We start from the raw sequence: 115,343 nt of genomic DNA, 5'->3' as shown, positions 1-115,343 counted from the left end.
GTCGTCATCGCTGACCTTTTGTTGCTGAAGATTGCCACGAGGCCGCGAAGGCGCATGGGCCTTCAATGCGTTGCACAAGAATTCGGCGCGATGTCCACCGTTATGGGCGGCCGCCTCATTTCGCGGGGCGGATTTTAATTGCTTGTCATATGCATCGATCAAAATCGGGGGCATTGGGACAGGAGTTTACCATGAGCGATATGGCGTTACCCGGCTCGATCGAGCCGCCTTGAAAAAGGGGCCGGACCTCGACAAGGGCTTCCACCCCATGACGGGGATTATTTATATGGGCGTGGTCGCGGCCGCGCTGCTGTTCGTTGCCTACAGCATCTATGCCGACGTCGACGCCACCGGCACGCGCGTCACGTCGTTCCTGCCCTACATCATGCTGTTCGTTGCGCTGCTGATCGCGCTCGGCTTCGAATTCGTCAACGGCTTCCACGACACCGCCAACGCGGTCGCCACCGTGATCTACACCCGCTCGCTGCCGGCGCATGTCGCCGTGGTGTGGTCGGGCATGTTCAACCTGTTCGGCGTGCTGCTCTCGAGCGGCGCCGTTGCGTTCGGCATCGTGTCGCTGCTTCCGGTCGAACTGATCCTGCAGGTAGGCTCCAGCGCCGGCTTCGCGATGGTGTTCGCGCTGCTGATTGCGGCCATCATCTGGAACCTCGGCACCTGGTGGCTCGGCCTACCGGCTTCGAGCTCGCACACCCTGATCGGTTCGATCATGGGCGTCGGTATCATGAACGCACTGCTGCGCGGCCGCGACGGCACCTCCGGCGTTGACTGGTCGCAGGCGGCCAACATCGCCAAGGCGCTGCTGCTGTCGCCGCTGTTCGGCTTCGTGCTCGCGGCCGGCCTGCTCTACATCCTCAAGACCGTGCTCGTGCGCGCCACGCCCGCTTTGTTCGGCGAGCCGGTCGGCGACCAGCCGCCGCCGTGGTGGATCCGCGGCATCCTGATCCTGACCTGCACGCTGGTCAGCTTCTTCCACGGCTCCAATGACGGCCAGAAGGGCATGGGCCTGATCATGCTGATCCTGATCGGCACCGTACCGACCGCCTATGCGCTGAACCGCGCGATGCCCGCAAGCCAGATCGAGCAGTTCGCAGCGCATTCGACCGCCGCCAGCAAGGTCATCGAAGGCAAGGCCGCCGGTTACAACGTGATCGGCAACCCGCGCCCGGCGGTGACCAACTACGTCTCGCAGCACCAGATCAATGAAGGCACCTTCCCGTCACTGGCAGTGCTGGTCCGCGATATCGGCCAACAGGTCGCCCAGTACGGCTCGCTGGCCAAGTTCCCGGCTGACGCGGTCGGCAACACCCGTAACGACATGTACCTCGCCTCGGAAGCGATCCGCCTCCTGATGAAGGACAAGGAAGCCGAACTGACCGCCGCCGACGTCGCCACGCTGAACCAGTACAAGGGCTCGCTCGATGCCGCGACGAAGTTCATCCCGAGCTGGGTGAAGTTCGCCGTCGCGATCGCGCTCGGCCTCGGCACCATGGTCGGCTGGAAGCGCATCGTCGTCACCGTCGGCGAGAAGATCGGCAAGACCCACCTGACCTACGCCCAGGGCGCCTGCGCCGAGATCACGGCGGCCGCGACGATTGCGGCGGCCGACGGCTACGGCCTGCCGGTCTCGACCACGCACGTGCTGTCGTCGGGCATCGCCGGCACCATGGCCGCCAACGGCTCCGGCCTGCAATGGGCGACGATCCGGAACATCGCGATGGCCTGGGTGCTGACCCTGCCGGCCGCGATGATCCTCTCGGGCGTGCTCTACTACGTGTTCTACCACCTGTTCTGATGCCCCCTGCTTTCGGTGCGGCAACGCGCCGGACGGAAAGGCCCGCACCTCAGGTGCGGGCCTTTTGCTTTTTTGACGATCGCGGCGCGAAGCTCGTGGTTCAGGCTGCGTAAGCCCTGGCGACCTCGGCCAGCAGGCCGCGCGCCCATTTGTGCAGGCCTGACTTGGCCGTCCTTGCGCTCCAGTACATGTCGATCGAGATCGGCACGCGGAACGGCAGCGCAGCGACATGCAGGCCGCCGCGCATCGCCCGCGCCAGATGATGCGGGATGGTCGCGACCAGCCTTGTGCCGGCGACGATGCGCTCCAGACTGTCGTGGTTCGGCAGGCTGACCGCCGGCTCGATCTCGATCTCCTTTGCCTTCAGCGCCTCCAGATAAAGCGGCTGCCACTCGCCGCTATGGGTGATGAAGACATGCTCGGCCTTGGCATAGGCCGACAGCGCGATCCGGCCGCGCGCCAGCGGATTGGCCGGGTCCATCACACAGACATAGTGATCGGTGAGGACGTGGCGCCTGACGACGCTTTCGCCGACGACGCCGACCGGACCCAATACGATGTCGCACTGGTTCTGCTTCAGATGGACGTCGCCATGGCCCGCCGCATCGAGCAGCACGAGACGGACCTGCGGCGCGCCGGCACGCAGCCGCGCGCTGAACTGCGGCATCAGGGTCTGGCGTTCGTGATAGTTGCAGGAGATCGTCACGCTGCCCTGCGCCGTCACCGGGTCGAATTCGACCGGCGAGGCGAGCCCGTCGATCTCGCCGATCATGTCCCGTGCCCAGCCGGCCAGCGCCGCGCAGCGCTCGGTGGCCGTCACGCCATTGCCGTTGCGGACGAACAGCGGATCACCGAGCGCGCCGCGCAGCCGCTCGATCGCATAGCTGATGGTGGACTGGTTGACGTCGAGGCGCTTGGCGGCCGCGGAGAACGACTGCAAATCGTAGACCAGCACCAGCGTCCGCAAGGTCCCGATGTCGATCGGATCGATGGTGGAATTGGCTGCCACGCAGCACCTCCCGCATTTGCCGGCGTCCAGCCTAGCAAAGGTCATCGAATATATCGATGGTCTATATCGATCCCATCGAATTGAGCGATCACGCCCATTGGCGCTAGCTTTCGCAAAAAAGCGCTCCGGGAGGACCAATGACCAGCGCCGTGCCTGTCGTCACCGACATCGCGTATCAGGATCTGCTCGACGACCCCTATCCGATCTTCCGCCGCCTGCGCGAGCTGGCCCCGGCGGTCTATGTCGAGCCCGCGAAGCTGACGCTGGTGACGCGCTTCGACGACATCGTGCGGATCGAGCGCGATCCGGCGACCTACTCGGCCGATAATCCGGCCTCGCTGGTCAACAAGGTGATGGGGCCGACCTTCATGCGCAAGGACGGCGCCGAGCATGCGATCGGCCGCAAGGCGATCGAGCCGTCGTTTCGCCCGGCCACGATCAAGGACCATTGGGCGCCGAAATTCACCGCCATCGCGGAAATGCTGATCAATGATTTGTCGGTGGCCGGTGAGGCCGACCTGTTCGGCGCGCTGGCCGCGCCGATGGCCTCGCTCAGCCTGACGGCGATGATCGGGTTTCGCGAGATGCCGTGGCAGACCCTGGCCGAGTGGTCGCAGGCGCTGATCGACGGTGCCGGCAACTATGCCGCCGATGCCGAGATCGAGCGCAAGGCAATGCAGGCGAGCGCCGACGTCGATGCCGCGATCGACGCGGTGCTCGACGACCACCGCAGCCGGCCGAACCCGTCGATCCTGTCCTCGATGATCAATGCCGATCCGCCGATGCCGATCGAGGGCATCCGCGCCAACATCAAGGTGATCATCGGCGGCGGATTGAACGAGCCGCGCGATGCGATCCTGACCCTGGTGCTCGGCCTGCTGCAAAACCCGGCTCAGAAGGACGCCGTGCTGGCGAAACCGGAGCTATGGCCGGCTGCGCTGGAGGAAGCGGTACGCTGGATCTCGCCGATCGGCATGTATCCGCGCCGCGTCACCCGCGATGTCGATCTTTCCGGCACCACGCTGCCCGAGGGCCTTCAGATCGGCCTTTGCGTCGGCGCGGCGAACCGCGACGGCCATCGCTTCGCCGAGCCTGACCGTTTTGACGTGACGCGGCCGAAGCAATCGCATCTGGCGTTCGGCGCCGGGCCGCATTTCTGCGCCGGCACCTGGGTGTCACGGCTCACTGTCGGCAAGATCGTGGTGCCGATGCTGTTCGATCGCCTGCGCAATCTGCACCTCCGCGAGGAGGCGCCGCCCATCGTCCGCGGCTGGGTGTTCCGCGGCCCGGTGACGCTGCCGGTGCAATGGGATGCTTAAGGAAGATCGCTTCCCACAATTCGTCATTGCGAGGAGCGAAGCGACGAAGCAATCCATTGCACCGCGCATGCGGATAGATGGATTGCTTCGCTTCGCTCGCAATGACGGCTGACAGCACGCCGCTGCGATCGCGCCTCACGCCGCCAGCGCGTCCTCCACAATCTTCACGAAATACGACGTGCCGAAAACGATCGCCTCGTCGTTGAAATTGTAGGCGGGGTGGTGCAGGCCGGCGCTGTCGCCGTTGCCGCAGAAGATGAAGGCGCCGGGCCGCGCTTCGAGCATGTACGAGAAATCCTCGCCGCCCATCAGCGGCGGCATCGTATGCACGTTGCCGTCGCCGGCCACTTCCTTGGCGATGCGAGTTGCGAATTCGGTCTGCGGGGCGTGGTTGACGGTGACCGGATAGCCGCGCTTGTAGTCGAGCTCGATCCGCGCGCCGGTCAGCTGGGCGACGCCCTTGACCACTTCGCCGATGCGCTTCTCGATCAACTGCCGAACCTCCGGGGTCAGCGTGCGCACGGTGCCGCGCAATACCGCGGTCTGCGGGATCACGTTGCGGGCATGGCCGGCGTGGAATTCGCAGATCGAGATCACGGCGGAATCCAGCGGATCGACGCTGCGCGACACGATCGACTGCAGCGCGGTGATCAGCTGCGCGCCGACCATCACGGAATCGATGCATTTGTGCGGCCGCGCGGCGTGGCCGCCGAGCCCCTCGATGTTGATGTTGACCTCGTCGGTGGACGCCATGATCGGACCGGAGCGGATCGCGAACGAGCCGATCGGAATCCCCGGACCGTTGTGCATGCCGTAGACCTGCTGGACGCCGAAGCGGTCCATCAAGCCATCCTTGATCATGGCGGCAGCGCCAGCTCCACCCTCCTCGGCCGGCTGGAAGATCACGACCGCATCGCCGGCGAAATTGCGCGTCTCGGCAAGATAGCGCGCCGCGCCGAGCAGCATCGCGGTGTGACCGTCATGGCCGCAGGCGTGCATCTTGCCCGGCGTCTTCGAGGCGTAAGGCAAGTTGGTTTCCTCGTGGATCGGCAGCGCATCCATGTCGGCGCGCAGGCCGATCACCTTGACGTCGCCCTTGGCCGCGCCCTTCTTGCCCTTGATGACCCCGACCACGCCGGTCTTGCCGAGCCCGGTCACGACCTCGTCGCAGCCGAATTCCCGCAGCCGGTCCGCCACGAATGATGCAGTGCGGTGCACATCATAGAGCAGCTCGGGGTTTTCATGGATGTTGCGGCGCAGGCCTGGATATCGGGTTGCAGATCGGCGACGCGGTTGACGATGGGCATGAGAATTCTGGCCTCGGAGGTTGAACGTAAGTCACCTCTAGCATGCAAGAGGCGGTCCACCCAAACAGATGTGGCATGCTCCAGATTGGGTCCCGCGGCGCGGCAAATGCAGAGCCAACCGACCGAAAAGCGCCGGCCGTGTGGCCGAACATCACCGCGTGATGACTTCCGGCTTGCCGCAGCGCGACCGGGCATTCATGCTCGCAGGATGGAACAGGACCGCTCAGACTTCCTTCCGGTTGAAATCACGCTCAGCGAACTCGCTGCCTGGTCGGACATCCTGCCTGCCGGGAGCCGCGTCTTGGGAGCCAGCCTGTTCGCAGACGTGTTCCTGGCGGACGCGACGGGAGCGGTTTACATGCTGGAGGTATCGGCGGGCTCGATCGAGAGAATTGCTGCATCCGAGGGAGCGTTCCGCGAACATTGCGTGGAAGATGCAGACGGTTGGCTGCTGCGCGCGTTGGTCGACCGGTGCCGCTCGGCAGGACTGATCCTTGGCCCGTCCCAGTGCTACGCCTTTACGACGCTGCCCCTATTCGGGGGCGAGTACACCGTCGACAATGTATGGATGTGCTCCTGTCGAGACTGGATCGCCTTTACGGCAATGATGTACTCAAAGACCAAGGATTTGCCGGACGGGTCCACCGTCAGGATCGTTGTCGCTGATTGACCCGACGGAACGATCGCATCCGACCAAAGCCCAATGGTGTGGCAAATATCCTGTGCGGATACTACCGCAGGTTATCCGCACCGAAATCCTCTCGCCTGCCAACAAGGGGGCGGCTACATGACGCCGGATCAGGCGTTCCTGTTTTCCACCATCATCCTGCTGGTGCCGATGGGTTACTTCCTGCTGGCGGCGCCGGCGTTCCTGCTTGTGAAGCTCGACATCCCGCCGGTCACGCGCCTGCTGCGCGGCATGTTCAACGCCTACTTCCTGGTGCTGGCGACAGCCGGCGTGACCGGAACGCTCGCCTTTGCCGCCGCTGGCCGGCCGGCTACAGCGCTCGGTATCGCCCTGATCGCGGCATTCGCGGTGCTGGCACGCCGCTGGTTTCTGCGCCGGCTCGATGCCGAGGCGGATGCGAGAGATCTGGGTGATCCCACCGCCGTGCGGCGGCTGCGCCGGCTGCATTGGGGCGGCATGCTGTGCAACGCGGTCCAGGCGTTCGCGCTGGTCGCCAGCATCCCCTATATGGCGCCGCTGCCCTGATCGTTAGACCTCGTGTTTCCGATGCGGATCGTATTTCGAAAGCACGTCCTTGAGGTAATCCCGGCTCTTCCATTCCGGCGCGGGCGGCTCGTATCCGGGCCGCGGAACGAACGGATTCGCCGGCACGTCAGCTGAAGCGCCCATCAGGTCCGGAATGTAGCGCGGGCAATTCGGAAAGATCTCGCATTTGACGCGCACGACAACCTTCGCGCCGTGATGCCCGGCAAGCGCGTCCGCCTCTTCGTGGATCGTCGCTTTGCCTCGGATCCGCGTGCGAAACGTCTTGCCGTCGAGACGGACGAACAGCAAGCCGACGTTCGGGTTGCGGTGAATATTGCCGAGCGTGCGGTACATGTTGTTGCCGTCATACTCGGGGTACTCGAGCGTATCGGGCCCGGTAATCTTCACGAAGCCGGGATCGCCGGATCGCATCGAACAATCGACGTTGTCCTGATAGCTCGTCGCAATGAAAAAGAATCGCGTCTCTTCGATGAGCCTGCGATCCTGCTCCCAGAATTCGAAGTGGAGGCGGTGCTTCTCGAGGCCGTCGGCGACGCGACGACCGTCGAAGCGGTCCTGCAACTCACGCATTCCGTCGTGGTAGAATGGGGCACGGATCGGGTCTTCCACGGGGCTCCTCCAGCGAGGTGAGTAATTGATCTGCGAGTTTTGGCGCGGTGTCTCGCGCGCCCGGCCGCCGCAGACGGCTATTTCTCGGGGACCTGCCGGTCGAACGCGCTCAGCACGGCAAGCGTCATGGCCTCGACACCGGTCTTGATCGTCGGCTCCGGCACCGGCGCGAACAAGGGCGAGTGGTTGGTCGGCAATGGTGGGCCGTTGCCTTCGCGAGCGGCGGCGACACGCTCCGGCTCATAGACGCCGATATTGAAGAACATCGAGGGCACCCCGGCGCTGACGAATTCCGAATAATCCTCGCTGGGCGTGCCCGGCGGTGACGGTGCGAACTTGTCGCCAAAGGCCGCCTTCAGCACCTTTTCCGCGGTGCCGACCACGTTGGGATCATTGATGACGGCCTTGGTCCCTTCGGCGAGGTTTATCTCGGGCTCCGGTGCATTTGACATCGCGGCGACCGCCTTTGCCGTCCGCTCGATACCCGCAAGCATCTTGGCTCGCACCTCAGGCTTGAAGGTGCGAATGGTGCCGAGCAGCACCACGTCGTCGGGAATAATGTTCGACGCGGTGCCACCGTGAATTGAGCCGATGCTGACGACGCCAAATTCGGTCGGGTCCTTTTCACGGCTGATCACGCTCTGGACATCGACGACAAAGCGCGCAGCCATCATCACAGGGTCAATCGTCGCCTGCGGCACCGCACCGTGTCCGCCGCGGCCACGGAATTTGATGGAGAGACCATCAGCGGCGGATGAGCCGATCCCGACGCGATAGCGCACCGTGCCATAGGCGAACGGGCCGTCGTGCAGGGCGAAACCGAAATTCGGTTTCGGAAATCGCGTGAACAGGCCATCCGCCAACATGGCCTTGCCGCCCGAGACGATTTCCTCGGCCGGCTGGGCGATGAACATCAGCGTGCCGTGCCACTGGTCTTTCAGGCCGACCAGCGTCTTGGCCGTCCCCACCCAGCTTGCCATGTGGACGTCGTGCCCGCAGCTGTGGGCCACGAAGGTTTCGCGTCCCTGCCAGGTCGTCTTGTCGTGGCTGGCATAGGGAAGTCCGGTCTTTTCCTCCATCGGCAGCGCATCGAGCTCGGTGCGCACCATGATGGTCGGGCCCTCGCCGTTCCTGTAGATCGCGACCAGCCCGGTCTTGCCGACATGCTCCGTCACCTCGAAGCCAAGCGCCCGCACTTCGCCAGCCAGTTTGGCCGCGGTCTTCTCCTCCTGGAAGGCGATTTCAGGATGGGCGTGAATATCCTTGTAGAGCGCGTCGAGTTTCGGATAGTCGGCCTCGACCGACTTCTCGATCGCACTCTTCAGCCTTGCCACATCAAGCTCGGCATTCGCCGGGTGCGGCAGTGACGCGCAGAGCGCGGCGGACGCAAGCAGCGTGAGAACCATTTTGGTCATGGCAATCGCTCCAGCTGAAATCCTGACACTGCGTTCCGAATGCCCCATTACATCACAGGCCGGGCTCGGCGGCCTGATCTAAGCAGGCAACGCGATCGGAAACAACGGCTTGGCGAGTCAGCCCGACGTCAGCATCTGGCTGCGGATCTCCTGCGCTGTGCGGCGCAGCGGCAGCAGGAATTTCTTGCGCGCGCCGGCCTCGCTGACCGTGCCCGAAATCGTGTTGACGCTGAGCGCCGCGACCACGGAGCCTGCGGGATCGCGCAGCGGCACCGCGATGCCGCAGATCGCGGGATCGAGCTCACCGTCGACCCAGGCATAGCCGTCGCTCTCGACCCGCAGCAGCAGTTCACCGAGCCGCTCCGGATCGGTCACGGTGCGCGGCGTGACCTGCTTGAAGCCGCCGGTCGCAAGATAGGCCTCGCGGGTGCCGGGCGGCAGCGCCGCGAGCATGACGCGGCCGAGCGACACCAGATGCGCGGGCAGCCGACTGCCGACGCCGAGATTGGCGGAAAGAATCCGCCGCGCCGGCAGGCGTAGCGCATAGACGATCTCGTCCTCGTCGAGCACCGCCATCGCGCAGGACTCGCCGATCTCGTTGCGCAGATTTTCCAGCGCGCGCTGCGCATGGCCCCAATATGGCAGTGCGTTGAGATAGGACAGGCCGAGCCCAAGCGCGCGCGGCCGCAGGCTGAAATAGCGTCCGTCGGAAGCGCAGTATTTCAGCGCCACCAGGGTCGCGAGAATGCGGCGCGCGGTGGCGCGGTTGAGGCCGGCGGTGTCGGCCGCCTCCGCCAGCGTGTGCCGGCCCGGCGGCTTGCCGAGCGCCTCGATGATCGAGAAGCCGCGCGCGATCGCGCGCACGAAGCCGTCACTCTCTTTGCTCATCGCGTTTTGCTCAAGGCTCTGCGGGAGATTCTGGTTCTGCTCGTGACATCGCAAGCCGCATGGCTGCCTGCGCATGACGCGGCCCTGCCCGCTTGTCAGGGGCACCCGACCGCGCTAGCGTCAATTCATACAGCGAATGAAATGTTCGCCTGGCGAACTGATTAGCAGGAGGATGCACGATGGCGCAAGCAGAAAGTTCTGCGGCCACCCCGTTCGAGACCGATTTCTGGAAGGACGCGAAGCTGCGCAAGATGTGGGACGACATCGTCCCCGGCGAGCCGCGCAAGACGCTGCCCTTCAAGCTGACGCAGGAGGCGATCGCGCTGTACTGCCGCGCAGTCGGTGAGACCAACCCGCTCTATCTCGACGAAGCGGCCGCGAAGGCCGGGCCCTATGGCGGGCTGGTCGCGCCACCCGCGATCCATATCCTTCTGATGTTCGCCTGCACGCCGGCCGACGACTGGATGCGCTCGCCGGGCACCGTCAATGCTGGGCAGTCCTGGAGCTACAACATCCCTGCCCGTCCCGGCGACACCATCACGTTGCAGGCCCGCGCGCTCGACAAGTTCATCAAGCGCGAGCGGCTGTTCGTGGTGCACGACAACGTCTTCTTCAACCAGCATGGCGACGTGATCTGTTCGGGTCGCGGCCAGACCATCCGTCCGATGTAAGGAAGATCACGATGACCTTAGCGAATTTCGATGCTCTCAAGGCCGGCGACACCATCGACGGTCCCGCCTTCGCGGTCTCGCGCGAATCGATCCGCCTGTTCTGCGATGCATCGCTCGACTACAACCCGCTGCATCTCGACGACGACTACATGAAGGGCGATTTCGGCAAGACCAATTTTGGCGGCATCATCATGCACGGCATGAACAATTTCGGCCTGATCTCGCGCATGCTGACCGACTGGGCTCTTCCTGCCGGCGCGATCCATCGCAGGCTCGAGACGCGCTGGCTGAAGCCGGTGAAGCCCGGCGACGTCATCCGTCCCGCCGGCACCATCAAGGCCAAGCAGACCACCGCGAAATCGCGCTGGGTGCTGGTCGACGTCGCCGTGCAGAACCAGCGCGGCGAGACAGTCGCCGCCGGTGAAGCGATGCTGGAGTTTCCGGCGAGCGCCAAGGCGAGCTAGCTGGACACAACTCGACCGCCGCAATGGATTTCCACTTCGCCTCTCCCCGCGTGCGGGGAGAGGCCGGAACGCATGCAGCGCAGCGGAATGCGATCCGGGTGAGGGGGAGCCTCCGCATGCTCAGCTCTCTCCGTCTATGCGGAAGCAGCCCCTCATCCCAACCCTCTCCCCGTAAGAACGGGGCGAGGGAGCCCAGTTCCCTCGCGGCGATGCCATTCGCCCAACAACAAAACAATCATTCGGAGGTTTCGATGCAGGATGCGGCCCAATCGCGGCTCTATGGACGGATCGCCTGGCGCCTGATCCCGTTCCTGCTGGCGTGCTACACGGTTGCGATCATCGATCGCTTCAATATCGGCTTTGCCAAGCTGCAATTCCTGCACGATCTGAACATCGACGACGCGGTGTTCGGACTTGCCGCCGGCATCTTCTCGGTCGGCTATGTCGCGCTCGAAGTGCCGAGCAATTTGCTGCTGGTCAAGATCGGCGTGCGCAAGACGCTGCTGCGGATCATGGTGTTGTGGGGCACCGTGACCGTGCTGCTGGCACTGGTGCAGAACCAGTATCATCTCTATCTGCTGCGCTTCCTGCTCGGCGCCGCCGAAGGCGGCTTCTTCCCCGGCATCCTGTATTACCTGACGCTGTGGTTTCCCGACCGCGTGCGCGGCCGCATGACGAGCCTGTTCGTGATGGCGGTGCCGCTTGGCGGTGTCATTGCTGGCCCATTGTCGGGCCTGATCATGGACCGCACGCAGGGCGTCCACGGCCTGCATGGCTGGCAGTGGCTGTTCGTCCTCGAAGGCGTTCCCGCGGTGCTGCTCGGCATCGCCGCGTATCTCTATCTCGCTGACGGACCGCATACTGCGCACTGGCTCAGCGCCGACGAGCGACGGCAGGTGGCAAGCGATCTCGCCCGCGACCGCGCCGCCAGCCCCGGCACGACCCGCAGCTTCGCGGCAGCGCTGCGCGAGCCGCGCGTCTATTTACTCTCCTTCATCTATTTCGCGTTCTTCTGCTCGCTCAACACCATCCTGCTGTGGACGCCGACACTGCTGAAGCGTGTTGGCGTCGCGACCACCACCGAGATCGGCTGGCTGAGCGGCGCGATCTCGGTCGCATCGGCGATCGGCATGGTCGCGATCGGCTACAGCTCCGATCGCACCCGCGAGCGGCGCTGGCACGTGGTCGCTTGCGGCCTCGTCGCAGCAGCTTGCTTCATCGCCCTGCGGGCCTCGCAGGGCAGCGTCCTCGTCACCGTGACGCTGCTCGCCATCGCCTCGGTCAGCATTTTCGCGATCCTGTCGCTGTTCTGGACCATTCCCAACGCGATGCTGGAGGGCAGCGCGGCGGCGGGCGGCATCGCGCTGATCAGCGCGATCGGCTCGTTCGGCGGCGCGGTGTGCCCTGCCCTGATCGGCTGGATGAATGTCGCGACCGGGAGCATCTACGCACCGCTCACCCTCGTCGGCGCGCTGCTCGCAATCGGCATGTTGACGCTGATCGTCTGCGTTCCCCGAGCGAGACATCAGGTCACACTGGCCGAACCGAGCCGTCCCTGATCATCCAGCGCACGCCCGGCATCCATGGGTCGGGCTTGTCTCGACCGGCTGCGTCTGACTAATAGGAAGTCAACAAAAGACGCTTGCCGGGAACGAGGACATGCCGCGAAGGCTCGAGGGTGATTTCGACTACATTGTCGTCGGCGCGGGCACGGCGGGCTGCATCATGGCCAACCGCCTGTCGGCCGATCCAAACAAGCGCGTGCTGCTGCTGGAAGCCGGCGGCAAGGACAACTGGATCTGGTTTCACATCCCGGTCGGCTATCTCTTCGCGATCGGCAATCCGCGCTCGGACTGGATGTTCAAGACCGAGGCCGAGCCCGGCCTCAACGGCCGCGCGCTCGCCTATCCGCGCGGCAAGGTGATCGGCGGCTCGTCGGCGATCAACGCCATGATCTCGATGCGCGGCCAGGCCGCGGATTACGATCACTGGCGCCAGCTCGGCCTCACCGGCTGGAGCTACGAGGATGTGCTGCCGGCGTTCAAGAAGCTGGAGGATCATTTCCTCGGCGCAAGCGAGCATCACGGCGTCGGCGGCGGCTGGCGCATCGAAGCGCCGCGGCTGTCATGGCAGATCCTCGATGCGGTCGGCGATGCCGCCGAGGAAATGGGCATCAAGCGCATCCCGGATTTCAATACCGGCGACAACGAAGGCACCAGCTACTTCCACGTCAACCAGAAGCGCGGCCGGCGCTGGTCGTCGGCGCGCGGCTTTCTGAAGCCGGTGCTGAACCGCAGCAATCTCAGGCTCGAGACCGAGGTGCTGGTCGACCGCCTGATCATCGAGAGCGGCCGCGCCGCCGGCGTGCTGTTCCGGCAAGGCAACGAGGTCGTCGAGGCGCGCGCCAAGGGCGAGGTAATCCTCTGCGCCGGCTCGATCGGCACCACGCAGGTGCTGCATCGTTCCGGCATCGGCCCGGCTGAATGGCTGTCGCCGCTCGGCGTCGACATCGTGGCCGACGTGCAGGGCATCGGCCACAATTTGCAGGACCATCTGCAGCAACGCGCGATCTACAAGGTGTCGGGCGTGCGCACGCTGAACGAGACCTATTACAACCTCGTGCGTCGCGGCCTGATGGGCCTCGATTATGCTTTCCGCCGCCGCGGACCGCTGACCATGGCGCCGTCGCAGCTCGGCATCTTCACGCGCTCGGATGCGACGCGCGCGCGCGCCAATATCCAGTTCCATGTGCAGCCGCTGTCGCTCGACAAGTTCGGCGATCCCCTGCATCGCTTCCCCGCGATCACGGTGAGCGCCTGCAATCTGCAACCGACCTCGCGCGGCACCGTGCGCATCCGCTCGACCGCGCCCGACGACAAGCCGTCGATCGCGCCGAATTACCTCTCGACCGACGACGACCGCCAGGTCGCGGCCGACGCGATCCGCACCACGCGCAGACTGATGAAGCAGAAGGCGCTGGAGAAATATCATCCCGAGGAATTCCTGCCCGGCCCCTCGGTCGGCGATGACGACGCCTCGCTCGCCAAGGCCGCGGGCGACATCGGCACCACGATCTTCCACCCCGTCGGCACCGCAAGATGGGAACGGCGAACGATCCGATGGCGGTGGTCGACGAGCGCCTGCGCTTCTACGGCCTGCACGGCCTGCGCATCGCGGATGCCTCCGTGATGCCGACGATCACCTCGGGCAACACCAACACGCCGACCGCAATGATCGCCGAGAAGGCTGCCGCGATGATCTTGCAGGATGCAAGATAGCAACCAATGACGCAGCCGCAGCGGATTCTGGTTGGCGATGCCGGATCGCAGATCGCGGTGGCGCGATGGGGCGATCCCGCTTCCGGCAAGCCTGTGGCGCTACTGCTGCACGGCACCGGCTTTGTCGCCGAGGTCTGGACCGAGGTCGCGGAGGCGTTAGCCGCTGATTACACCGTTTATGCGCACGACCGCCGCGGCCACGGCCTGAGCCACAAGCCGGCGGCCGAGCACTATCAGTTCCAGGATTTCGCCGATGATGTCTGCATGGTGGTCGAACGCCTCGGCCTCCATGACATCTACGGCATCGGCCACAGCGCCGGTGCGACCGACCTGCTGCTTGCGACGAAGCTGATGCCGGACCGCTTCGCGCGGCTGTTCGTGACGGAGCCGACCGCGATGGATCCGCGCACGCCGCGGACCGGTGGCCTGAGCGACATCGCACGCGGATCGGTGCAGGGCGTGCTGCGCCGCCGGGCCGAATTCGACAATGCCGACGATCTGTTCCAGCGATTGCGCGCCGCGCCGACCTTCGCGACGTGGACTGAGCCGTCGCTATGGGCCTACGTGCATCACGGCTTTGCGCGGCTCGATGACGGCCGCATGCAGCTGCGCTGCACGCCCGAAATCGAGCAGGCGATGCTGAAGCCGATCTACCAGGCCATGGAGCAGATCTACACCGGCGACGCCCGTGGCAATCCGTTCCCGTGGTTCTCCGAGATCGCCTGTCCGGTCCGCATCGCAACCGCCGAACAGTCATGGCCGATCTACAAGGAGATGGCCGACCGCGCCGCAGCCTTGATCCAGCATGCGAGCCGCTGGACGTTCGCAAACGTCGGCCATTGCGTCGCGCAGGAGGCGCCGGAGGCGATGGTTGCGGCGCTCCGGGCATTTGCTGCGCGCTGATCGCAACCGATCACCGGGTCATCGATGATCGTCGAACGGTTTGACCGAGTAGACCGGTGCGCGCACCGGCTGGATCGTCAGCCGATAGGCGATCAGGTTGGTGCCGTCGAATGCTTCGAGCAAGTAGTCGCAAACCGGACAGTGATACTCACCCTTGGCGCCAGGTTCGGACCATAGCTCCAACCGCCGAAAGCCCGCGCCACAGTACGCGCATGTGACATCCGCTTTCCGCACGTTCATCCTCTTGGCTGCGCTCTGCAGGAAGCAAAAGAATTGGTGAATCCCGGCAAGAAATGTGTCTTTCGCCAGATTGAGGCGAGACCAAATGTCATGGAACTCTTCAGATCATTCTAGCCAGTTTGATCCGGCAGCAAAGTGCAGATTGTGCCTGCAGGCTTGATGGAGCGAACCGACGCTTCGTTCGAACGCGCGCCCCGCAGAGCGGCAATTTTGAGCGCGATTGCGTTCCGTTGATCTACGTCAAGCTCGCGCGCCAAAATTGTCGCAGTTTTGTCGTTCGCAAAATCGTCCGTGAGGGAGGACATGCCATGCTCCGTTGTATCCTCGCCGCTCTGGCAGCTCTGGTTCTCGTTGCGGTCTGCCTGATTCCTGATGATGCCTATGCCCGTCGCGGAGGCGGCGGCTTCCGCGGTGGCGGAGGCGGCGGATTTCATGGCGGAGGCATGCATGCCGGCGCCGGAAGAATGCATGCCGGTGCCGGAAGGGTCCATGGCGGAGGATATCGCGCCGCCGGCCGCGCACGCCCCTCGCATCCGATCGCCGGCCGTCCGGGTTATCCAGGCCGACCGATTGCAGGTCGCCCTGGCCGACCGGTCGCAGGCTACCCCGGTTATGGCCGCGGCTACTATCGACCTGGCTGGGGTGTTGGTGCTGCGGCGGCCGGTGCTGCGGCCGCAACCGGCGCGTACTACGGCAGCTATGGCTACTACGGGAACCAGAACTGCTACTACAATGAATACAATCAGATGATCTGCCCGCAATATTGATAGCAGTTCGATTGAGCAGTGATGGCTGGCTCGTTCGTCGCACCGCAAGGTCGTCGCGTTGATGAGACGTGCGGTGCCCCCTCCGTTTGCGTATCCAGGGAGATGAACCGATGGAGTACAGCGCATTTAGCGATGCGAGCCTGAAGATGATGCACGAGGCCGTTCGCGGCGCGCTCGAGGCCGACGATGAGTTTGAGGTGCGTGGAGACACGCCAGTTTTTCGAGTCCGGACAACAGCCGAATGGAAGCGTCACGCCGGCAATCTCGAGGACGAGATGTTGAGGCGAGGACTCCAGGTCGACGTCATCGACTGGACGAGCAGGCAGGGAGAGTTTGCACTTTGAGGTCGTCGCGGGCGCAGGCGAGCACGCACATCCGGATGGCGCAAGCGTCTTCGCCCGCGCCTGCCTGACGCATCCGGAAAGGCTTGATCCAGATCAACGGCTCCCCGCGCTCATGGTCTTCAAACCAGACTGGGTAGGACCGCAGGATTGGAGGAGGAGCCATGAAGACAAATCCAGGGACGTTCGCGTTAGCGGCGACCGTTATCGCGTGTGCCACGCTGCTGTCCGTCGGCCGGTCGGAACAGGGCGGCGTCTCGATTTCCGTTGAGAGCGCGCAAGCGCGCGTCGGCCGTCCCCTGACTCCCGTGAGTGTGGCGGGTGTTGCCCGTCGCCAGACGCGCAGAGCCGTGTACGGCACCGCTGCCGTGGGAGCCGCGGCCGCAGCCGGTGCTTATGGCTATTATCACTATCCTTCCAACGGTCAGGGCTTCGTCTGTCAGCCGGGCACGTATTTCCGCGGCGAGGACGGCCGACAGCATCTCTGCCAGTAAGCGGCGCCAACGGAGCAAGACGAGAACGTCTTGCTCCCTATTGCCCGAGAGGCAGGCGCGACCAAGCAGGCGTTGCCGCTCAGACCGGGGCGTGCGAGCCCGGCGGCACCATATACAGCGTCATGGCAAAAATCGCATAGATGAACACCAGCAAGGCGCCGATGAACCATGCCGACCTTCCGCCGTTGGTGACGAAGCAGGACGTGACGGAGGCGATCATGACCATCGTCACGGCACCTGGCCAGAACTGCAGGTCCATTGGCTTCGGACCGATGACGTAGCTGAGAAGAACCAGCGCCGGCGCAACGAACAGAGCGATTTGAGACGCGCTTCCGAGCGCGATGCTGACGCTCATGTCCAGCCGGTTCTTACGCGCCGCAGAGAACGCGACCGCCATCTCCGCCGCAGCCCCGACCAGCGCGACGATGATGAAACCGACAAACGCCGCGCTCAATCCGAGCGCCTCACCCGCCTTCTGCACCGAGCTCACGAATATCTCGCTCACCACGGCAACCAGCACGGTAACCACGATGAGTGTGCCCGAAGCCAGACCGATCGGCCAACCAGCGCCATCCGTCTCGCCATGTTCTCCGCTCTCAAATAGCTCCTTGTGCGTCTTGAGCGAGAACAGCAAGCCAAGTCCGTAAGCACATATCAGAAGCACGGCGAGGCCGGTGCTGAGCGTCTGCGCCATGACTTCGCATCGTGCCTGATCAAGGTCGGCAACAGCCGCGGGGGCAAGCAGCGCAATCGTGGCCGTCAGCAGCAGCGCCGCGTACATCCTCCCGCCGGCCCGATTGTACTCCTGAACGTGATGACGGAGCCCGCCAAGCAGGAACGATGCGCCGAGCATGAAGAGCGAATTGGTGACAATGGCGCCAGCGATCGATGCCTTGACCAGCATGTATTCTCCGGCGTGGAGTGCGGCGATCGCGATGATCAGCTCCGTCAGGTTTCCCAGGGTTGCATTGAGCAAGCCTCCGATCGCATCGCCGGTCTTCTCGGCGACGCTCTCCGTTGCGTGGCTGAGAAGGGCGGCCGACGGCACGATACTCAGGACGGCGAGCACAAACAGCGCTGTGTGTGCGGTGGGAGCCACGTGTTCGACCACCAGCACGACCGGCACGAAGACCAGCATCCAAAGTAGCGGATTGTGGCGAATTTCCTTGAGCAAGAGGTGCATGGGACCGCCCAATTGAAGGGAGTTCGACAGCAATTTCTGAACACCACGGTCCGATCTGGCTCAACCCAGCGCCACCGAGGCCCGCGGTATTTTGCGAACGGTCAAAAGCGCGTTCCTATCTCCGGCTCCCTGCCCTTGACCTAGATCAACCGGCAACGGATGCAGCTGTGTCGTTCTTCTCGGGGACATCCACGACAAGCAGTTCAGGAGCTCACAATGACGAGGAACGCAGCCGCCGCAGCGATTGCACTCTTGGTGACAACCTCGTCTCTCGCCGTCGCAGCGGAGACATCGTCGACTGTCGGCGTGGCGCCACCCAGCGTCGCCGACCTGAAGAGCCTGACCGACATGCGCGTCGGCATCGTCAAGGCCGCCTTGCAGCTCACCCCCGATCAGGAGAAGTACTGGCCGGCCATCGAAGAGGCGATCCGCACCAGAGCGAAAAACCGGCAGACCCGGTTGGAGCGGATTGCGGAATTGCACGAGAACGGCCCGATGGACGGAATGAATGAAGGCGATCCCGTCGAATTGATGCAGCGCAGGGCGGACCGGCTCATTCAGCGTGGGACCGACCTCAAGAAGCTCGCCGATGCCTGGGATCCGCTCTACAAGACTTTGAGCGATGACCAGAAGCGAAGGATGGCTTTCGTGTCGTTTGCCGTCATGCGCGGCGTGCGAAATGCGATCGAGCAGCGCGGCGGCCCGGAAGACGAGGACGAATAGGGATAGACGGACGGCGCAAGCGAGATCGCCGGGCCGGATTGTCGGTGAACGATCCGACGCTGGACCGGCGCGAGCGTCAGCACGGGACGTCCGCCAAAAGAAATCGCCGCCCCTTGCGGGGACGGCGGAAGCCACTCACGCAGTACTGGAACGTTTTTAGTGTTTGCCGTGGTGCTCGGCGTGATGCCGGCTCGCTTCGGTATGGCGCATTAAGTCCACCATTCTTACGCAGCAGCGCTGACATTATGCTGACGGCTGCAAGACTGCTTTGTTGCGGCCGTTCATCTACGTTGCGCGGCATTGTCATGCTGCGGCGCGCACGCTCGCCGGCCGCCGGTTATTCCGTCGGCGGAAAGCGATCGAAGGCCGGCAGCTCGTGCGCCGTTTCCCTCCAGCGCAGCCGCTCCGCAACCTGGATGTGCATGGTGGCCGGCTCCGCGCCGGGATCGTCATAGGTGCCGCTCTGAATGTCGATGAACCCGGGCAACATGTTGCCGTTGGTGTAGAAAAGCCCGCTGCCGCAATTCGCGCAGAAGTACCGCCGGCCATGTTCCGAGGACCGGTAGATCCTCGGCTCACCCTTGGTCACCTTGAGGGCGTCCTCGGCGACCATCACCCAGCCGACCATCGGCGCGCCGGCATGCCGCCGGCAATCGGTGCAGTGGCACGGCGCGTGCGCGACCGGTTCCCCGGTCACCTCGTAACGAATCTCGCCGCAGTGACAGCCGCCGGTGACGGCGCCCATATTTTCCTCCGACCGATCAGTGGTTTGCCCGGTCGATAGCAATACAGGCCCGGCGCCTTCAATGGCGCATCTTGCCCTTGCGGCCACCTGTCGCGCGGCCCGGATGGGCGCTGATCGCGCGACCGGCCGCCCGGTTCTCACGAAATCGTCATCCCTGCCCTCAACCCCCTCCAAACCCGCGGGAATAAAGCCCCGGCCGCTCCGATCACCTCCCCGGAAACCCAATCCCTGGGCCCACGGGAGACTTGTCATGAGCGGACACGATCACAATCACCACGATGAGGAAAAAGGCGTCAGCCGACGCAAGGTGCTGGAATGCATGACCTGGGCCGGCACCGGCGTACTCTGGACCGTCACCGGCGGCGTGCCGCATTCGCTCGGCATCGTCGGCTCGGCGGCTGCTGCCGAAGCCACCACCGGCATGACCTTCATGCAGATCAGCGACAGCCATGTCGGCTTCGACAAGCCGGCCAATCCGAACGCCATCGGCACGCTGGAGGAGGCCATCAACAAGGTCAAGGCGATGCAGGCCAAGCCGTCCTTCATGATCCACACCGGCGACATCACCCATCTGTCGAAGGCGTCCGAATTCGATGACGCCGATCGCATCATCTCGCAGGCCAAGCTCGACGTGCATTACGTGCCGGGCGAGCACGACTTCATCGACGAGGAGGTCAAGCTCTACAAGGAGCGCTACGGCAAGGGCACCAAGGGCCCGGGCTACTATTCCTTCGACGCCGGCGGCGTGCATTTCGTCGGCCTCGTCAACGTCGTCGACCTCAAGGGCGGCGGCCTCGGTAATCTCGGCAACGAGCAGCTGGAATGGCTCGAGAACGACCTCAAGGGGCGTTCCAAGTCGACCCCGATCGTGCTGTTCGCCCACATCCCGCTGTGGACGGTCTATCCGCAATGGGGCTGGGGCACCGAGGACGGCGCCCGCGCGCTGGAATACGTCAAGGGCTTCGGCTCGGTCACCGTGCTCAACGGCCACATCCACCAGGTGATGCAGAAGGTCGAGGGCAACGTCACCTTCCACACCGCGCGTTCGACGGCCTTCCCGCAGCCGGCGCCGGGTGCTGCCCCCTCGCCCGGCCCGATGAAGGTCGAGGATGCCAAGCTGCGCAGCATGCTCGGCGTCGCCAGCATCAACTTCAAGCAGAACAGCCAGCCGCTGGCGATCATCGACACGCCGCTGCAGGGCTGACGGACAAGGCTGAGGAAAGAGACGATGAGTACGATCAATCGACGCGACTTCGGGATCGCCGTGGTCGCGGCCATGCTGCTTCCTGTCACGGCGGCCCGCGCCGAAGACGTCGCGGTCCACATCGACAACTTCTCGTTCGCGCCGAACCCGCTCGACGTGAAGGTCGGCACGACAGTGACCTGGACCAACCGCGACGACATCCCGCACACCGTGGTGTGCGCGGGAAAATTCCGCTCCAAGACCATGGATACCGACGGCACCTTCTCGTTCACCTTCACGGAGCCCGGCGAGTACAAGTATTTCTGCTCGCTGCATCCGCACATGACAGGCAGTATCAAGGTTGGGTAACGTGACCAGCCATACAATCACAGCCATGCCCGGCCGGTGGCCCTCAGCCCCCGGCCGGGCACAAGCCGTCTCTCGACAAGCCGGGCAGGACACGATGGTTGTCAACGCGTCGCAAGACGATCCCGAAAAGGCACGGCGCTTCCGCGAAGCCGCGCTGCCCTACCTTGACGACGCCTACACCCTGGCGCGCTATTTGCTGCGCGATGCCGCCGACGCCGAGGACGCGGTGCAGGAATGCTACCTGCGCGCCTACAAGCATTTCGACAGCTACCGGGGACCTGCGATGAAGCCGTGGCTGTTCGCGATCCTGCGCAATGTCTGCCGCGCCGAATATGCCCGCCGCAAGACCGCCCCGACCGCGGTCGAGGAGCTGCCCGAGGGCGGCGACCAGACCCCGATGTGGAACGAGGCCCCGGAGACCCCGGAAAAGCAGATGCTGCGCCGCTTCGACGGCGACACCGTGCGCAGGCTGGTCGCAGCACTCGCCGAGCCGTTCCGCGAGACCTTTGTGCTCAGGGAAATCCAGAATCTTTCATACCGCGAGATCGCCGATGTCGCCGCCGTGCCGGTCGGCACCGTGATGTCCCGTCTCGCGCGCGCCCGCGCCATGCTGCGATCAGCCTGGCTCGCGGAACAGGAGCAAGCGAAATGACCTGCGAGGAAGCCGAAGTGCTGATCCACGCGCTGATCGACGGCGAACTCGACGCCGGCCATGCACGCGAAGTGGAAGTCCATATCGAGGGGTGCGCGCATTGCGCCGTCCTGATGAAGGAATATCAGGAGATCCGCCAGGCGATCGCCGAGAGCGACCTGCGTTACAAGGCACCGCTCGAGCTGCGCCGCAAGATCGAGAAGGCCCTGCCGCAGCCGCAGCCGCAGGCGGCGCCGAGCCGGCGCTCGGTGCTGCGCGGCTTCGCGATGGGCTCGGCGGTATCGGCGATGGCGGCAACGGGCCTCGTCGCGATCGTGCTGCGCAACGACGACGAGCAGCGCATCGAGAACGAGGTGGTGTCGGCGCATCTGCGCTCGCTGCAGGCCGGTCATCTGATCGACGTGGTCTCGACCGATCAGCATACGGTCAAGCCCTGGTTCAACGGCAAGCTCGACGTCTCGCCGCCGGTGATCGACCTCACCGCGCAGGGCTTCACCCTGATCGGCGGCCGGCTCGACTATGTCAACGCCCGCGAGATCGGCGCCGTGGTCTACAAGCGGCGCCAGCACGTGATCAATCTGTTCGTGGCGCAAACCGCAAATACCGAACGCAAGACCGCGAAGGTCTCGACGTTGCAGGGCTTCAACATCCGGCGCTGGAGCGACCGCGGCCTGAACTATTGGGCGGTCAGCGATCTCGGCGCCGACGAGCTCAGCGAGTTCGGCGACAAGTTCGAAAGCGCGATGCGCGCGAACAAGGAAGGGTGAGTTTCGAACGCTCGCTCCACATCCGTCATTGCGAGGAGCTCGCGACAAAATTGCAAAGCAATTTTGCGCTGAAGCGACGAAGCAATCCATCTCTCCGCTCGCGGCGCGATGGATTGCTTCGCTTCGCTCGCAATGACGGATGAAACAATCTCGTAGCCCGGATGGAGCGAAGCGCAATCCGGGAACAGTCTTGCAAGTATCGAGAACCCCGGATTTCGCTTCGCTGCATCCGGGCTACGGGAGAATGAGCTTACGCCGACTTGCGCACCGCGTTGTCGACCAGCGTCTTGCCGAGCGACCAGATCGCGCCGGGCACCTTGTGGCTGCCGGCGATCACGTCGTCGAACGACTTCTCGATCCAGCTGCAGTCTTCCTCGGTGATCATCAGCGGCGGCAGCAGCTTGATGGTGTGGAGGCCGTGGCCGGCGACCTGCGTGAGGATCTTGTGATCCTTGAACAGCGGCACCGTGATGAGCTGGCAGAACAGGCCCTTGTTGGCGGTCTCCAGCAGGTTCCACGACGCCTTCAGCCGCAGCGATTTCGGCGGACCGAACTCCACGCCGATCATCAGGCCCTTGCCGCGGACTTCCTTCATCAGTTCATAGCCCGGCACCATGCGCGTCAGCGCAAGACGGAGCTCGGCGCCGCGCTTGGCAGCGTTCTCGACCAGCTTCTCGGCCTTGATGACATCGAGCGTCGCGATGCCGGCTGCCATCGCCAGATCGTTCTTGGCGAAGGTCGAACCGTGCACGACCGCGCGGTCCATCTGGTTGAAGATCTTGTCGAAGATGTGCTTGCGCGTCAGCAGCGCGCCGATCGGCACGTGACCGCCGGACAGCGCCTTCGCCAGCAGCACCATGTCGGGCTCGATGCCCCAATGCTCGATCGCGAGGAATTTTCCGGTGCGGCCGATGCCGGTCTGGATCTCGTCGGCGATGAACAGCGTGCCGTATTTGCGGCACAGCGCCAGCGCGCCGGGCAGGAACTCGTCGGTGGGCATATTGACGCCCTTGCCCTGGATCGGCTCGACGATGAACGCACCGACCTGGCGCGACGACAGCGCCTTCTCCAGCGCCTCGAGATCGTTGTAGGGGATCGGGGTGCAGCCCGGCAGCAGCGGCTCGAAGCCGCTGCGGAAATTCGTATCATCGGTCAGCGACAGCGCGCCGTAGGACAGGCCGTGGAACGAATGCCCGCAATAGACGATGCCCGGCCGGCCGGTCGCGCCACGCGCGAACTTGATCGCCGCTTCAACGGTTTCGGCGCCGGAATTGGCGAAAAACACCTTGTCCAGATATGGAACGTGTTCCAGAAGCCGTTCCGCGAGTACGCCGGCGAGGGTCGAGACGTCGAGCTGCACGAGATTGGGCAGATCGGCGTCGAGCACGCTCTTCAGCGCCTTGCGCAGGTCGGGATGATTACGGCCAATCGCAAAAACGCCAAATCCGCTCAATAGATCGAGGTAACGAGCCCCCTGACGATCGAAGAGGTATTGGCCCTGTCCCTTCTGGAAGCCGACGTCATAGCCGATGGTCTTGAGGACGCGAACGAGCTGCTCGTTGAGGTGACGCGTGTGCATGGCACCGCGCTGCCCCTCGCGCTCCACAAAAATCTCGGAAACGTCTAAATTGGAACTTACCATTCGTTACATACGTCGGTTGATGGCCATCTCGTCAACTTAAAACGCTCGCTAGCGGCGTTTTGACCCCCGCTCGGATCGTCTAGTTAAGCACAGGTTTGGACCATGTTGCACTGCCCAAGAACTTTCGCGCGTACAATAGCCTTTTCAGGTTTATTTTTGGCCACCGTATTATCACCGGCACTTGCAGCGGACCCGACCGGCGACTGGAAGGTCGCAGACGGTGTCGCCACCATCCGCGTCGCCCAGTGTAATGGCAACATGTGGGGTGCGGTGTCCTGGGAAAAAACCCCCGGCGGCAAGGATAAGAACAATCCTGATCCTGCGAAGCAGAGCAGGCCTACGCTCGGCATGCCGATCCTGATCGACATGAAGAAGAAGGCCGGCGCCGACGCGTGGGAAGGCCAAGTGTACAACGCGAAGGACGGCCAGCTCTACAGCTCGACCATCAAGCCGGTCGGCACCGATCAGCTCGAGATCCAGGGCTGCGTGCTCGGCTTCCTGTGCGGCGGCGAGACCTGGACCCGCGTCGGTCCGCCGATCCCGGTGAGCGCCGCCGGCAACCCGGCTGCTGCGGGCAGCCCGGCAGCGAAGGGCGCCGCCCCCAAATCGGCTGCGCCGCAGAAGACCACCGGTGCCGTGGCGCCTGCCGCCAAGCCCGGTCAGAAGCAGGCAGCCGGTGCTCAGGGCGCCGCCAATGCGTCGGCGGACACCGTGGGCGATATCTGCCTGCTCCCGGACATCGCGCGACCGACGCACTGATACCGACGCTCTAATCCGGCTCGGCGGCAAATCGCGGCTCGGCGGCGCCTGCCGCCGGGCCGGATCGCCAACGCGTCAGGTGACGTCGTTGGCGATATCCTCGTCCTTGAGGGTTTCGCGCGGTTTGCCCATCAGTGCCGGCTGGAACAGCAGCACCGCCGCGAGCGTCGTGACGAGCGAAAGCGCAAGCAGCTTGCCCATGCTTGCGGTGCCGGGATGACTGGATAGCCACAGGCTACCGAACGCCGTCGCCGTGGTCAGCGCGCTGAAAAAGATCGCACGCGTCAGGCTCGATTGCAGCAGATTCGTCCTGCCCTGCCGCCATGCCGTGACATAGTAGATCTTGAACGCCACGCCGACGCCGAGCAGCAGCGGCAACGCGACGATGTTGGCGAAGTTGAGCGGCAGCCCGATCAGGACGCAGATCTCCAGCGTGACGATGCCGGCGACCAGCAGCGGCACCAACGTCATCAGCACGTCGACGACCCGGCGCAGCGTCAGCCACAGCAGCAGGCTGATCGTGACCAGCGCCAGAATGCCGGCGTGGATGAACGCGTTCACGATCACATCGCCCGACTTCAGGATCGAGACCGGACCGCCGATCGCGGTCGGCTCGGCGGCGAGCACGGCGTCTGCAAAGCGGCGCAGATTGTCGTTGTCGTTCGGATCGCCCTTCGGCTCCGCCTCGACACGCATCAGGCCGTCCTTGGTCTTCCAGCTCGCGACCAGTTCCGGCGGCAGGTTCTGCAGCGTGACCGTCTGGGCCTGCAACGTGTTACGAAGCTGATCGAACACGATCTTCATCGGCGCGACGAAGACCTCCTGCGCTTTGTCGCGGGTCGCCTGGGTCGAATCGGCAAGCTTCTGCAAGGCATCGGCGAGCCGGCGCGCGGCAACCGCGCCCGGTCCCTTGCCGTCGCCCGCGGTCTTGCGCAGGCTGTCGACCGAGCTCTTCAGCGACTCGACATTCTCCTGATCCGACGGCGCCGGATCGACCGAGTCCGGGTTGAGCGCGGGGCCGAGCGTCTTGGCCGCCTGGGCGATCAGCTTCAGCTTGGCCGGCTGGTCGTCAGGCACGAAGCTGTCGAGCGACATCACGCGCGAGACTTCAGGCAACTTCTCGAGCTTGGCCTCGATCTTCTTGGCGTCGGCCTCCGAGCGCGTCATCACGTCGATGGCGTTGGCACCGGTGTTCGGATCCTTCCTCAGATCGAGGAAGGTCGCGATCGATTCCGCCTGCTTGTTGCGCAGGTTGATCGGGTTGAAGTCGAACTTCATGTAGTGCAGCAGCGGCAGGCCCGCGACCGTGACCAGCAGCGTGCCGACGATGATCGGAACGCGGTGCTTCTCCAGGAAGTGGTCGAGCGGCGCCAGGAAGGCGTAGCCGACCGGCTCCTTCTCGCCCGGCGGATTGAGCAGGTCGAGCAGCGCCGGCAGCACGTGATGCTGGTGATGAAGGCCACCAGCATGCCGGCGCCGGCGATCTTGCCGAGCTCGGAGATGCCCTTGTAGTCGGTCGGCAGGAAGCACAGGAAGCCGGCGGCGGTCGCCATCGCCGCGAGCGACAGCGGCACCGCCGAGCGGCGCGCTGCGTTCTCGAGCGCGAGCGTCAGATTGTCGTTCTTGAAGCGCTCGGAGCGGTAGCGCACGCTGAACTGGATGCCGAAGTCGACACCGAGGCCGACGAACAGCACCGCGAAGGCGATCGAAAGCAGGTTCAACGACCCGACCATCATGAGGCCGACCGCGTGGTGAGCGCAAGGCCGATGAACAGGTTGACGAACACGGCGAAGATGATCTTGCCGGAGTGCAGCGCCAGCCAGAGGATGATCAGCACGATCACCACGGTGCCGATGCCGTTGGTGATCGCGCCATCCTGCACCGTGGCGTATTCCTCGTTGGCGATCGGCACGGGGCCGGTCAGGCGCACGCGCGCGTGATATTCGGTCGGAAATTTCAGATCGGCGGCCGCCTGCCGGATCGCGTCGGTCGCGGCCTTGCCCGGCTCCAGCGCCGAATAGTCGATGATCGGCTTGACCTCGATGAAGGCGCGCTTGTCAGAATCGGTCAGCGGCTTGTCGCTGGTGAGCTCGCGCCAGGAGAAGGTCGCGCTGCCCTTGGCGAGGACGGTTTCGACGGTCTCGGAGATCAGGTTGAAGGGCGGAGCGGCATTGTCGAGCTTGACCTGTCCGCGCTTGACGCCGGCAAGGCCGGTCTCCAGCGCACCGGTCAGACCGCGAATCGACGGGTCGCCCGCCATGATCTCGATCAGGGGCGCGGCCGATTCGAGTTGGCCCGTGACCTTGCCGACCTCTTCGGTCGGCAGGAACAGCAGCCCGTTCTTCTCGAAGAATTCGCCGGAGCCGAGCGCGGTGATCGCCTCGAAGTTCTTCTTGTCGGCTTGCAGCTTCGCGGTGAGCGCCTTGGCGGCAGCGCTGGTCAGTTCGGGCGTCGCCGCCTCGACCACAGCCAGGATCAGCCGCTCGCGATCAAACGCTTCCTCGAACTGGTTGTCGCGCTTGCGCCAATCCAGATCCGGCGAGATCAGCTTGTTGATGTCGGTGTTGATCGAGAAGTTGCGGGCCGTATAGAAGCCGGCGCCGATCGACAGCAGCACAGAGATAATCACAACCGGAAGGGCAAAACGCGTACAGGTCCTAACAACGGAGACGACAATATTTGTCAGCACTTCGTTTCTTTCTAAGCTCGGGGAAGCATGGCCGAAAACGCCCGCTCTGTAGCGGAGTTCCCGGGACCGATCTAATGTTGTTTTGGTTATCTTCCTCGACGAGATGCTGAGGAGGTTCCAAACCACAGGAACGGCCACGAGTGGCCGGTATAAACCGCATCAGTGGGCGATAAAGTGACGAACAAGTGAGGGAGACGGACGGTCGCAGGACCCGAAATCCACACTATATTACCTCAAACCCCTCTCGTTGCCGGCCGCCCACCCGCTCGAAGCGCTACCTTTTTGCCACAAATCCCTGTATTTCCATGCCCTTGAGGGCGCGGATCCCGTGCAGGACCTGAAATGGTGTGGACATTGCAACCGACGTTGCGAGGTCCGACCTGGCGGAGTGCGTTGCCGAAAAGGCCGCAGTGCTTGCAAGTAAGGCTTGGAAGCAGGGCTTGGAATGAGGCTGGTGCAATTTGCGTAACGGACGACCGATGGAAGTGTTTCTTGCTCAGCCGCGTGGCTTCTGCGCGGGCGTCGTGCGCGCGATCGAAATCGTCGAACGCGCGCTCGCGAAGTATGGCCCGCCGGTCTATGTCCGCCACGAGATCGTTCACAACAAGCATGTGGTCGAAAGCCTGAAAAAGAAGGGCGCGATCTTCGTCGAGGACCTGTCGGAAGTGCCGGCCAAGGCGGTGACCGTCTTCAGTGCCCATGGCGTCGCCAGGAGCGTCGAGGAGGAGGCGGAAGCCCGCGACCTGCCTGTGCTCAATGCCACCTGCCCGCTCGTCACCAAGGTCCACAACCAGGGCAAACGCTATATCTCGAGGGGCCGCGCCCTGATCCTGATCGGGCATGCCGGCCACCCCGAGGTCGAGGGAACCATGGGCCAGGTTCCGGGGCCGGTCCTGCTGGTCCAGAGCGTCCAGGATGTGGCGGAATTGCGGCTGCCGACCGACACTCCGGTCGCCTATATCACCCAGACCACCCTGTCCGTGGACGACACCAGGGACATCATCGCGGCCCTTCAGGCAAAATTTACAGATATTCAAGGCCCGGACATCAGGGATATCTGCTATGCGACACAGAACCGCCAATCTGCGGTAAGGGACCTAAGTAAGCTGGTGGACGTCATTTTGGTGGTGGGGGCCGCCAATAGTTCCAACTCGAACAGGCTTCGCGAAATCGGCACCGAGGTCGGCGTCGCGAGTTATCTCATTGCCGATGGGAGCGAGCTCAACCCGGACTGGCTGAAGGATGCCAAGGCCGTCGGCATCACGGCGGGTGCGTCGGCACCCGAAGTTTTGGTCGACGATGTGATCGAGGCCCTGCGGCGCATCGGACCTGTTTCGGTCTCGGTCGTTCCGGGCCGTGAAGAGAATATCGAATTCCGGCTGCCGGCCGAACTGACTGCGGGCTGATCTGAACCCACTTCCCTTTGATAAGTGCAGAAAGAAAATCGTCTAATGGCTATACCGTTCTTCAAGGAAATGCGTATCGGCGGTTATCTGATCAAGCAGAAGCTGCTTGGCCGCAAACGCTATCCGCTCGTGCTGATGCTCGAACCCTTGTTCCGCTGCAACCTCGCCTGCGTCGGCTGCGGCAAGATCGACTATCCCGATGCGATCCTCAACCGCCGCATGACCGCGCAGGAATGCTGGGACGCGGCCGATGAATGCGGCGCGCCGATGGTGGCGATCCCCGGCGGCGAGCCGCTGATCCACAAGGAGATCGGCGAGATCGTGCGCGGCCTCGTGGCGCGCAAGAAGTTCGTCTCGCTGTGCACCAATGCGCTGCTGCTCGAGAAGAAGCTCGATCTGTTCGAGCCGTCGCCCTATCTGTTCTTCTCGGTGCATCTCGACGGCCTGAAGGACCACCACGACAAGGCGGTGTCGCAGAAGGGCGTGTTCGATCGCGCCGTCTCCGCGATCAAGGCGGCGAAGGCGCGCGGCTTCACGGTCAACGTCAATGCCACCATCTTCGACGGCCATCCGGCCGAGGAGATCGCCAAGTTCCTCGACTTCACCACCGAGCTCGGCGTCGGCGTCTCGATGTCGCCGGGTTACGCCTATGAGCGTGCGCCCGACCAGGAGCACTTCCTCAACCGCACCAAGACCAAGAAGCTGTTCCGCGACGTCTTTGCGCTCGGCAAGGGCAAGAAGTGGAATTTCATGCATTCCGGCCTGTTCCTCGACTTCCTCGCCGGCAACCAGGAATACGAGTGCACGCCCTGGGGCATGCCGGCGCGCAACATCTTCGGCTGGCAGAAGCCCTGCTATCTGCTCGGTGAAGGCTACGCCAAGACCTTCAAGGAGCTGATGGACACCACCGAGTGGGACACCTACGGCACCGGCAAGTACGAGAAGTGCGCCGACTGTATGGCCCATTGCGGCTACGAGCCGACCGCGGCCACCGCTGCGATCAACAACCCGCTGAAGGCGATGTGGGTCGCGCTGCGCGGCATCAAGACCTCGGGCCCGATGCGCCGGAGATCGACATGTCGAAGCAGCGCCCGGCGCAGTACATCTTCGCCGAGCAGGTCCAGAAGAAGCTCTCGGAGATCCGCCGCGACGAGGCAGCTGCCGCCGCTGCCAAGCAGCAGGCCAAGGCTTCCACGGCCGCGTAATCCGCGCCGCCAGGCAGAGCAAAGCAAAAGGCCCGATCGCGATGCGATCGGGCCTTTGTTTTTGAGCCAAGTGCTGTTTTTGAGCCAAGTGCTCTGAGCTTGATGTTTTGAGCCCGGTGCGGCGAGCCCCGTCCCGGCCCGCGACAGCGGATCAGGCCGCCTTCGCGGTGATCAGCACGTCTTCCGCCGGCATCAGCACGTCGTTGCCGAGCAGGAAGCCGCGGCAGCTGCGCAGCGAGCGCAGCGCGCGGTTGAAGTCGATACCGGTTGACACCAGCGCCCGCAGCGTCCGCGGATTGCGCACGATGCCGCGCAGCACCTTGCGCAGGTCGATGTCGCCATTCGGCTTCACCGCGGATTTCGCGAGTTCGGGAAGCGCCCGGTGTGCGGGATCGCTGATCACGCGCAGCGCGGCGAACGGAACGCCTGCCTTGGCAGCATAGGCTGCCGCGATATGGCTCTCCATATCGACCGCGGCTGCGCCCGTCATCGAGCGCAGCGCGGCCTTGCAGGCCTTCGCCGCGATCACCTCTTCCACGCCGGCAAGACCGCCGCGGACGATCCTGCGGCGCTTCAGTGCAGCGCTGGCGATCATCTCTTCGTTCAGGGCGGATGCGGCCAGAAAACGCGTATCGCCGGACATCACCTCGGTCGCGACCACGACGTCGCCGGACTTGAGCGACGGGTCGAGCCCACCGGCCACGCCGAACGAAATCACGCCACGGAAGGTCGTCGGATCCAGCGTCGCCAGCAGTTCACGCAGTTGCTGCGGATCGCTCGAGCTGCAAATCACGATCATGCCGGGGCCTGCCGCGATACGGGCCTCCTGCACCAATCCAGTCACGATCAATACCGGCCGAGGATCAATTCTACTGCCCACGGTCTCGGCGGCCCCCGCCTCAACAATCACATCCCGACCCCTACCACCCTGCTATTGGTGCTTCTCAAATTCCGATACCGCGCCAGCGCCCAGAGCGGAAAGAACTTCGAGTAGCCATGATATCGCAAGTAAAATACCCGCGGAAACCCCGTAGCTGTGTATCGCTGCTCGTCCCACAGCCCTTTTTCGGTCTGTGTTGCCTTTAGGTACTCCACCCCGCGCGCAACGGCGGGGTTTTCGACCTCTCCGGCCGCCATTAATCCAAGCAAGGCCCATGCCGTTTGCGAGGAGGTCGATGGCGCAACTTCGTAACCCTTGTAGTCCAGCCGATAGCTGACGGCATCCTCGCCCCAGCCGCCGTCCTGATTCTGGACGGAAGCCAGCCAGTCGACCGCTTTCCGGACCATCGGGTCGTTGCGATCGACCCCTGCGACATTTAGCGCCGAGAGCACCGACCAGGTGCCGTAGATGTAATTCAGGCCCCAGCGGCCGTACCAGGAGCCCTCGGCCAGCTGGGTGCGGCGCAGATAGGCAACGCCGTCGGCCATCGCCTTGCTGCTCTCGGCGGTCTCGCCGAGCTGGCCCAGCATCGAGATGCAGCGCGCGGTGACATCCTCGGTCGGCGGATCGAGCAATGCGCCGTGATCGGAGAACGGGATGTTGTTGAGGTAATATTCGAGGTTGTTGACGTCGAACGCGGCCCAGCCGCCGTCGCGGCTCTGCAGCCCCTCGATCCATTCGCGGCCGCGCGCGATCGCCTCGTCATATTCCCGGGTTCCGGTATGACGCCGCACGCGATCCATCGCCATCACGACCACGGCGGTGTCGTCGAGATCGGGATAGTGGTCGTTGTTGTACTGGAACGCCCAGCCGCCGGGACGGACGTCCGGCGCCTTGACCGCCCAGTCGCCCTTCAGCTCCAGCACCTGGCGCGGCTTCAGCCAGTCGAGACCCTGCTTGGCCTTGGCGAGTGTGTCGTCGCCGCCCGCTTCCTGCAGCGCGTGGCAGGTCAGCGCGGTGTCCCACACCGGCGAGACGCAGGGCTGGCAATAGGCCTCGTCGTCGCGGATCACGAGCAGCTTGTCGATGCCGCGGCGGGTGGTCGCGCGCGGCGGGAAATTCTCGTCCTTGCCGAGCGCCTCGTACATCATGACGATGTTGGCCATCGGCGGATAGATCGCGCCCATGCCGTCTTCGCCGTTGAGCCGCTCTTCGGTGAAGGCGAGCGCGGCATCGATCGCGCGCTGGCGCAGGCTCTTCGGAAACATCGGCTCGATCACGCGCAGCACGGCATCGAGCGAGCGGAACAGGTAGAACCAGCTCGCGCTCTGATGCGGTGCCTTCGGCGCCATGCGAACCGATTTTGGATCCTCCAGGAACAGCTCGTCGATGCCGACGCCCTTCGGATTCTTCGCGCGCGGCTTCAGTGCGGCGAGCACCATCAGCGGCACCATCGTGGTGCGCGCCCAGTAGGAGATCTTGTTGATGTGGAACGGCGACCACATCGGCAGCAGCATGATCTCGATCGGCAACACCGGCGTTGCACGCCAGGTCACGACGCCGTAGAGCGCGAGCAGGAAGCGCGTGAACACGTTGCTGCCCGAAGCGCCACCGCGCGAGAGGATCGCCTCGCGCGCCCGCACCATGTGCGGCGCGTCGACGGAATCGCCGATCATCTTCAGCGCGAAGTACGACTTCACGCTGGCGCTCATGTCGAACGGGCCATCATGGACCAGCGGCCAGCCGCCATGCGCACCCTGGACGCGGCGCAGATAGTTGCCGAGCTTGGCCTCGAGGGCGGCATCGATGGGCTCGGCTAGATAGTGACGCAGCAGGATGTACTCGGCCGGAATGGTGCTGTCGGCCTCGAGCTCGAACACCCAATGTCCGTCGGACTGGCGATAGCCGAGCAGCGCTTCGGTTGCCTTGGAGATGCTCTTCTCCAGCGCAACCGGATCGACTGCAACGCCGTGATCTCTCGAAAGCATTTCGCTCGATATCCTCTTCATCGCGGCCCGGCTGTTCGAAAGCCGCGGCCGCTTAACAGGTCGAATCTAGCGCGTGGCCAGAACCAGATCGGCGGCGCGATCACCCGACCGCACCGATCCCTCGATGGTTGCCGGCAACCCGGTAGCAGTCCAGTCGCCGGCAAGGAACAGGTTTTTTTGCGCCGTTGCGGCCCCCGGACGCAGGGCGTTCTGCTCCGGCGTCGCCTCAAATGTGGCACGGCGCTCGCGCACGATCTGCCAGGGCGGCAAGTCGCCGGAAACACCCGACGCCTTGCAGATGTCCCGCCAGATCGCCTGCGCGAGCTCCTCGCGCGGCATGTCGACCAGGCGGTCGCCGTTGCTGATCGTGATCGAAAGCCGCTGCGGGAACGCGAACAGCCACTCCACGAGGCCGCCGACCACACCGAGGATGGGCGCGGCGTCGCGCGGCGGATCGACGCGGAAATGCGCGTTGACGATGGCGCGGAATTTGGTTGGGGTTTTCAGGCCGGGCAGCAGGGCGGCCGCAGCGCGCGGCGGCACCGCGAGCACGACAGCATCGCCGGCCGCCAGCGCGATCTTGTCGCCGCCGCCAAAATCGAGCTCCGTGACGCGATCACCGGACATGCCAAGCGTACGCAATTCGTGACTGAACTGGACGCTGTGGCCCTTGTCCTGCAGCAGCTTCACGGCCGGCTCGATCAGGACCGAGCTCAGGCCGTCGCGCGCGATCAGCGGACGGCAGGCCTGCCCGCCGGCGAGCAGCGTCTCGCGCACGATGGCGCCGGCAAGCCCGGCCGAGCCCTCCGGCGGATCGACATTCAGCGCGGCGAGCAGCAGCGGCTGCACCAGGCGGTCGTACAGCGTGCCCTTGCAGGGAATGGTGTTGCCGACCAGCGCCTCGGTGCCGGCCCAGGCCAGCGGCGCCAATGCGAGATAGTCGCGCAAGGTCGTGTCCGGGACGCGGCGCGCCTCGTCGAACACCCATAGCGGCAGGCGGGAGTCGCCGAGGTCGAGCTGCCAGCGCTGGCCGGAGGCCAGATCGACAAACGGAAACTGCGCGCGTGCGGGCCCCACGAGACCGGCCTCAGTACCGATCGAACGCGCGTAGCTCAGCGCATGGCGATTGCCCGACAGCAGGAGATGGTTGCCATTGTCGATGGTGAGATTGGTGGCGGCGTCGAAATAGGAGCGGCAGCGGCCGCCGGCCTGCTGCGTCGCCTCGTGGACGGCGACCTTGTAGCCGCCATTGGCGAGCCGCACGGCGGCAGAGAGGCCGGAAATACCGGCACCGATGATATGAACGGTCTTTTGCATCAGATGATCGCGTAACGAAGAAGAATGCCGATCTTGGCCGCCTTGGACACACGCACCGGCGCACGCGGGGCGGTGAAGCCGCGCGCGATCAAGAGATCGAGGATCGCGCGGTAGTATTTCGACATGATCCGCGGCGCGCGCACGGCGCGGCGCGAATTGCGCTTCATGATCTCGTCGGATCTCTGGAAATGCATCTTGGCGCGCTCGGCGAGCGGCGCACACACCTTCGGCAGCGCGCGGTCGGCGGTGACGCGGGCCGGATCGTTGTTGGTGATGCCGGCATGCCAGAGCCATTCGCGCGGCAGATAGAGCCGGCCGAGACCGGCATCCTCGTCGATGTCGCGCAGGATGTTGGTGAGCTGCAGCGCACGGCCGAGGTGATGCGCGAGCTGGATGCCATCCTCCTCGGGCAGGCCGAACACGCGCACCGACAGCCGGCCGACCGCGCTCGCGACGCGATCGCAATAGAGGTCGAGCGTCGCAAGATCCGGCGCGCGGATGTCCTGCGGCACGTCCATCTCCATGCCGTCGACGATCGCGACGAAATCCTCGCGCTTCAGGCCGAAGGTCTTCACCGACGCGACATAGTCCTTCAGCCGCTCCGGCGGATGGCCGGCATAGAGCGCATCGATGTCGTCGCGCCACTGCTGCAGCGCGGCCAGGCGCTCCGGCCGCGGACCGTCGGAATCGGCGATGTCGTCGACCTGACGGCAGAAGCTGTAGATCTGGAACATCGCCTCGCGCTGCGCGTGCGGCAAGATGCGCATCGCGGCATAGAACGAGCTGCCCGACGCGGTGCTTCCGTAATTCGCGTTGGCCGCCGCCTCTGCACTCATGCGCCTGCCGCCGACTTGGAGACCGCACGCCGTCCGGTCGCGCGCTGCGCGGTCTCGCCGGCGACGCCGCCGAGGCTCTGCAGCAGCAGTTCAACCTTGCTCAAATGCACGCGCTCGCTGAGCGGATCCCGCACCTTCAGCATGTTGACGATCTTGTCGGCGAACGCCTGGATCACGGAGATCTCGAGCCCGAGCCGGAAGTCCTTCACCTCGGCGGCGAGCGACTTGCTCTGGTCGAGCAGCACGGCGGTGCGCACCGCGAGCGCCTGCAGGCATTTGAGCAGGGCCGGCTGTGACTTCGTCTCGCCGAGCATCTCGACGCTCGCCCCCGCGGCGGCGAGCGCATCGCGCGGCAGGTAGACGCGGTTCAGGTTCCGGTAGTCCTTGCCGCAGTCCTGCAGATGATTGTTGATCTGCAAGGCCGCGCAGAGCGCATCGGACGCCGCCCAGGTCGAGATATCCTCGCCATGGACGTCGAGCATGAACCGCCCGACCGGCATCGCCGAGTAGCGGCAATAGTCGATCACGTCGTCCCAGGTTTCGTAGCGCAGCTTGGTGACGTCGAGGCGGAACGCCACCAGCACGTCGAGCGCATGCCGCGGCGCCATACCGCGCTCGGCGAGGGCCCGGCGCAGATTGACCGCTTCCTTCTGGCTCTCGCCCTTGCCGAGCAGCTCAGCCTCCATGAGGTCGAGATAGCGCAGCTTCTCGTCGGCCGGCAGCGTGGCGTGATCGGCGATATCGTCGGCGGTGCGGACGAAATTATAGAAGGCCAGGATCAGGGCACGATGCCGCGGATGAATGATCCACGACGCGACCGGAAAATTCTCGTCGCGGTGGGTCTTTCCGGATCGCAGATCGCTCGCGGTGGTCATGGGAAATTTGGGCTACACTGGTCATGGCACGACGCAGGCGCGAACCGTCAGGCGCATGCGGGGGATTTGCGAGCCCCATATAGGGGAATACGCCACCAAAACCAATGCTATCTGTGACCGCCAGCATATGCGGCCGCGGCCGGCACGGAGCCAGCCGCGGTGTCGATAGCGGTCCCTTGAGACCTGAATTCGGTCTTATTGGCCGTGGGTCTTCAGCACCTGGTCGCAGGCGGCGCTGATCTTGCTGCGGTTCTGCTGCAGGCAGGCGAGAATGGTGAAGTCGCCCTGATCGATGACTGAGCGGCAGTGACGCTGCACGTCGCGCGTGCAGGCCTTCTGCTCATCGGGTGTACCGCGTCCCTGCTGCTGCTGGGCGACGGCGCTGGACGCGAGCGGGATCGACAACAGGGCAAGAGCCAAGAGAAATTTACGCATCGTATTCCTTCATTTCCGACAGCAGAAAATCTGTTCCCGAAAGCGTTTCGGCATGGCCGGGACGGATTTTGGGGATTGCAGACGCCACGTAACGCGGCAACGGATTGACGACAAGCACTGCTAAATGCGGCTAAATTTGCGGCGCTGTAAACCCCCACTTAAGCCATTGATTCACAACGCCGATTCGCACCATCACTTTGTCGCGCTTGGCTATTGCGGATGGTACTCGTGCAAAGCTAGATGCCATGATGCGGCCAACGGTTTCTGATTCTGTTCGATGACGAAAGGCGGCGCGCACGCCGCCGCTGTCGTTTGAACCTAACATTCTTGGGTGACACTAAACCTTCGATGCGGCGAGACGCTTTCTTGCGAAGGAGGCGTTGATTTTGATGGGAAATTCACAATGAAACTGTTTGGTTCCAGCCTTTATGGTCAGGCCCTCAGAGCTGTGGGCGTCGGCGCCGCAATGATGCTGTCTGCCTCCGCGGTCCATGCCCAGGCCAGCGGGCCGTTTGCCGGTTTTGCCGGTTCGTGGACCGGCACGGGCACGGTGGCGTTGTCCAACGGCACGACCGAACGCATTCGTTGCAAGGCGGATTACAAGGTCGCGCCATCGGGTCTGAGCCTGAAGCAGACCCTGCACTGCGCCAGCGACAGCTACAAGTTCGACCTCTCCAGCGACGTCACCAGCCAGGGCGACCGGATCTCCGGCAATTGGAGCGAGGCGAGCCGCAACATCTTCGGCAATTTGCAGGGCACCGCGGGCGGCGGCCGGATCGACGTGTTCGTCGAGGCGTCCGGCTTCGCCGCCAACCTGAACCTGCAGACCAACGGCTCCAAGCAGGTGGTGCAGATCGACTCCAAGGGCGAGATCCGCGGTGTCACGATCACGATGACGAAGACCTGACACCCCGATCGATTTTCGCTGACAAACAAAAGGCCCGGTTCCGAGCGCTTCGAACCGGGCCTTTTCATTGTCGGTCGATCAGGCCTTTTCGATCGGCGCGGGTTGCCCGCCCCTGCCGCGGAGCTTCTGCGACAGGTTGATCAGGAACATCGAGGTCGGCCGCAGGATGAAGAGGTCCGCGACGAGCGCTGCGACCATCGAGAACGCGCTGAGCCAGCCGAACAGGCGCAGTGACGGCAGGTCGGAGAACACGGTGACGACGAGGCCGCAGGCCAGCACCACCGTGGTCAGGATCAGTGCGGGACCGACCAGGACGGTGGCGCGCTCGACCGCAAGTTCCGGCGTGACACCAGGCTTGGTCTCGAGCCGCAGGCGGTTGAGGAAGTGGATGGTGGCGCTCAGCCCGAGGCCGAAGGATACGGTCAACGCCACGACGCTGGCGAATTGCAGCCCCTCCCCGAGCAGCCAGAGCACAGTGCCTGACAGCACCACGGGGAAGATGCCGGGCAGGATGCAGGAGAACATCACCACGACCGAGCGGAACGCCAGCCCGATGAAGATCGCAACCAGCAGGAACTCGATGGTCAGGCCGTGGTTGAGCTTCTCGATCATGTTGGCGCTGTTGCGCGCGGCAATCACCGACAGGCCGGTCACCGCGATCTCGTAGCCGGGATGCTCGGCCCGCACCTTGTCCAGCGCGTGATCAAGCTTGTTCACCACCGGAAGCAACTGGCTCGAGTCCAGATCCGGGACGCGGCCCGACACCACGACGGCGTCCTGATTTTTGTCGATGAAGCGACGCACTAGATGCTCGGGGATCAGGTCGACATATTCCTTCAGCGTCGCGACATCGTTGCTGCCGGCCTTTTCTGCGAGCCAGCGCCGCAAGGTCTCCAGCGACCAGACGTTGCCGACGCCGGCGGAGTCCTCGACCATCGCATGCACGTCGGCGATCGTCTTCAGCGTCTCCGGCGAGTAGAGCGATTGCCCCTTGGGGAATTCGATCAGCACATCGACCGGATTGGCGCCGGTCAGCTTGGCGTCGAGCCGGTTCGACGCCGCCACCGCCTGCCGCTTGTCCGGCACCTGGTCGGCGAGCCGGTAACGCGGCTCGAGATTGGCGTAGATGACGCCGAGGCCGCCGACCACGATCAGCGCAAGCAGGCTGAACAGCCCGGGACGGCCGACCATGCGCACCGCGATCCAGTAGCAGAAATTGCGCAGCGCCTGCACGCCGGCATCGGCGCTCTGGAACTTGACCGCGAAGACCTTCTCGTTGCGCACGAACAGGACGCCGAACACCGGCACCAGCGAGAGCACCGCGACCAGCGCGATGATGGTCGCCGCAAGCCCGGCCTCGCCGAACTTGCGGATCAGGTCGGAATCCGAGAATTGCAGCGCGATGAAGGAAATGCCGGCCGTGCCGTGGGTCAGCACGCAGGCCGGCCCGACCACCAGCACCGCGTTCTTGAACGCGGTGAACTTGTCCTGGCCCGCGATCAGCCGGTCGCGCGCCGCGAATGTCAGCTGCATCGAGTCTGAGAAGCTGATCACCATGATGAGCGGCGTCATCACGTTGAGGAACATGTTGAGATTGAAATTGGCCCAGCCGAGGCCGCCGAGCGCGAGCAGGATCGCGATCATCGGCGGGAACGCCGCCGCCACCATGAAGGAGATCTTGCGGAAGAAGATGATGGCGATGACACAGCCGGCCAGGATACCGAGGATGTTGTAGGTCAGGCCGTCACGCTCGACCGCATTGCGGATCTCGAGCTGCATGACCGGCACACCGGACAGCTGGGCATTGAGCCCGCTGCCGCCGAGATCGTCGGCCATGATCTTCCTGATGTCGCCGATCACCTTGCCGAGCTTGTTGCTGCCGACCACTTCCGGTTCGAGCGACAGCACGATCAGCGCCAGCGTACCGTCCTCCGACAACAGCTTGCCGCGGATGATCTCGTTGCTTTTGACGGTCTCGACGAATTTGTCATAGGCCGCGCCCTCGGGGAGCTCGTTCGGGAACAGCGCCGCCGGCAGCTTGCCGCGCTCCGGCGCCTGCCGTGCCGAGAACAGCGACACCAGGCCGCGCACGCCCTCGACGAGCTGCAGGTCAGTGACCATGTCGCGGAGCTTGCCGAGATTGTCGCGTTCAAGCAGCGTCTTGCCTTCGACCACGACGAGGACGTCGAACTCGGTCGCCGGGAAGCGCTTGGTCACCGCCTCATACTGCTTGTAGTCCTTGGAGTTGGAGCGGAATAGCTGCGACAGCGAATCGTCAATCTTGATCCGGTACACGCCGAATACGGCGCCGATCAGCAGCAGAACGAGGACGATGCAGGACAGGATCGGCGCCCGCATCGGGATCAGGCCGAGCCGCTCGATCCCGAACGCGATGCTGGGGCCCGATCGCGGTTCTTCGACCTTCTCGACGTGGACCTGACTTTCGGAGTTCTTTTCGAGCATGCCCTGTCCAGTTCTGAAAACGGCTCAATCTGTCTAGCTTGGGTCTAAAGCGGGATGAGATCAGCTTGGATCGTCACCGCTTTAGCTCCTTGTTTGCGCATGATCTTTTCGGAAAACTGCTTCGCACTTTTCCGGATCATGCTTTAGGGGCGCGAATGAGGCGGGTGAGCGCAACTGATCGGCGCTAGTCCTTGAAAACACGCGAATATTGACCGGCGCCGGTTTTACCTGTCCGCCCCTTTGCTCGCAAGCGCGAGGGCGAGGGTCTGACCAAATTGGCGGGGAACCGGCGATCCCCACCATTAAGTATCTGATTTGCCACACCCTGGGAGCGCATTCTGTGACGATCCACCGCCGCTTTCATCTTTCAACACGACCCCGGTGATCTGGCGTGCCAGGCCTTCGCGCACAAGCCAGGCGATTCTGAATGCGGCTTCCGGATAGCTCAGCCCGGCACGGTGGATGTTGGAGATGCAATTGCGGTCGGCATCGGTGAGGCCGATCCGCGGCGCAAAGGTGAGATAGGCGCCAAGGCTGTCGGGCGCGGAGAGGCCGGGCCGCTCGCCGATCAGCATCACCAGCATGCGCGCGCCGAGGATGGCGCCGATCTCGTCACCGAGCGCAACGCGCGCGCCGGACGCGACGACCACCGCACCAGTGTCGATCCCGTCGGCCGTGAGCCGCGGCAACAGGTGCCGGATCAATTCGACGGCGTGCACATTGACCGCCGTCGGCGACAGGCCGTCTCCGATCACGATGACGCACGAGCACGCGGCGATGCCGCTGCTTTCCAGCGACCGCTGCGATGCGGAATCCAGCATGCGACCGAGATCCGGCCGGCGCAGATAGTCACGCCGGTCGTGCGCCTGGCTCGACACCTCGCGCGGCGTGATGCCGAGGCCGGCAAGACCGGCCGCAATGCTGCTGATTTCGAACGCCGCGTGAACGGCGTCGCGCGCGCGGGCGTGGTCGAGCGTAAACGAGAGCAACGCATCGGTCGGCAGGCTGGCCCCGGACCGGCCGAGCCCGACGCGCGCCGGCGTAAGGTCACGCAAATCGGGTAGCGAAGGGGACGATGGCGCCGGCGGTGTCGTCATGCTGTCATTCGGCGGGAACGGAAGCCTCGCGCAGCCGGATCGAGTAGTTCGAGGCGTTCTGCCGGCCGCTGGAGGCTGCGCGCGCAAACGTGATCAGATGGTGCGCAACCAGCGTCGCCGAGATCAGCCCCTCGATATCGCCGCGCTTGAGCCGGCCGAGCGCAAACTTCCAGAACACGCGCCTGTAGTCGCCGAGCACGCCGACCTTCCAGAAGATGTTGCGCAGCATGATCAGGCCGCGCCGGATGTTGGCCCAGCTCTTCATCTCCGGGCTGACCGGCACCTTGATGCGGTTGGCATAGGTATAGTTGCATTGATGCAGATAGCGATCGAACAGCTTCTTCGGCTCGTAGGCGATTTCCATGCATTTGCGCCAGGAACTGACCACGTCCTCATAGGGCAGCAGGAACTCGACATTGGAGTCGCGGCCCTCATCATCGATCAGCCGCCCCGCCTTTTCGAGCCGGTCCCACAGCGGCGTCTTCGGCAACGCCTGCAGCAGATTGATGGTCAGAAGCGGAATCCGGGACTCCTCGACGAAGGAGATGAGCGCGTCACCGGTCTGGGGCTTGTCGGTATCGAGCCCCATGATGATGCCGGAGACGACCTCCATGCCGAAGGAGTTGATGGTGCGCACCCCCTCCAGGATCGGAACCATCATGTTCTGATCCTTGTGCATCGCCTTCAGCGCGTCGGGATCGGGCGTCTCGATGCCGACGAAGATCGTCACGAAGAAGGCCTCGCGCATCTTCTCCAGGATCTCGGGCCGCTTGGCGATGTTGAGCGTCGCCTCGCAGGCGAGACGCGTGACATAACCGGTCCGCTTCTGCCATTCGATCAGATGCGGCAGCAGCTCGCTCGCCGCCTTGCGGTTGCCGATGAAATTGTCGTCGACGAAATAGACCGTGTCAGTCGCGCCGCATGCGCGCAGCTTGTCGAGCTCCGCGATGATCTGCTGCGGCGACTTCAACCGCGGATTGCGGCCATAGAGCCCGGGGATGTCGCAGAACTCGCACTGATAGGGGCAGCCCGAGGAGAACTGAATGCTGCCGAGAAAGTACTTCTTGGTTTCGGCTAGCTCATAGGCCGGCAGCGGGAAATCCGTCATCGGCAGGCGGTCGATGGTCTTCAGCACCACCTGCTGGTCGGGACGACTGGTGTCATCGGCCAGGCGCCCGATCAGCTCATTGGTCGCATCACCGAGTTCACCGACATGAAGGTAGTCGAATGAGGGGTAATAGTCCGGACACGCACTGACCGACGGACCGCCGATCGCGACCACCAGGTCGTGCTCATGCGCGCGCCGGCAGATGTCATTCATCTGCTGGCGCTGGATGTGCATACCGCTGACGAACACCGCGTCCGCCCACTCGAAATCCTCCACCGTCGCCGGACGCAGGTTCTCGTCGACGAAACGGACCGGCCAGTTCTCGGGGAGGTATGCGGCAATCAGCAGCAGGCCCTGCGGCGGCATGAACGCCTTGACGCCGTCAGTCAGGGGGTAGGAGTGCTCGAAGGTCCCAAACGACGACGTATAGCGCGGAAAGACGCAGAGGATACGTCGTGTTGTCTTTATGCCCTCAGCTCTCATCAATCGACCCCGAAGCACCCGCAAATCTAACCATGGCGTGGAACGCTGGGCCAGAAATTCTTCAACATTGTGGCACTCACCAACGTCACAACGGCGAGATAGTTGCTCTGCAGAATATTGCTATCCCGTCAGGTCAGGAGCCGGGCAGCAAGGTCGGGCAGCCGCCCCGGATCGCTGGCGAGGCGGAAGTCCTGCCCGGCAAGGCCTGCGCGCACCAGCCAGTCGTCGAATTCCGGCGCCCGCTTCAGGCCCAACAGGTCGCGAATGTAGAGCGCATCGTGAAACGATGTCGACTGATAGTTCAGCATCACGTCATCGGCGCCCGGCACGCCCATGATGAAGTTCACGCCTGCGGCCGCAAGCAGCGTCAGGAGATTGTCCATGTCGTCCTGATCGGCCTCGGCGTGATTGGTGTAGCAGACGTCGATCCCGAGCGGCAGGCCGAGCAGCTTGCCGCAGAAATGATCCTCGAGCCCGGCGCGGATGATTTCCTTGCCGTCATAGAGGTATTCGGGACCGATGAAGCCGACCACGCTGTTGACGAGCAGCGGATCGAATGCGCGCGCCACCGCATAGGCCCGCGCCTCGCAGGTCTGCTGGTCGACCTGGTGATGGGCGTTGGCCGACAGTGCCGAGCCCTGCCCGGTCTCGAAATACATCACATTGTCACCGACCGTGCCGCGCCGGAGCGAAAGCCCGGCTTCCCGCGCCTCCCGCAACAGCGAGAGGTCGACGCCGAAACTGCGATTGGCCGCCTCGGTGCCTGCGATCGACTGGAACACGAGATCGACCGGCACCCCCTGCCCGATCACTCCAAGCGTGGTCGTGACGTGGGTGAGCACACAGCCCTGCGTCGGAATCCCGAGCCGCGTGATGACGTCGTCCAGCAGCCGCAGCAGGGTGCCGATGACTTTCGGATCGTCGCTCACCGGATTGATGCCGATGCAGGCATCGCCCGATCCCAGCAGCAGTCCGTCGAGGATCGAGGCGGTGATGCCCTTGGGGTCGTCGAAAGGATGGTTCGGCTGCAGCCGCGTGCCCATGCGCCCGCGCAGGCCGATGGTGTTGCGGAAGCGGGTGATCACCTCGCACTTCTTCGCGACCAGGATCAGATCCTGGTTGCGCATCAGCTTCGACACCGCGGCCACCATCTCCGGTGTGATGCCGCGCGAGATCTTTCTGATCGCATCCGTGGTGGCGGCATCCGACAGCAGCCAGTCGCGGAAGCCGCCGACGGTGAGCGAGGACACCGGCAGGAAGCCGGCGACGTCGTGGCTGTCGAGGATCAGGCGGGTGACTTCGTCCTCCTCGTAGGGGATGACAGGCTCATCGAGGAATTGCTTGAGCGGAACGCTGGCAAGCGCGAGCCGCGCGGCGATCATCTCCGCGGCACTGTCGGCCGCGATGCCAGCCAGCCGGTCGCCCGAGCGCGGCGGCGAGGCCTTGGCAAGCAGGATGCGCAGATCGTCGAATGCGTAATTGGTGGCGGCGATGGTGTGACGATAGAGCATGGGGAGTCGCGTGGGGCTGGGGCAGCGTAACCTAGCACCTCTTTGCGAAAGTCGTGCCATCGGCTTCGCGCTGCGCGCCCGCGGATGTTGATGAGTGATGATGATGGCGGCGCGTCATTCAACATAGCGGCCTGCCACTGGAACCCCGCGGGACGCGGAGGCCCTCATAAGACATTGGGATTATTTAGGGATTTTAGCGGTTGCAGCCGCGCCAGGGCTCGCCCGTTAAGAAATTATCCATGAAGATTTTGCATAAGCTTTAATCGGCCGAAGGTGCTCCCCGGCCTCTTGGAGTGCCCTCAATGCCCGCCCCCACCACATCCCCCACCTCCATGTCCCGGCCTCCAATGGCGTCCCGATTCTCGCTTGCTGCCAGGCTGTACTCGACGTTTGCGCTGATTGCGGCGCTGACCGCGGCCATCACCGTCCTGTCCGACTACAACGCGCGGCGCAACGCCGAGCTGACCGCGGCCGTCGACCTCGCCAGCCGTGCCGCCCTCAACGTCGAGCGGGTCAACTCGCTGGTCTATGCCGTGGTGATGGAATCCCGCGGCATCTACATGTCGACCGACCCGGCCGCGGTGAAGAAATACGGCGACGGGCTGCTGGCGTTCAACGAGCGCATCCGCGGCGTGGTCAAGAACTGGGAAACCCTGGTGCAGGCCGACGATGCCACCGAATTCGCAGTGTTCAAGAAGCGCATCGAGCAGTTCATCGAGTTCCGCAAAGAGCTGGTCCGGCGCGGCATCGAGATCGGCGCGGCAGCCGGACGTGAGTGGGGCGACAACGACGCCAACCGCGACGTGCGTACCGCGCTGAACAAGGACCTCGAGGCGCTTTCCAAGGTCTACGCCGAGCGCAGCAAGAAGCTGGCCCAACAGACCGACACCAACCGTGAGCTGGCGCTATTGCTGACCGGGCTCGGCGCCGCCGCCCTGATCGTGGTGGTGCTCGGCGTCCTGATCATCGCCCGCTCGGTGGCGCGGCCGCTGTCGCAGATCACCACGACCATCAAGCACGTCGCCGAGGGGGCCGACCATGTCGACGTGCCGCATGTCGATCGCGGCGACGAGATCGGCGCATTGGCGCGCGCCATCAAGGTGTTCCAGGAGGCGATGGATCGCAATCGGAGCCTGAACGCGCAAGTCGTGCGGGACTCCGAGGCCCGCGACGCCCGCGGCCGCCATATCGAGAGCTTCGTCGAGACGTTCCGCGGCACGATCGGCGAGGTGCTCCGCGCGGTGCACGACAACGCGGCGACGATGCGTCAAACCGCGCAGACCATCGCGACCGTCGCATCGGACGCCAACGGCCGGGCGGTTGCGGCGGCCGGCGCGACCGAACAGGCCTCGAGCAACGTCTCCGCGGTGGCGGGTGCAGCCGAAGAGCTCTCCGCCTCGGTCGAGGAGATCGGCCGCCAGGTCAAGCAGTCCTCCGGCGCGGTCGATCAGGCCGGTGCGCGCACCGACCGGTCGATCACCGAGATCGAGAGCCTTGCCGCCACCACGCAGCGCATCGACGGCGTGTTGAGCCTGATCCAGGCGATCGCCGAGCAGACCAATTTGCTCGCGCTCAACGCCACCATCGAAGCCGCCCGCGCCGGCGATGCCGGCCGCGGCTTCGCGGTCGTTGCGCACGAGGTCAAGGCGCTGGCCGCGCAGACCGCGAAAGCAACCGCCGAGATCAGCGAGAATGTCGGCCTGATCCAGGCCTCGACCCGCAACTCGGTGGCCGCCGTGCGCGAGATCGGCCAGGCGGTGCGCGAGATCAGCAACGTCACCGCCAACATTGCCAGCGCAATCGGCCAGCAGGACGCGGCCACGCGCGAAATCTCCGCGAACGCGCAGATGGCCGCCGAGGGCAACGAAACCCTGGTGACGAATGTCGGCTCGCTCCGCGACGACATGGACCAGACCAGCAAGGCGGCGGAATCGGTGCTCGCGGCATCGAACGATCTGACCGCAACTGCCGAGACGCTGTCGCGCGAAGTCGAGCAGTTCTTCCGCAATCTGCGCAGCAATGCCGCCGGCGGCCTGCGTCCGACCGGGACCTGAACGGATCGCACGCTGTGCCGGAGCCCACGACGCAATCCGGATGGTTAACAGTCCCCCAACGCACGCGTGCAAATTGCCTGCGCTTCAGGTCGCCTTTTTCAATTTGATACCCCCATAGAAAGCGTCAAAGCGCGGGGGCGCGGGGAAAGTGGAAGCGAGCAATGAACGGGCTGTTGCCAAGGCCGAAGGCGGTGCCGACCAAACGGCTCCTTGCGCTCGGGATCGGCCTCGTCTTGTGCTTTTCGGCGATCTGCGCATCCATTCTCTGGCAGATGGCCGGCAAGGACTATCAGCATGCAAAGGAAGGTGCGACCAACCTCGTCGCCTCCATCGCAAGCGAGATCGACCGCAACATCGAACTCTACGATCTCTCGCTGCAAGCCGTCGCTGACGGCGTCAAGCTGCCGGAGCTCGGCAAGGTCAGCCCGGAGCTTCGCCAAGTCGTGCTGTTCGACCGCGCCGCCACCGCCAAGGATCTCGGCTCGATCCTCGTGCTGAATACGGCGGGAGACGTCACGCTCGATTCCCGGACGTTGATGCCCCGCACCGCAAACTACGCCGACCGCGACTTCTTCCAGGTGCATCGGACGCGAGCGAACAGCGGATTGTTCATCAGCGCGCCCTGGGTTACGCCAGACGGTGAATATCTGGTCAGCCTGAGCCGTCGCATCAGCAATGACGACGGATCGTTTGCCGGTGTGGTCGCGGGCAGCATGCGGCTCAGCTATTTCCACAACCTGTTTCGCAAGCTGAACTTCGGCTTCGGCGACAGCATGGCGCTGTTCGACACCAACGGCGTCATGCTGATGCGCGCGCCGTTCGACATCGGCAAGATCGGGCAGAGCATCAGGGACTCGCAGGTCTTCAAGCAGTATCCGGCACGGCAATCCGGCTTCTACACGACGAAATCGATCGTCGATCATGTCGGCCGGCTCTATGTTTTCCAGGCGGTCGGACACCATCCCCTGATCATCGCCGAAGGTCTCGCGCTCGACGGCATCTATGCCGACTGGTGGCAGCAGGTCTGGCTGATCGGCAGCGTAGTGGCAGCGCTCTGCGGCTTCTCGATCGTCCTGATGTTCTATTTGCTCGCCGCCCTCAAACGGCGCGCCGCCGCCGAAGGCCGGCTCGCGCACCTCGCAAGCACGGATGCGCTGACCGGCCTCGCCAACCGCCGCCGTCTCGACGATACCCTTGAAGCGGAATGGCGTCGCGGCATGCGCGCCAAGGCGCCGGTGTCGCTGCTGATGATCGACGTCGATCATTTCAAGGCCTTCAACGATACCTACGGCCACCAGGCCGGCGACGCCGTGCTCGCCACCGTGGGACGGTGCATCGCAGCCAGCACCAAGCGCGTAACGGATCTCGGGGCGCGCTATGGCGGCGAGGAGTTTTCGGTGCTGCTGCCCGGCATCGGCAAGGCGGGCGCGTTGGAGGTTGCCGAACGTATTCGCGAGAAGCTGACCGTCGAGCGCGGCTCCCAAAACGAGTTGCCGACCGTCAGCATCGGATTGGCCTGCCTCGTCCCGGATCACGAGCGCACCTCGCGCGATCTGCTCAAGGCGGCGGACCTGGCGCTGTATCAAGCCAAGCATGAAGGCCGCGACCGCATCATCGTCAGCCCGATCGGGTGGGACAAATCGGGCAAGCGGCACGCGGCCTGACCCGAGGTCTTACGTCGCTGCACTCACTCCACCGGCAGCACGTCGACCGCGACGGCAAGCTTCTGCTTGCGCGCGCCGACGATGACGCCGTCGACCGGCGAGACGTCGGCGAAGTCGCGGCCGATGGCGAGAATGATGTGATCGTTGGCGACCATGAGATCGTTGGTCGGGTCGAACCCGACCCAGCCGAGCTCGCTGCCGCACCAGACCGAGACCCAGGCATGGGTTGCGTCGGCACCCTGCAACCGCGGCTGGCCCGGCGGTGGAATGGTGCGCAGATAGCCGCTGACATAGGCCGCGGGCAGGCCGAGGCCGCGAAGCCCGGCGATCATCACATGGGCAAAATCCTGGCACACGCCGTGGCGCTTCTCGAACACGTCGCGAAGCGGCGTCGAGATCACGGTCGCCTTGGGATCGTATTTGAAGTCGCTGCGGATGCGGCGCATCAGATCGGCCGCTCCAGTGAGGATACCGCCGCCAGGCGAGAAGCTCGCGGAAGCGTAGGCCGTCACCGGCCGCAGCACCGGCACCAGCGCACTGGCAAAGACGTAGCCGACCGGCGAGGCCGCATCGAGCTCAGCGCCTCGAACGCATTGTCACGCACGCTCTCCCAGGGCGGGCTGGCGGCGTCACGCGCCGGCGGCTGCCGCGCCACGGAGACCCGCGAGCGGGAATCGATGCGAAGGCTGCGATGCGCGCTCTCGATCAGGACGCTCTCGGTCAGCGTGCCGAAGAAATCGCGCCGCGCGGTGCGCTCCGCGGGCCTCGGGCGAATCTCGACCGAATGGGAGATCAGCTGCTGCCCGTCGCCGCTGATCGGCTCCAGCCGCAGCGAGCAGCGGGCGAAGCTGACCTGGGTCTCATAGCTGTAGGTCGTGACGTGGCGGATGTCGTAGATCACGCCAGCCCCGTGAGCTTCTCCGGCCGGCTGGCATTCGGTCCGTGCGGGAAGTAATGCAGCCCGACGCGTCGGCGAGGTTGAGCAGATCCTGCTCCAGCGCGAACAGCGTCTTGACGTCGAGGCTCGAAGCTTCGGCCGTCGTCAACATCGCCTCGACCGCGACTGCGAGCCGCTGCGGCCGCTCGATCAGGCCATGCTCCTTCAGGCTCGGCAGCGCGGCGATATGCTCGTTCAGCGCCGCGACCTGGAATGCGACCGAGCGCGGATTGTAGGGATCGAGCACCGCGAGATCGCGCACCGGGGTCAGCAGCGGCTGCACCAGGTAGCGCGAGCGATAGGTGATCTGGCAGTCGACCAGCGTGAGCAGGACGTCGAGGTCCTCGTCGCCGGCTTCGTCATAGGCGAACTGGCGGGCGAAGCGCGTGGTGTTGATGGCGCGTTCGGCGCGGCGGCCCATCTCGAGGAAGCGCCAGCCGGCGGCGCGGTTCATGTTCTCCTGCGCGAGGCCGGCGAAGCTTGCGAGCTCCTGCAAGGTCAGCTCGGCGGCGCTGACGACACCGTCATCGTCATGCACCTCGATCGCGAGGCGGTCGGCCATCTCGGTGATGACCTGCCAGGCATCCGGCGACAGCCGCTCGCGGAGCGACGTCGCAGTGCGCTGCGCCGACCGCACCAGCGAGAGCGCCGAGCCGAACTTCTCCTCGCTCTGCAGCGCTTCAAGCGCGACCTTGGCGGGATTGGCCCGCGCCGCCTGCGAGGCCGCGCCCCAGGTCACCAGCAAGCGCTGGATGCGCTCGGCCGAATGCATCGCCGGCGCGTTGCCGTTCGCATTCGCGCGCGCCGGATCGCGCAGCGGCGTGCACAGCGCGCGGATCAGGCGAATGGTGGCCTCGGCGCGCTCGAGATAGCGGCCGAGCCAAAACAGATTATCGGCCGCACGGCTCGGCAGCACGCCGGCAATGCGGCGGATGCGCACCGTGTCGACCGCCGGCAGCAAGGTCGAGGTTGCGACCGCCTTGTCGGACACCACCCAGACGTCGGCGGACACTGCGCCATCGCCCATCGACACCGCGCGCGCATCGGCCCGGTCGGCGATCCGGCAGAACCCGCCGGGCAGCACGGTCCAGCCGCTCGGCGTCGCCGCCGCGAACACCCGCAGCACGAACGGACGCGGCGCGATGCGGCCGTTCTCCCACACCGGCGTGGTGGAGAGCCGCACCAGCTCTTGTCCGACATAGTCGATGCCGCGATGGCTGATCGCGTCCTTCAGGCGGTCGCGGTCCGCCGCCGAGAGCTCACCCGGCAGCACCGGCCCGTTGCCGGGAAAATCCGCAACGCCGCGGCCATAGGCGCCTTCGATCGCGAATTCATCGAGCCGTGACAGCACCTGCTCGCGGGCCGACTTCTGACCGCACCACCAGGTCGCGATATGCGGCATCATCAGGTCTTCGGAGAGCAAGCGCCGGCACAGATTGGGCAGAAAGCCAAGCAGCGCCCTCGCCTCCATGCGCCCGAGCCCGGCATGTTGGCGACCACGACGCCGCCCTTGCGCAGCACTTCGACGAGACCGGGCACGCCCAGATAGGACGACGCATCGAGCTCGAGCGGATCGAGCATGTTGGAATCGACCCGGCGCAGCAGCACGTCGAGCCGCTTCAATCCGGCGACGGTGCGGATGTGGACGCGGTCGCCGGAGACCGCGAGATCATCGCCCTCGACCAGCAGGAAGCCGAGATAGCGCGCGAGCGTGGCATGCTCGAAATAGGTCTCGCTGAATGCGCCCGGCGTGAGCAGGCCGATCCGCGGCTCGTCGCGGTCGGCGCTGGCGCGCAGCGAATCGCGGAACGCTTCGAAGAACGGCGCGACGCGCTCGACATTCATCGACTTGTAGAGATTGGAAAAGGCGCGCGACAGCACCAGGCGATTTTCCAGCGCATAGCCCGCGCCGGACGGCGCCTGCGTGCGATCGCCGAGCACCCACCAGCGGCCGTCAGGCCCGCGGCCGATGTCGGCGGCATAGAGATGCAGATAGCGGCCGCCCGGCGGCTTGATGCCGCTGACCGCGCGCAGATATTCGCTGCTGCCGGCGATCGCAGCGGCCGGGATGGCACCGTCGGCGACGAGACGGCCCTCGCCGTAGAGATCGGCCAGCACCATTTCGAGAAGCTGCGCCCGCTGCGCGACGCCAGCGGCGAGCTGCCGCCAGTCGGCCGCGTCAATGATCAGCGGCAGATGGCTGAGCGGCCAGATCCTGTCAGAGGTATCGCCGGGCGTGCGATAGGTGACGCCGGCCTCGCGCAGATGGCGATCAGCTGAGGCGAAGCGGCGCTCGATGTCGGCCGGCGACAGCCCGGCAAAGGCATCGAAGAAACGGGCCCAGGCCGGCCGCGGCGCGCCGTTCTCGGCGATATATTCGTCGGGAATGCCCGGAAGCCGAACATAGTCGCGGGTCCATTGCGCCATCCGGCGCTGACCGGGACGGGCCCGGCTCTCCTGACTGCTGCCTTGACTGCTGCCCCGGCCACCCGACACGGTCATTGCATTTCCCCTGCACCCCAGTTCGCTGGAGAACGCTCCAATTAGTGCAGGAGCGGCGTCCGCAAGTCGAGGGTCAAGGGAAACTCAATTGTGCGTTCCTCCGGCGGTGTTTCGATCTTGCCGGGGGTGTGGCCGTGTTCCTGGAAGCGCGCTAGCCGCCGCGCCTCGGCCTCGTAGGAATTGACCGGCTTGGTCTCGTAGTTGCGGCCGCCGGGATGGGCGACATGATAGACGCAGCCGCCGAGCGAGCGGCCGTTCCAGGTGTCGATCAGGTCAAATGTCAGCGGCGCGTGCACGGGAATGGTCGGATGCAGGCCGGAGGCGGGCTGCCAGGCCTTGAAGCGGACGCCTGCGACCGCCTCACCGGCGCGGCCGGTTTCGCTCATCGGCATCCGCCTGCCATTGCAGGTGACGACATGGCGGCCCTCGACGAAACCGGTTGCCTTCACCTGCAGCCGCTCGACCGACGAATCGACGTAACGCACGGTGCCGCCCGATGTGCCCTCCTCGCCCAGCACATGCCATGGCTCGAGCGCCTGTCGCAATTCGAGGCCGACGCCGCCATGGTGGACCCGGCCGAAGGCGGGGAAGCGGAATTCAAGCTGCGCCTGATACCATTCCGGCTCGACGTCGTAGCCGGACTGCTTGAGCTCGGCGAGCACGCCCAGAAAATCCTCCCAGAGGAAATGCGGCAGCATGAAGCGGTCATGCAGCGCCGTGCCCCAGCGCACGAACTTTCCCTGCTGCTGCTCGCGCCACAGCTTTGCGATCAGCGCCCGGATCAAGAGCTGCTGCGCCAGCGACATCCTGGGATCAGGCGGCATTTCGAGCGCGCGGAATTCGACCAGGCCGAGCCGGCCGGTCGGGCCATCGGGCGAATAGAGCTTGTCGATGCAGATCTCGGCGCGATGGGTATTGCCGGTGATGTCAACCAGGATGTGCCGGAACAGCCGGTCGACCAGCCACAGCGGCGCGTCCATGCCCGGCGGCGGCACGTGCGCCAGTGCGATCTCCAATTCATAGAGCCCGTCATGCCGCGCCTCGTCGATGCGCGGTGCCTGGCTGGTCGGGCCGATGAACATGCCGGAGAACAGATAGGACAGCGACGGATGCCGCTGCCAATACAGCACGAGGCTCTTCAGAAGGTCCGGCCGGCGCAGGAACGGCGAATCCTCCGGCTTGCTGCCGCCGACAACGATATGGTTGCCGCCGCCGGTTCCGGTATGGCGGCCGTCGATCAGGAAGCGGTTGGCCCCGAGCCGCGTCTTCGCGGAGTCCTCGTAGAGGCCGAGGGTGATGTCTACGGCCTCCCGCCAGCTCTGCGCCGGCTGCACATTGATCTCGATCACGCCGGGGTCCGGCGTCACCTTGATCACCTCGACGCGCGGGTCGAAGGGCGGCGAATAGCCTTCGACATGCACCGCGAGCTGCGTTTCCTCGGCGGTCGCCTCGATTGCCGTGATCAGTTCGAGATAGTCATCGACCTGTTCGACCGGCGGCATGAAGACGCAGAGCACGCCGTCGCGCACCTCAATCGCCATTGCGGTGCGCACCGGCAGCGGCTCGGGGATGTCCTTCAGCGCCTGCTTCAGCTCCGCGTCGGCAAGCGCCTCGCGCGGCGCCATCGGATCCTGCTCGACGATGTAAGGATAGTCCTCCGGCGGGACATGTTCGAGCGAGCCGATCGGCAGCCGCAGGCCGAGCGGCGAATCGCCGGGTGATGCGAACAGATGGCTGCGCCGGATCTTCCAGCGCTCGCTGCGCCAGCGCCCAGGGATTTTATCGGCAAGCGGTGTCCAACGCTGGATCGGCAGCACAAAGCCTTTCGGTGTCGTCAATCCCTCGTCGAACACCCGCGCCAGGCGCGCGCGCTCTTCGGCATCCGTCAGCTTGGAGTTATCGGGCGTGACGTTGGCCGGCAGCCCGGCTTCACGCTGCAGCCAGAACGCCGGGTCTTCATAAGCCGGCATGACATAGTCGGCGCCGAGTCCGAGCTTCTTCGCAGTGCCGACAGCAAAGCGCTCGGCATCGGCAACCCTGGCCTTGAGCGGATTCTCGATCGACGCGATCAGATCGGCATTCTTCCAGATCGGCTTGCCGTCCTTGCGCCAGTAGAGGCCGAACGCCCAGCGCGGCAGGCTCTCGCCGGGATACCATTTGCCCTGGCCGTAATGCAGCAGGCCACCGGGCGCAAACCGCGTGCGCAGCTTGCGGATCAATTCGTCGGCGAGCGCGCGCTTGGTCGGGCCGACCGCGGCGACATTCCACTCCGGCGATTCCAGATCGTCGACCGAAACGAACGTCGGCTCGCCGCCCATGGTGAGCCGCACATCGTCCTTCTTGAGGTCGGCATCGACCTGCTCGCCGAGCCGGTCGAGCCGCGCCCAGGATGCATCCGAAAACGGTCTCGTGATCCGCGGCGCCTCGCGGATGCGCTTGACGCTCATCTCGAAGCCGAACTCGACATTGGCGGCGCCTGCGGTCCCGGTCACCGGCGCGGCCGAGCGGTAGTGCGGCGTCGCGCAGACCGGAATGTGTCCCTCGCCGGTCAGCATGCCGGAGGTGACGTCGAAACCGATCCAGCCCGCGCCCGGCAGATAGACCTCGGCCCAGGCGTGCAAATCGGTGAAGTCGCTCTCGACCTCGCGCGGTCCCTCGAGCGGATCGATATCCGGCCGCAGCTGAATGAGATATCCGGAGACGAAACGCGCAGCGAGCCCGAGATGCCGCAGCGTCTGGATCAAGAGCCACGCCGAGTCGCGGCACGAGCCGGAGCAAGCGGCCAGCGTCTCCTCCGGCGTCTGGATGCCGGCCTCCATGCGGATCACGTAGCTGATCTTCTTTTGCAGCTGCGCGTTCAGTTCGACCAGGAAATTGACGGTGCTGTCGGCCCGGCGCGGAATGTCCTTCAGATAGGCCGCGAGCAACGGCCCGGGCTCCTCGGTCTCGAGATAGGGCGCGAGCTCGGTCTTGAGATCGCCGGGATATGCGAATGGAAAGCTGTTGGCATAGGGCTCGACGAAGAAGTCGAACGGATTGACCACCGTCATCTCAGCGGTGAAGTCGACCTCGACCTTGAGCTCGGTCGCCTTCTCCGGAAACACGTAGCGCGCCAGCCAGTTGCCCTGCGGGTCCTGCTGCCAGTTCACGAAATGATTTGATGGCGTGACCTTCAGCGAATAGCTGAGGATCGGCGTGCGGGTATGCGGCGCGGGCCGGAGCCGAATGGTCTGGGGCCCGAGATCGATCGGCCGATCGTATTTGTAGTGCGTGACGTGATGCAGTGCGACGAAGATCGACACGGACCAAGGACTCCAGCAGCTTTTTTGAGCAGAACACTGGTTCCGGTATGGATCAAGCACTAACAACGGGCAGCGATTGCCCAAGCAGCGAGCGAAGCTCGTAGCCCGGATGGAGCGAAGCGCAATCCGGGGATCTTCTCCGCGGCAAGAGTCCCGGATTTCGCTGCGCTCCATCCGGGCTACGGGACTAACGTCCGATCGCGCCGGATACCTGCGAGGCAAGCTGCTCCGCAAGCATATGATAGCCCTCGGGGGTCAGATGCACACCATCGGGCTGATGGGGAAGTCCGTGCAGCATCCCGTTGGCAAGCATGATCACCGTGATGCCACGGGCGCTGAGGCGGCTCTGAATATCCGCAGTCCGGTCAGGGCTGCCCTTGCGCCGATCGTTGCCACCCGGCTGCAAGATGACCGCGCGGGTCCCGTTCGGGACCGCCCGGTCCAGCCGTTGCAGCATCCCTTCCGTGGTGTCGCCATTGATGCCGGCGTTGACGATACGGACGTTCAATCCCTTGGCCCGCAAGATCGCCTCGAGCTGCGCGGGATAGGCCTGGTTGCGCGCCACGCCCTTGCCGTAGGTGTTGCTCGCGCCAAGCGCAACAATGGTTGCGGCGTCGGCTGAGGCGATGCCGAGGTTCAAGGCCGCCCAAAATGCGAGGCATCCAAGTGTTGCGAACCGAAGCGCGCGCATGTTTCCCTCCGCCCAATCCGTAGCCCGGATGAAGCGGAGCGTAATCCGGGGTCATTGTCCGCGGAGAGAGTCCCGGATTTCGCTCCGCTCCATCCGGGCTACGCATTCTTCCTTACATCGTAGCTCCCAGCACCCACGGCGCGAACTCGGCGCCGCCGAAATCAAAGCTCTCGCTCTTGGTCGGCTGACCCGAGGCGGTTTTGAGGATCAGGTCGAAGATGCGCTGGCCGCATTCCTGCACGCTCTCCTCGCCGTCGAGGATGGTGCCGCAATTGACGTCCATGTCGTCTTCCATCCGCTTGTACATCGGCGTGTTGGTGGCGAGCTTGATCGATGGCGCCGGCTTGCAGCCGAACACGCTGCCGCGGCCGGTGGTGAAGCAGACGAGATTGGCGCCGCCGGCGACCTGCCCGGTCGCCGCGACCGGGTCGTAGCCGGGCGTATCCATGAACACGAAGCCCTTCTTGGTGACGGGCTCGGCGTAGCGCAGCACGTCGACGAGATTGGTGCTGCCCGCCTTGGCCATCGCGCCGAGCGACTTCTCCAGGATGGTGGTGAGACCGCCGGCCTTGTTGCCGGGGCTCGGATTGGCATTCATCTCGGCGCCTTCGCGCTGGGTGTATTCCTCCCACCAGCGCATCAGGCCGACCAGCTTCTCGCCGACCTCGCGGCTGACGGCGCGGCGGGTCAACAGATGCTCGGCGCCGTAGGTCTCCGGCGTCTCGGAGAGGATCACCGTGCCGCCGTGACGAACCAAGAGATCGCTCGCCGCGCCGAGCGCCGGGTTGGCTGACACGCCGGAGTAACCGTCCGAGCCGCCGCATTGCAGCGCCACGGTGAGCTCGCTTGCCGGCACCGCCTCGCGCTTGACCTTGTTGGCGTCAGCGAGTGCTTCCTTGACGAAGGCAACGCCGGCTTCCACGGTCTTGCGCGTGCCGCCGACCTCCTGGATGTCCATCGCGCGCAAACGGCCGGCGAGCTTCTGCTCCTGCATCAGACCGCCGATCTGGTTCACCTCGCAACCAAGGCCGAGCACGATCACGTTGGAGAAATTAACGTGCCGCGCATAGCCACCGAGCGTGCGGCGAAGCAGCGCCAGCGGCTCGTCCTGGGTCATGCCGCAGCCGGTCTTGTGAGTCAGCGCGACGACGCCGTCGACATTCGGGAAGTCGGCCAGCGGATTGTCGCCGGTGAACGGGTTCTTCTTGAACATGTCGGCGACGATCCCGGCGACATGCGCGCTGCAATTCACCGAGGTGAGGATGCCGATATAGTTGCGCGTGGCGACGCGGCCGTCGGCGCGGCGGATGCCCTCGAACGTCGCCGGCAGATCGAAGTTCGGCACCGGCTTGACGTCGACGCCATAGGCATAGTCCTTGGCGAAATCGCCCATGCCGCAATTCTGGGTGTGCACATGCTGGCCCGGCGCGATCGGCTGCGTCGCAAAGCCGATGATCTGGCCGTAGCGCCTGATCGGCTCGCCCTGCGCAATCGGCCTGATCGCGACCTTGTGGCCGGCCGGAATGCGATCGACCGTGGTGACGCCCTCAGTCACCTCAAGCCCCGGCGGCAGGCTCGCGCGCGCGATCAAGACGCTGTCGTCGGCGTGCAGGCGGATCACTTGTGCCGAGGCCATGGGAGTTCTCCTTGGTGTTTTCTTGACCTCTCCCCAACCTTCACGGGGAGAGGTCGAATTCTCGCACAGCGAGAATTCGGGTGAGAGGCGAGGCACAGTGCCAACTTCGACAAAAGTGCTCGCCGGATGGAGGCCCCTCACCCCAACCCTCTCCCCGTAAAGAACGGGGAGAGGGAGAGGATCCAGTTACGCCTTGCCGCCGGACTTCTCGCGGGTCGCATTGACCTGCATCTTGGCGTAGGTCTGCATCAGGCCGACCTCGTTCGACAGCGTCACGAGCTTGAAGCCCATGTTGATCGCGCGCACCGCGCCCTCGGCGCCGGAGCAGTGGATGCCGGGGTTGAGACCGCGCTTGCCGCACTCCTTGATGATCTTCTCGTAGATCTTGAGGATCTCCGGTTCGTCGCGATCGAGTTTCGGCACCAGGCCATAGGAGAAGCCGAGATCGGACGGACCGATATAGACGCCGTCGATGCCTTCGACATTGAGGATCGCTTCCATGTTCTCGACCGCGGTCTTGGTCTCCATCATCGGCAGCAGCACGATCTCGTCGTTGGCGGTCTGCTGATAGGTGCCGGCCGAGCCGTACATGCCGGCGCGGATCGGACCGTTGGAGCGCACGCCCTTCGGCGGATACTTCGCATAGGAGACGAGGTTCTTGGCTTCCTGCGGCGTGTTGACCATCGGGCAGATCACGCCATAGGCGCCGCCGTCGAGCACCTTGCCGATGATGCCGGGCTCATTCCAGGGCACGCGAACCATCGGCGTGACCGGATGGGCATGCATCGACTGGAAGCATTGCACCATCGAGAGATAATCCTGGACGCCATGCTGCATGTCGACGGTGACGCTGTCGAAGCCGCATTGCGCGATCACTTCGGCCGAAAACCCGGAGGGGATCGCGAGCCACGCGTTCACCACCGCCTTGCCCGATGCCCAGACTTGCTTGACCTTGTTTGCCATTGATCGCGTTTCCTTTTGTGTTTTTGGGGAGCTGACCTCAGCTGGTCGCCCGCTGGATCGAGACTTCGCTGACGCCGACTTCGCGCGCGGTATTCACTATCGCCGCCCAGGTGTCGTCAGGCAAGGGGATGCCGTTCCTGGTGCGATCGGCGCGGGTCTTCCGCTCCGGATCGCCCGGAACCAGCACGGAATCCGTGCCTGCGATCGGCTTGGTGGCGCGGATGAAATCGGTGTAGCGGGTGATCTCGCCGTCGAAGAAATTGCTGGTGTCGATCACCTTGGGATCGATGTAGAACGCCATCATGCCGTTGGCGAAGCGACGGTCCGACGACGTTGCACCGGTGCCGGTCAGCGCGCCGCCGAGCAGTTCGCAGATGAAGGCAAGGCCGGAGCCCTTGTGATCGCCGAAGGCGCGGATCGCGCCGGTTCCCTTGGTGTGGTCGCGCGGCCCGTCCGGCGTATACGGACCATACAGCACGTGCGGATCCTCGCTCAGCGTGCCGTCGGCATCGACGAGCGCGCCGATCGGCAGCTTCTTGCCGCCGCGGCTCGCGACCAGGCACTTGCCCTCGGCGACAACCGAGGTCGCGAAATCGAGCACGATCGGATCCAGGCCCTGGCGCGGAATGCCGACGCAATAGGGCGCGGTCGACAGCCGCTTCTCGACGCCGCCGTAAGGCGCGACCAAGAGCGAGCCTGCCGCGGTCACGAAATGAATTGAAACAAGGCCTTCGGCGGCGGCCATTTCGGCCCAGTCGCCGACGCGGCCGAGATGGCCGGAGTTGCGCAGCGCGACCGCGGCAAGCCCCGCCTTCTTGCACTTCTCGATGCCGAGCTTGACCGCGACCGGCGTGACGGTCTGGCCGTAACCGAACTTGCCGTCGACCACCGCGAGCGACGGCGTGTCGACCACGACCTCGGGGGTCTGGTTCGGCACGATCGAGCCCATCTTCTTCCACCTGACATAGACCGGAACGCGGATCACGCCATGGCTGTCATGCCCGGTGAGGTTCGCCGTCGTCAGGTAGGTCGCGATGCGCTTCGCCTCTTCCGGAGAGGACTCCGAATGCGAAAACACCTCGGAGACGAAGTTGATGAGGTTATCGACCTTGATGGTGACCATGAAAGACTAGCTCGCTTGGTAAAGCACGGGACGTTGTCAGGCGTGGGTCTTGGCGTGGCCGCCGAGATAGGCCGCGGCGATGGCTTCATTGCCCCACAATTCGTCGGGCTTGCCTCCGAGCACAATCCGCCCGGTTTCGAGAACAAAACCGTGATCGGCGACCGAGAGTCCCATGCGCGCATTTTGCTCGACGAGCAAGACCGTGGTGTCCTTCCTGATCTGCGAAATGATGCGGAACACCGCCTGCACGATCACAGGTGCGAGACCGAGCGACGGCTCGTCGAGCAGCAGCAGCCGCGGCTTGGCCATCAGGCCGCGCGCCACTGCGACCATCTGCAGCTGGCCGCCGGACAGCGTCCAGCCGAGCGCGTTGGAGAAGGCGCGAATATCCGGAAACAAATCGAACATCGCATCGGCTTCGCGCGAGATCTGCGACGCCGAGACCTTCCGGTTCGACGCGCCGAGCATGATGTTCTCTTTCACGGTGAGGCCCGGAAACACGCGGCGGCCTTCCGGCACATGCGAGATGCCGAGCCGCACGATCGCTTCCGGCCCGAGGCCCGCGATCGAGTGACCGTCGAACAGGATGTCGCCGGAGGCCGGCTTGGCGAGGCCGGAGATCGCCCGCAGCGTGGTCGACTTGCCGGCGCCATTGGCACCGAGCAGCGTGACCACCTGCCCTTGCTCCACGGCGATGGTAACGCCGCGCAGCGCTTCGATCTCGCCGTAGCGGACCACGAGATTGCGGATTTCGAGCAGCGGCATCATTCGCTCCCGAGATAGGCGGAAACGACGTCAGGATGGCGCAGCACCGCCATCGACTCGCCGTCCGCGATGCGGCGTCCGAAGTTCAGCACCGTGATGTGCTGGGCGGCTTCCGAGACAAGCGTCATGTCGTGATCGATGATGAGGATGGTGAGGCCCTGCGCTGCGATGCGCTTGAGCAGCTCATGCAGCTCGAGCTTCTCGGTCGAATTGAGGCCTGCGGCCGGCTCGTCGAGCAGCAGCAAGGTCGGGTTCGACGCCAGCGCCCGCGCGATCTCGATCAGGCGCTGATGGCCGTAGGAGAAGCTCGAGATCAATTCGTTGGCGCGGCTGCCGAGGCCGACGAAGGTCAGCGCCTCCATCGCCCGTTCGGTCAGCGCGTCGTCGCCCTTCCCGATCATGGTGTTGCCCGGTCGTTCGGCGCCGATCTCGACATTCTCCAGCGCCGTCATCGAGCGGAACAGGCGGATGTTCTGGAAGGTGCGTCCAAGACCCGCGGCAGTGCGCTGATGCGGTGCCATGTTGGTGATGTCGGTGCCGTCGAGCACGATCTTGCCTGATGTGGCCTTGTAAAGGCCGGACAGCACGTTCAGCGTCGTGGTCTTGCCGGAGCCGTTCGGTCCGATCAGCGCGTGCACGCTGCCGCGCTTCACCGCGATGTCGACGCCATCGACCGCCTTGAGGCCGCCGAAATGCTTCGAGAGCCCAGTGACCTCGAGCACGATGTCGCCGCCAGTCGTCGCGGGCTTGAGGTGAAGCGCTCCGGCAACAGGCGGCGCCTTGGTGTGCGCACGCCAGCGCGTGAAGGCGTCAGACACGAAGCCCCAGATGCCATCAGGCATGAAGCGGATGATCAGGATCACCGACAGGCCGTAGATCGCGAGGTAGAGGCCCGGCACGCTCTTCAGGAAGCGCAGCCATTCCGGGATCAGGATCAGGAGGCCGGTGCCGATCACGGAGCCGATCGGCGACGCCACGCCGCCGAGCAGCGACATGGTCAGGAACTGGATCGATTCCGCAAACGAGAACTGGTCCGGGCTGACATAGGCGAAGCCGCCAGCGAACAGGCCGCCCGCGAGGCCACCGAGCACCGCGCACACCGCAAAGGCGGAGACCTTGGTGCGGAACACGTCGATGCCGTTGACGCCGGCCGCGAGCTCGTTGTCGCGCACCGCACGCATGGCGCGGCCGAGCTTGGTGTCAGGCAGATGCCAGACCAGATAGCCGACGATCGCGAGCATCGCAACGCAGAAGGCGAGATAGCTCTGCGAGGACTGGAACAGCTCGGGCCGGCGAATGTTGGCGACGCCGTCCGGTCCGTGGGTGACGCCGACCGCGTTGATCATGACCAGCGTCACGATCTGCTGGAACGAGATCGTCACCATCGCAAGGTAATGCCCGCCCAACCGCAGCGTCGACATGCCGAGGAATGCACCGGCAACCAACGTGATCGCGCAGGCGCCAACCAGGCAGAGCCAGAAGTTCAGATGCAGGTCGGCGGTCCCGAGGCCGACGGCATAGGCGCCGAAGCCGAAGAACGCCGCCTGCGCCAGGTTGATCTGGCCGCACAGGCCGAGCACGACCGAAAGGCCGAACACCGCGATCGAGAAGGTCGTGGCCTGCAGCAGGATATTGAGGATGTAACCGTCGAACTGCATGCCCGCGGCGAGCGCCACCAGCACCGCAGCGCCGATGAAATACGGCAGATGCCGGATGATCAGCGGTTTCGAGCGCACGGCGGGTGCCGGAATCATATTGTCGCTGGCGCTCATGCTTTCTCCGCGACACGTTCGCCGAAGATGCCCTGCGGCCGGAACACCAGGAAGGCGATCAGCACCAGGAAGGCAAAGCCGTCCTTGTACGGCACCGAGATGTAGGCCGCACCGAAGGTTTCGATCACGCCGAGCGCGAGGCCGCCGACGATCGCGCCGGCGACATCGCCGAAGCCGCCGATGATGGTCGCGGCAAATGCCTTCAGCGCAATGGTCGAGCCCATCTGGATCGAGACAAACAGCACGGGCGCCACCAGGATGCCGGCGAGGCCGCCGAGCACGGCCGAATAGATGAAGGTGATCATGATCATGGTGGAGACGGAAATGCCGAGCAGCGAGGCCATCTCCTTGTCCTGCGAGGTCGCCTGCAGCTTCTTGCCGAGCAGCGTCTTCTCGAAGAACCAGAAATTGAACAGCACCAGGAGGATCGTGACGCCGATGATCAGCAGATACTGGCTGTCGAGGTAGACCGGGCCGAGCTGGATGCCGGGCGTGTCGAACCAGCCCTGCAGCACCTGCGGCTGCGGACCGTAGATCGCGAGCACCGAGTTCGACAGCAGGATCGAGGCGCCGATGGTGGCGATGATCACAGGCAGATAGGTGCGGTGGCGCAGCGGATAGTAGACGCCGAGATTGAAGATGACGCCGAGCAGCGCCATGCCGGCAAGCGCAATCACAAAGGACAGCCAGTAAGGCAGGCCGAGCTCGACGCAGACCACCATCAGATAGGCGGCCACCATCGAGAACTCGCCTTGCGCAAAGTTCACCACATTGGTGGCGCGGAAGATCAGCACGAAACCGAGCGCGACCAGCGCGTAGACCGCGCCGATGCCTATGCCGGTGAACAGCAGTTGGAGAATCAGATCCATGACAGCGCTCGATCAGAACAGTGTGCGCAGAAGACCGGCCTCGCCGCGTCGGGCGGCGAGGCCGAGCCGCGATCAATCGTTGAAGTCGATGTGCTTGTCGTAGACGATCTTGCCCTTGTCGTTCTTCACGACGTTGTAGCCGTGCAGACCGTCACCGTTCTTGTCGAAGTTATATTCGCCTTCGGCGCCGGCGAATTTCTGCGTTGCCAGGATGGCATCGCGGATCTTGTTCGGATCGGTCGAGCCGGCCTTGTTGATCGCCGCCGACAGGATGGTGATCGCGTCGTACGGCCAGGCGCTCTGATTGTCGGGCGCGGTCTTGTAGGCATCGCGATAGGCCTTGCCGAACGCCTTCGCGGTGTCGCTGGAGTCCTCGGCGAAGTCGGCGACCCCGTAGGTGCCGAACAGCGCAGGGCCTGCGAGCTTGGTCGAGGACACCGCCACCACCGAGGGCGAGCCGACCCAGGGGATGTTCACGCCGAGCTGGCGCAGCTGGCGGGCAAAGATGCCGAGGTCATTCTCGAAGGTGAAGTAGGTGCCGAGCACGTCGGCGCCGGACTGCTTCACGGCCAGCACGACCGGGGTGAAGTCCTGGCTCTGGTTGGCGTAACCCTGGTCGAGCACCGGCGGCGCGCCGAGCTTGGTCAGTGCCTCGGTGAGCGCCTTGCCGCCCGCGGTGCCGAACGCGTCGGTGGAATGGACGATCGCCCACTTCTTCTTGCCAAGGGTGGTGACGCCGAAGTCGGCGATCACGCGGCCGGAGTAATTATCGTTCGGGCGGAAGCGGAACAGCCAGGGATTGCCGGAATGGGTGAGATCGGGATTGGTGCCGCCGATCATCACAGGCTTGCCGACCTTGATGACGTCGGGCGCCATCGCCTGCACCTGGGTCGAGCGGATCGAGCCGAGGAAGGCAACGATATCGGATTGCGCGGCGAGCTTGGAGAACGCCAGCACGATGCCCGGGTTGGTGGTCTGGTCGTCCTCGATCACGAGCTCGACCTGCTTGCCGAGCACGCCGCCGGCCTTGTTGACCGCGGCCAGCGCCAGCTTGGCGCCGTTCTGGGCCCACAGCCCCTGCTCGGCTGCCGGTCCGGTCACCGGCACGCACATGCCGATCTTGATGGTCGCTCCCTGCGCCCAGGCGCTGCGCATCAGCGCAGGAGCAGCGAGACCTGCCGCCATGCCGGCGGAAAACTCACGCCTCGTCAGTTTCATTCAATCCTCCCTGTCATGCGCCGAACTTGATGTCGGCTGCGTTGCGACGAGCTGACGCGTCGATCTGTTGCCCAATCCGCAGCCATCGAGCGGCGCGACGAACCAACGTGAGCGCCGCTGCGGCACACAGACGCGCAACAGCGGCCATCAATCTGGCGTTTGCCGTAGCTAAACATGATTGCACATTGCACGCAATAGCCAAAAGTTCTGGTAACGGTGCGTAAATGCCTGCTACCAGCACCATGGCGCGATCACGTGATAATGTGACGGCGGGCAGCCATCGATGTCGATTCCAAGAGCGAAGTCGCAGACCAGACGAAAACAACCGGCCTACGAGCTGATCAAGAGCGCGTTGGCAAAGCACATCCGGGCCGGTGACGTGCCGCCCGGCACGGTGCTCTCCGAATCGGCGATCGCGACCTTGTTCGGCTCCAGCCGCTCGCCGGTGCGGCAGGCGTTCGAGCAGCTCGAGCATGTCGGGTTGGTGCGCCGGTTCGGCGGCCGCGGCGTCATCGCCGGCAAGCGCAAGGTCGAACCGCGGCGCGTCCCGATCACACCGGAGATGTTCGGACTGACCGACGGCCCGGTCGACGCGGTGCGCAGCGATGCCTGGGACGCGCTCTATTACAAGCTCGAACGCGAGATCATCTACCGGTCGCTGTTCGGACGCTTCCGCGTCAGCGAGCTCGCACTGGCGCGGCATTTCCGGGTCGGACGCACGGTGGCGCGCAACCTGCTGCTCCGCGCGCAGGCGATCGGAATCCTGGAGAAAGGCGCCAAGGCGCATTGGTACGTGGTGCCGCTGGACGAGGATCGCCTCCGCGACATCTTCGAGGTGCGCGCAACCCTCGAGCCACTGCTGCTCAAATCCGCGACGGCAAAGATTCCGACCGCGCTGCTTGACCGGATGGCGGAGCGGCTGCGCGAGGGGATTCAATTCCGCAGCCGCGTCGGCGTCGGCGAGCTCGACGAGATCGAGGGCGACCTGCACATCCGGTGCCTGGGCTACGGCGCCAATCGCGAGATGGTCGAAGCGCTCAAGCGTACCCATTGCGCCTTCGTGATCGGCAAGCACATTCAGGTGGCCCTGACCGCGCCGCAGATCGATTCCTTCATGGACGAGCATCTGGTGATCATCGAAGCCTTGCGTGCCCGCGACGGCGATGCGGCGGCCGAGATCTTGCGCCGCCATATCGAGTGGTCCCATTCGAAGGTCGCGGGCTGGATCGCCGAATTCCGCGCCATCAACGTGATCTCACGCGTGCCCTACATGGCCTGACGCTACTCGTCGGCCTCGACTTCAGCTTCCTCGGCCGAGCCCATTCCGGCGAGACTTGCTTCCAGCGCGCCCAGCATCTCCTGCAGCTCCGCAAGCTTGCGCGCGCCATAGCGCCTGGTGATCGCGGCGTAGATCACCTCCGACGTCGGCGCCACTGCCTCGATCAGCTTCAATCCCTTGGCGGAGATCGAGACCACCGCGCGCCGCGCATCGTTCTCCGCGGCCTTGCGCTCGATCAATGCACGGCCTTCGAGATCGCGCAGGATGCGCGACAGGCTCGGGCCGAGCAGGAACGCCACGCGGGCGAGCTCGGTGACCTCGATCTCGTCGACCGCGGTCAGCGCACGCAGGATCCGCCACTGCTGCTCAGTCAGCCCGTGATTGCGCAGCGACGGACGGAATTGCCGCATCACCGCTTCGCGGGCGCGGAGCAGCGACATCGGCAGCGAGCGCGAGAATTCGCGCATCGGGGCGCGCCGCGCCGCCGCGTCGTCGCCCTGCTCCGGTCGGATCTCGTCCAGTTTCTTGCGCGCCATCGCTCAATCCCGATCGTAATGACGGCTCTTCGAGCCGCCATCACGATCTATCTCTCTATTCGAGCATGATCCTGATCGGAAAACCGGTGCCCACTTTTCCGGATCATGCATCATGGCAGAAACTTTTGCATTGCAGCATGCCCTGATTCAGTTTGCGGGAAAGAACTTAACATGTTAATCATCTCCCGGCATCCATTTTTGTGTAGCACGCATGGCCCTCTCCAAGGACGATATCCGCGCTGCCGCCGAGCGGCTCGACAGTGCGGAAAAGACCCGCAAGCAAATCCGCCAGCTGTCGCTGGAATACCCCCGCATTACCCTCGAAGACGCCTACGCGATTCAGAAGGCCTGGGTCGAGATGAAGGTGGCGCAGGGCCGCCTCGTCAAGGGCCACAAGATCGGCCTGACCTCGAAGGCGATGCAGAGCGCGCTCAACATCGACGAGCCTGACTCCGGCGTCCTGCTCGACGACATGTTCTTTGCCGACGGCGGCCTGGTGCCGACCGACCGCTTTATCGCGACCCGCGTCGAGGCCGAGCTCGCCTTCGTGATGAAGCATCGCCTGGCGGGCCCGAACTGCACGCTGTTTGACGTGCTCAACGCCACCGACTTCGTGGTGCCGGCGCTCGAGATCCTGGATACCAGGGTCGAGCGCGTCGACCCCGAGACCAAGGCGACGCGCAAGATCTTCGACACCATCGCCGACAACGCCGCCAATGCCGGCATCGTGCTCGGCGGTCGGCCGATCCGCCCGCTGGAAGCCGACCTGCGCTGGATCGGCACGCTGTGTTTCCGCAACGGCCAGCTCGAGGAAACCGGTCTCGCCGCCGGCGTGTTGAATCATCCGGCGACCGCGGTGGCGTGGCTCGCCAACAAGATCGCGCCGAACGGGCTGGCGCTGGAGGCCGGCCAGGTCGTGCTGGCGGGCTCGTTCATCCGCCCGATCGAGACCCGCAAGGGCGACACCATCCAGGCCGATTACGGACCCTACGGTTCCGTGAGCTGCTACTTCGCCTGACGCCATCAGCAGGAGCGCTGCATGCCGCATTTCACAATTGAATACTCCGCCAATCTCGACGGCCTCGTCGACATGGGCGCGACCGTCGAACTGGTCCGCAAGGCCGCGGTCGAGACCGGCATCTTCCCGCTCGGCGGCATCCGTGTTCGCGCCGTCAGATGCGAGCATTACGCGATCGCCGACGGCCGCAAGACTTACGGCTTCCTCGACATGGTGCTGCGGCTCGGCGAAGGCCGCGACCTCGCCACCCGCAAGCAGGCCGGCGAGCACATCTTCAAGGCGCTATCGGCCCATCTCGATCCGGTATTCGCCAACAGCAAGTTCGCTCTGTCGTTCGACATGCAGATCAACGACAAGGAAACCAGCTGGAAACGCAACAACATCCACGACGCACTGAAGGTGGAGACGGTCAATGGATAAAGCGACAGCGAAATCGTCAGCCGACGTGTTCCAGGCCAACCGCGATCGCGCCGGCCCCCTGCTGGCGAAGCTGAAGGCCGAAGGCATTGGCAACGTGATCGACGGCAAGGTCGTGCCGGCGGCATCCGGCCAGACCTTCGAGACCAAATCGCCCGTTGACGGCACGGTGCTGGCGACGGTCGCACGCGGCAATGCCGAGGATATCGACCGTGCCGCAACCGCCGCGGCCAAGGCCTTCAAGGCCTGGCGCGACATGCCGGCGGCGCAGCGCCGCAAGCTGCTGCATCGCGTCGCCGACGCGATCGAGGAGCGCGCCGACGACATCGCCGTGCTCGAATGCATCGACACCGGCCAGGCGCACCGCTTCATGGCCAAGGCCGCGATCCGCGCCGCGGAGAATTTCCGCTTCTTCGCCGACAAATGCGGCGAGGCCCGCGACGGTCTCAACACGCCCTCGGACGAGCACTGGAACATCTCGACCCGGGTGCCGATCGGCCCGGTCGGCGTGATCACGCCGTGGAATACGCCGTTCATGCTCTCGACCTGGAAGATCGCGCCTGCGCTGGCCGCCGGCTGCACTGTGGTGCACAAGCCGGCGGAATGGTCGCCGGTGACGGCCGATATGCTGGTCAAGCTCGCCAAGCAGGCCGGGCTTCCCGACGGCGTGCTGAACACCGTGCACGGATTCGGCGAGGAAGCCGGCAAGGCGCTGACCGAGCACCCCGCCATCAAGGCGATCGGTTTCGTCGGCGAGAGCTCGACCGGCTCGGCGATCATGGCGCAGGGCGCGCCGACCTTGAAGCGGGTGCATTTCGAGCTCGGCGGCAAGAACCCGGTGATCGTATTCGACGATGCCGATCTCGACCGCGCGCTCGATGCCGTCGTGTTCATGATCTACTCGCTCAACGGCGAGCGCTGCACGTCGTCGAGCCGGCTGCTGGTTCAGGAGAGCGTTGCCGGCAAGTTCATCGAGAAGCTGACGGCGCGCGTCAAGGCGCTCAAGGTCGGCCATCCCCTCGATCCTGCGACCGAGATCGGGCCGCTGATCCATGAACGGCACCTCGCCAAGGTGTGCAGCTATTTCGATGTCGCCAAAAAAGACGGCGCGACGATCGCGGTCGGCGGCAAGCCGCATGACGGTCCCGGCGGCGGCCACTATGTGCAGCCGACGCTGGTGACCGGCGCCAGCGCGACCATGCGCGTCGCACAGGAAGAGGTGTTCGGCCCGTTCCTGACCGTGATCCCGTTCAGGGACGAGGCTGACGCCATCGAGATCGCCAACGGCGTGCAATACGGCCTGACCGGCTATGTCTGGACCGGCGAGATGGGCCGCGCGCTGCGCGTTGCCGATGCGCTGGAAGCCGGCATGATCTGGCTCAACTCGGAAAACGTCCGCCATCTGCCGACCCCGTTCGGCGGCATGAAGTCGTCAGGCATCGGCCGCGACGGCGGCGACTACTCGTTCGACTTCTACATGGAAACCAAGCACGTCTCGCTCGCGCGCGGGACGCACAAGATCCAGAAACTGGGAATTTGATTGCACGTCATTCCGGGGCGCGCAGCAACCCGGAACCTCGAGATTCCGGGTTCGATGCTGCGCATCGCCCCGGAATGACGGATAACAAATCTGAGGAAACACCGATGCCCGCTCCGACCCACGTCTTCGATCCGCCGTTCAACATCATCCGCTGCAGCCACGCCGTGCTCGACGTCACGGACCTGGACAAGAGCGCCGCCTTCTACGAGAAGACGGTCGGCCTCCACATCGAGGACCGCGACGACAAGTCGGTGTATCTGCGCGCCAGCGAGGAGCACCAGCATCATTCGGTGGTGCTGCGCAAGGCGGCGAAGGCCGCCTGCAACCGGCTCGGCTTCAAGGTCGGCAATGACGGCGACCTCGACAAGGCCGCCGCCTTCTGCTCCGAGAACGGCATCAGCTATGCTTTCGTCGTCCAGCCGTTCCAGGGCCGCACGTTGCAATTCACCGATCCGTTCGGCTTCCAGATCGAACTCTACGCCACGATGGAGAAGCGCCCGCATCTGCTGCGGCGCTACGATCTCTACAAGGGCTGCCATCCGCAGCGGCTCGACCATTTCAACGTGTTCGCCGCCGAGGTGCAGGACACCGTCGATTTCTATGCGCGGCTCGGCTTCCGCCTCACCGAATATGCCGAGGAGGACGGCGACAACGGCCGCATCGCCGCCGCCTGGATGCACCGCAAGGGCAACGTCCACGACTTCGCCATCACCAACGGCCGTGGTCCTCGCCTGCACCACATCGCCTATTGGGTGCCGACCGCGATGAACATCGTGCATCTCTGCGACGTGATGGCCTCGTCCGGCTTCCTCAAGAACATCGAGCGCGGCCCGGGCCGGCACGGCATCTCCAACGCCTTCTTCCTCTACATCCGCGATCCTGACGGACATCGCATCGAGCTCTACACCAGCGACTATTTCACCGGCGATCACGACCACGAGCCGCTGCGCTGGTCGCTGCGCGATCCGCGCCGTCAGACGCTGTGGGGCGCGCCGGCGCCGCGCTCATGGTTCGAGGAAGGCTCGACCTTCGCAGGCCAGACCGTCCGCGAGCCGCGCTTCGTCGCCGATGTTCTGGTTGCGGACTAGTCACGCCTCTCCCCACACGTCGTCCCGGCGAAAGCCGGGACCCATAACCACCGAATTGAGTTGCTGAACGAATGTCTGGCCGCGTGCCCCTTCCAATGGCCGCGGAGTATGGGTCCCGGCCCCCGTGCGCAATTGCGCACTAGGCCGGGACGACACCAACGAATGGATTGCTGATGCCCGCCCCTCGCCTCGCCACCTATTCCATCGACGGTGCCACCCGCTACGGTGTTGTGACTGACAATGGCATTGTCGATCTCTCCGCACGCAGCGCCAAGGATTATCCGACCTTGCGCGAGGCGATCGCCGCCGGCGCGCTGAGCAAGCTCGTGGAGGACGCCGCCAAGCGATCGCCCGACCACGCGCTCGACGCGGTCACCTGGCAGCCACCGATCCCAACGCCGGACAAGATCATCTGCATCGGCGTCAACTACCCGGATCGCAATGCCGAGTACAAGGACGGCTCGGACGCGCCGAAATACCCCAGCATGTTCCTGCGGGTGCCGCGCTCCTTCGTCGGCCACAACACACCGGTGGTGCGACCGCGAGTCTCGCCGCAGCTCGACTATGAGGGCGAACTGGTGCTGGTGATCGGCAAGGCCGGTCGGCACATTCCGGAAAGCGCCGCGCTCGATCACATCGCCGCGATCACGCTGTGCAACGAGGGCACCATCCGCGACTGGGTGCGCCACGCCAAGTTCAACGTCACCCAGGGCAAGAACTTCGATTCCACCGGCAGTCTCGGCCCGTGGATCGTGCCCTACACCAGCGAAGCGCAGATCGCCGATGTCAGGCTGACCACGCGAGTCAACGGTGAGGTCAGGCAGGACGACCGTACCTCGCGCTTGATCTTCGGCTTCCGCTACCTCATCAACTACATCTCGACCTTCACGACGCTGGTTCCCGGCGACATCATCGTCACGGGCACGCCGACCGGCGCAGGTGCGCGGTTCGATCCGCCGCGCTATCTGAAGCCCGGCGATGTCGTCGAGGTCGAGGCCGAAGGCGTCGGTATTCTGCGCAACGGCGTCGTCGACGAAGCCAACTAGACTCAACAAGCAACTGGACAGTGCCATGACCTCAACATCCGGCGGCGAAGCGATCGTCAACGGCCTCGTCGCGCACGGTGTCGACACCGTGTTCGGTTTGCCCGGCGCGCAGATCTATGGCCTGTTCGATGCCTTCCACCAGGCGCAGCTCAAGGTGATCGGCGCCCGGCATGAGCAAGCCTGCGGCTACATGGCGTTCGGCTATGCCCGCTCCAGCGGCAGACCCGGCGTGTTCAGCGTGGTGCCCGGCCCCGGCGTGCTCAACGCGTCGGCGGCGCTGCTCACCGCACTCGGCTGCAATGAGCCGGTGCTGTGCCTGACCGGACAGGTGCCGACGCAATTCCTGGGCAAAGGCCGCGGCCATCTGCACGAGATGCCGGACCAGCTCGCGACGCTGCGGACCTTCGTGAAATGGGCCGAGCGGATTGAATACCCCGACAACGCGCCCGCGATGGTGTCACGCGCATTCCAGGAGATGCTGTCGGGCCGGCGCGGCCCGGCGTCGCTGGAGATGCCGTGGGACGTATTCACCCAGCGCACCCAGGTCGCGGCCGTCAAGCCGTTCGATCCGTTGCCGGCGCCGCAGCCCGATCCGGACCGCATCAAGCAGGCTGCCGATCTGATCGCCGGCAGCAAGGCGCCGATGATCTTCGTCGGCAGCGGCGCGATCGAGGCAGGCGAGGAGATCCTCGAACTGGCCGAGATGATCGACGCGCCCGTGGTCGCATTCCGCAGCGGCCGCGGCATTGTCTCCAATGCGCACGAGCTCGGGCTCACCATGGCCTCCGCCTACAAGCTGTGGCCGAAGACGGATCTGATGATCGGCATCGGCACCCGCATGGAGCTGCCGACCATGTCGCGCTGGCCCTATCAGCCGGCCGGGCTGAAATGCGTGCGGATCGACATCGATCCGGTCGAGTTGCGCCGCTGGCCGGCCGACGCCGACGTGATCGCCGACGCCAAGGCCGGCACCGCCGACCTCGTCGCGGCGGTGCGCAAGGCGGGCTACAGCAAGACTTCAGGCCGCCGCGCCGCGATCCGCGAGGCGAGCGCAGCCACCGAGCAGGAGATCCAGCGCGTCCAGCCGCAGATGGCCTATCTGAAAATCCTGCGCGAGGTGCTGCCGGCGAACGCCATCGTCACCGACGAGCTGTCGCAGGTCGGCTTCGCCTCCTGGTACGGCTTCCCGATCTACGAGCCGCGCACCTTCGTCACCTCGGGCTATCAGGGCACGCTCGGCTCGGGCTTCCCGACCGCGCTCGGCGCCAAGGTCGCCAACCCGAACAAGCCGGTGGTCGCAATCACCGGCGATGGCGGCTTCATGTTCGGCGTGCAGGAGCTCGCCACCGCCGTGCAGTTCAAGATCGGCGTGGTGACGCTGGTGTTCAACAACAACGCCTATGGCAACGTGCGCCGCGACCAGCGCGAGCGCTTCGACGGCCGCGTCGTCGCCTCCGACCTGGTCAATCCCGACTTCGTCAAGCTCGCGGAGTCGTTCGGCGTCGGCGCCGCGCGCGTCACCTCGCCGGATCACTTCCGCCCCGTGCTTGAGAAGGCACTCGCCGATGGCGGGCCGTATGTGATCTCGGTGGAAGTGCCGACGGATTCGGAAGTCAGCCCGTGGGCGTTCATTCACCCGGCGAGAAACAACTAGGCTGCTTTCACGCCGCGTTGCAGCCGCGACGCGGCGATCACGAGCAGGCCGGCGCCGGCGACCGACCAGCAGGCGACCGGCGCCCAGTGCACCAGCGGCGCATAGTCCGGCAGCTTCTGCATTCCGCCAGCGACCGCCGCCATCCGCGCAAAGGTCGCAAGCGCGAGCGCTGAGAATACGAGGCCGGTGACCTTGCCCTCGGCGCCGGTCTCGCCGATCGCAAGCGCGGCCGACACCGCGCTCATCAGCATGCAGCCCCAGGCGGCGCCCGCCATGAACTGCGCTGCGATCAGGACATTGAGGCTGCCGGCGATCTCCGCGGCAATGATGGCGAAGGCGCCGAGCAGACCCGCTGCGCCCATCACGATCAGGCCGCCGCGATGCTTGACGACGATGCTCGCCGGAAACATCGCGATGTTGAAGCCGATCCAGAACACCGGCATCAGCCATTGCAGATCGCTCGACTTGGCGAAGCGCAGGTAGAACGGAGCGCTGTTGATGTTGAAGTGCAGTTGATAGCCGAGCGAGAGCAGCACCATCGACCCGATCAGGAACATCGGCACCGCACCTAGCCGCCTTGCCGGCGGCGCAAACCGTTCTGGCTGCACCTCCTCGGCGACGCGGCGCTCGATCCCCGAGAGGGCCAGGGCGGTCAGCAGCAGCACGGCGCCGGACAGCACGAACGGCAGCCGCGCATCATGGTCGCGCAGCACGACGGCGAGATAGGGCGAGACCGCACCCGCGATGCCATAGCCCAACATCGCCAGCGCGGCGAGGAACGGGACCGACGGTTGCGCGCGATACTTGCCGAGCAGCGTCAGCGGCGGCGCACGCAGGGCCGACGATGTGACAGCCCAGATCACGATCAACACGATCAGCCAGACCTTTGCGCCTGGCCCGGTGCCGGCGACGTAAGGCAGCGCGACGAAGGCGGCGCAGGAGATCGCGGCAAGAATGCCGACAAACACGCCGAGACGGCCGACCAGGCGCGAGATCCGATCGGCTGCCATGCCCATCGCCGTATCCGTGATGGTGAAGATCGCCTGGTCCATCATCAGGATCAGGATGACGGTCGAAGGCGCGATGCCGACATCGGCGCACAGCTTGGGCAGATAGATCAGGTAAGTGGTCCAGCCCAGCGTGAAGACAAGCTGCAGCACGGCGAGATAGACGCCGGTGCGATTGACCGCGCGGTCGGCCTTGGTGATCATACGCGAAGTCTAGACCAGCTCTCCCATTTGCGGGAGGCCTTTAGCTTGACTGAAGCGGCGGAGCAAAGCTACGAGCCGCCAAAAATATCGAAAACAACCCCATGCAAAGCAGCAGGCGTTCGGCCGGCACTCGGAAAAGCGCTTGACGCGTCGGGCAACTCAGTAGCATATTTTCATTATTCCGAAATAGTACAGCCACCCATCGCCGCGCAACAGCTAGCGCACCTTGCGGAAGGTCAGATTGATGCGCTGCCGGCCGAGCACGCCGTGCTCGCCATCGGCAAGCGGCGCCACGCCGTGATAAAATAACCGTGACGGCCCGCCCCACACCGCGACATCGCCATGTTCGAGCCGATAGCGGCGCGGCGTGTCGCTACGCTTCAAGCCGCCGAACAGGAAGATCGCCGGCAGCCCGAGCGAGATCGAGACGATCGGCGCACCGTAGTCGAGTTCGTCCTTGTCCTGATGCAGCGACAGTTTTGCGCCGGGGACATAGCGATTGATTAGGCAAGCCTCGGGCGCGAAGTTATTGAAGCCGGCCGCGGCCGCGGCATCGGCGGCGAGCCCGCGCAACACCTCGGGCATCGCTGGCCAGTTCTGTCCGGAGTCCGGATCGATCGGATCGTAACGATAGCCGCTGGGATCGGAGACCCAGCCGACGCTTCCGCAATTGGTCATCGCGGCCGACATGCGGTGGCCGCCCGGCGTGATCAGATGCCGGAACGGCGCCTGCTTGACGATCACGCGTAAAGCCGGGATCAGCTCGGCCTCGAACGGCCGCACAAAGCCGCGCAACAGCACCGCGCCATCCGCGATGGTCTCGCGCGGCGGCCGTGCATCGCCAACACTTTCGAACAGATCAGCGGCCACGCCTCTCTCGCACTCACTTCGCGTCGTGGAAGATCACACCAACGGTGTGGCGATGGCCGGACCTGATCCGGCTGACGCCGTGGCGCAGATTGACACGATACGGCCCGCGTGTCCCCTGCACCGGACGATGATGCACGGCGAAAGCCACGGCATCACCCTTCGTCAGCGGCACCACCTCGGGCCGCGACTGCATCCGCGGCCGCTGCTCGGTGAGCACGAACTCGCCGCCGGTGAAATCGCGCCCCGGCTGCGACAGCAGGATCGCAACCTGGATCGGAAACACGTGCTCGCCGTAGAGATCCTGGTGCAGGCAGTTGTAGTCGCCCTCGCCATATTGCAGCAGCAGCGGCGTCGGCCGCGTCTGCCCGGCATCATGGCAGCGCCTCAGGAACGCGGCGTGCGACGGGGGATAGCTGATCTCGATCCCCATCGTCTGATTCCAGCGATTGGCGGTCGCGGTCAGCCGCGCATACAGCGCCGGCCTCAGCTCCGCGATCAGGTCCGGCAGCGGATAGGAGAAGTATTTGTATTCGCCGCGGCCGAAGCCGTGGCGGCCCATCACGACCTTGCTGCGAAACCGGCTGTCATCGGGATAGAACGCGGCGATGGCATCGCACTCCTCGGGAGTCACCAGGCCGCCCAGGACGGCGCAGCCCTCCCCGTCGAGGTCGGTCGTGATTTGGTCCCAGTCGAGCGCGTCGACGCGGGCGGGGATGCCGGAGGCCGAGGTGCGGATAATGGTCTTGGCTGTTGCTGTCATGTGCGAGAATCTGGCCGATGATCGCAGGCCGCGCCACCCGATTTCCGAGCGAAATATGCGGAGAACGCCGCCACATTCAAGGTGTCGTCCCGGCGAAGGCCGGGACCCATAACCACCGCTTCGCGTTTGGCGAAGGCTGGGGCCACACCATGCTCCACAATCACCATTCGTGGTTATGGGTCCCGGCCTTCGCCGGGACGACGCGCGCGAGAGAGTATTGGTCCGCTCTATGAACGCACGCGCGGAAACTATCTAGCCCCTGACCGGCAACGTCACCACGTCGTAGCCGTGGCTGATCTTCCGCTTCAGCACCGGGTCTTCCAGATCGAACTCGAAGCGGCTGGCGGGACGGATGCCGCCCTTGGCCGCGAAGGTGCCGCCGAACATGGCGCAGCCGTCGGGCAGCTTGCCGCCATCGAAACCGCGCGCGATCAGGTCTTTCACCGGCAGCATTTGATCGAGCGTGCCCTCCTGGTAGAGCACGCGCTGGCCGCCGATTGTGGCCCAGGAGCGAAGGATGAGCTGGTCCCAGTGGCCGATGACGTCCTCGAGCTCCCAGAGCTCGGAGGCGACAGGCTTGTCGCACATCTGCTTCGACACGGTGACGCTGTAGCTCTCGACCTTGCGGTCGGTATGGTCGGAGCCGCAGCCGACGAAGATGCGGCCCTGCCAGCCGATCAGCACGAACTCGACCTCGCCGCTCGAATCCTCGCCGCAGACCTCGATCGTGTCGGCGAAGGTGATGCGGCGAGCCGAGCAGCGGTAATAGATCGGCGTCGTCGCCGGCCGCGCGATGCCGAGCGCTTCGAGCTCGGCGATGTGCTTGTCGCGCGCCACCGGATCGCGGCCGGTCCAACCGGCAATCACGGCCTGCCGGATTTCGAGCGTGAGCGGCGTCGCGACGCCCTTGTCGTCGACGTTGAAGGTGAGATCAAACACGGATGACGGTCTCCATTCCGGCCGCAAGCTCGAAGATACGGCGATCCGAGCCGCCCGCGGCGGCGAGCATCAGGCCGACCGGCGCCTCGCCCTCGCGATGCGCGGGCAGCGAGATGGCGCAGCCATCGAGCACGTTGATCAGCGAAGGATTACGCAGCGCGCGCAGGTTCTCCGTGGCGAACGCCTTGTCGTCGGCGAGGCTCGCAATGGTCGGCGGCAGGTTCGCGGTGGTCGGCAACACCAGTGCGTCATAGGGCGCGATCCGCGCCTCGGTACGGGCGATGAACGACCGCCGCGCATTGATGAGGTCGATATAGTCGGCCGCCAGGAAACCCTCGCCGCGCTGGATGCGCACCGCGACGCGCGGGTCGTAGATATCGCCCTTGCTGGCGAGCAGGAAGCGGTGCCAGGCATAGCTCTCGGCTGCGGAAAAACCGCCCTTGGTGTTCATCACGCCGACATCGAGCAATTCAGGCACCTCGATGTGCTCGACCAGGGCCCCGGCGCGCGACAACGACGCCAGTGCGCGCTCGAAGGTTTTTGCGACGGCATCGTCGAGATCGTCGAGCGCGACCGTGGTCGGCACCGCGAGCCGCATGCCCTTGACCGGGCGCGGAGCAATCGGCGTCACCGCCTCATCGGCCAGCACCGCATCGAGCGCGGCGCAGCAGGCCACCGAATTCGCGAGCGGACCGTAGCTATCGAGTGTGAACGACAGCGGCACGCCGCCGTCGAGCGAAATCCGGCGCTGCGTCGGCTTGTAGCCGACGATGCCGTTGAAGGCGGCCGGGATCCGGCAGGAGCCGCCGGTGTCGGTGCCGAGCGCGCCGAACGCCATGCCGTCGGCGATCGAGACCGCCGCGCCCGAGGACGAGCCGCCGGGCACATGGCCGACGCTCCGGTTCCAGGCGCTCTTCGGGGTGCCGTAATGCGGATTGATGCCGATGCCTGAATAGGCGAACTCGGTCATGTTGGTACGGCCGATCACGATGAAGCCGGCGCGCTTGAGCCGCGCCACGACGGGCGCATCGGCATCCGCCGGGGCGGAATCCTCCAGCGCCCGGGAGCCCGCGCGGGTCACCTGCCCCTTGATGTCGAACAGATCCTTGATCGAGACCGGAATGCCGGCAAACGGCGACGGCGCGGCGTTGGCCTTGCGCAGCCGATCCATGGCGTCAGCGGCTTCCAGCGCCGCCTCGCGGTCGACATGGATGAAGGTGCGCTGGCCCTCGCCTGCCGGATCGGCGATCCTGGCGATGCATTGCTCGACGAGCTTGCGGGCGGAGGTGGCGCCGCTGGCGAGATCGGCGGCAAGGGAGGCGAGTGTCGGATTTTTCGGCATGGTTTTCACTTCACGGCTTGCACTTGATGGCTTCAGCTGATTGTCGCGCGAACCGGGGCCGATTTCCAGTGCGCCGGCCCCAGCCTGCCATCACTATCACTTCAGCCCGAAATAGGCGCGGTGCAGCTCTTCATTGCCGCTCATCTCGGCAACCGTGCCGGAGAAGCGGATGCGCCCGCCTTCAAGCACGAACACGCGGGTGGCAATCTCAAGGAAGCCGATATTCTGCTCGGCGATCAAGAGCGCCAGTCCGCGGCCCTGCAGGCTGGACAGGGCGCGCAGCACCTCCTTGACAAACAGCGGCGACAGCCCGGCCGAGGGCTCGTCCATGACCAGCAGCTTCGGCTCGGCCGACAGCGCCTTGGCGATGCCGAGCATCTTGCGCTGGCCGCCGGACAGGCTGGAGGCCGGGTCGCGGCGCTTGTCGCGCAGCACCGGGAACAGCCCGTACAATTCGTCGACCCGCGCGCCCGGATTGGCATGGCCCAGCGCCTGCGCGCCGACGCGGATGTTCTCCTCTATCGACAGGTCGGGAAACACCGCAAGCTCCGACATGTAGGTCATGCCGCGCTTCATGCGGTCCGACGACCGCATCCTGGTGATGTCCTCGCCGCCGAGCTTGATGTGGCCGCTACGGGCCCCGATCAGGCCGACCAGCGACTTCAGGAAGGTGGTCTTGCCCGCGCCATTGGCGCCGAGCAGCAGCACGGTCTCGCCGGGGCGGACGTCGAGATCGACGCCCCACAGCACCTGCATGGTGCCGTAGCCGGCATCGACACCTCTGGCGTCCAGAAGCGGCACTGCATCAGTGGGCATGCTCGCCTCCCAAAAACACCTCGATCACCTGCGGCTCGCGCACCGCGGTGGCAAGCGTACCTTCGAAGATCTCCTTGCCCGCGTTGAGCACGATGACACGGTCGGTGATCTGCTCGATGAAGCCCATCAGATGCTCGACCACGATGATCGCCATGCCGGTTGCGGCCAGTGCCTTGATGCGGCCGGCGATCCAGTCGAGCTCCGCCGGGTTGAGGCCGGCCGCGAGCTCGTCGAGCAGCAACAGCCGCGGCCGCGTCGCGAGCGCGCGGGTGAGATCGAGCATCTTCTGCTGCGCGCTGTTGAGGTCGGCGGCGGGACGGTCTGCGACCTCCTTCAGCCGGTACTTCTCAAGCAGTTCAGCAATCGACGGCGCATCGGTGGCGCCGCCATAGGCCAATGCCACCTGGATGTTCTCGCGCACCGTGAGCGACAGGAACGGCTTCGGCACCTGGAAGGTGCGGTTGATGCCGCGGTGAACCAGCTTGTGCGAGGCGACGCCGCCTGAGGACGCGCCGTCAAACACCACCTCGCCGCCATCGGGGGCGTAGAGACCGGAGATGACGTTGATCGCCGTGGTCTTGCCGGAGCCGTTCGGACCGACCAGCCCGAGGATTTCGCCCGGCACGACGTGGAAGCTCAGGCCATCGAGCGCGTGGAAGCCGCCGAAGCGCTTGACCAGCTTCGAGACCTCGAGGATGGGGCTTTTCTCAGGGGACATGCCACCCCCTGCGGGTTGCCAGCGACACCAATCCTGCGGGCAGGAACAGCACGAGGCCCATGATCAGGAGACCATAGATCAGCTGGAAATATTGCGGCGTGGTGAAACCGATCAGGTTGTAGATGCCGTACAGGATCAGCACGCCGACGATCGGTCCGGTGATGGTAGCGACGCCGCCGAACAGCGCGAACACGATCGCGAAGATCGAGAACTCGCCGGAGAACACGTTGTCGGGATAGAACACCGAGACGTACCAGGCGTAGATGCCGCCGGCGAGGCCGGCGACCAGCGCGGAGGCGAGCCAGGCGATCACCCGCATCTTGATGATGTTGACGCCGGCCATCGAGGCCGACACCGCATCCTCGCGCACGGCCTGCAGCGCAAGGCCGAATGGCGAGTTCTTCAGATACACCACCGCGCCGACCGTCAGCGCCATCACCACGACCGCGGCGTAGTAGGCGTGGGTCGGGTTGAACGTGCCGGTGAGCGACACGCCATAGGGGCCCTTGGTGATGCCCTCCAGCGCCGGGTTGGCGACGAAGTGCAACACCGCGAGCGAGGCCGCGAGGTTGGCGATCGCAAAATACGCCCCGGACAGCCGCAGCAGCGGCGTCAGCAACAGGCCGAGCAGAACCGCGACACCGCCGCCGACCAGCACGGCGAGCGGCGCCGGCGTGTGCAGATGCATCACCATGATGGCAAAGCCATAGGCACCGGCGCCGAAGAAGCCGACATAGCCGAACGGCAGATAGCCGGTGAAACCATAGATGATGTTCACGCCCTGCGCGAGGATCAGGAAGATCACGAAGTTGAACAGCAGCAGATGGTTTTGATAGACGCCGGGCAGCAGCGCGAACACCACCACCAGCGGCGCCAGGATGAACACCAGGTGTTTCGGGGCGTTATGCAACGCGCACCCGCCTTCCGAGCAGACCGCTCGGGCGCAACAACAGGATCACGATCAACAACACATAGGGCAGCAAGTCAGCCCAGGAACTGAGATAGGTCTGCACCAGCATGTAGCAGAGACCGTAGACAACGCCGCCGAGCGCGGTACCCAGGGGATTGCCGAGCGAGCCGAGCACGACGATGGCGAACGAGGTCACCGTCGCATCGGCGCCGAAGGCAGGCGTCACCGAGCCGAACATGAACGGCGCGAACACGCCGGCGACGGCCGCGATGCCCAGACCGATACCGAACGCCGCCGCCGAGACGCGGTCGACATCGATGCCGGTCGCCAGCGCCTCGTCGCGACGTGACATCACCGCGCGGGTCAGGGTGCCGAGCCTTGTATGGTAGAGATAGAGGTACACCAGCCCGATCGCGACCAGGCTGGTGATGGCCGCGATCACCCAGGGCGCGGGAAAGCCCTGGCCGAAGATCTGGATCGGCCCTGCCCCGCCGGCCTTGCCGCCGAACAGCTTGACCTTGATGGTCGAGAACACGGTGCCGAGCAGCCGGCTCTGGATCGAGCGCTCGCTGGTGCCGGCGAAGATGGTGGTGACGGCCTCGATCACCTGCGACAGGCCGAAGAACAGGATGATCGACAGCATTTCCGGATTGGCCGAGCCCTGCAGCCGCGGCACCAGAACCCAGTACAGCAGCACGCCCGCCAGCACGAAGACCACGAAGGCCAGCGGCACCGCGAACAGCGGATCGATGCCGGCGATGCCGACCACGCCGAGCGCGATGAAGGCGCCCAGCATCAGGATATCGCCATGCGCAAGGTTGACGATGCGCATGACGCCGAACACGAGATTGAGACCGATGCCGACCAGGCTGAAATACAGCCCGAACAGCACGCCGGCAACGAGCGCATAGGTCATGCTACCGCTCGCCGCCGAAGGTTACGCCTGCCGCCCTCACCTGCATCACGGCGCCGGATAGATCGGCTTGCCGGTCGCGGTCTCGTGCGGATAGATCGAGACGAACTTGATGTGATCGTGCTCGTCGACCGCGAGCTGGCCGAGCGGCGTCAACTCGCCGATCTGGCCGCCGGTCTCGTCCAGCGCGAAGGTGCCGTCCAGCGTCTTGAGCTGGCCGCTCAGCGAGAACACCGCGCGGCGCAGCTCCATCTGGTCGAGGCTGGTCGCAACCGACAGCGTCTTCTCGATCACCAGCGCGGTGGTGTAGCCGGCGACCGCGTTGAAGCCGAACTCCATCTTGCCGTCGTTGTACTTCTTGGTCCAGGCGGCGCGGAAATCCTTCATGTTCATCCCGAAATTGACGGGATAATCCAATTCTGACGGCGGCACGTAGGTCCAGATGTGCTCCAGCCCCTTGGCGCCGACGTTCTTCTCGAGCAGCTCGGTCTCGAGGCCGGCATAGATCGCGAACAGCATCTTGAACTTGGTGCCGACGTCCTGGACGTTGCGCAGGAAGGCGATGTCGTTCGGCGCATAGCCGAAGTGGATCACCGCGTCGGGATTGGCGTTGCTGATGTTGTTGATGATGACGTTGTAATTGGTGGTCTCGGTCGGAACGCCCTGGTCGTAGACGATCTCGATCGGCGCCCCGGACTCCTTTACGAACTTGCGGAACGCATTGGCCTGGGTGCCGGTGAACTCGTTGGTCGCGTAGAGGATCGCGACCTTCTTGATGCCGAGGCCAGGTCCGTCATGGCTGATGAAGTCAGCGACCGGCTTCGGCCAGATCGTCGACACCGGATCGGCCATCAGCGCGATGTAGGGATTGTCCTTGGAGAAGAAGCTCGCGCCGGTGCCGGTCTGGTCGAACAGGAACATCTTGTGGTCGCGCGCGATCGCAACCGCGGGCGCCGTCAGCACCGATCCGGAATCGGCGACCAGCAGGTCGACCTTATCCTGGGTGATGAGCTGGTTATAAAGCGTCGAGGCGGTCGCGGTGTTGCTCTGGTCGTCATAGGAGACGAGCTTGATCGGGATCTTCTTGTCGAACGCCTTCACGAAGACGCCGCCCTCGGCGTTCTTCTGCTCGGCCCACAATTTCAATGAGCTGTAGACCGGCATCGAGATCGAGGCATAGCGCCCCGAGGAGGCATAGAGCGTGCCGATCTTGATCTCCGACGGTGCGTCGGCGGCCACAGCCATCGTAACGCTGGCCTGCGTGGCAAATGCGAGGCTGGCAGCGAGTGCCGCGCCGATGATCCTCAGCATGATATTATCCTCCCGGGTATTTCTGACGTGTCTGGCGTGTCTTGAGCCTGTCTTGGACGCGGCCCTTCTACGCGCCGGATCGAAGCGACACAAGCATCGCGGCCTTAGCAATTGTGCGAGGGGCGGAATATGCGGCATGCGCCGGACACAGGCCGCTGCGCGCGGCATGGATGGACCGTTGACGGGCCTTGGTCCGATGGCGCATCAAGTCTGTAACGATTTCGGGAGGAGACATCAGACATGGCCGAGCCCGCGCGCGCGAAACCAAAACCGACACCTGAGACCCAGCATTTCTGGGACGGCACCAAGGCCGGCGAGCTGCGCCTGCAGCGCTGCGACGCCTGCGCCAATGTCTACTTTCCGCCGCGGCCGTTCTGCCCCTCCTGCGCCTCGCGCAAGGTCTCGGTCTTCAAGGCCAGCGGCAAGGGCAAGCTGTACAGCTACGTCATCAACCATCGCCCCGCCGCGCCCGGCTTCACGCCGCCTTATGCGATCGCGGTGGTCGAGCTCGACGAAGGTCCGCGCATGATGAGCAACATCATCGATTGCCCGCAGACGCCGGAAGCGCTCGAGCTCGACATGCCGCTCGAGGTCGCCTTCGAGGCACTCGACGACAAGATCACCCTTCCTCTGTTCCGTCCGGCGAAGGGGTAACGCGATGCGCAGGAACCAGGTTGCCGTCGTCGGTGCGGCCGAAACCACCGAACTCGGGGTCATCCCGAACATGTCGCAGATCCAGCTGCACGCGGACGCGGCGCTGAACGCGATCGCGGACGCCGGCCTGAAGCTGTCGGACATCGACGGCTTCGCCACCGCGGTCGAGACCCCGCAGCAGATGGCGCATTATCTCGGCATCACGCCGACCTGGGTCGACGGCACCTCGGTCGGCGGCTGTTCGTTCATGCTGCATGTCCGGCACGCCGCCGCCGCGATCGAGGCCGGTCTCTGCAAGACCGTGCTGATCACCCATGCCGAGAGCGGCAAGTCGATGATCGGCAAGCAGCCGCGCTTCACCGCGCCCGACAGCCTCAACGGGCAATTTGAGTCACCGTTCGGCGTCTACGGGCCGCCGAGCATGTTCCCGATTCCCGTGCTGCGCTTCATGAAGACGCATGGCATCACGCACGAACAACTGGCAATGGTCGCGGTGGTGCAGCGCGAATGGGCGGCGAAGAACCCGCGCGCAACCATGAAGGACCCGATCACCGTCGCGGACGTCCTGAATTCGCGGATGATCGCCTATCCGTTCCGCCTGCTGCAATGCTGCCTCGTCACCGACGGCGGCGGCGCGCTGATTCTGACCTCGGCCGACCGCGCCAAGGATTTCCCGAGGAAGCCGGTGTACATCCTCGGCACCGGCGAGAGCGTGGAAACGCCGATGGTCAGCCAGATGAAGACTTTTGACAGTTCGCGCGCCTTCAAGGTGGCAGGCCCCCTCGCCTTCAAGGAAGCCGGCATCACCCACAAGGACGTCGATCATCTGATGATCTACGACGCCTTCGCGCATCTGCCGCTCTACGGCCTCGGCGACCTCGGCTTCATGCCATATGAGGAAACCGGCAAGTTCATCGCCGACGGCAACACCCGCCCCGGCGGCAAGCTGCCGCTCAACACCAATGGCGGCGGCCTCAGCTACATGCACTCAGGCATGTACGGCATGTACGCGCTGCAGGAGAGCGTGCGGCAGATGCGTGGCATCGCGCCGGCGCAGGTGCCGAACGCCAAGATCTCGGTCTGCCACGGCGTCGGCGGCATGTTCGCCGCGAGTGGCACGATCATCTTTACGAACGAGAAGTAACAACCTCCGTCATTCCGGGATGGTCCGAAGGACCAGACCCGGAATCTCGAGATTCTCAGGTGCGCAATTGCGCACCATAGTTCGCACTTCGTGCGCCCCGACGGACAGAAACAAGGAGAACCCACATGGCAAAATCACTGCAGGATAAAGTCATCATCGTCACCGGCGCGGGCCGCGGCATCGGCCGCGAGATCGCGCTGCTCTGCGCGGCGGAAGGCGCCAAGGTCGTGGTCAACGATCCCGGCGGCGCGGCCGACGGTGGCGGCTCGAGTGCGGCGCCCGCCGAGGAGGTGGTCGAGGAAATCAAGAAGCGCGGCGGCACGGCCGTTGCCAATTTCGAGTCGGTGGCGGAAGCCATTCCCGCCAGCAAGATCGTGAAGACCGCGACCGATCATTTCGGCCGGCTCGACGGTGTCGTCAACAATGCCGGCATCCTGCGCGACATGATCTTCCACAAGATGAGCGTGGAAGCCTTCGAGGCCGTCATCAAGGTGCATCTGATGGGCTCGTTCTATGTCAGCCACGCCGCGGCGCGCATCTATCGCGAGCAGGAGTCGGGCTCGTTCGTGCACTTCACCTCGACCTCCGGCCTGATCGGCAATTACGGCCAGGCCAACTACGCCGCCGCCAAGCTCGGCATCGTCGGCTTGTCGAAGTCGATCGCGCTCGACATGGGCCGCTTCAACGTGCGCTCGAACTGCGTGTCGCCGTTCGCCTGGACCCGCATGATCGGCACCATCCCGACCGAGACCGACGCCGAGAAGGCGCGCGTCGAAAAGATCAAGCAGATGGGCCCCGAGAAGATCGCGCCGGTCTGCGCCTATCTGCTCTCGGACGCCGCCAAGGACGTCACCGGCCAGATCTTCGGCGTGCGCATGAACGAGATCTTCCTGTTCGGCCAGCATCGCCCGGTACGCTCGGTGCATCGCGGCGAAGGCTGGACGCCCGAGACGATTGCGGAACACGGCATGCCGGCGCTGAAGGGATCGTTCGCCAAGCTCGACCGCTCGGCCGACGTCTTCACCTGGGATCCGATCTGAGCTTGGGATCCGATCTGAACTTCGATCTGACAGTTTTATGAATAGTCGCCTCCGCGAAACGGCGGAGGCGACACACTCTTTGGTTGTTTCTTCATAGCGTGCCCGCATTGTGCCAGAATTGCGGGCGCATGATCGTCCTCCCCGATAACAAGAAACCTGGGAGGACTTTCGTGACAAATCCAAGCAACACAGAGCAACACGAGAGCGACGGAACGAAGGCGTTCGACCGTCGAACCATTTTGCGCGGCGCAACCGCGCTTGCTGCAACCGCGATGGCGGCGTCGGATGCATCCGCTCGCGACTACGGCCGCAACGCGGAACCGCAGCGCTATCCCGATCCGGATATCGTCGTGATCGACGACAAGCGCTTCAAGGCCAAGGTCGGCAACACCGCAATCAAGCGGCTGTACACCGGCTGTCTTTGGGCGGAAGGCCCGGCCTGGAATGCGCAGGGCCAGTATCTGGTGTGGAGCGACATCCCGGCCAACCGGCAGTTGCGCTATCTCGACGATGACGGCCACATCTCCGAGCAGTTCCACAAGCCGTCGAACGAAGCCAACGGCTCGACCTTCGATTTCGAGGGACGGCAGATCACCGCCGAGCGCACGCGGCTGGTGCGCTACGAGCACGACGGAACCGTCACGTCCTTGGCGGAGCAGGCCAACGGCAAGCAGCTCAACGGGCCGAACGACATGGTCGTGCATCCGAACGACAAGTCGATCTGGTTCACCGATCCCGGCTACGGCGCGGTCTCGATCTATGAGGGCCAGCGCGCCAACACCGGCTCGAACCAGCCTTACCAGAAAGAAGCGGTCTATCGCATCGACGCCACGACCGGACAGATCACCAAGGTCTGCGACGAACCGTTCAAGCCGAACGGCATCGCCTTCAGCCACGACTACAAGAAGGTCTATGTCTGCGATACCGGCATCACGCATTATCCGAACGCCAAGAACATCGTCTGGCAGTACGACCTCAACGGCGACAAGCTCTCCAACCCACGCACGCTGATCGACATGACGCTGGACGGCAAGTCGGGCTTCCCGGACGGCATGCGTGTCGACATCGACGGCAACATCTGGGTCGGCGCCGGCTGGGTCGGACCGGGCTATGACGGCGTCCAGGTGTTCGCACCCGACGGCCAACGCATCGGCCAGATCCTGCTGCCGGAGACCTGCGCCAACCTCACCTTCGGCGGCAAGAAGCGCAACCGCCTGTTCATGACCGCAAGCCAGTCGCTCTACGCGGTGTATGTGGAGACGCGGGGCGCGCATAACTGCTGAAGGACTTGCCTTCCGTCGTCGTTGCGAGGAGCGAAGCGACGAAGCAATCCATCTCACCGCTTGCGGCCCAATGGATTGCTTCGCTGCGCTCGCAATGACGGCGTTAGCATCACCACCTTAGCCGCTGTTTCGCAGCCCCGCCGAAATCCCGTTGATCGTGATCTGAATTCCGCGCAGCACCTGCTCATCGGGGTTCTGCGCGCGATGTTCCTTCAACAGCTCGACCTGCACATGGTTGAGCGGATCCATGTAAGGGAAGCGGTTGCGGATGCCGCGCTCCAGCAGCGGGTTGCCCTGCAACAGCCGATCGTGCCCCATGATGTCGAGCAGCGTCTCGATCGACAGATGCCACTCGCGGCGGATCTCGCCGAAGATCTTTTCGCGCAGTGCGACGTCAGGCACCAACTCGGCATAACGCGAGGCGATCGCGATCGAGCTCTTCGCCAGCACCATGTCCATGTTGGACAGCAGCGTGCGGAAGAACGGCCATTCCCGGTAGAGCTCCTGCAGGAACGGCATGCCCTGCTCCGGATGCTCAGCGATCCAGCTCTCGACCGCAGCGCCGAAGCCATACCAGCCGGGCAACATCAACCGGCATTGCGCCCAGGAGAACACCCAGGGAATCGCGCGCAGGTCCTCGATCTCGCGGGTCTTCTTGCGCGAGGCCGGACGACTGCCGATGTTCAACGTCGCGATCTCGTTGATGACAGTCGAGCCCCAGAAGTAGTCGGCGAAACCCGGGGTCTCGTAGACGAGCCCGCGATAGGCCTTGAACGCGAGCGCGGAGATTTCTTCCATCGCCTTGAGATATTCGGGGCGCGGCGCGCTCTGCCGCGGCTGCAGCAGGCTGGTTTCCAGCGTTGCCGCGGCGAGGATCTCCAGATTGCTGCGGCCGACCTCGGCATTGGAATATTTCGACGAGATGATCTCGCCCTGTTCGGTGATGCGGATCTGGCCGTTCACCGCGCCGCCGGGCTGTGCGATGATCGCATCATAGCTCGGGCCGCCGCCGCGGCCGACCGAGCCGCCGCGGCCGTGGAACAGGCGCAGCCGCACGCCGTGGCGCTCGAACACCTCGACGAGGCCGATCTCGGCCTTGTAGAGCTCCCAGCCCGAGGTGACGAAGCCGCCATCCTTGTTGCTGTCGGAATAGCCGAGCATCACCTCCTGCACGCTGCCGAGGCTGTCGACCAGCTTGCGATAGTCGTGCAGCACCAGCATGCGGTCCATGATGCCGCTCGAAGCCTGCAGGTCCTCGATGGTCTCGAACAGCGGCACGATGTTGACGGCGCTGCGGCCGGACGGATTGACCAGCCCGACCTCCTTCAAGAGCACCGCGACCTCGAGCATGTCGGACATGCCCTGGCACATCGAGATGATGCATTGGGAGATCACCTCGGGGCCGAATTTGGCGTGCGCCTCGGCCGCGGCGCGGAACACCGCGAGCTCGCTTTGGGTCTCCTCGGAATATTTGACGAAGGGCGAGGCCAGCGGCCGCGCGCTGCGCAGCTCGCCGAGCAGCAGGCTGACGCGCGCATCCTCGCCGAGCGCCAGATAGGACATGCCGGGATTGGCGGTATCGAGCAGCTCGGCGACCGTGCGCTCATGCACCGCCGAGTTCTGGCGGATATCGAGCCGCGCCAGATGGAAGCCGAAGCAATCCACCGCGCGCCGCAACTGCCGCAGCCGGCCGCGCGCGATCACGCCGGAATTGTTCGCGATCAGCGAGCGGTCGAGCACGTCGAGGTCGGCCTGGAATTCCCTGACAGTCGCATAGGGCTCGGCCTTGCCGACCGGCGGCCGCGTGGTCTCGACCTCGAGCCGCGTCGCGGTGGCTGCGAGCCGCGCATAGATGCCGGAGACCGCCAGGCGATACGGCTCGCCGCTGCGATGCGGCGAGGTGTCGGGCGAACGCTCGGCAAGGATCCGCAGCTCCTCGGAGACGTCGGCGAGATGCGCTGCCAGCGACAGCTCGGCGCCGAGCGCGTGCAGTTCCTCGAGATAGAAGCTGAGCACCCGGCTCGACTGCAGCCGCAGCGTGCCGCGCATCACCTCTGCGGTGACGAACGGATTGCCGTCGCGATCGCCGCCGATCCAGCTTCCCATCCTGAGGAACGAGGCGAGATCGCCGGCCTCGCCGCCCTCCTTGTTCAGCCGGTCCTCCAGCGCGCAATGCAGCCGCGGCACCTCCTGCAGGAAGGTGTAGTCGTAGAACGACAGGCCGTTGGCGACCTCGTCGAGCACGGTCAGCTTGGTCCGGCGCAGCAGATTGGTCTGCCATAGCGTCACGACGGCGCGGCGGAGCTGCTCGTCACTGGCTTCGCTCTCCTCCGGCGTCATCTGCAATCGCTCGCGGCGGTCGAGCAGATCCGCGATCTCCATCTCGCGGTCCATCGTGCTCTTGCGGCGGACCTCGGTCGGATGCGCGGTCAAGACCGGGCTGACCAGCGCGCCCTTGAAGAAGCTGCGCAGGTCGGCCGGGCTGATGCCGGCCTGACGGGCGTGCACCAGCGTCTGCTCCAGCGTGCTCGGCCGCGGCGCTCCGCTCGGGCCGCGGCTGCGCATCTGGCGGATGTTGTTCTGGTCCTCGGCGATGTTGGCGAGGTGGGAGAAATAGCTGAAGGCGCGGACGATCCGCAGCGTCTCCGCGATCGACATGCCGTCGAGGATACCCTCGAGCTCCCGCCGCGCCAGCTTGTCCTCGTCGCGGTGGAACCGGACCGACGTCTGGCGGATGCGCTCGACCAGCTCGAACACGTCGGCCCCTTCCTGGTCCCGCACGGTGTCGCCCAGCACGCGCCCTAGCAGCCGGATGTCGTTCCGCAGCCGTGCATCCTCCTCCTGCGCCTGGACCTCCGCAGCGCGCTTGGCACGGATTTCGGTCTCGGAGGGCATGGTTTGGGGAGGCAAAGTCTGGGGAGACATGGCGTGGACTCCAGAGGCTGCCCGGCTCCTCCCGAGTGTGCGCTTTTTTTGCCGCAGCGCAAGATGAACTTGCGCGGTGCACACACACACCAGCGTCGTCCCGGCGAAAGCCGGGACTCATAACCACAGACGACTGCGGTTGAAGCGAGTTGGGGCCACAGCCGTGGGCAGCTCGGAGATTTGTGGTTAGGGGTCCCGGGTCGCGCTTCGCTTGCCCGGGACGACGGGTTTCTTTGCGGCCCTAGATCCTCCGCCCCGCCCGCTCCCAATAGGGGTCGCGCAGCCGGCGCTTGAAGATTTTTCCGGAATCCTCGCGCGGCAGGTTGGTCTGGATCTCGACGTGCTTGGGCACCTTGTAGTCGGCCAGCGCGACCTTCAGCTGCGCACGGACCGAGGCGATGTCGAGTGTGACGCCCGGCTGCGGCTCGACCACGGCCATCAGCGCCTCGCCGAACTCCGCATCGGGGATACCGAACACCGCGCAGTCGTGCACGCCGGGCACCGCATGCAGCACTGCCTCGATCTCGGCCGGGTAGATATTGACACCGCCCGAGATCACCATGTCGCGCTTGCGGTCGCAGATGAAGACGTAGCCGTCGGCGTCGATATAGCCGACGTCGCCCGAGGTGATGAATCCCTGCCGGTCGATCTCGGCGCGCTTCTCGGACTTGTTGTGATAGGTGAAATCGGGATTGCCCGCGATCCGCGAATAGATCTCGCCGATCTGGCCCTGCGCCACCTCGCGGCCGTCGTCGCCGATGAAGCGAAGCTCGGCGCCGGGCGAGATCTTGCCGACCGTTCCCGGCTTCTTCAGCGCATCTTCCGACGTCGCGAACGTCACTGCGCCCGACTCGGTCGAGCCGTAGAATTCGTAGATCACCGGCCCCCACCATTCGATCATGGCGCGCTTGACATCGGCCGGGCACGGCGCGGCGGCGTGGATGATGTGGCGCAGCGACGACATGTCGTACTTCCTGCGCACCTCCTCGGGCAGTTTCATCAGGCGGATGAACATCGTCGGCACCATGAAGATGGTGTCGATCCTGTCGCGCTCGATCAGCGCCAAGAACTCCTCCGCGTCGAATCGCGGCATCAGCACCAGCGCGCCGCCGAGCTTGCCCGAGCGCAGCCCGAAGGAGTTCGGCGCGGAATGGTAGAGCGGTCCGGGCAGGATCGCGCGCGCTCCCGGCTTCAGACCGTAGATCATCGCGCGCATGGCTTCCGCATTCGCGGTCTGCTCCGGCGTCGGCGCGAAGCGGCGCACGCCCTTCGGATGACCTGTGGTGCCCGAGGTGTAGATCATGTTCTGCGGCTGCGGCACGACAGGGCCGTCATAGCGCGGGAATTGCGCCAGCCAGGATTCGAAATCGATCGCGAAATCCGGCGTCGCGAGATGATCGGGATTGATCTTGTAGCTCGCGAGGATCTCCGGCGGCGTCGGCACGCTGAGCACGGTGACGTCGGCGGGGATCGCGCCGCGCAGCGGATGCAGCATGTCGGCATGGCCGATCAGGACGCGCGTGCCGGAATCCGTCAGCACGTAGTTGATCTCTTCCGGCTTGAAGTGCCAGTTGATCGGCACGCCATAGGCACCGAGCCGCATCGCGGCGTAGGCGGCCTCGATGAAGGCGATGTCGTTGCGCATCAGCATGCAGACACTGTCGCCCGGCTTGACGCCGAGTTTGTTCAGGCCGCTGGCGATGCGCTCAGTGCGCTCGGCCACCGCAGCGTGATCGCGCCGGCGCTCGCCACTGATGATGCCGAGGAATGGTTTGGACGTTTCCATTGTCGTTGTCCGATCTTGTGTCGGTTCGAAGTCAAGTTGTCGTTCCGGGATGGTCCGAAGGACCAGACCCGGAACCTCGAGATTCCGGGTTCGATGCTACGCATCGCCCCGGAATGACACTGCGGCCGTCATCACACATCCGCAAACTTCGGCGCACGCTTCTCCAGATTGGCGCGCACGGACTCCGTCTGGTTCGGGCTGCCGAGCAGCTTCTGCTGCTCGACGGATTCCGCAAGCAGTGCGGCCGCTGGATCGACCGACAGATTGTTCAGCATGCGCTTGGCGGCACGGATCGCATCCGGGCTCTTGCCGGCGATCTCGCGCGCGACCTCGAGCGCGGCGGCGCGCGGATCGTCGCAGACCCGGGTGGCGAGGCCGTAGCTCTGGGCTTCCTGCGCCGAGAAGATGCGGCCGGTATAGGTGAGTTCGCGCAGGACGTCGTCGCGCACGAGGCTCGCGAGGATCGGCGTGCCCGCCATGTCGGGGATGAGACCCCACTTGATCTCCATGATCGACATCCGTGCGTAGGTTGAGAGGAAGCGCATGTCGGCGCCGAGCGCGAGCTGGAAGCCGCCGCCGAAGGCGACGCCGTGGACCGCGGCGATGACAGGCACCGGGAGCTGGCGCCAGCCCCAGACTGCCTGCTGCGGAAAATTGGCCTTGCCGTGGGTGCGGATCGTCAGATCGCGCTTCTCGCCGCCCGGCACCCCGTTACCGCCATCCTTCATGGCGGCGAACCGGCCCATGTCGAGGCCGGCGCAAAACGCCCGGCCCTCGCCGGACAGCACCACCACCCGAACGGATTTTTCCTTGGAAAGTCGGTCGGTTGCGGCGACCAATGCCTCGAACATCGCGGCATCGAGCGCGTTCATCTTGTCGGCCCGTACCAGGCGGACATCGGCGATACCGTCTGAAATCGATATCGAAACGCGATCTTCCATCATTCCCTCCGCTGTGTTCCTTGAGTTGGCGCTTTACAGAAAGGCCGTTGTCCGCTTTTAGTCAATCGACCAATTAACTGACAACCCCCGTGGAGGAAACGATGTTCTCTGATCAGCTTCTTGCCGGGCGGCGCATCCTGGTAACCGGTGGTGGCACCGGCCTTGGCAAGGCCATGGCCTCGCGGTTCCTCCAGCTCGGCGCCGAGGTGCATATCTGCGGCCGCCGCAAGAGTGTCTGCGACGAGACCGCCACCGAGCTGATGGCCGAGCATGGCGGACGCGTGGTCAGCCACGGCGTCGACATCCGCAATGCCATGGCGGTCGACGAGATGATCGACGCGATCTGGACCACCAGCGGTCCCCTCACCGATCTCATCAACAACGCCGCCGGCAATTTCATCTCGCGCTCGGAAGAGCTGTCCGCGCGAGGCTTTGACGCGGTGGCCAACATCGTGATGCACGGCACCTTCTACGTGACGCACGCGGTCGGCCGACGCTGGATTGCCGGCGGGCATCGCGGCAACGTGGTGTCGATCACGGTGACCTGGGTGCGCAATGGCTCGCCCTACGTGGTGCCGTCGGCGATGAGCAAGTCGGCGATCCACGCCATGACCATGTCGCTTGCGATCGAATGGGGCCGCCACGGCATCCGCCTCAACACCATCGCGCCCGGCGAGATTCCGACCGAGGGCATGAGCAAGCGGATCAAGCCCGGCGACGAGGCTGGTGCGCGCACCAAGGCGATGAACCCGATGGGCCGTGTCGGCACCATGGAGGAGCTGCAGAACCTCGCGGTGTTCCTGATCTCCGGCGGCTGCGACTGGATCAACGGCGAGACCATCGCCATGGACGGCGCGCAGGCGCTCGCGATGGGCGGCAATTTCTACCAGCTCCGCGACTGGAGCGACAACGACTGGACCAAGGCGCGCGAGTCGATCAGGGCCCAGAACGAGAAGGATCGCGCGGCGCGGGGTTAAGGCCCGCGCTTGCGCCTCAACCACTGCCGTCGTCCTGGCGAAAGCCAGGACCCATAACCACCGCTGTGCGCGATCGCGCACGCCGTGGCCGCAACGTCGCGCCTCACTTGCATTCGTGGCAATGGGTCCTGGCTTTCGCCAGGACGACGTTGAGACATCATCGTCGCTCACCCCGTATTGTTTTTCCCGCGCGATGCGGCCACACTCCGCGCAAACAAAACAAGACGTCACGGGGGAAACATGTCCGACGCACCGAAATTGAGCAACCTTGCCGACATGGTGCGCGACCGCGCGAAGAGCCGCGGCGATGCGCTGGCCTATGAGTTCGAGGGCCGGCAAACCTCTTTCGCCGAGTTCGACATCAAGACCAACCGCGTCGCAAACGCACTGATCGCGATGGGCGTCAAGAAGGGCGAGCGCATCGCCTATCTCGGCAAGAACAGCGACTTCTATTTCGAGCTCCTGATGGGCGCGATGAAGGCCGGCGTGGTGATGGCGCCGGTGAACTGGCGCCTCGCCGGCCCCGAGGTCGCCTTCATCGTCGACGACTGCAGGGCGCCGGTGCTGTTCGTCGGTCCCGAATTCATCACCCAGGCGCGCAACATTGCCGACAAGCTGCCCAGCGTCCGCACCATCATCACCACCGAGGGCGGCGCGCCGGAATGGCCCGATTTTCTCGCCTGGCGCGATGCGCAGAGCGGCGACGACCCGCGCATTGCGATCGAGCCGAAGGATATCGCGATCCAGCTCTACACCTCGGGCACCACGGGCAAGCCGAAGGGCGCGATGCTGTCGCACGCCAACTTCCTCAATCTCGTGCAGAGCGGCAACGAGGCCGAGAAGCCGGAATGGAACCGGTGGACCACCGACGACGTCTCGCTGGTCGCGATGCCGATCTTCCACATCGGCGGCTCCGGCTGGGGCGTGATGGGGCTCTATCACGGCGCCCGCGGCGTGATCGCGCGCGAGTTCGATCCGACCAAGGTGCTCGATTTCTTCGAGCAGTCCGGCATCACCAAACTGTTCATGGTGCCGGCAGCGATGCAGTTCGTGGTGCGGCAGCCGCGCGCGCGGCAGGTCGACTTCTCCCGCCTGAAATACATGCTGTATGGCGCCTCCCCGATCCCGGCGGCGCTGCTGAAGGAGTGCATCGAGGTCTTCAAATGCGGCTTCGTGCAGATGTACGGCATGACCGAGACCACCGGCACCATCGTCGCGCTGCCGCCCGAGGATCATATCGAGGGGCTCGAGCGGATGCGCTCGGCCGGCAAGGCGCTGCCCGGCGTCGAACTCGCAATCCTCGACGAGAACGGCAAGCCGCTGCCGCCGGGCGAGGTCGGCGAGATCGCCACCCGCTCCGGCTCCAACATGGCGGGCTACTGGAATCTGCCCGAGGCCACCGCAAAGACGATCGACGGCAACGGCTGGCTGCGCACCGGCGATGCCGGCTACATGGACAAGGATGGCTATCTCTACATCCACGACCGCATCAAGGACATGATCATCTCCGGCGGCGAGAACATCTATCCGGCCGAAGTCGAAAGCGCGCTGTGCGACCATCCTGACGTGGCGGAGGCCGCTGTCATCGGCATCCCCGACGACAAATGGGGCGAGGCGGTGAAGGCGGTGGTGGTGATGAAGCCCGGCAAGACGGCTACCGCGACCGACATCATCAACTTCACCCGCGAGCGCATCGCGGGCTACAAGACGCCGAAATCGGTCGACTTCATCCCGGCGCTGCCGCGCAACCCGTCGGGCAAGATTTTGCGGCGGAGCCTGCGTGAACCGTACTGGGTCGGCAAGGACCGGCAGGTGAATTAGCCTCTGTCGTCCCGGCGCAGGCCGGGACCCATAGCCACCGTTGTTCGTTGTGGCACAATGCTGGGGCCACAGCCCGCTCAACTGACAACCGACTGTGGTCATGGGTCCCGGCCTTCGCCGGGACGACGGTGGAGAGAGTCATCAAGCCTTCTTCATCCTCTCCCGCAACACCCGCCAGCGCTCCTGCGCCTCCTGTGGCCAGACCTCTCTTCGATCGTAGTATTCGGCGAACACCTTGGCGCCCGGCGGGAACGTCACCCAGGGCTGCTTCGACGAGGTGAAGATGTGGACATCGGGCGGGCACTGGCTCGGATCATCCAGCGTGCCGACGCGGACGAAGCGCACCGCGGGGCCCGAGCCCGGATAGTTGCTCCACACCGCGACCTTGCAGCGCGGGCAGCGGGCGATCTTCTGCCCCTTGCCACTCGCCGACGGCGTGTCGACCATCTCGGGCTCGGCTGCGATGTGCGCGACCCGTTCGGCCTCGTACATCGCGTTGAGCGCGTGCACGGTGCCGGTCTCGCGCTGGCACCAGGTGCAGTGGCAGGCATGCACGATCATCGGCCTGCCGGTGAGGCGGTAGCGGACGTTTCTGCAGGTGCATCCACCTTCCATCTCGTACCGCCTCTAGGTCCTTGTTTGACGCGTTTTCTTCACGCGAACCGGCATCCACTTCGCTCGAAAACGCTCTGGTACCTCAATGCTTGCCGGCTCCCATGTAGCCGAACAGGAAGCCCGCCACCTTGCGCTTCTGGATCTCCTCGCTGCCCTCGGTGATGCGGTAGCGGCGGTGGTGGCGATAGATGTGCTCGAACGGCTTGTGACGCGAATAGCCCATGCCGCCATGCACCTGCATGGCGCGGTCGGCGGCTTCGCAGCACAAACGGTTTGCCCAGTAATTGCACATCGAGACCCGGTCCGACAGCGTGTGCTCGACCTGCGCCTGGGTCAGTTGGTCCATCTCCCATGCCGTCTTGCGGATCAACAGCCGCAGCATCTCGGCTTGCGTGGCAAGTTCGACCAGCGGCCACTGGATCGCCTGGTTCTCGGCCAGCGCCTTGCCGAACGGCTTGCGCTCGCGGGCATATTTCACGCTCTCATTAATGCAGTAGACCGCAGCACCAAGCGAGCTTGCCGCCTGGCGGATGCGGTTCTCGTGCACGAAGCATTGCGCCAGCGACAGGCCGCGGCCGACCTCGCCGAACTGCGCATCCTCAGGGACAAACACGTCAGTGAAGCTGACCCGCGGATGATCGGTCGGCATGTTGAAGGTCCACATATACTCTTCGACCTTCACGCCCGGCGACTTCGCCGGCACCAGGAAGCAGCTGATGCCGCGCGCATCGCCGTCATTGCCCGAGGTGCGGGCAAACAGCGCGCAGTGCGTCGCGACATGCATGCCTGTCGTCCACATCTTCTCGCCGTTGATGATCCAGCCCTTGACGTTGTCACGGGTGGCCTGCACCGCTTTGGTTTCCATATGCGTGGCGTCGGAGCCGTGCTCGGGCTCCGTGAGGCCGAACGTGATGCGGTACTTGCCGGTGATCGAGCCGTCGATCATCGCCTTCTGCTCGTCGGTTCCATAGCGGTCGAGCATGGTGACGATCGGCAGATTGCCGACGATCGAGTGCTCGTTCTGCAGATCGTTGTGCAGGCCGAGCCCCTTCGAGGCAAAATGCTCGCGGATCACGGCCATCCAGAGATTGGAGCCATCCTTGCCGCCGTAACGCTTCGGGATCGCGAAGCGCAGATGGCCGGCGGCGTCGGCGAGGTTCTTGGCCTTGCGCAGCAATAGCTCCCATTCATGGCGCGGCAGGCCGCCCTTGTCGAAATCGGTGCGCGCCCATTCGCGGCGATGATCGAAGAAGCGGATGTTGTCATCGGCCTCTTCCAGCGGCTTGATCTCGCGTTCGATGAAGCGATCGAGCTCGGCGAGATAGGCTGTCAGGTCAGCCGGCAGATTGAAATCCAAGGCGGTCTCTCCCGAAGATTTTGTTGATTCTGGATTTGCGTCTAGACGCTATCGCGCATCCGTGTTCGGATCGATTAAGGTGAGAAGCGCGCGGCCAAGTCAAGCAGGCCGGTGAGGCTTGCGCGCGCGGTCGCTTTGCGTAATTGGATGGCACGGAACGGCGCGCAGGCGCTAGGATATCGGCCATATTCTTCGCCGCAGAAAATCGACGGGAGCAAACATGGATCTGAAATTCTCCAAGGTGACGCGCAAGGGTCCCATCACCATCGTGACGCTGTCGCGGCCCGAGGTTTACAACGCGCTACACATCGACGCACATTTCGAGCTCAACAAGGTGTTCGACGACTTCTCCGCCGATCCCGAGCAGTGGGTGGCGATCGTCACCGGCGCCGGCGACAAGGCGTTCTGCGCCGGCAACGACCTGAAGTGGCAGGCCGCCGGCGGCAAGCGCGGCTGGGACAAGGGCGGCTTCGCCGGCCTGACCACCCGCTTCGATTGCGACAAGCCGATCATCGCCGCCGTCAACGGTGTTGCGATGGGCGGCGGGTTCGAGGTCGCGCTGGCCTGCGACCTGATCATCGCTGCTGAGAACGCGACCTTCGCCCTGCCCGAGCCGCGCGTCGGCCTCGCTGCGCTCGCCGGCGGCCTGCAGCGGCTGCCGCGCCAGATCGGGCTGAAGCGCGCCATGGGCATGATCCTGACCGCGCGCCATGTCAGCGCCAAGGAAGGCCTCGAGCTCGGCTTCGTCAACGAGGTGGTGCCGCAGGGCGAGGCCCTGGCCGCCGCCGAGCGCTGGGCCGAGACCATCACCAAGAACTCGCCGATGTCGATCCGCGCCTCCAAGCAGGCGATCCAGAAGGGCCTCGAAGTCTCGCTCGAACAGGCGATGACCGAGCAGCGCGAATATCCGGCGGTGAAGGCGATGGCCGCCTCGCAGGACTACATCGAGGGCCCGAAGGCGTTTTCGGAGAAGCGGCCGCCAAAGTGGCTGGGGCGGTAATCGCCCGCTCCCCGTCATTGCGAGGAGCGTAGCGACGAAGCAATCCATGCCTCCACAAGCGGCCAGATGGATTGCTTCGCTTCGCTCGCAATGACGGTGTGGGATGGGTGGAGCGCAGCGATACCCATCGGCGTTGTGCACGCGTCGTGATGGGTATCGCTTCGCTCCACCCATCCTACTTTTCGAGTTCCCTCTTGTAGGACGCGTAGTTCGGCTGATCGACGGCGAGCTTGTCCATCGTGGTCTGCCAGAGATGCTCCGGCAGGCCCGGCGTCGTCAGATCGACCTCGCCGCTTGCGATCTTCTCCGACAGCGCGCGGTTCAGCTCTATCAGCGTGCCGTCTGCGCCGAGCAGCGCCTTCAGCCGCGCAGCCTCGGTCGCATCGCCGGCCTCGGCGAGCGCAAGCTGCCGCGTCACCAGGTCGAGCGCGTTGATACCGACGCGCAGCTTGAAGCCGTTGTGCCCTTTGATGACAGGCGCGATCTCGTTGCGCAGGAAATCGGCGACGGCCTTGATCAGTTCGGTGGTGGTCGGTTCGTCCTGCATGTCATTTGCTTTCTTTTTTGCGCATGATCGATTCCGAAAACCGGACACCACTTTTCGGGATCATGCGCGCGGAGCCAGCAACCGCAGCAGATCGATCTCGGTCTCCGACGCGCGGCGCCCGATCATCGCACGCTCCATCGAGTGATCCGGGCCGGCGCGGAAGCGCTGCATCATGCCGCAGCACATCACGCCCCAGCGCAGCGTGCCCATCACTTCCCAGAACATCACGCGATCAGGATCGGCCTTGCGGCCGGCTTCCTCATAGCCCGCGAACAGATCCTCGCGGGTGCCGAAGCCGCCGACCGGCTTGTCGATCTCGCCGAAGCGCCAGGAGTTGACGCAGATCCACCCGAGATCTTCCATCGGATCGCCGGTATGCGCGAGTTCCCAGTCGAGCACTGCGCGCACCCCGTCGGGGCCGATGATCAGATTGCCATGCGGAAATCGCCATGCACCAGCGTCACCTCGGACGACGGACCGGGATCGTGATCGCGCAGCCAGCGCAACGCCAGCTCGAACACCGGCCGCGGCCAGTTGAAGCTGTGATACTCGCGGGAGAGATCCTCGATCTCCTTGGTCGCCGTCAGGCACGCAGCTTCGGCAGTTTCGCCTGCGGCAGACCATGAATGCCGGCGATGACGCGGCCGAGCTGGCGGGCGAGGATCGGCCGCGCCTTGGCATATTCCTCGTCGCGCAAAATTTTCCGCGCGATGGTCTCGCCTTCGACCCGCGCCATGATGAAGCCGCGGCCAAGGCCGTCGTCCGGCGTCAGCACATGCATCACCATCGGCGACGGCAGGCCCGCGTCATGCGCGAGCTGCATCAGCGTGGCCTCGGCATCGAGCCCGGCGGCGCGGCCGGGCGCGGCACCGTAGCCCGGCGGCGCGCGGCGCAGGATCGCGCCGATATTGCCGTCCGGATGCACGATGTCGAACGTCCAGGTCTCCTGGCTGGCGCCGCCGGAGAGCTTGGCGGCGCCGGTGACGCCCGTCGCACCCGGATGAAACGCGGCGACGCAGCGCGTGAGCTCGGTCTCGATCATTTGCCCTTGAACTTCGCCGGCCGCTTCTCGAGGAATGCGGTGACGCCTTCCTTGAAATCCTCGGCGCGGCCCGCGATCCGCTGCGACTCGAATTCCAGATTGAGCTGATCCTCGAGGGTATTTTCCGGGCTGTCCCAGTAGAGCTTGCGGATCAGCGACAGCGCGACGGTCGGGCCGTTGGCGAGATCGTGCGCCATCTTCATGGTCTCCTCCATCAGCACGGCGTCGTCATAGACGCGGTTGACGAGGCCCCATTCCAGCGCCTTCTCGGCCGGCAGCCGCTCGCCGAGCAGCGACAGCTCGACCGAGCGCGCCTTGCCGATCAGCCGCGGCAACAGCCAGGTCGAGCCGCAATCCGGCACCAGTCCGATGCGGCGGAACGCCTGCAGGAAATAGGACGAGCGCGCACACAGGATCAGGTCGCCCATCAGCGCGAAGCTCATGCCGGCGCCGGCGGCCGGACCGTTCACCGCGGTGACGATCGGACAGTGCAGCTTACGCAATCGGCGCAGGAACGGATGGAACGCGGTTTCCAGCGCCGCGCCGGCGTTGCTCCTGCCAGGCTTCTGCTGCTGGTTGCGGCCCTGCAGATTGGCGCCGGTGCAGAAGGCGCGGCCCGCGCCCGTGATCACCAGGCAGCGCACCTCGTCGCGCTTGTCGTCGATCGCATCGAGCGCCTCGGCAAGGCCGCCCAGCATGTCGATCGAGACCGCATTCATGACTTCCTGATGGTCGAGCTTGAGGATCGCGACCGATCCGTCGAAGTCGAGCGTGACGTGTTTGAACTGCATGGTTTCCTCTTTACGTTGCTTCGGCGGTTGGTACCGCAGTAGGTCGATGGGTCGACCTGTGTTTGGACCCATATTTGATTTTTGTGCCGGGCTTGTCCATGGTCGGCGGCAAGCCCATCCGTGAACGCGTGATTAGCGCGCACCAAACCAAATGGAAACCCCAATGAGTGGCATCTTCGATCTCACCGGCCGCGTCGCTGTCATCACCGGCGGCAATGGCGGCATCGGCCTTGGCATCGCGCAGGCGCTCAACGCCGCCGGCTGCAACGTCGCGATCTGGGGCCGCAACGCGGAAAAAAACGCCAACGCCGCGGCCTCGATGAAGGCCGGGCCCGGCAAGGTCGCGACGCAATTCTGCGACGTCAGCGATCCCGGCTCGGTCAAGACCGCGATGAAGGCGACGCTCGACACCTTCGGCCGCGTTGACGGCTGCTTCGCCAATGCGGGCATCGGCGGCGGCGGACGCCGCTCCTTCGTCGACCGCACCGAGGAGGAATGGCGCAAGATGTTCGCGACCAATCTCGACGGCGTCTTCCACGTATTCCAGGCTGCGGCACGCCACATGACCGAGCGCTCTGAAGCCGGCGACAAGTTCGGCCGCCTGGTCGCAACATCGAGCCTCGCCTCGCTGTTCGGCACCGCCCGCAACGAGCACTATGCCGGCACCAAGGCCGCGCTGAACGCGCTGTGCCGCGCACTCGGCGTCGAGCTCGCCCGCCACGGCGTCACCGCCAACGCCATCCTGCCCGGCTGGATCAAGAGCGACATGACCGCCGGCATCATGGCCAACGACAAGTTCGTCGCCAACGTGATGCCGCGCATCCCGGTGCGCCGCTTCGGCGAGCCGAGCGATTTCGGCGGCATCGCGGTCTACCTCATGAGCAAGGCGTCGTCCTATCATACGGCGGATTGCTTCGTGATCGACGGCGGGTATACGGCGTTCTGAGTACCGACCCGCAGGCCGACCCGTCACCCTGAGGAGCGCGTAGCGCGTCTCGAAGGATGAACGGCCCAGCCGGTGGCCGTGCATCCTTCGAGGCTCGCTCCGCTCGCACCTCAGGATGACGGTGCTGGCTTCTGAGAGTGCGTCATCGACGCGCGACGCAGCGTCGCTTCCGTCGCGACAAAACTGCTGCTAAGCGTTCCAGCTGCAAGGGCGCAACAAGGCGACCTTAGCCAACAAGAGGGAGGATATTTCAGATGTTTTCACACGTGATGGTTGGCACCAACGATCTGGACAAGGCCAAGGCGTTCTATGATGCGCTGCTCGGCACGCTCGACGTCCGGCCGGCCCGGGTCGACGGTCACCGCATTATGTACCTCACCAAGGCCGGCATTTTCATGGTTTCCAAGCCGATCGACGGCGAGCCGGCGACGCACGCCAATGGCGGCACGATCGGCTTTGCCTGCTCCTCGCCGGAGCAGGTCGAGGCCTGGCACGCGGCCGGCATCGCCAATGGCGGCAAGTCTATCGAGGATCCGCCGGGCGTGCGGGAAGGAGGCGGCATCAAGCTCTACCTCGCTTACTTGCGCGATCTCGACGGCAACAAGATCTGCGCGATGCATCGGATGACCTGACGATCCGGCGCGCGTCGTGAGCGGCGGCGTTCAAACAACGTTTGAAACGCCGCCGCTAAATTCCGCGATGCGGTAGCGATCGTACGAAAATCGGTGCTCGCGCTTCGCGCCGCACGCGTCTATTGTCCGCCGCGAAACGCGCCTTCGCGAGGGAGAAAAGACAATGAAACATGCCTATGTGCCGCGCACCACGAACTACACGCTCAATCCGGGCGACGAGCTCAACGACCTCCGGATGTCGGACAAGGTCCGCCCGCTCTACGACCATGTGAAGCAGTTCATCCGCGACACCGTCGACCCGATGTCGGTCGAGTTCTATCGCGCCGGCGAGAAGAAGACCAACCGCTGGAGCTTCACCGACGAGCAGCTCGCGATCCTGCAGAAGGCCAAGGACAAGGCCAAGGAAGTCGGCCTCTGGAACTTCTTCCTGCCCGACGCCGAGACCGGCGATGGCCTCAACAACCTCGACTACGCCTATATCGCGGCCGAGCTCGGCAAGAGCCCGCTGGCATCCGAGACCATGAACTGCTCGGCGCCCGACACCGGCAACATGGAAGTGCTGGAGCGCGTCGGCACCAAGGCGCAGAAGGAGAAGTGGCTGAAGCCGCTGCTCAACGGCGAGATCCGCTCGGCCTATGCGATGACCGAGCCGAACGTCGCCTCCTCCGACGCCAAGAACATCTCGACCACAGCCAAGCTGGTCGGCGACGAGTGGGTGATCAACGGCGAGAAGTATTACATCTCCGGCGCCGGCGATCCGCGCTGCAAGATCATGATCGTGATGGTGAAGACCAATCCGGACGCGGCGCCCAGCAAGCAGCAGTCGCAGATCCTGGTGCCGATCGACACCCCCGGCGTCGAGATCCTCGGCCCGATGCACGTGTTCGGCCATGATCATGCGCCGCGCGGCCACATGCATCTGCGCTTCAACAATTGCAAGGTGCCGAAGGAGAACATGCTGCTCGGCGAGGGCCGCGGCTTCGAGATCTCCCAGGTCCGCCTCGGCCCGGGCCGCATCCATCACTGCATGCGCACCATCGGCAAGGCCGAGAAGGCGCTCGACATGATGGTGCAGCGTGGCCTGACCCGCGAGGCCTTCGGCAAGAAGATCGCCCATCTCGGCGGCAACATGCAGATCATCGCCCAGGCCCGCTGCGAGATCGAGGCGATGCGGCTGATGGTGCTGAAGGCCGCCAAGGCGATGGACGTGCTCGGCAACAAGGAAGCCCGCGTCTGGGTCTCGATGGTCAAGGCCATGGTCCCCGAGCGGGCTTGCAAGGTGATCGACCAGGCGATCCAGATGCACGGCGCCACCGGCATCTCGCAGTGGTCGCCGCTCGGCGAAATGTACCAGGACGTCCGCCATCTCCGCTTCGCCGACGGTCCGGACGAGGTGCACTGGATGGTGGTCGGCCGCCACGAGCTGAGCATGCCGTAACCTATCTTCCCCTTCTCCCCGCTTGCGGGGTCGAGACGAGCGAAGCTCGCTCTTGGAAGGTCGGGATGAGGGGGAGTCTCCACAAGGACGGTGAAAAACGCACTCGCGGAGACCTCCCCCTCACCCATATCGCATCTAACGATGCGATATGACCTCTCCCCGCAAGCGGGGCGAGGTAAGAAAGCAAGAGCAGGTCTGCGAGGCGGGTTCGCGCAAGCGTAACCCGCCTTTTGCTTTTCGAACCGCCGGCGGCGGGTTACGCTTCGCACCCGCTCACCGAAATTCCGGATAGCCCCATGGAATACGCCGCAAGCGACCTCAGCCAGCGCGAACGCTACAAGGTGCTGACCTCCTTCGTGCTGCCGCGGCCGATCGCCTGGGTGACGAGCACGAGCCCGGACGGCGTGGTCAATGCGGCGCCGTTCTCGTTCTTCAACGTGTTCTGCGAGGACCCGCCGCTCTGCATGTTCGCGGTCAACCGGAGACCCGGCGGCCGCGAGAAGGACACGCTTGCCAACATCCGCGCGACGCCCGAGTTCGTGGTCCATCTCACCGACGAGCCGCTGGCGCGCGCGATGCACGAGAGCTCGGGCGATTTCCCGCCCGAGATCGGCGAGCCCGATTATCTCGGCCTGAGGCTTGCGCCCTCACGCAAGATCGCGGTACCCAGGCTTGCGGATGCGCCATTCGCGATGGAGTGCAAGACCTGGAAGCTGATCGACGTCAACGGCGACCGGCAGCTGATCATGGGCGAAGGCATCCATTTCCACATCCGCGACGAATTGTGGGACCATGAGGCGATGCGCGTCCACATGGAGCGCTATCACCCGATCGGCCGCATGTTCGCCGATCGCTACTGCCGGACCGACGACCGCGTGGTGTTTCCCGCGGCTGAAGGCGCGAAGCAAAAATAGCCGAGGACCAGACAATGAGTGAAGCATTCCGCGACAACGCCGCGCAGAGCCGGTTCGAGCTCGCCGTCGACGGCCACACCGCCTTCGTGGTGTACCGCAAGACGCCGGACACGATCACGCTGGTTCATACCGAGGTGCCGCCGGAGCTCGGCGGCCGCGGCATCGGCTCAAAACTCGCCCGCGCCACGCTCGACGCCGTGCGCGCGCAGAACATCAAGCTCGTCGTGACATGCGAGTTCATCCAGGGCTTCATGAAGAAGCATCCGGAGTATGATGATTTGCTGGGGTGATGCATGGCGAGGAGCGCGGAACGCGTTCCTCATGACGGATCTATCATCGTCGTTGCGAGCGAAGCGAAGCAATCCATCGCACCGCATACGCGGAAGCATGGATTGCTTCGTCGCTTCGCTCCTCGCAATGACGACGGTGAAAGCTTCAGAACCTCTCAGGATGACGGGTCAGATTGATCGCGCAGACTACGACGCCGCCGGCTCGCCGATCTTGTCCTGCGTCCTGGTCTCGAAATCGCTGGCCTCGTGCCGCTCGTGGAGCTGGCTCGACGGCTCGCCCCAGGTGCGGTTGACCATGCGGCCGCGCTTCACCGCGGGCCGGGCCGCAATCGCATCGGTCCAGCGCTGCACGTTCTTGTAGTCCTGCACCGAGAGGAATTCGCCGCCACCATAGAGCAGGCCCTTGGCCAGGCTGCCGTACCAGGGCCACACCGCCATGTCGGCGATGGTGTAGACGTCGCCCGCGAGATATTCGTTGTCGGCGAGCCGGCGGTCGAGCACATCGAGCTGGCGCTTCACCTCCATCGCGAAACGATCGATGGCGTATTCGATCTTGGTCGGCGCATAGGCATAGAAATGCCCGAAGCCGCCGCCGAGATAGGGCGCCGAGCCCATCTGCCAGAATAGCCAGGAGAAGGTTTCGGCGCGGGTCTTGACGTCGGTCGGCAGGAACGCGCCGAATTTTTCCGCCAGGTAAACCAGGATCGAGCCCGACTCGAACACCCGGATCGGCTCAGGCCCGCTACGGTCCATCAGCGCCGGGATCTTGGAGTTCGGGTTGACCGCGACGAAGCCGCTGCCGAACTGGTTGCCGTCGATCTTGATCAGCCAGGCGTCGTACTCGGCACCCTTGTGGCCCGCCGCGAGCAGCTCTTCCAGCATCACGGTGACCTTCACGCCGTTCGGCGTCGCCAGCGAATAGAGTTGCAGCGGATGGCGGCCGACCGGCAATTCCTTGTCATGGGTGGGACCCGCGATCGGCCGGTTGATGCTGGCGAAGCGCCCGACGCTCTCCTTGTTCCAGGTCCAGACTTTCGGCGGCTCGTAGGCAGAGGTGTCGTCAGTCACGTCGTTGGCTCCCGGTTTTACGTTTTTCCACGGCGCGGCAACCGCCGTGCCGATCCGCATATCCGCACTAGATGGTGGGCACACTTCGCTTTGCCCACCCCGCTGGACCGCATTTTCTATCCAGCGGAATGCGCCGCGAGCGATGCTGCCAAGCAGCGTCTCCACGCAAGATCGCCGCGGCCGAAACCCGCTTGGCTTCGCTGACCGTGATGCGCTAGCGTTGCACGGGCTGATGCCAACAAGCACAAGAAGCAGCCGGCGGGAGAAAACCAACCCATGAAATCACCGATCTGCGACATGCTGGGGATCGAATTCCCCCTGCTCGCTTTCAGCCATTGCCGCGACGTGGTGGCGGCGGTCAGCCGCGCCGGCGGTTTCGGCGTGTTCGGCGCCACCCGGTACATGCCGGAGACGCTGGAGCAGGAGCTGAAATGGATCGACGCGCACGTCGACGGCAAGCCCTACGGCATCGACGTGCTGATCCCCGAGAACATCTCCACCGCCGGTGAGAAGAACGTCACCTGGAAGAGCCTCGAGAAGCGCGTCTCGCAAGAGCATCGCGATTTCACCCGCAACCTGCTGAAGAAATACAACATCGAGCTCACGGCGCAGAGCGTCGCGGACAACCAGCCGCAGCCGTTCGATGCCGAGACCGCGCTGCAATTGCTCGAAGTCTCGTTCCGCCATCCGATCAGGCTGATCGCCAACGCGCTCGGCGTGCCGCCGAAGGCGATGATCGAGATGGGGCGCCAGCACAACGTGCCGGTGGCGGCGCTGGTCGGCTCCAAGGAACACGCGCTGCGCCAGGTCGCGGCCGGCGTCGACATCCTGGTCGCGCAGGGCACCGAGGCCGGCGGCCATTGCGGCGAGGTCTCGACCATGGTGCTGGTGCCCGAGGTGATCAAGGCGGTCAAAAAGATCCGCGACGTGCCGGTGCTCGCCGCCGGCGGCATCATGACCGGCAGCCAGATGGCGGCGTGCATGGCGATGGGCGCGGCCGGCGCCTGGACCGGCTCGGTGTGGCTCGCCACCGTGGAGTCGGAGACCTCGGAGATCTTCCGCGAGAAGATGATCGCGGCTTCCTCGCGCGACGCGATCCGCTCCAAGGGCCGCACCGGCAAGCCGGCACGGCAGCTCCGCTCGGTCTGGACCGACGCCTGGGACCGCTCGCCGGACAGCCCCGGCGCGCTGCCGATGCCGCTACAGAGCATCATCAGCCGCGACGCCTTCAACGCCATCGACCGCGCCGCCGCAGCCGGCAACGAGAAGGCGCGCGATCTCGTCAGCTATTTTGTGGGCCAGGGTGTCGGCCTGGTCGACAGCGTCAAGTCCGCGGGCGCTGTCGTGCAGGAGTTCAAGGAAGAGTTCGTCGAGGCCGTCGAGCACATGAACGCGCTGGTGGCGGAGTAGAGTACGTGGCTCATCCTTCAAGGCTCGCTGCGCTCGCACCTCAGGATGACGACCTCCCCGTAGCCGTCACCCTGAGGTGCGCGCTCTTGCGCGCCTCGAAGGGCGGCGGCGTGGCGAAGATCTAGAAAGTGAAGCAAGAAGAAATGACCATATCTCAAATCCCCGAAGACCGCATTCCCGTCATCGTCGGCGTCGGCGAGATCGTCGATCGTCCAAAGGACATCGCCGCCGGCCTCGAGCCGCTCACTTTGCTGGAACAAGCGCTGAAGCGCGCCGAGGCGGACAGCGGCGCAAAACTGCTCGCCGACGTGCAGTCGCTCGACGTCGTCAACTTCCTGAGCTGGCGCTACCGCGATCCCGAGAGGCAGCTCGCCGCACGGCTCGGCATTGCGCCCGCGCACCTCTATTACGGCCCGGTCGGCGGCGAGAGCCCGATCCGCTATCTGCATGAGACGGCGCAGCGCATCGCGCGCGGCGAATGCAGCGTCGCCGCGGTGTGCGGCGCGGAGGCCCAGTCGACCGCGACCAAGGCGCAGCGCGCCGGCGTCGAATTGCCGTGGACGCCATTCGCGCATGACGTCGAGGAGCCGAAGCGCGGCGCCGCGTTCCAGAAGCCGATGGCGGTGACACTTGGCGTATTCAGGCCGATTACGGTCTATCCGCTCTATGAGTCCGCAACCTCGGCGCATTGGGGCCAGACGCCGCGCGAGGCACTGAAGGAATCCGGCGACCTGTGGTCGACCTATGCGCGGGTTGCCGCCGACAATCCCAGCTCCTGGCTGAAGAAGAAGTTCACCGGCGAGGAGATCACCACGGCAACTCCCGACAACCGGATGATCGCCTGGCCGTATACAAAACTGATGGTGGCGAACCCGACGGTGAACATGGGCGGCGCGCTGATCCTGACCAGCCTCGCCAAAGCGCGTGCGGCGGGCGTGCCCGAGGACAAGCTGATCTATCCGCTCGGCGGCGCCTCGGCGGAAGAGCCGCGCGACTACCTGACCCGCGACCAGTTCGTCGAGAGCCACGCGCAGAATGCGGTGCTGAAGGCGGTGATGGACCTCGTCGGCGGCGACGGCAAAAAGTTCGACGCGATCGAGCTCTATAGCTGCTTCCCCTGCGTGCCGAAGATGGCGCGCCGCACGCTGGGCCTGGGTGCCGACGTGCAGCCGACCGTGACCGGTGGCCTGACGTTCTTCGGCGCGCCGCTCAACACCTACATGACGCATTCGGCCTGCGCGATGGTGCGCAAGCTGCGCAGCGGCGGCACGCTCGGCCTGCTCTACGGCCAGGGCGGCTTCGTCACCAAGCACCACGGCCTCGTGCTGTCGCGCGCGGCGCCGACGACCGCGCTCAAGCAGGAGACCTCCGTGCAGGCGGAAGCCGACCGAAACAGGCGCGACGTACCCGAGTTCACCGACAAGGCCGCGGGCAAGGGCAAGGTCGAAGCCTTCACCGTGATCTATCGCGCCAATGGCGAGGTCGAGCATGGCGTCACCATGCTGCGCACCGAGGACGGCCGCCGCACGCTCGGCCGCATCCCGGCGAGCGACACGGTGACACTGGCGTATCTGCAAAACCTCGATCGCACACCGGTCGGCACCACCGGCAACATCGTCACCGCCGCTGACGGCATGCTGGAATGGCGGGTGGGGTAGCACTTCCTGCCACCGCCGCAAAATCCGCCGTCATCCTGAGGTGCGAGCGGAGCGAGCCTCGAAGGATGGGCCGCAAACGCCGTCGTGGTGCCATCCTTCGAGGCGCGCAAGAGCGCGCGCACCTCAGGATGACGGCATAGCAAGCGGCTTGAGTTGAAAGGCGGGAACGAACTTAGCCGCGCGCCCTACCCCTTCACGTCCTGCTTTTCGGACGCCGTGGTCGGCTTGCCCTTGGTGGCGCCGGCGCCGGTGACGCGGACATGGTCGCCGTCGGCGAGACCGTCCGGCGGGGCGGTGATGATGCGGTCGTCGGGTGCGAGGCCCGAGGCGAGCTCGATCTCCTTGCCGAGGTCGCGGCCGATCTTCACGGTCTTGAACAGCACCTTGTCGTCCGGGGTCACGGTTGCGACCCGCAGGCCGTTGCCGTTGAAGATCAGCGCGCTGGCGGGAATGCTGAGCGGCGTTGCGTCGCGCTGCAGGTTCAGCTTCACGCTGGCATAGCCGCCCGGCATCAATTCGCCGGAGGAATTGTCGAGCCCGAGCTGCATCCGCGTCGTGCCGGAGGCGACGTCGACTGCCTGCGAGGAGGCTTCCACCGTCGCCTGGAAGCTGCGGTTCGGGTAGTCCGGCAGCGACAGCGTGGCCTTGGCGCCGATCTTGATCGCCGGCACGTAGTTCTGCGGCACGTTGACATAGACGCGCAGCTTGGTGATGTCGGACACCGTGAACATCGCCGGACCCGAGTTGCCACCGGCATTGATCAGCGCGCCGACGTCGGTGTCGCGCGAGGTCACCACGCCGTCGAACGGCGCCGTGATCTTCTTGTAGCCGGCGAGCGCTTCCAGCCGCTCGACATTGGCCTGGCCGGCCTTGACCGCACCGTTCTTGTTGGAGAGGTCGGCGGTGCGCTCGTCGATCTCCTGCGCCGAGACGAAGTTCGAGGCCACCAGCGTCTTGCGCCGGGCGAGCGTTGCCTCGGAGAGCTTGGCCGAGGCCTGGGCGCTGGCGAGATCGGCGCGTGCCTGCAGCAATTGCTGGTCGAGGTCGGGCGCCTCGATCTCGGCGATCACCTGGCCGGCCTTGACGCGGGCGCCGATGTCGGCGTCCCAGTTCTTCAGATAGCCGGACACCCGGGCGTAGATGGGCGCGCGGGAATAGGCCTCGAGCCGGCCCGGCAGATCGATCGTGGGGCTCAGCGCCTTGGCGTTGGGCAGCGCCACCGCGACGGTCGGAATGGCCTGGTCGTCGGTCCATTCCTTCAGCCGGTTGTCCTGCTCCTCGCGGGCGCGGATGCCGGTGCCGACGATCAGCCCCGCGCCGACCAATGCAACCACGCCGAATATGCCCAACCTCCGGCCGGACACCGGTGGGCGCTGTTCAGTGGGCTGCATGCGGAATCTCCGATGAGGCGGCGGCTTTGGCGCCTTGCTTCTTGTGTACCATACTGAATACCACGGGAACAAACATCAGGGTGGCGAAGGTGGCGAAGATCAGGCCGCCGATCACGGCCCGGCCGAGCGGCGCGTTCTGCTCGCCGCCCTCGCCGAGCCCGAGCGCCATCGGCGCCATGCCGATGATCATGGCGAGCGCGGTCATCAGCACCGGGCGGAACCGGACGAAGCCGGCCTCCAGCGCCGCCGCGATGGGATCGCCGAGCTCCTCATAGCGCTCGCGGGCGAAGCTGATCACCAGCACGCTGTTGGCGGTCGCGACGCCCATGCACATGATGGCGCCGGTCAGCGCCGGAACCGACAGCGTGGTCTCCGTCGTGAACAGCATCCAGACGATGCCGGCGAGCGCCGCGGGCAGCGCCGTGATGATCACGAACGGGTCCGACCAGGACTGGAAGTTCACGACGATCAGGAAATAGATCAGCACGACGGCGCCGAGCAGGCCGAACAGCAGGCCCGTGAAGGCCGAGTTCATGGTCTGCACCTGGCCGAGCAGCACCACGGACGAGCCCTTCGGCACCTCCTTGGCGGTGTCCGCGATCAGTTGCCGCACGTCGGTCGCGACGCCGCCGAGGTCGCGGCCCTGCGTCGTGGCGTAGATCTGCACCAGCGACTGGATGTCATACTGCGAGACCACGGCGCTCGAGGTCGCGCGCTTGATGTCGGCGATGCCGCCGAGGATCGGCGCCTGGGTGTTGCCGGTCGCGGTGATCGGCAGCGTCTGCAGCGCGCTCAGCGAGTCGATCTGGTATTGCGGCGTCTGCATCACGATCGAGTACGACACGCCGTTGTCGGGGTTGAGAAAATAGGTCGGCGCCACCTGCGAGGAGCCGGCGAGGTTGACGACCAGCGAATTGGTGACGTCGCGCTCGGTCAGGCCGACATATTGCGCACGGGTGCGGTCGACATCGATGTTGAAGGTCGGATTGTTCGGCGACTGCTGGATCCGCGCGTCGGCGATGCCGGGAATGCGCTTGATCTTCGCCAGCAGCCTGTTGGCATAGGCGTAGTTGGCCTCGAGATTGGCGCCGCGGATCTGCAGATCGATCGGCGCCGGCGCGCCGAAGTTCAGGATCTGGCTGACGATGTCGGCCGGCAGGAAGGAGAAGCTGGTGCCCGGGAACAGCCGCGGCAACTGCTCACGCAGCGTGCGGACATGCTGCTCGGTCGGCTTGTGACCTTCCCTGAGCTTGATCTGGATGTCGGCATCCTGCGGGCCGATCACGCCGGTGTTGTTGTAGGTCAGGTTGATGCTGGAGATCGGCATGCCGATGTTGTCGGTCATGGTGTCGATCTCGCCCGGGATCAGCTTGCGGATCGCCTTCTGGACGTCCGCCATCTGGTTGGCGGTCTCCTCGACGCGGGTGCCGACCTGGGTGCGGACATGCATCAGGATGTTGCCGGCGTCGACCGCCGGGAAGAAGTTGCGGCCGAGGAACGGCACCAGCAGGAACGACGCGGCGACCACCGCGAGGAATCCGCCAACGAACACCTTGCGGTGGCCGAGCGCCATCGCGAGCAGGCCATGGTAGCCGCCGCGGATGCGCTCGAACCGCGCTTCGAAGCCGCGCTGGAACCAGACCAAAGGATTGCGTGACTTCGGCGGCGCACCTTCGTGATGGACATGCGGCTGCAACAGATAGTTCGCCATCGTCGGCACCAGGGTGCGCGACAGGATGAACGACCAGATCATCGCGAACATGACGGCTTCGGCCATCGGCACGAACAGGAAGCGCGCGACGCCGGTGAGGAAGAACATCGGCACGAACACGATGCAGATACAGAGCAGCGAGACGAAGGCCGGCGTCACGATCTGGTTGGCGCCGTCGAGGATCGACTGCTCGACCGGCTTGCCCTGCTCCAGATGGTAATTGATGTTCTCGATCGTCACCGTCGCGTCGTCGACCAGGATGCCGACTGCGAGCGCAAGGCCGCCGAGCGTCATGATGTTCAGCGTCTCGCCGATCAGGGACAGCAGGATGATGGCCCCGAGCACCGACAACGGGATCGACACCGCGATGATCACGGTCGAGCGCCAGCTGCCGAGGAACAAGAGGATCATCACGCTGGTCAGGAGCGCGGCGATCACGCCCTCGAAGGCGACGCCGGTGATCGCGCCGCGGACGAACACCGACTGGTCGCCGACGAAGCCGATCTTGAGTGCGTCCGGCAGCTGGTCCTTGACGTCGATCACCTTCTGCTTGATGCCGGCGATGATGTCGAGCGTCGAAACCGCGCCGGCCTTCAGCACCATCATCAGCACCGAGCGGTTGCCGTCGACATGGACGATGTTGGTCTGCGGCGGGTTGCCATCGCGAACCGTGGCGACGTCGCGGATATAGACCATCGCGCCGTTGACGGTCTTGATCGGCAGGTCGCCGAGCTCCTCGATCTTGAGCGGCGAGTTGTTCAGGTTGATGGTGTATTCGAAACTACCGATCTTCTGGGTGCCGACCGGCGTGATCAGGTTCTGCGCTGCAAGCGCATTGGCAACGTCCTGGCCCGACAGGCCGCGCGCCTGCAGCGCGGTCGAATTGAGGTCGATCTGGATCTGGCGCTGCTTGCCGCCATACGGATAGGGGATCGCGGCGCCGGGCACCGTGACCAGCGGCGTGCGCAATTGGTTGATGCCGATGTCGGCGAGGTTCTGCTCGGTGAGGCCGTCACCCGACAGCGCGACCTGGATGATCGGAACCGTCGAGGCGCTGTAGTTGAGGATCAGCGGTGGCGTTGCACCCGGCGGCAATTGCTTCAGCAGGGTCTGGGCGATCGCGGTGACCTGGGCGTTGGCGGTGCGGATGTCGACATTGGGCTGGAAGAAGATCTTGACGATGCCGATGCCGTTATAGGAGTTGGCAACGATGTGCTCGATGTCGTTGACCGTCGTGGTCAGCGTGCGCTCGAACGGCGTCGTGATGCGCCCGGACATCTGGTCCGGCGGCAGGCCGGTGTACTGCCAGGCCACGCCGATCACGGGAATGCGGATCTCGGGAAAGATGTCGGTCGGCGTGCGCAGCGCCGCCAGCGGTCCGATAATCAACAGCAGGATCGCGAGCACGACGAAAGTATACGGCCGGCTCAGCGCGATACGGACCAGTGCGATCATAAAAACAGCGTTCCCGAAATGAAGCCCGCCCAGGCAGAGGAATCGACATTGCAAAAGCCGTTCCGCAGCGGCCGATTTACCTGATGCAGCGCAAAACGCCAACCCGTGGTGCCGTCGCGGCCTTCACTTCCTTGGCATAGTGCGTGAAGCCGCGCGCTCCGGTCGGCTGTGCCTGGTGCAGCGCCGCCCGTCGCGCTCAGATCAACGTTAAAAATAGACGGCTCTGCTGCGAATGCGAGCAAGCCGAGGATACCGTTTCGGCTGACGAGACGCTAACGCATCGCTGCTCTGCAAAAATGCAAAACGTGGTGAGCCGGTCGGCCCACCACGCTTGGATCAGTCAGCCCGTGCGGACGGGGCGATCCCCCGACCGCCGCGGGTCAGGCCGCGCGGACGGCCTCGAGGAACTTGCCGACTTCGAGCTTGAGGCGATTGCTGTCACCTGAGAGCGACTGTGCTGCCGACAGCACCTGACTGGAAGCCGAGCCGGTTTCGTTGGCGCCGTGCTGCACGTCGGTGATGTTGGCCGAGACCTGCTGGGTGCCCTGCGCCGCCTGCTGCACGTTGCGGGAGATCTCCTGCGTCGCCGCGCCCTGCTCCTCGACCGCGGCGGCAATGGTGGATGAGATCTCCGACAATTTCTCGATGGTCGACGAGATCTCCTTGATCGCACCGACCGACTCCTGGGTCGCGGTCTGGATGCCGGCGATCTGCTGGCCGATCTCACCGGTCGCCTTGGCGGTCTGCTCCGCGAGCGCCTTCACCTCGGACGCGACGACCGCAAAGCCGCGGCCGGCTTCGCCGGCGCGCGCCGCCTCGATGGTCGCGTTCAGCGCCAGAAGATTGGTCTGGCCGGCGATGGTGTTGATCAGCTCGACGACGTCGCCGATCCGCGCGGCGGCCTTCGACAGCTCGCTGACGCGATCGTTGGTGGTGCGCGCCTGGCCGACGGCATCGCCCGCCATCCGCGCTGATTCCTGCACCTGGCGGCTGATCTCGGTGACCGACGACGACAGCTCTTCGGTCGCCGATGCCACCGACTGCACGTTGGTCGACGCCTCCTCGGACGCCGCGGCAACCGACGTGGTCAGTTCCTGCGAACGCCGCGCCGTCGACGACAGCGTGGAGGCGGAAGCTTCGAGCTGGGTCGAGGCCGACGACACGGTCTGCACGATCTCGCCGATCATCTGTTCGAAATTGCGGGTGATGGTGTCGACCCGGCGGCCGCGCTCGATCTTGGCTTCGGCATCGGCAGCCGCGGCTTCGTCGGCCGCCTTCTTGGCGACCAGGGCTTCCTTGAACACCTGCAACGTATCAGCCATCGCGCCGATCTCGGTCTTCTCGCCCTGGTGCGGGACGTTTGCGGTCAGGTCACCGCGGCCCAGCGCCTGCATCGGCGAGATGATCGAAGCGATCCCGGCCGAAACGTCACGAACCAGGTAGAAGCTGACACCAACACCGATCAGGACCGCGCCGCCGAGGATCACCGCGAGCAGCATGAAGGCCGAATTGTAGCTGTCGGTGGCATCCTGCGCGCCTTGTCGGCCCCGGTGTTGTTGTAGGCGATGTCCTTGTTGAGAATTTCGTCCGCCTCAAGGCCGATCTTGTTCACGACCTGGGTGTTGAGCTCATGCGCATCATGGGGGATCTTGCCGGCGTCCTTGCGCGACAGCTCCATCACCTGTTCGGTGCCCTTGCGGTACTTGTCCCAGGTCTCGACCCACTGATTGTAAAACGCCCGTTCCCCCGGCGACGTAATCATCGGCTCGTAGGCCGAACGGGCCTTGGCGATCATCTCGATCACGGTGGCCAGCGTCTTTTCCTGCGCCAGCTTGGTTTCGGTCGTCTCGGAGAGCATGTGCTCGCGGATCACGTTGCGATAGGTGATGACCCCGGCGCGCAGCTCGCCGAGCACGCGCACGCTCGGCAGCCAGTTGGTCGTGATGTCGACTGTGTTGGCATTGATCGCCCGCATATTCCAGACTGCAAGCAGGCCCATGCCGGTCAGCGCGACAAGCAGGAACGCAACCGCGGCGATGATCTTGGCGCGGATCGAGAATTTGGCGAACATCGTGGGGTCTCTTGGTATCGGGCTCGCGAAGCCCGATCGAATGGCTGGGGGCGTGGCGGGACGCCGCAGACATCAAAGCCACTCCCCCTCCTTAAGTAGGGTTAATTTGGTTCCCCGTTGAACTACTGAGATGGCAGTCACGTCCGTGACATGATGCGCGACAGGCGCATCATGGCATCAACGCGAGCGCGTCGGTGAAGAACTCCGGCCCGCCGAAATTGCCTGATTTCAGCGCAAGCACCATGTCGCCATTCCCAGCGCCGACGGCGCGCAGAACCGGCACGCCTGCGGCGATTTCCGCGCCGACCAGAAATCCCGGAATACCCAGGCGATCGACGACCGCGCCTGAAGTTTCACCGCCGGCGACCACCAGCCTGTGCACGCCTGACCGCACCAGACCATCCGCGATATCGGCCATGGCCTGCTCGATGGCGTGCCCGGCTGCATCGCGGCCATGACGGGCTTGCAGAGCTGCCACCTCATCCGGAGTCGAGCTGCTCGCGATCAGCACTGGTCCCTTGCCGAGCCGATCCTTGGCCCAAGCCAGCGCGCGCTGCGCCTCGTCCTTGCCGGCGACCACCCGCTCGGGGTCGAGGT

Annotated in this window: 91 protein-coding genes and 8 pseudogenes (1 of these 99 running past the window's edge); 44 read left to right on the top strand and 55 right to left on the bottom strand. The window is 64.8% G+C overall.

The window, feature by feature from the left end; translation table 11 throughout:
* Positions 1 to 268: 268 nt before the first annotated feature.
* Positions 269 to 1,813 (top strand): inorganic phosphate transporter, encoded by a 1,545-nt coding sequence (locus AKN84_RS07735; protein ID WP_244484981.1) that lies wholly within the window; start codon positions 269 to 271, stop codon positions 1,811 to 1,813.
* A 100-nt stretch (positions 1,814 to 1,913) separates the two neighbouring features.
* Here the strand turns inward: AKN84_RS07735 and AKN84_RS07730 are convergent, their stop codons facing one another.
* Positions 1,914 to 2,822: a LysR family transcriptional regulator gene (locus tag AKN84_RS07730; RefSeq protein ID WP_050420150.1), complete on the bottom strand. Its 909-nt coding sequence runs from the start codon at positions 2,820 to 2,822 to the stop codon at positions 1,914 to 1,916.
* 137 nt (positions 2,823 to 2,959) lie between these two features.
* Between AKN84_RS07730 and AKN84_RS07725 the strand changes: the two genes are divergently transcribed.
* Positions 2,960 to 4,141: a cytochrome P450 gene (locus AKN84_RS07725; RefSeq protein WP_050420149.1), complete on the top strand. Its 1,182-nt coding sequence runs from the start codon at positions 2,960 to 2,962 to the stop codon at positions 4,139 to 4,141.
* A 135-nt stretch (positions 4,142 to 4,276) separates the two neighbouring features.
* On the opposite strand, the pseudogene AKN84_RS07720 reads toward AKN84_RS07725, so the two are convergent.
* Positions 4,277 to 5,448 (bottom strand): annotated as a pseudogene (locus tag AKN84_RS07720) (M20 aminoacylase family protein).
* A 208-nt stretch (positions 5,449 to 5,656) separates the two neighbouring features.
* On the opposite strand from AKN84_RS07720, the gene AKN84_RS07715 reads away from it, so the two are divergent.
* Positions 5,657 to 6,118 carry a T6SS immunity protein Tdi1 domain-containing protein gene (locus AKN84_RS07715; protein WP_050420148.1) on the top strand — a complete coding sequence of 154 codons (462 nt, stop codon included), beginning with the start codon at positions 5,657 to 5,659 and terminating at the stop codon, positions 6,116 to 6,118.
* A gap of 117 nt (positions 6,119 to 6,235) precedes the next feature.
* A complete protein-coding gene (locus AKN84_RS07710; RefSeq protein WP_050420147.1) occupies positions 6,236 to 6,661 on the top strand; it encodes a hypothetical protein in 426 nt (141 codons plus the stop codon).
* 3 nt (positions 6,662 to 6,664) lie between these two features.
* Here AKN84_RS07710 and AKN84_RS07705 read toward each other — a convergent pair whose 3' ends face one another.
* From AKN84_RS07705 to AKN84_RS07695, 3 genes are all read right to left on the bottom strand, one after another.
* Complete coding sequence (locus tag AKN84_RS07705) at positions 6,665 to 7,291, bottom strand: pyridoxamine 5'-phosphate oxidase family protein (RefSeq protein WP_128970526.1); 627 nt, start codon at positions 7,289 to 7,291, stop codon at positions 6,665 to 6,667.
* 77 nt (positions 7,292 to 7,368) lie between these two features.
* Positions 7,369 to 8,706 (bottom strand): amidohydrolase, encoded by a 1,338-nt coding sequence (locus tag AKN84_RS07700; protein WP_050420145.1) that lies wholly within the window; start codon positions 8,704 to 8,706, stop codon positions 7,369 to 7,371.
* 117 nt (positions 8,707 to 8,823) lie between these two features.
* A complete protein-coding gene (locus AKN84_RS07695; protein ID WP_050420144.1) occupies positions 8,824 to 9,594 on the bottom strand; it encodes an IclR family transcriptional regulator domain-containing protein in 771 nt (256 codons plus the stop codon).
* Positions 9,595 to 9,773: 179 nt separating this feature from the next.
* On the opposite strand from AKN84_RS07695, the gene AKN84_RS07690 reads away from it, so the two are divergent.
* The 5 genes and pseudogenes from AKN84_RS07690 to AKN84_RS07670 all read left to right on the top strand — a co-directional run bounded on the left by AKN84_RS07690 (position 9,774) and on the right by AKN84_RS07670 (position 14,910).
* On the top strand, positions 9,774 to 10,265 hold the full coding sequence (locus AKN84_RS07690) for a MaoC family dehydratase (RefSeq protein WP_050420143.1): 492 nt from the start codon (positions 9,774 to 9,776) through the stop codon (positions 10,263 to 10,265).
* 11 nt (positions 10,266 to 10,276) lie between these two features.
* Positions 10,277 to 10,729, top strand: coding sequence for a MaoC family dehydratase (locus tag AKN84_RS07685; RefSeq protein ID WP_050420142.1), 453 nt, complete (start codon positions 10,277 to 10,279; stop codon positions 10,727 to 10,729).
* A 251-nt stretch (positions 10,730 to 10,980) separates the two neighbouring features.
* A complete protein-coding gene (locus tag AKN84_RS07680) occupies positions 10,981 to 12,288 on the top strand; it encodes an MFS transporter (RefSeq protein WP_050420141.1) in 1,308 nt (435 codons plus the stop codon).
* Positions 12,289 to 12,388: 100 nt separating this feature from the next.
* A pseudogene (locus AKN84_RS07675) lies at positions 12,389 to 14,007 on the top strand (GMC family oxidoreductase).
* Between the two features lie 6 nt (positions 14,008 to 14,013).
* Positions 14,014 to 14,910 (top strand): alpha/beta fold hydrolase, encoded by an 897-nt coding sequence (locus AKN84_RS07670; RefSeq protein WP_050420140.1) that lies wholly within the window; start codon positions 14,014 to 14,016, stop codon positions 14,908 to 14,910.
* A 350-nt stretch (positions 14,911 to 15,260) separates the two neighbouring features.
* Here the strand turns inward: AKN84_RS07670 and AKN84_RS44695 are convergent, their stop codons facing one another.
* A complete protein-coding gene (locus AKN84_RS44695; protein WP_128970524.1) occupies positions 15,261 to 15,455 on the bottom strand; it encodes a hypothetical protein in 195 nt (64 codons plus the stop codon).
* Between the two features lie 3 nt (positions 15,456 to 15,458).
* Here AKN84_RS44695 and AKN84_RS07665 point away from each other — a divergent pair, with 3 nt between their 5' ends.
* The 3 genes from AKN84_RS07665 to AKN84_RS47710 all read left to right on the top strand — a co-directional run bounded on the left by AKN84_RS07665 (position 15,459) and on the right by AKN84_RS47710 (position 16,752).
* Positions 15,459 to 15,917: a hypothetical protein gene (locus AKN84_RS07665; protein WP_050420139.1), complete on the top strand. Its 459-nt coding sequence runs from the start codon at positions 15,459 to 15,461 to the stop codon at positions 15,915 to 15,917.
* A 110-nt stretch (positions 15,918 to 16,027) separates the two neighbouring features.
* Positions 16,028 to 16,261 carry a hypothetical protein gene (locus tag AKN84_RS07660; protein WP_050420138.1) on the top strand — a complete coding sequence of 78 codons (234 nt, stop codon included), beginning with the start codon at positions 16,028 to 16,030 and terminating at the stop codon, positions 16,259 to 16,261.
* Positions 16,262 to 16,422: 161 nt separating this feature from the next.
* On the top strand, positions 16,423 to 16,752 hold the full coding sequence (locus AKN84_RS47710) for a hypothetical protein (RefSeq protein ID WP_244484976.1): 330 nt from the start codon (positions 16,423 to 16,425) through the stop codon (positions 16,750 to 16,752).
* A gap of 79 nt (positions 16,753 to 16,831) precedes the next feature.
* On the opposite strand, the gene cax is transcribed toward AKN84_RS47710, so the two are convergent.
* On the bottom strand, positions 16,832 to 17,935 hold the full coding sequence (gene cax, locus AKN84_RS07650) for a calcium/proton exchanger (protein WP_050420137.1): 1,104 nt from the start codon (positions 17,933 to 17,935) through the stop codon (positions 16,832 to 16,834).
* 348 nt (positions 17,936 to 18,283) lie between these two features.
* Between cax and AKN84_RS07645 the strand changes: the two genes are divergently transcribed.
* Positions 18,284 to 18,658, top strand: a complete 375-nt coding sequence (locus tag AKN84_RS07645; RefSeq protein ID WP_244484975.1) for a Spy/CpxP family protein refolding chaperone — start codon at positions 18,284 to 18,286, stop codon at positions 18,656 to 18,658.
* A 337-nt stretch (positions 18,659 to 18,995) separates the two neighbouring features.
* On the opposite strand, the gene AKN84_RS07640 is transcribed toward AKN84_RS07645, so the two are convergent.
* On the bottom strand, positions 18,996 to 19,403 hold the full coding sequence (locus AKN84_RS07640) for a GFA family protein (protein ID WP_050420134.1): 408 nt from the start codon (positions 19,401 to 19,403) through the stop codon (positions 18,996 to 18,998).
* A 250-nt stretch (positions 19,404 to 19,653) separates the two neighbouring features.
* On the opposite strand from AKN84_RS07640, the gene AKN84_RS07635 reads away from it, so the two are divergent.
* The 4 genes from AKN84_RS07635 (at position 19,654) to AKN84_RS07620 (ending at position 22,374) form a co-directional block, all read left to right on the top strand.
* Positions 19,654 to 20,607 carry a metallophosphoesterase family protein gene (locus tag AKN84_RS07635; RefSeq protein ID WP_050420133.1) on the top strand — a complete coding sequence of 318 codons (954 nt, stop codon included), beginning with the start codon at positions 19,654 to 19,656 and terminating at the stop codon, positions 20,605 to 20,607.
* Between the two features lie 24 nt (positions 20,608 to 20,631).
* The gene (locus tag AKN84_RS07630) at positions 20,632 to 20,955 is read left to right on the top strand and encodes a cupredoxin domain-containing protein (protein ID WP_050420132.1); all 324 of its coding nucleotides are present in this window, start codon (positions 20,632 to 20,634) and stop codon (positions 20,953 to 20,955) included.
* A gap of 94 nt (positions 20,956 to 21,049) precedes the next feature.
* Positions 21,050 to 21,607 (top strand): sigma-70 family RNA polymerase sigma factor, encoded by a 558-nt coding sequence (locus AKN84_RS07625; protein ID WP_050420131.1) that lies wholly within the window; start codon positions 21,050 to 21,052, stop codon positions 21,605 to 21,607.
* Positions 21,604 to 22,374, top strand: coding sequence for an anti-sigma factor family protein (locus AKN84_RS07620; protein WP_050420130.1), 771 nt, complete (start codon positions 21,604 to 21,606; stop codon positions 22,372 to 22,374). Before AKN84_RS07625 ends, AKN84_RS07620 begins: the two co-directional genes overlap by 4 nt.
* 250 nt (positions 22,375 to 22,624) lie before the next feature.
* On the opposite strand, the gene hpnO is transcribed toward AKN84_RS07620, so the two are convergent.
* Positions 22,625 to 24,016: an aminobacteriohopanetriol synthase HpnO gene (gene hpnO / locus AKN84_RS07615; protein ID WP_050420129.1), complete on the bottom strand. Its 1,392-nt coding sequence runs from the start codon at positions 24,014 to 24,016 to the stop codon at positions 22,625 to 22,627.
* 102 nt (positions 24,017 to 24,118) lie between these two features.
* Here hpnO and AKN84_RS07610 point away from each other — a divergent pair, with 102 nt between their 5' ends.
* On the top strand, positions 24,119 to 24,775 hold the full coding sequence (locus AKN84_RS07610) for a DUF2147 domain-containing protein (protein WP_050420128.1): 657 nt from the start codon (positions 24,119 to 24,121) through the stop codon (positions 24,773 to 24,775).
* A gap of 75 nt (positions 24,776 to 24,850) precedes the next feature.
* On the opposite strand, the pseudogene hpnN reads toward AKN84_RS07610, so the two are convergent.
* Positions 24,851 to 27,464: pseudogene (hpnN, locus tag AKN84_RS50300) on the bottom strand (hopanoid transporter HpnN).
* 479 nt (positions 27,465 to 27,943) lie between these two features.
* Here hpnN and ispH point away from each other — a divergent pair.
* Both ispH and hpnH read left to right on the top strand, forming a co-directional pair.
* Entirely contained in the window at positions 27,944 to 28,870 is a 927-nt protein-coding gene (gene ispH, locus AKN84_RS07600; RefSeq protein WP_050420127.1) for a 4-hydroxy-3-methylbut-2-enyl diphosphate reductase, read from the top strand.
* A 45-nt stretch (positions 28,871 to 28,915) separates the two neighbouring features.
* Positions 28,916 to 30,075, top strand: a pseudogene (gene hpnH, locus AKN84_RS07595) (adenosyl-hopene transferase HpnH).
* A gap of 151 nt (positions 30,076 to 30,226) precedes the next feature.
* On the opposite strand, the gene AKN84_RS07590 reads toward hpnH, so the two are convergent.
* The 6 genes from AKN84_RS07590 to AKN84_RS07565 all read right to left on the bottom strand — a co-directional run bounded on the left by AKN84_RS07590 (position 30,227) and on the right by AKN84_RS07565 (position 36,406).
* Positions 30,227 to 30,985 (bottom strand): phosphorylase, encoded by a 759-nt coding sequence (locus tag AKN84_RS07590; protein ID WP_050420126.1) that lies wholly within the window; start codon positions 30,983 to 30,985, stop codon positions 30,227 to 30,229.
* Positions 30,982 to 32,943 carry a squalene--hopene cyclase gene (gene shc / locus AKN84_RS07585; protein WP_050420125.1) on the bottom strand — a complete coding sequence of 654 codons (1,962 nt, stop codon included), beginning with the start codon at positions 32,941 to 32,943 and terminating at the stop codon, positions 30,982 to 30,984. Before shc ends, AKN84_RS07590 begins: the two co-directional genes overlap by 4 nt.
* A gap of 66 nt (positions 32,944 to 33,009) precedes the next feature.
* On the bottom strand, positions 33,010 to 34,260 hold the full coding sequence (hpnE, locus tag AKN84_RS07580) for a hydroxysqualene dehydroxylase HpnE (protein WP_050420124.1): 1,251 nt from the start codon (positions 34,258 to 34,260) through the stop codon (positions 33,010 to 33,012).
* Positions 34,260 to 35,096: a presqualene diphosphate synthase HpnD gene (gene hpnD / locus AKN84_RS07575; RefSeq protein ID WP_050420123.1), complete on the bottom strand. Its 837-nt coding sequence runs from the start codon at positions 35,094 to 35,096 to the stop codon at positions 34,260 to 34,262. Before hpnD ends, hpnE begins: the two co-directional genes overlap by 1 nt.
* Positions 35,093 to 35,971, bottom strand: coding sequence for a squalene synthase HpnC (hpnC, locus tag AKN84_RS07570; RefSeq protein ID WP_050420122.1), 879 nt, complete (start codon positions 35,969 to 35,971; stop codon positions 35,093 to 35,095). The genes hpnD and hpnC overlap by 4 nt, the downstream gene beginning before the upstream one ends.
* A gap of 195 nt (positions 35,972 to 36,166) precedes the next feature.
* Positions 36,167 to 36,406: a hypothetical protein gene (locus tag AKN84_RS07565; protein ID WP_050420121.1), complete on the bottom strand. Its 240-nt coding sequence runs from the start codon at positions 36,404 to 36,406 to the stop codon at positions 36,167 to 36,169.
* A gap of 403 nt (positions 36,407 to 36,809) precedes the next feature.
* Here AKN84_RS07565 and AKN84_RS07560 point away from each other — a divergent pair, with 403 nt between their 5' ends.
* On the top strand, positions 36,810 to 37,313 hold the full coding sequence (locus tag AKN84_RS07560; protein ID WP_050420120.1) for a hypothetical protein: 504 nt from the start codon (positions 36,810 to 36,812) through the stop codon (positions 37,311 to 37,313).
* Between the two features lie 78 nt (positions 37,314 to 37,391).
* On the opposite strand, the gene AKN84_RS07555 is transcribed toward AKN84_RS07560, so the two are convergent.
* From AKN84_RS07555 to AKN84_RS07540, 4 genes are all read right to left on the bottom strand, one after another.
* Entirely contained in the window at positions 37,392 to 39,776 is a 2,385-nt protein-coding gene (locus AKN84_RS07555; protein ID WP_050420119.1) for an efflux RND transporter permease subunit, read from the bottom strand.
* A gap of 302 nt (positions 39,777 to 40,078) precedes the next feature.
* Complete coding sequence (gene eutC, locus AKN84_RS07550) at positions 40,079 to 40,873, bottom strand: ethanolamine ammonia-lyase subunit EutC (RefSeq protein WP_050420118.1); 795 nt, start codon at positions 40,871 to 40,873, stop codon at positions 40,079 to 40,081.
* Between the two features lie 4 nt (positions 40,874 to 40,877).
* Complete coding sequence (locus tag AKN84_RS07545; protein ID WP_050420117.1) at positions 40,878 to 42,464, bottom strand: B12-binding domain-containing radical SAM protein; 1,587 nt, start codon at positions 42,462 to 42,464, stop codon at positions 40,878 to 40,880.
* 128 nt (positions 42,465 to 42,592) lie between these two features.
* A complete protein-coding gene (locus AKN84_RS07540) occupies positions 42,593 to 43,975 on the bottom strand; it encodes an ethanolamine ammonia-lyase subunit EutB (RefSeq protein WP_050420116.1) in 1,383 nt (460 codons plus the stop codon).
* Positions 43,976 to 44,322: 347 nt separating this feature from the next.
* Between AKN84_RS07540 and AKN84_RS07535 the strand changes: the two genes are divergently transcribed.
* On the top strand, positions 44,323 to 46,029 hold the full coding sequence (locus AKN84_RS07535) for a methyl-accepting chemotaxis protein (protein WP_128970523.1): 1,707 nt from the start codon (positions 44,323 to 44,325) through the stop codon (positions 46,027 to 46,029).
* 161 nt (positions 46,030 to 46,190) lie between these two features.
* The gene (locus AKN84_RS07530) at positions 46,191 to 47,693 is read left to right on the top strand and encodes a sensor domain-containing diguanylate cyclase (RefSeq protein ID WP_050420114.1); all 1,503 of its coding nucleotides are present in this window, start codon (positions 46,191 to 46,193) and stop codon (positions 47,691 to 47,693) included.
* Between the two features lie 23 nt (positions 47,694 to 47,716).
* Here the strand turns inward: AKN84_RS07530 and AKN84_RS07525 are convergent.
* The 11 genes and pseudogenes from AKN84_RS07525 to AKN84_RS07475 form a co-directional block, all read right to left on the bottom strand.
* Positions 47,717 to 48,594 (bottom strand): annotated as a pseudogene (locus AKN84_RS07525) (transglutaminase family protein).
* Positions 48,591 to 51,057, bottom strand: a pseudogene (locus AKN84_RS07520) (circularly permuted type 2 ATP-grasp protein). Before AKN84_RS07520 ends, AKN84_RS07525 begins: the two co-directional pseudogenes overlap by 4 nt.
* 116 nt (positions 51,058 to 51,173) lie before the next feature.
* Entirely contained in the window at positions 51,174 to 54,434 is a 3,261-nt protein-coding gene (locus tag AKN84_RS07515) for a transglutaminase family protein (protein WP_050420113.1), read from the bottom strand.
* A 187-nt stretch (positions 54,435 to 54,621) separates the two neighbouring features.
* Complete coding sequence (locus AKN84_RS07510; RefSeq protein WP_050420188.1) at positions 54,622 to 55,074, bottom strand: GDSL-type esterase/lipase family protein; 453 nt, start codon at positions 55,072 to 55,074, stop codon at positions 54,622 to 54,624.
* A gap of 163 nt (positions 55,075 to 55,237) precedes the next feature.
* The gene (locus tag AKN84_RS07505) at positions 55,238 to 56,761 is read right to left on the bottom strand and encodes a UxaA family hydrolase (protein WP_050420112.1); all 1,524 of its coding nucleotides are present in this window, start codon (positions 56,759 to 56,761) and stop codon (positions 55,238 to 55,240) included.
* 186 nt (positions 56,762 to 56,947) lie between these two features.
* Positions 56,948 to 57,724, bottom strand: coding sequence for an HpcH/HpaI aldolase family protein (locus tag AKN84_RS07500; RefSeq protein ID WP_050420111.1), 777 nt, complete (start codon positions 57,722 to 57,724; stop codon positions 56,948 to 56,950).
* Between the two features lie 37 nt (positions 57,725 to 57,761).
* Positions 57,762 to 58,847 (bottom strand): malate/lactate/ureidoglycolate dehydrogenase, encoded by a 1,086-nt coding sequence (locus tag AKN84_RS07495; protein WP_050420110.1) that lies wholly within the window; start codon positions 58,845 to 58,847, stop codon positions 57,762 to 57,764.
* Between the two features lie 36 nt (positions 58,848 to 58,883).
* On the bottom strand, positions 58,884 to 59,612 hold the full coding sequence (locus tag AKN84_RS07490; RefSeq protein ID WP_021079917.1) for an ABC transporter ATP-binding protein: 729 nt from the start codon (positions 59,610 to 59,612) through the stop codon (positions 58,884 to 58,886).
* Positions 59,612 to 61,384, bottom strand: coding sequence for a branched-chain amino acid ABC transporter ATP-binding protein/permease (locus AKN84_RS07485; RefSeq protein WP_050420109.1), 1,773 nt, complete (start codon positions 61,382 to 61,384; stop codon positions 59,612 to 59,614). Before AKN84_RS07485 ends, AKN84_RS07490 begins: the two co-directional genes overlap by 1 nt.
* Positions 61,381 to 62,253: a branched-chain amino acid ABC transporter permease gene (locus AKN84_RS07480; protein WP_050420108.1), complete on the bottom strand. Its 873-nt coding sequence runs from the start codon at positions 62,251 to 62,253 to the stop codon at positions 61,381 to 61,383. Before AKN84_RS07480 ends, AKN84_RS07485 begins: the two co-directional genes overlap by 4 nt.
* A 72-nt stretch (positions 62,254 to 62,325) precedes the next feature.
* The gene (locus AKN84_RS07475; RefSeq protein ID WP_050420107.1) at positions 62,326 to 63,471 is read right to left on the bottom strand and encodes an ABC transporter substrate-binding protein; all 1,146 of its coding nucleotides are present in this window, start codon (positions 63,469 to 63,471) and stop codon (positions 62,326 to 62,328) included.
* A gap of 283 nt (positions 63,472 to 63,754) precedes the next feature.
* Between AKN84_RS07475 and AKN84_RS07470 the strand changes: the two genes are divergently transcribed.
* The gene (locus AKN84_RS07470; RefSeq protein ID WP_050420106.1) at positions 63,755 to 64,750 is read left to right on the top strand and encodes a GntR family transcriptional regulator; all 996 of its coding nucleotides are present in this window, start codon (positions 63,755 to 63,757) and stop codon (positions 64,748 to 64,750) included.
* Positions 64,751 to 64,752: 2 nt separating this feature from the next.
* Here the strand turns inward: AKN84_RS07470 and hpaR are convergent, their stop codons facing one another.
* Entirely contained in the window at positions 64,753 to 65,286 is a 534-nt protein-coding gene (gene hpaR, locus AKN84_RS07465; protein ID WP_050420105.1) for a homoprotocatechuate degradation operon regulator HpaR, read from the bottom strand.
* 211 nt (positions 65,287 to 65,497) lie between these two features.
* Here hpaR and hpaH point away from each other — a divergent pair, with 211 nt between their 5' ends.
* The 6 genes from hpaH (at position 65,498) to AKN84_RS07435 (ending at position 72,049) form a co-directional block, all read left to right on the top strand.
* On the top strand, positions 65,498 to 66,304 hold the full coding sequence (hpaH, locus tag AKN84_RS07460) for a 2-oxo-hept-4-ene-1,7-dioate hydratase (protein WP_050420104.1): 807 nt from the start codon (positions 65,498 to 65,500) through the stop codon (positions 66,302 to 66,304).
* Between the two features lie 21 nt (positions 66,305 to 66,325).
* Entirely contained in the window at positions 66,326 to 66,724 is a 399-nt protein-coding gene (locus AKN84_RS07455; RefSeq protein ID WP_050420103.1) for a 5-carboxymethyl-2-hydroxymuconate Delta-isomerase, read from the top strand.
* The gene (gene hpaE, locus AKN84_RS07450) at positions 66,717 to 68,261 is read left to right on the top strand and encodes a 5-carboxymethyl-2-hydroxymuconate semialdehyde dehydrogenase (protein ID WP_050420102.1); all 1,545 of its coding nucleotides are present in this window, start codon (positions 66,717 to 66,719) and stop codon (positions 68,259 to 68,261) included. The genes AKN84_RS07455 and hpaE overlap by 8 nt, the downstream gene beginning before the upstream one ends.
* Before the next feature lie 104 nt (positions 68,262 to 68,365).
* Positions 68,366 to 69,349 (top strand): 3,4-dihydroxyphenylacetate 2,3-dioxygenase, encoded by a 984-nt coding sequence (gene hpaD / locus AKN84_RS07445; RefSeq protein ID WP_050420101.1) that lies wholly within the window; start codon positions 68,366 to 68,368, stop codon positions 69,347 to 69,349.
* Positions 69,350 to 69,522: 173 nt separating this feature from the next.
* On the top strand, positions 69,523 to 70,395 hold the full coding sequence (locus AKN84_RS07440; RefSeq protein WP_050420100.1) for a fumarylacetoacetate hydrolase family protein: 873 nt from the start codon (positions 69,523 to 69,525) through the stop codon (positions 70,393 to 70,395).
* A 25-nt stretch (positions 70,396 to 70,420) separates the two neighbouring features.
* Complete coding sequence (locus AKN84_RS07435) at positions 70,421 to 72,049, top strand: thiamine pyrophosphate-dependent enzyme (RefSeq protein ID WP_050420099.1); 1,629 nt, start codon at positions 70,421 to 70,423, stop codon at positions 72,047 to 72,049.
* On the opposite strand, the gene AKN84_RS07430 is transcribed toward AKN84_RS07435, so the two are convergent.
* The 10 genes from AKN84_RS07430 to AKN84_RS07385 form a co-directional block, all read right to left on the bottom strand.
* Entirely contained in the window at positions 72,046 to 73,260 is a 1,215-nt protein-coding gene (locus tag AKN84_RS07430; protein WP_050420098.1) for an MFS transporter, read from the bottom strand. The two genes, AKN84_RS07435 and AKN84_RS07430, sit on opposite strands and share 4 nt — an antisense overlap.
* A gap of 216 nt (positions 73,261 to 73,476) precedes the next feature.
* A complete protein-coding gene (alkB, locus tag AKN84_RS07425; protein WP_050420097.1) occupies positions 73,477 to 74,130 on the bottom strand; it encodes a DNA oxidative demethylase AlkB in 654 nt (217 codons plus the stop codon).
* Positions 74,131 to 74,143: 13 nt separating this feature from the next.
* Complete coding sequence (locus tag AKN84_RS07420; RefSeq protein ID WP_050420096.1) at positions 74,144 to 74,890, bottom strand: 2OG-Fe(II) oxygenase; 747 nt, start codon at positions 74,888 to 74,890, stop codon at positions 74,144 to 74,146.
* A 252-nt stretch (positions 74,891 to 75,142) separates the two neighbouring features.
* Positions 75,143 to 75,829: a DUF2848 domain-containing protein gene (locus AKN84_RS07415; RefSeq protein WP_050420095.1), complete on the bottom strand. Its 687-nt coding sequence runs from the start codon at positions 75,827 to 75,829 to the stop codon at positions 75,143 to 75,145.
* Complete coding sequence (locus tag AKN84_RS07410) at positions 75,822 to 77,171, bottom strand: amidase (protein ID WP_050420094.1); 1,350 nt, start codon at positions 77,169 to 77,171, stop codon at positions 75,822 to 75,824. The genes AKN84_RS07415 and AKN84_RS07410 overlap by 8 nt, the downstream gene beginning before the upstream one ends.
* A gap of 96 nt (positions 77,172 to 77,267) precedes the next feature.
* Positions 77,268 to 77,987: an ABC transporter ATP-binding protein gene (locus AKN84_RS07405; protein WP_050420093.1), complete on the bottom strand. Its 720-nt coding sequence runs from the start codon at positions 77,985 to 77,987 to the stop codon at positions 77,268 to 77,270.
* Positions 77,977 to 78,705 carry an ABC transporter ATP-binding protein gene (locus tag AKN84_RS07400; RefSeq protein WP_050420092.1) on the bottom strand — a complete coding sequence of 243 codons (729 nt, stop codon included), beginning with the start codon at positions 78,703 to 78,705 and terminating at the stop codon, positions 77,977 to 77,979. The genes AKN84_RS07405 and AKN84_RS07400 overlap by 11 nt, the downstream gene beginning before the upstream one ends.
* Positions 78,695 to 79,615 (bottom strand): branched-chain amino acid ABC transporter permease, encoded by a 921-nt coding sequence (locus AKN84_RS07395; protein WP_050420091.1) that lies wholly within the window; start codon positions 79,613 to 79,615, stop codon positions 78,695 to 78,697. The genes AKN84_RS07400 and AKN84_RS07395 overlap by 11 nt, the downstream gene beginning before the upstream one ends.
* Positions 79,608 to 80,531 carry a branched-chain amino acid ABC transporter permease gene (locus tag AKN84_RS07390; protein WP_050420090.1) on the bottom strand — a complete coding sequence of 308 codons (924 nt, stop codon included), beginning with the start codon at positions 80,529 to 80,531 and terminating at the stop codon, positions 79,608 to 79,610. Before AKN84_RS07390 ends, AKN84_RS07395 begins: the two co-directional genes overlap by 8 nt.
* Positions 80,532 to 80,576: 45 nt before the next feature.
* Positions 80,577 to 81,839, bottom strand: coding sequence for an amino acid ABC transporter substrate-binding protein (locus AKN84_RS07385; protein ID WP_050420088.1), 1,263 nt, complete (start codon positions 81,837 to 81,839; stop codon positions 80,577 to 80,579).
* Positions 81,840 to 82,079: 240 nt separating this feature from the next.
* On the opposite strand from AKN84_RS07385, the gene AKN84_RS07380 reads away from it, so the two are divergent.
* From AKN84_RS07380 to AKN84_RS07365, 4 genes are all read left to right on the top strand, one after another.
* Positions 82,080 to 82,493, top strand: coding sequence for a Zn-ribbon domain-containing OB-fold protein (locus tag AKN84_RS07380; RefSeq protein ID WP_050420086.1), 414 nt, complete (start codon positions 82,080 to 82,082; stop codon positions 82,491 to 82,493).
* 4 nt (positions 82,494 to 82,497) lie between these two features.
* Positions 82,498 to 83,637: a thiolase C-terminal domain-containing protein gene (locus AKN84_RS07375; protein WP_050420085.1), complete on the top strand. Its 1,140-nt coding sequence runs from the start codon at positions 82,498 to 82,500 to the stop codon at positions 83,635 to 83,637.
* Between the two features lie 125 nt (positions 83,638 to 83,762).
* Positions 83,763 to 84,677, top strand: coding sequence for an SDR family oxidoreductase (locus AKN84_RS07370; protein WP_028338734.1), 915 nt, complete (start codon positions 83,763 to 83,765; stop codon positions 84,675 to 84,677).
* 170 nt (positions 84,678 to 84,847) lie between these two features.
* The gene (locus AKN84_RS07365) at positions 84,848 to 85,960 is read left to right on the top strand and encodes an SMP-30/gluconolactonase/LRE family protein (RefSeq protein ID WP_050420084.1); all 1,113 of its coding nucleotides are present in this window, start codon (positions 84,848 to 84,850) and stop codon (positions 85,958 to 85,960) included.
* Positions 85,961 to 86,077: 117 nt separating this feature from the next.
* On the opposite strand, the gene ppc is transcribed toward AKN84_RS07365, so the two are convergent.
* The 3 genes from ppc to AKN84_RS07350 form a co-directional block, all read right to left on the bottom strand.
* Complete coding sequence (gene ppc, locus AKN84_RS07360; RefSeq protein ID WP_430649892.1) at positions 86,078 to 88,870, bottom strand: phosphoenolpyruvate carboxylase; 2,793 nt, start codon at positions 88,868 to 88,870, stop codon at positions 86,078 to 86,080.
* A 256-nt stretch (positions 88,871 to 89,126) separates the two neighbouring features.
* Entirely contained in the window at positions 89,127 to 90,671 is a 1,545-nt protein-coding gene (locus tag AKN84_RS07355) for an acyl-CoA synthetase (RefSeq protein ID WP_050420082.1), read from the bottom strand.
* A 131-nt stretch (positions 90,672 to 90,802) separates the two neighbouring features.
* The gene (locus tag AKN84_RS07350; RefSeq protein WP_050420187.1) at positions 90,803 to 91,612 is read right to left on the bottom strand and encodes a crotonase/enoyl-CoA hydratase family protein; all 810 of its coding nucleotides are present in this window, start codon (positions 91,610 to 91,612) and stop codon (positions 90,803 to 90,805) included.
* A 101-nt stretch (positions 91,613 to 91,713) separates the two neighbouring features.
* Here AKN84_RS07350 and AKN84_RS07345 point away from each other — a divergent pair, with 101 nt between their 5' ends.
* Both AKN84_RS07345 and AKN84_RS07340 read left to right on the top strand, forming a co-directional pair.
* On the top strand, positions 91,714 to 92,589 hold the full coding sequence (locus AKN84_RS07345; RefSeq protein ID WP_050420081.1) for an SDR family oxidoreductase: 876 nt from the start codon (positions 91,714 to 91,716) through the stop codon (positions 92,587 to 92,589).
* 240 nt (positions 92,590 to 92,829) lie between these two features.
* Positions 92,830 to 94,410 carry a fatty acid--CoA ligase gene (locus AKN84_RS07340; RefSeq protein ID WP_050420080.1) on the top strand — a complete coding sequence of 527 codons (1,581 nt, stop codon included), beginning with the start codon at positions 92,830 to 92,832 and terminating at the stop codon, positions 94,408 to 94,410.
* Positions 94,411 to 94,551: 141 nt separating this feature from the next.
* On the opposite strand, the gene AKN84_RS07335 is transcribed toward AKN84_RS07340, so the two are convergent.
* Together AKN84_RS07335 and AKN84_RS07330 are read right to left on the bottom strand one after the other, a co-directional pair.
* Positions 94,552 to 95,025: a GFA family protein gene (locus AKN84_RS07335; protein WP_050420079.1), complete on the bottom strand. Its 474-nt coding sequence runs from the start codon at positions 95,023 to 95,025 to the stop codon at positions 94,552 to 94,554.
* Between the two features lie 82 nt (positions 95,026 to 95,107).
* A complete protein-coding gene (locus AKN84_RS07330) occupies positions 95,108 to 96,382 on the bottom strand; it encodes an acyl-CoA dehydrogenase family protein (RefSeq protein ID WP_050420078.1) in 1,275 nt (424 codons plus the stop codon).
* Positions 96,383 to 96,602: 220 nt separating this feature from the next.
* On the opposite strand from AKN84_RS07330, the gene AKN84_RS07325 reads away from it, so the two are divergent.
* The gene (locus AKN84_RS07325) at positions 96,603 to 97,382 is read left to right on the top strand and encodes an enoyl-CoA hydratase-related protein (RefSeq protein ID WP_050420077.1); all 780 of its coding nucleotides are present in this window, start codon (positions 96,603 to 96,605) and stop codon (positions 97,380 to 97,382) included.
* 175 nt (positions 97,383 to 97,557) lie between these two features.
* Here the strand turns inward: AKN84_RS07325 and AKN84_RS07320 are convergent, their stop codons facing one another.
* From AKN84_RS07320 to AKN84_RS07310, 3 genes and pseudogenes are all read right to left on the bottom strand, one after another.
* Positions 97,558 to 97,929 (bottom strand): DUF6285 domain-containing protein, encoded by a 372-nt coding sequence (locus AKN84_RS07320; RefSeq protein ID WP_050420076.1) that lies wholly within the window; start codon positions 97,927 to 97,929, stop codon positions 97,558 to 97,560.
* A 60-nt stretch (positions 97,930 to 97,989) separates the two neighbouring features.
* A pseudogene (locus AKN84_RS07315) lies at positions 97,990 to 98,971 on the bottom strand (phosphotransferase family protein).
* Complete coding sequence (locus tag AKN84_RS07310) at positions 98,968 to 99,762, bottom strand: enoyl-CoA hydratase/isomerase (RefSeq protein WP_050420075.1); 795 nt, start codon at positions 99,760 to 99,762, stop codon at positions 98,968 to 98,970. The pseudogene AKN84_RS07315 and the gene AKN84_RS07310 overlap by 4 nt, the downstream one beginning before the upstream one ends.
* Positions 99,763 to 99,925: 163 nt before the next feature.
* Here AKN84_RS07310 and AKN84_RS07305 point away from each other — a divergent pair, with 163 nt between their 5' ends.
* From AKN84_RS07305 to AKN84_RS07285, 5 genes are all read left to right on the top strand, one after another.
* Entirely contained in the window at positions 99,926 to 100,708 is a 783-nt protein-coding gene (locus AKN84_RS07305; protein WP_050420074.1) for an SDR family NAD(P)-dependent oxidoreductase, read from the top strand.
* A gap of 254 nt (positions 100,709 to 100,962) precedes the next feature.
* Positions 100,963 to 101,340: a VOC family protein gene (locus tag AKN84_RS07300; RefSeq protein ID WP_050420073.1), complete on the top strand. Its 378-nt coding sequence runs from the start codon at positions 100,963 to 100,965 to the stop codon at positions 101,338 to 101,340.
* Between the two features lie 163 nt (positions 101,341 to 101,503).
* Positions 101,504 to 102,778, top strand: a complete 1,275-nt coding sequence (locus AKN84_RS07295; RefSeq protein WP_050420072.1) for an acyl-CoA dehydrogenase family protein — start codon at positions 101,504 to 101,506, stop codon at positions 102,776 to 102,778.
* A gap of 296 nt (positions 102,779 to 103,074) precedes the next feature.
* The gene (locus AKN84_RS07290; RefSeq protein WP_050420071.1) at positions 103,075 to 103,692 is read left to right on the top strand and encodes a flavin reductase family protein; all 618 of its coding nucleotides are present in this window, start codon (positions 103,075 to 103,077) and stop codon (positions 103,690 to 103,692) included.
* 14 nt (positions 103,693 to 103,706) lie between these two features.
* Positions 103,707 to 103,982 (top strand): GNAT family N-acetyltransferase, encoded by a 276-nt coding sequence (locus tag AKN84_RS07285; protein WP_050420070.1) that lies wholly within the window; start codon positions 103,707 to 103,709, stop codon positions 103,980 to 103,982.
* A gap of 186 nt (positions 103,983 to 104,168) precedes the next feature.
* Here the strand turns inward: AKN84_RS07285 and yghU are convergent, their stop codons facing one another.
* Complete coding sequence (yghU, locus tag AKN84_RS07280; RefSeq protein ID WP_050420186.1) at positions 104,169 to 105,050, bottom strand: glutathione-dependent disulfide-bond oxidoreductase; 882 nt, start codon at positions 105,048 to 105,050, stop codon at positions 104,169 to 104,171.
* Between the two features lie 276 nt (positions 105,051 to 105,326).
* On the opposite strand from yghU, the gene AKN84_RS07275 reads away from it, so the two are divergent.
* Positions 105,327 to 106,460: a nitronate monooxygenase gene (locus AKN84_RS07275; RefSeq protein WP_050420069.1), complete on the top strand. Its 1,134-nt coding sequence runs from the start codon at positions 105,327 to 105,329 to the stop codon at positions 106,458 to 106,460.
* Between the two features lie 143 nt (positions 106,461 to 106,603).
* A complete protein-coding gene (locus AKN84_RS07270) occupies positions 106,604 to 108,118 on the top strand; it encodes an acetyl-CoA acetyltransferase (protein WP_050420068.1) in 1,515 nt (504 codons plus the stop codon).
* A 185-nt stretch (positions 108,119 to 108,303) separates the two neighbouring features.
* Here the strand turns inward: AKN84_RS07270 and AKN84_RS07265 are convergent, their stop codons facing one another.
* From AKN84_RS07265 to otnK, 4 genes and pseudogenes are all read right to left on the bottom strand, one after another.
* Positions 108,304 to 109,509 carry an efflux RND transporter periplasmic adaptor subunit gene (locus AKN84_RS07265; protein WP_050420067.1) on the bottom strand — a complete coding sequence of 402 codons (1,206 nt, stop codon included), beginning with the start codon at positions 109,507 to 109,509 and terminating at the stop codon, positions 108,304 to 108,306.
* A complete protein-coding gene (locus AKN84_RS07260) occupies positions 109,496 to 112,675 on the bottom strand; it encodes an efflux RND transporter permease subunit (protein WP_050420066.1) in 3,180 nt (1,059 codons plus the stop codon). Before AKN84_RS07260 ends, AKN84_RS07265 begins: the two co-directional genes overlap by 14 nt.
* A gap of 380 nt (positions 112,676 to 113,055) precedes the next feature.
* Positions 113,056 to 114,746 (bottom strand): annotated as a pseudogene (locus AKN84_RS07255) (methyl-accepting chemotaxis protein).
* 169 nt (positions 114,747 to 114,915) lie between these two features.
* A protein-coding gene (otnK, locus tag AKN84_RS07250) for a 3-oxo-tetronate kinase (protein WP_050420065.1) crosses the window boundary here: on the bottom strand, positions 114,916 to 115,343 show its final stretch. Its footprint extends 862 nt past the window's final position; the window shows 428 of its 1,290 coding nt (coding positions 863-1,290); its start codon lies beyond the right edge, outside the window; it ends in the stop codon at positions 114,916 to 114,918.

The organism is Bradyrhizobium tropiciagri (assembly GCF_001189845.1).
GTDB classification, from domain to species: Bacteria; Pseudomonadota; Alphaproteobacteria; order Rhizobiales; family Xanthobacteraceae; genus Bradyrhizobium; species Bradyrhizobium tropiciagri.
This window is presented reverse-complemented; position numbering and strand designations above follow the sequence as displayed.

Bases quoted from the DNA above. Each gene is read 5' to 3' on its own strand.
- AKN84_RS07735 (WP_244484981.1), top strand. From the start codon at position 269: ATGACGGGGATTATTTATATGGGCGTGGTCGCGGCCGCGCTGCTGTTC.
- AKN84_RS07725 (WP_050420149.1), top strand. From the start codon at position 2,960: ATGACCAGCGCCGTGCCTGTCGTCACCGACATCGCGTATCAGGATCTG.
- AKN84_RS07715 (WP_050420148.1), top strand. From the start codon at position 5,657: ATGGAACAGGACCGCTCAGACTTCCTTCCGGTTGAAATCACGCTCAGC.
- AKN84_RS07710 (WP_050420147.1), top strand. From the start codon at position 6,236: ATGACGCCGGATCAGGCGTTCCTGTTTTCCACCATCATCCTGCTGGTG.
- AKN84_RS07700 (WP_050420145.1), bottom strand. From the start codon at position 8,706: ATGACCAAAATGGTTCTCACGCTGCTTGCGTCCGCCGCGCTCTGCGCG.
- AKN84_RS07695 (WP_050420144.1), bottom strand. From the start codon at position 9,594: ATGAGCAAAGAGAGTGACGGCTTCGTGCGCGCGATCGCGCGCGGCTTC.
- AKN84_RS07690 (WP_050420143.1), top strand. From the start codon at position 9,774: ATGGCGCAAGCAGAAAGTTCTGCGGCCACCCCGTTCGAGACCGATTTC.
- AKN84_RS07685 (WP_050420142.1), top strand. From the start codon at position 10,277: ATGACCTTAGCGAATTTCGATGCTCTCAAGGCCGGCGACACCATCGAC.
- AKN84_RS07680 (WP_050420141.1), top strand. From the start codon at position 10,981: ATGCAGGATGCGGCCCAATCGCGGCTCTATGGACGGATCGCCTGGCGC.
- AKN84_RS07670 (WP_050420140.1), top strand. From the start codon at position 14,014: ATGACGCAGCCGCAGCGGATTCTGGTTGGCGATGCCGGATCGCAGATC.
- AKN84_RS44695 (WP_128970524.1), bottom strand. From the start codon at position 15,455: ATGTCCTCCCTCACGGACGATTTTGCGAACGACAAAACTGCGACAATT.
- AKN84_RS07665 (WP_050420139.1), top strand. From the start codon at position 15,459: ATGCTCCGTTGTATCCTCGCCGCTCTGGCAGCTCTGGTTCTCGTTGCG.
- AKN84_RS07660 (WP_050420138.1), top strand. From the start codon at position 16,028: ATGGAGTACAGCGCATTTAGCGATGCGAGCCTGAAGATGATGCACGAG.
- AKN84_RS47710 (WP_244484976.1), top strand. From the start codon at position 16,423: ATGAAGACAAATCCAGGGACGTTCGCGTTAGCGGCGACCGTTATCGCG.
- cax (WP_050420137.1), bottom strand. From the start codon at position 17,935: ATGCACCTCTTGCTCAAGGAAATTCGCCACAATCCGCTACTTTGGATG.
- AKN84_RS07645 (WP_244484975.1), top strand. From the start codon at position 18,284: ATGCGCGTCGGCATCGTCAAGGCCGCCTTGCAGCTCACCCCCGATCAG.
- AKN84_RS07640 (WP_050420134.1), bottom strand. From the start codon at position 19,403: ATGGGCGCCGTCACCGGCGGCTGTCACTGCGGCGAGATTCGTTACGAG.
- AKN84_RS07635 (WP_050420133.1), top strand. From the start codon at position 19,654: ATGAGCGGACACGATCACAATCACCACGATGAGGAAAAAGGCGTCAGC.
- AKN84_RS07630 (WP_050420132.1), top strand. From the start codon at position 20,632: ATGAGTACGATCAATCGACGCGACTTCGGGATCGCCGTGGTCGCGGCC.
- AKN84_RS07625 (WP_050420131.1), top strand. From the start codon at position 21,050: ATGGTTGTCAACGCGTCGCAAGACGATCCCGAAAAGGCACGGCGCTTC.
- AKN84_RS07620 (WP_050420130.1), top strand. From the start codon at position 21,604: ATGACCTGCGAGGAAGCCGAAGTGCTGATCCACGCGCTGATCGACGGC.
- hpnO (WP_050420129.1), bottom strand. From the start codon at position 24,016: ATGGTAAGTTCCAATTTAGACGTTTCCGAGATTTTTGTGGAGCGCGAG.
- AKN84_RS07610 (WP_050420128.1), top strand. From the start codon at position 24,119: ATGTTGCACTGCCCAAGAACTTTCGCGCGTACAATAGCCTTTTCAGGT.
- ispH (WP_050420127.1), top strand. From the start codon at position 27,944: ATGGAAGTGTTTCTTGCTCAGCCGCGTGGCTTCTGCGCGGGCGTCGTG.
- shc (WP_050420125.1), bottom strand. From the start codon at position 32,943: ATGCTTTCGAGAGATCACGGCGTTGCAGTCGATCCGGTTGCGCTGGAG.
- hpnE (WP_050420124.1), bottom strand. From the start codon at position 34,260: ATGCAAAAGACCGTTCATATCATCGGTGCCGGTATTTCCGGCCTCTCT.
- hpnD (WP_050420123.1), bottom strand. From the start codon at position 35,096: ATGAGTGCAGAGGCGGCGGCCAACGCGAATTACGGAAGCACCGCGTCG.
- hpnC (WP_050420122.1), bottom strand. From the start codon at position 35,971: ATGACCACCGCGAGCGATCTGCGATCCGGAAAGACCCACCGCGACGAG.
- AKN84_RS07565 (WP_050420121.1), bottom strand. From the start codon at position 36,406: ATGCGTAAATTTCTCTTGGCTCTTGCCCTGTTGTCGATCCCGCTCGCG.
- AKN84_RS07560 (WP_050420120.1), top strand. From the start codon at position 36,810: ATGAAACTGTTTGGTTCCAGCCTTTATGGTCAGGCCCTCAGAGCTGTG.
- AKN84_RS07555 (WP_050420119.1), bottom strand. From the start codon at position 39,776: ATGCTCGAAAAGAACTCCGAAAGTCAGGTCCACGTCGAGAAGGTCGAA.
- eutC (WP_050420118.1), bottom strand. From the start codon at position 40,873: ATGACGACACCGCCGGCGCCATCGTCCCCTTCGCTACCCGATTTGCGT.
- AKN84_RS07545 (WP_050420117.1), bottom strand. From the start codon at position 42,464: ATGAGAGCTGAGGGCATAAAGACAACACGACGTATCCTCTGCGTCTTT.
- AKN84_RS07540 (WP_050420116.1), bottom strand. From the start codon at position 43,975: ATGCTCTATCGTCACACCATCGCCGCCACCAATTACGCATTCGACGAT.
- AKN84_RS07535 (WP_128970523.1), top strand. From the start codon at position 44,323: ATGGCGTCCCGATTCTCGCTTGCTGCCAGGCTGTACTCGACGTTTGCG.
- AKN84_RS07530 (WP_050420114.1), top strand. From the start codon at position 46,191: ATGAACGGGCTGTTGCCAAGGCCGAAGGCGGTGCCGACCAAACGGCTC.
- AKN84_RS07505 (WP_050420112.1), bottom strand. From the start codon at position 56,761: ATGGCCTCGGCACAAGTGATCCGCCTGCACGCCGACGACAGCGTCTTG.
- AKN84_RS07500 (WP_050420111.1), bottom strand. From the start codon at position 57,724: ATGGCAAACAAGGTCAAGCAAGTCTGGGCATCGGGCAAGGCGGTGGTG.
- AKN84_RS07495 (WP_050420110.1), bottom strand. From the start codon at position 58,847: ATGGTCACCATCAAGGTCGATAACCTCATCAACTTCGTCTCCGAGGTG.
- AKN84_RS07490 (WP_021079917.1), bottom strand. From the start codon at position 59,612: ATGCCGCTGCTCGAAATCCGCAATCTCGTGGTCCGCTACGGCGAGATC.
- AKN84_RS07485 (WP_050420109.1), bottom strand. From the start codon at position 61,384: ATGAGCGCCAGCGACAATATGATTCCGGCACCCGCCGTGCGCTCGAAA.
- AKN84_RS07480 (WP_050420108.1), bottom strand. From the start codon at position 62,253: ATGGATCTGATTCTCCAACTGCTGTTCACCGGCATAGGCATCGGCGCG.
- AKN84_RS07475 (WP_050420107.1), bottom strand. From the start codon at position 63,471: ATGAAACTGACGAGGCGTGAGTTTTCCGCCGGCATGGCGGCAGGTCTC.
- AKN84_RS07470 (WP_050420106.1), top strand. From the start codon at position 63,755: ATGTCGATTCCAAGAGCGAAGTCGCAGACCAGACGAAAACAACCGGCC.
- hpaR (WP_050420105.1), bottom strand. From the start codon at position 65,286: ATGGCGCGCAAGAAACTGGACGAGATCCGACCGGAGCAGGGCGACGAC.
- hpaH (WP_050420104.1), top strand. From the start codon at position 65,498: ATGGCCCTCTCCAAGGACGATATCCGCGCTGCCGCCGAGCGGCTCGAC.
- AKN84_RS07455 (WP_050420103.1), top strand. From the start codon at position 66,326: ATGCCGCATTTCACAATTGAATACTCCGCCAATCTCGACGGCCTCGTC.
- hpaE (WP_050420102.1), top strand. From the start codon at position 66,717: ATGGATAAAGCGACAGCGAAATCGTCAGCCGACGTGTTCCAGGCCAAC.
- hpaD (WP_050420101.1), top strand. From the start codon at position 68,366: ATGCCCGCTCCGACCCACGTCTTCGATCCGCCGTTCAACATCATCCGC.
- AKN84_RS07440 (WP_050420100.1), top strand. From the start codon at position 69,523: ATGCCCGCCCCTCGCCTCGCCACCTATTCCATCGACGGTGCCACCCGC.
- AKN84_RS07435 (WP_050420099.1), top strand. From the start codon at position 70,421: ATGACCTCAACATCCGGCGGCGAAGCGATCGTCAACGGCCTCGTCGCG.
- AKN84_RS07430 (WP_050420098.1), bottom strand. From the start codon at position 73,260: ATGATCACCAAGGCCGACCGCGCGGTCAATCGCACCGGCGTCTATCTC.
- AKN84_RS07420 (WP_050420096.1), bottom strand. From the start codon at position 74,890: ATGACAGCAACAGCCAAGACCATTATCCGCACCTCGGCCTCCGGCATC.
- AKN84_RS07410 (WP_050420094.1), bottom strand. From the start codon at position 77,171: ATGCCGAAAAATCCGACACTCGCCTCCCTTGCCGCCGATCTCGCCAGC.
- AKN84_RS07405 (WP_050420093.1), bottom strand. From the start codon at position 77,987: ATGCCCACTGATGCAGTGCCGCTTCTGGACGCCAGAGGTGTCGATGCC.
- AKN84_RS07400 (WP_050420092.1), bottom strand. From the start codon at position 78,705: ATGTCCCCTGAGAAAAGCCCCATCCTCGAGGTCTCGAAGCTGGTCAAG.
- AKN84_RS07390 (WP_050420090.1), bottom strand. From the start codon at position 80,531: ATGACCTATGCGCTCGTTGCCGGCGTGCTGTTCGGGCTGTATTTCAGC.
- AKN84_RS07385 (WP_050420088.1), bottom strand. From the start codon at position 81,839: ATGCTGAGGATCATCGGCGCGGCACTCGCTGCCAGCCTCGCATTTGCC.
- AKN84_RS07380 (WP_050420086.1), top strand. From the start codon at position 82,080: ATGGCCGAGCCCGCGCGCGCGAAACCAAAACCGACACCTGAGACCCAG.
- AKN84_RS07375 (WP_050420085.1), top strand. From the start codon at position 82,498: ATGCGCAGGAACCAGGTTGCCGTCGTCGGTGCGGCCGAAACCACCGAA.
- AKN84_RS07370 (WP_028338734.1), top strand. From the start codon at position 83,763: ATGGCAAAATCACTGCAGGATAAAGTCATCATCGTCACCGGCGCGGGC.
- AKN84_RS07355 (WP_050420082.1), bottom strand. From the start codon at position 90,671: ATGGAAACGTCCAAACCATTCCTCGGCATCATCAGTGGCGAGCGCCGG.
- AKN84_RS07350 (WP_050420187.1), bottom strand. From the start codon at position 91,612: ATGGAAGATCGCGTTTCGATATCGATTTCAGACGGTATCGCCGATGTC.
- AKN84_RS07345 (WP_050420081.1), top strand. From the start codon at position 91,714: ATGTTCTCTGATCAGCTTCTTGCCGGGCGGCGCATCCTGGTAACCGGT.
- AKN84_RS07340 (WP_050420080.1), top strand. From the start codon at position 92,830: ATGTCCGACGCACCGAAATTGAGCAACCTTGCCGACATGGTGCGCGAC.
- AKN84_RS07335 (WP_050420079.1), bottom strand. From the start codon at position 95,025: ATGGAAGGTGGATGCACCTGCAGAAACGTCCGCTACCGCCTCACCGGC.
- AKN84_RS07325 (WP_050420077.1), top strand. From the start codon at position 96,603: ATGGATCTGAAATTCTCCAAGGTGACGCGCAAGGGTCCCATCACCATC.
- AKN84_RS07320 (WP_050420076.1), bottom strand. From the start codon at position 97,929: ATGCAGGACGAACCGACCACCACCGAACTGATCAAGGCCGTCGCCGAT.
- AKN84_RS07310 (WP_050420075.1), bottom strand. From the start codon at position 99,762: ATGCAGTTCAAACACGTCACGCTCGACTTCGACGGATCGGTCGCGATC.
- AKN84_RS07305 (WP_050420074.1), top strand. From the start codon at position 99,926: ATGAGTGGCATCTTCGATCTCACCGGCCGCGTCGCTGTCATCACCGGC.
- AKN84_RS07300 (WP_050420073.1), top strand. From the start codon at position 100,963: ATGTTTTCACACGTGATGGTTGGCACCAACGATCTGGACAAGGCCAAG.
- AKN84_RS07295 (WP_050420072.1), top strand. From the start codon at position 101,504: ATGAAACATGCCTATGTGCCGCGCACCACGAACTACACGCTCAATCCG.
- AKN84_RS07290 (WP_050420071.1), top strand. From the start codon at position 103,075: ATGGAATACGCCGCAAGCGACCTCAGCCAGCGCGAACGCTACAAGGTG.
- AKN84_RS07285 (WP_050420070.1), top strand. From the start codon at position 103,707: ATGAGTGAAGCATTCCGCGACAACGCCGCGCAGAGCCGGTTCGAGCTC.
- AKN84_RS07275 (WP_050420069.1), top strand. From the start codon at position 105,327: ATGAAATCACCGATCTGCGACATGCTGGGGATCGAATTCCCCCTGCTC.
- AKN84_RS07270 (WP_050420068.1), top strand. From the start codon at position 106,604: ATGACCATATCTCAAATCCCCGAAGACCGCATTCCCGTCATCGTCGGC.
- AKN84_RS07265 (WP_050420067.1), bottom strand. From the start codon at position 109,509: ATGCAGCCCACTGAACAGCGCCCACCGGTGTCCGGCCGGAGGTTGGGC.
- AKN84_RS07260 (WP_050420066.1), bottom strand. From the start codon at position 112,675: ATGATCGCACTGGTCCGTATCGCGCTGAGCCGGCCGTATACTTTCGTC.